This is a genomic window from Streptomyces sp. NPDC048288, from assembly GCF_043201555.1.
GTDB lineage: Bacteria > Actinomycetota > Actinomycetes > Streptomycetales > Streptomycetaceae > Streptomyces.
This window is the reverse complement of sequence record NZ_JBICZD010000018.1, coordinates 56,658-170,360: the sequence shown is the minus strand read 5'-3', so window position 1 is coordinate 170,360 and position 113,703 is coordinate 56,658. Positions and strand designations below refer to the sequence as shown.

At 71.7% G+C, this 113,703-nt stretch carries 100 protein-coding genes and 2 pseudogenes (2 of these 102 running past the window's edge); 62 read left to right on the top strand and 40 right to left on the bottom strand.

Annotated features, from left to right (window positions below; genetic code table 11):
* The 3 genes from ACGFZS_RS44635 to solA all read left to right on the top strand — a co-directional run.
* Positions 1 to 825 carry the 3' portion of a creatininase family protein gene (locus ACGFZS_RS44635; protein ID WP_393799979.1) on the top strand. It extends 24 nt beyond the left edge of the window, so only the last 825 of its 849 coding nucleotides appear in the window; its start codon lies beyond the left edge, outside the window; the stop codon is at positions 823 to 825.
* 189 nt (positions 826 to 1,014) lie between these two features.
* Positions 1,015 to 2,472: an aldehyde dehydrogenase family protein gene (locus ACGFZS_RS44630; RefSeq protein WP_393799978.1), complete on the top strand. Its 1,458-nt coding sequence runs from the start codon at positions 1,015 to 1,017 to the stop codon at positions 2,470 to 2,472.
* A complete protein-coding gene (gene solA / locus ACGFZS_RS44625; protein ID WP_393799977.1) occupies positions 2,469 to 4,889 on the top strand; it encodes an N-methyl-L-tryptophan oxidase in 2,421 nt (806 codons plus the stop codon). The genes ACGFZS_RS44630 and solA overlap by 4 nt, the downstream gene beginning before the upstream one ends.
* A gap of 29 nt (positions 4,890 to 4,918) precedes the next feature.
* On the opposite strand, the gene ACGFZS_RS44620 is transcribed toward solA, so the two are convergent.
* Complete coding sequence (locus ACGFZS_RS44620) at positions 4,919 to 5,617, bottom strand: GntR family transcriptional regulator (protein ID WP_393799976.1); 699 nt, start codon at positions 5,615 to 5,617, stop codon at positions 4,919 to 4,921.
* A gap of 143 nt (positions 5,618 to 5,760) precedes the next feature.
* Between ACGFZS_RS44620 and ACGFZS_RS44615 the strand changes: the two genes are divergently transcribed.
* The 8 genes from ACGFZS_RS44615 to ACGFZS_RS44580 are packed head-to-tail and all read left to right on the top strand — an operon-like array spanning position 5,761 to position 15,716.
* Complete coding sequence (locus ACGFZS_RS44615) at positions 5,761 to 6,414, top strand: cyclase family protein (RefSeq protein ID WP_393799975.1); 654 nt, start codon at positions 5,761 to 5,763, stop codon at positions 6,412 to 6,414.
* Positions 6,411 to 8,306, top strand: coding sequence for a gamma-glutamyltransferase (locus tag ACGFZS_RS44610; protein WP_393799974.1), 1,896 nt, complete (start codon positions 6,411 to 6,413; stop codon positions 8,304 to 8,306). Before ACGFZS_RS44615 ends, ACGFZS_RS44610 begins: the two co-directional genes overlap by 4 nt.
* Positions 8,303 to 10,258, top strand: a complete 1,956-nt coding sequence (locus ACGFZS_RS44605) for a primary-amine oxidase (RefSeq protein WP_393799973.1) — start codon at positions 8,303 to 8,305, stop codon at positions 10,256 to 10,258. Before ACGFZS_RS44610 ends, ACGFZS_RS44605 begins: the two co-directional genes overlap by 4 nt.
* 52 nt (positions 10,259 to 10,310) lie before the next feature.
* The gene (locus tag ACGFZS_RS44600) at positions 10,311 to 11,168 is read left to right on the top strand and encodes a hypothetical protein (protein WP_393799972.1); all 858 of its coding nucleotides are present in this window, start codon (positions 10,311 to 10,313) and stop codon (positions 11,166 to 11,168) included.
* A complete protein-coding gene (locus tag ACGFZS_RS44595) occupies positions 11,089 to 12,423 on the top strand; it encodes a Rieske 2Fe-2S domain-containing protein (RefSeq protein ID WP_393799971.1) in 1,335 nt (444 codons plus the stop codon). The genes ACGFZS_RS44600 and ACGFZS_RS44595 overlap by 80 nt, the downstream gene beginning before the upstream one ends.
* Positions 12,424 to 12,428: 5 nt before the next feature.
* Complete coding sequence (locus ACGFZS_RS44590) at positions 12,429 to 13,886, top strand: glutamine synthetase family protein (RefSeq protein ID WP_393799970.1); 1,458 nt, start codon at positions 12,429 to 12,431, stop codon at positions 13,884 to 13,886.
* Positions 13,876 to 14,877, top strand: a complete 1,002-nt coding sequence (locus ACGFZS_RS44585) for a PDR/VanB family oxidoreductase (protein WP_393799969.1) — start codon at positions 13,876 to 13,878, stop codon at positions 14,875 to 14,877. Before ACGFZS_RS44590 ends, ACGFZS_RS44585 begins: the two co-directional genes overlap by 11 nt.
* Positions 14,878 to 14,918: 41 nt before the next feature.
* Positions 14,919 to 15,716: an N-acyl homoserine lactonase family protein gene (locus ACGFZS_RS44580; RefSeq protein WP_393799968.1), complete on the top strand. Its 798-nt coding sequence runs from the start codon at positions 14,919 to 14,921 to the stop codon at positions 15,714 to 15,716.
* A gap of 11 nt (positions 15,717 to 15,727) precedes the next feature.
* On the opposite strand, the gene ACGFZS_RS44575 is transcribed toward ACGFZS_RS44580, so the two are convergent.
* Together ACGFZS_RS44575 and ACGFZS_RS44570 are read right to left on the bottom strand one after the other, a co-directional pair.
* Entirely contained in the window at positions 15,728 to 16,504 is a 777-nt protein-coding gene (locus tag ACGFZS_RS44575) for a TetR/AcrR family transcriptional regulator (protein WP_393799967.1), read from the bottom strand.
* Positions 16,501 to 17,805, bottom strand: a complete 1,305-nt coding sequence (locus ACGFZS_RS44570; protein ID WP_393799966.1) for an amidohydrolase family protein — start codon at positions 17,803 to 17,805, stop codon at positions 16,501 to 16,503. Before ACGFZS_RS44570 ends, ACGFZS_RS44575 begins: the two co-directional genes overlap by 4 nt.
* A 240-nt stretch (positions 17,806 to 18,045) precedes the next feature.
* Between ACGFZS_RS44570 and ACGFZS_RS44565 the strand changes: the two genes are divergently transcribed.
* From ACGFZS_RS44565 to ACGFZS_RS44530, 8 genes are all read left to right on the top strand, one after another.
* Positions 18,046 to 19,665 carry an ABC transporter substrate-binding protein gene (locus tag ACGFZS_RS44565; RefSeq protein ID WP_393799965.1) on the top strand — a complete coding sequence of 540 codons (1,620 nt, stop codon included), beginning with the start codon at positions 18,046 to 18,048 and terminating at the stop codon, positions 19,663 to 19,665.
* Between the two features lies 1 nt (position 19,666).
* A complete protein-coding gene (locus ACGFZS_RS44560; RefSeq protein ID WP_393799964.1) occupies positions 19,667 to 21,496 on the top strand; it encodes an ATP-binding cassette domain-containing protein in 1,830 nt (609 codons plus the stop codon).
* 121 nt (positions 21,497 to 21,617) lie between these two features.
* Positions 21,618 to 22,484: an ABC transporter permease gene (locus tag ACGFZS_RS44555; RefSeq protein ID WP_393799963.1), complete on the top strand. Its 867-nt coding sequence runs from the start codon at positions 21,618 to 21,620 to the stop codon at positions 22,482 to 22,484.
* A gap of 31 nt (positions 22,485 to 22,515) precedes the next feature.
* Positions 22,516 to 23,511, top strand: a complete 996-nt coding sequence (locus ACGFZS_RS44550) for an ABC transporter permease (protein WP_393799962.1) — start codon at positions 22,516 to 22,518, stop codon at positions 23,509 to 23,511.
* A gap of 35 nt (positions 23,512 to 23,546) precedes the next feature.
* Positions 23,547 to 24,194 carry a cysteine hydrolase family protein gene (locus ACGFZS_RS44545; RefSeq protein ID WP_393799961.1) on the top strand — a complete coding sequence of 216 codons (648 nt, stop codon included), beginning with the start codon at positions 23,547 to 23,549 and terminating at the stop codon, positions 24,192 to 24,194.
* Between the two features lie 28 nt (positions 24,195 to 24,222).
* Positions 24,223 to 25,242 (top strand): hypothetical protein, encoded by a 1,020-nt coding sequence (locus ACGFZS_RS44540; protein ID WP_393799960.1) that lies wholly within the window; start codon positions 24,223 to 24,225, stop codon positions 25,240 to 25,242.
* A 31-nt stretch (positions 25,243 to 25,273) separates the two neighbouring features.
* Positions 25,274 to 26,290 carry a phosphotriesterase gene (locus ACGFZS_RS44535; RefSeq protein WP_393799959.1) on the top strand — a complete coding sequence of 339 codons (1,017 nt, stop codon included), beginning with the start codon at positions 25,274 to 25,276 and terminating at the stop codon, positions 26,288 to 26,290.
* A complete protein-coding gene (locus ACGFZS_RS44530; RefSeq protein ID WP_393799958.1) occupies positions 26,287 to 26,787 on the top strand; it encodes a RidA family protein in 501 nt (166 codons plus the stop codon). The genes ACGFZS_RS44535 and ACGFZS_RS44530 overlap by 4 nt, the downstream gene beginning before the upstream one ends.
* Positions 26,788 to 26,799: 12 nt before the next feature.
* Here the strand turns inward: ACGFZS_RS44530 and ACGFZS_RS44525 are convergent, their stop codons facing one another.
* Positions 26,800 to 27,684 (bottom strand): helix-turn-helix transcriptional regulator, encoded by an 885-nt coding sequence (locus ACGFZS_RS44525; protein WP_393799957.1) that lies wholly within the window; start codon positions 27,682 to 27,684, stop codon positions 26,800 to 26,802.
* Between the two features lie 203 nt (positions 27,685 to 27,887).
* Here ACGFZS_RS44525 and ACGFZS_RS44520 point away from each other — a divergent pair, with 203 nt between their 5' ends.
* A complete protein-coding gene (locus ACGFZS_RS44520; RefSeq protein ID WP_393799956.1) occupies positions 27,888 to 28,727 on the top strand; it encodes an SDR family NAD(P)-dependent oxidoreductase in 840 nt (279 codons plus the stop codon).
* A 118-nt stretch (positions 28,728 to 28,845) separates the two neighbouring features.
* Here the strand turns inward: ACGFZS_RS44520 and ACGFZS_RS44515 are convergent, their stop codons facing one another.
* Both ACGFZS_RS44515 and ACGFZS_RS44510 read right to left on the bottom strand, forming a co-directional pair.
* A complete protein-coding gene (locus tag ACGFZS_RS44515; protein WP_393799955.1) occupies positions 28,846 to 29,688 on the bottom strand; it encodes an alpha/beta fold hydrolase in 843 nt (280 codons plus the stop codon).
* 189 nt (positions 29,689 to 29,877) lie between these two features.
* Positions 29,878 to 30,795 carry a sigma factor gene (locus ACGFZS_RS44510; RefSeq protein ID WP_393799954.1) on the bottom strand — a complete coding sequence of 306 codons (918 nt, stop codon included), beginning with the start codon at positions 30,793 to 30,795 and terminating at the stop codon, positions 29,878 to 29,880.
* 243 nt (positions 30,796 to 31,038) lie between these two features.
* Between ACGFZS_RS44510 and ACGFZS_RS44505 the strand changes: the two genes are divergently transcribed.
* Both ACGFZS_RS44505 and ACGFZS_RS44500 read left to right on the top strand, forming a co-directional pair.
* Positions 31,039 to 31,803 (top strand): alpha/beta fold hydrolase, encoded by a 765-nt coding sequence (locus ACGFZS_RS44505; RefSeq protein ID WP_393799953.1) that lies wholly within the window; start codon positions 31,039 to 31,041, stop codon positions 31,801 to 31,803.
* 23 nt (positions 31,804 to 31,826) lie between these two features.
* A complete protein-coding gene (locus ACGFZS_RS44500; protein WP_393799952.1) occupies positions 31,827 to 33,176 on the top strand; it encodes an NAD(P)/FAD-dependent oxidoreductase in 1,350 nt (449 codons plus the stop codon).
* A gap of 64 nt (positions 33,177 to 33,240) precedes the next feature.
* On the opposite strand, the gene ACGFZS_RS44495 is transcribed toward ACGFZS_RS44500, so the two are convergent.
* Entirely contained in the window at positions 33,241 to 33,768 is a 528-nt protein-coding gene (locus ACGFZS_RS44495; RefSeq protein WP_393799951.1) for a hypothetical protein, read from the bottom strand.
* Positions 33,769 to 33,959: 191 nt separating this feature from the next.
* A complete protein-coding gene (locus ACGFZS_RS44490) occupies positions 33,960 to 34,178 on the bottom strand; it encodes a hypothetical protein (protein ID WP_393799950.1) in 219 nt (72 codons plus the stop codon).
* 256 nt (positions 34,179 to 34,434) lie between these two features.
* On the opposite strand from ACGFZS_RS44490, the gene ACGFZS_RS44485 reads away from it, so the two are divergent.
* Positions 34,435 to 35,154 carry an RNA polymerase subunit sigma gene (locus tag ACGFZS_RS44485; RefSeq protein ID WP_393799949.1) on the top strand — a complete coding sequence of 240 codons (720 nt, stop codon included), beginning with the start codon at positions 34,435 to 34,437 and terminating at the stop codon, positions 35,152 to 35,154.
* A gap of 30 nt (positions 35,155 to 35,184) precedes the next feature.
* On the opposite strand, the gene ACGFZS_RS44480 is transcribed toward ACGFZS_RS44485, so the two are convergent.
* Positions 35,185 to 36,105, bottom strand: coding sequence for a sigma-70 family RNA polymerase sigma factor (locus ACGFZS_RS44480; protein ID WP_393799948.1), 921 nt, complete (start codon positions 36,103 to 36,105; stop codon positions 35,185 to 35,187).
* Positions 36,106 to 36,380: 275 nt separating this feature from the next.
* Here ACGFZS_RS44480 and ACGFZS_RS44475 point away from each other — a divergent pair, with 275 nt between their 5' ends.
* Positions 36,381 to 36,644: a WhiB family transcriptional regulator gene (locus ACGFZS_RS44475; RefSeq protein ID WP_393799947.1), complete on the top strand. Its 264-nt coding sequence runs from the start codon at positions 36,381 to 36,383 to the stop codon at positions 36,642 to 36,644.
* A 238-nt stretch (positions 36,645 to 36,882) separates the two neighbouring features.
* On the opposite strand, the gene ACGFZS_RS44470 is transcribed toward ACGFZS_RS44475, so the two are convergent.
* A complete protein-coding gene (locus ACGFZS_RS44470) occupies positions 36,883 to 38,613 on the bottom strand; it encodes an L-aspartate oxidase (RefSeq protein ID WP_393799946.1) in 1,731 nt (576 codons plus the stop codon).
* Positions 38,614 to 38,798: 185 nt separating this feature from the next.
* Here ACGFZS_RS44470 and fdxA point away from each other — a divergent pair, with 185 nt between their 5' ends.
* Positions 38,799 to 39,185, top strand: coding sequence for a ferredoxin (gene fdxA, locus ACGFZS_RS44465; RefSeq protein ID WP_393799945.1), 387 nt, complete (start codon positions 38,799 to 38,801; stop codon positions 39,183 to 39,185).
* Positions 39,186 to 39,225: 40 nt separating this feature from the next.
* On the opposite strand, the gene ACGFZS_RS44460 is transcribed toward fdxA, so the two are convergent.
* Positions 39,226 to 39,723 (bottom strand): Ohr family peroxiredoxin, encoded by a 498-nt coding sequence (locus ACGFZS_RS44460; RefSeq protein WP_393799944.1) that lies wholly within the window; start codon positions 39,721 to 39,723, stop codon positions 39,226 to 39,228.
* 220 nt (positions 39,724 to 39,943) lie between these two features.
* Positions 39,944 to 40,840: an RNA polymerase sigma-70 factor gene (locus ACGFZS_RS44455; RefSeq protein WP_393799943.1), complete on the bottom strand. Its 897-nt coding sequence runs from the start codon at positions 40,838 to 40,840 to the stop codon at positions 39,944 to 39,946.
* 213 nt (positions 40,841 to 41,053) lie between these two features.
* On the opposite strand from ACGFZS_RS44455, the gene ACGFZS_RS44450 reads away from it, so the two are divergent.
* Positions 41,054 to 41,671: a DUF5134 domain-containing protein gene (locus ACGFZS_RS44450; RefSeq protein ID WP_393799942.1), complete on the top strand. Its 618-nt coding sequence runs from the start codon at positions 41,054 to 41,056 to the stop codon at positions 41,669 to 41,671.
* 27 nt (positions 41,672 to 41,698) lie between these two features.
* Here the strand turns inward: ACGFZS_RS44450 and ACGFZS_RS44445 are convergent, their stop codons facing one another.
* Positions 41,699 to 42,505, bottom strand: coding sequence for a class I SAM-dependent methyltransferase (locus ACGFZS_RS44445; RefSeq protein WP_393799941.1), 807 nt, complete (start codon positions 42,503 to 42,505; stop codon positions 41,699 to 41,701).
* 397 nt (positions 42,506 to 42,902) lie between these two features.
* Here ACGFZS_RS44445 and ACGFZS_RS44440 point away from each other — a divergent pair, with 397 nt between their 5' ends.
* The 3 genes from ACGFZS_RS44440 (at position 42,903) to ACGFZS_RS44430 (ending at position 46,171) form a co-directional block, all read left to right on the top strand.
* A complete protein-coding gene (locus ACGFZS_RS44440; RefSeq protein WP_393799940.1) occupies positions 42,903 to 44,540 on the top strand; it encodes a cytochrome bc complex cytochrome b subunit in 1,638 nt (545 codons plus the stop codon).
* A gap of 57 nt (positions 44,541 to 44,597) precedes the next feature.
* Positions 44,598 to 45,440: an alpha/beta fold hydrolase gene (locus ACGFZS_RS44435; protein WP_393799939.1), complete on the top strand. Its 843-nt coding sequence runs from the start codon at positions 44,598 to 44,600 to the stop codon at positions 45,438 to 45,440.
* Positions 45,441 to 45,652: 212 nt separating this feature from the next.
* A complete protein-coding gene (locus ACGFZS_RS44430) occupies positions 45,653 to 46,171 on the top strand; it encodes a GNAT family N-acetyltransferase (RefSeq protein ID WP_393799938.1) in 519 nt (172 codons plus the stop codon).
* A gap of 144 nt (positions 46,172 to 46,315) precedes the next feature.
* On the opposite strand, the gene aceE is transcribed toward ACGFZS_RS44430, so the two are convergent.
* Both aceE and ACGFZS_RS44420 read right to left on the bottom strand, forming a co-directional pair.
* Complete coding sequence (gene aceE / locus ACGFZS_RS44425) at positions 46,316 to 49,003, bottom strand: pyruvate dehydrogenase (acetyl-transferring), homodimeric type (protein ID WP_393799937.1); 2,688 nt, start codon at positions 49,001 to 49,003, stop codon at positions 46,316 to 46,318.
* Positions 49,004 to 49,108: 105 nt separating this feature from the next.
* Positions 49,109 to 49,849: an SDR family oxidoreductase gene (locus ACGFZS_RS44420; protein WP_393799936.1), complete on the bottom strand. Its 741-nt coding sequence runs from the start codon at positions 49,847 to 49,849 to the stop codon at positions 49,109 to 49,111.
* Between the two features lie 290 nt (positions 49,850 to 50,139).
* Here ACGFZS_RS44420 and ACGFZS_RS44415 point away from each other — a divergent pair, with 290 nt between their 5' ends.
* Positions 50,140 to 50,613 carry a cupin domain-containing protein gene (locus ACGFZS_RS44415; RefSeq protein ID WP_393799935.1) on the top strand — a complete coding sequence of 158 codons (474 nt, stop codon included), beginning with the start codon at positions 50,140 to 50,142 and terminating at the stop codon, positions 50,611 to 50,613.
* Positions 50,614 to 50,788: 175 nt separating this feature from the next.
* Here ACGFZS_RS44415 and ACGFZS_RS44410 read toward each other — a convergent pair whose 3' ends face one another.
* The 4 genes from ACGFZS_RS44410 to ACGFZS_RS44395 all read right to left on the bottom strand — a co-directional run bounded on the left by ACGFZS_RS44410 (position 50,789) and on the right by ACGFZS_RS44395 (position 54,068).
* Positions 50,789 to 51,283: a cupin domain-containing protein gene (locus tag ACGFZS_RS44410; RefSeq protein ID WP_365677816.1), complete on the bottom strand. Its 495-nt coding sequence runs from the start codon at positions 51,281 to 51,283 to the stop codon at positions 50,789 to 50,791.
* 75 nt (positions 51,284 to 51,358) lie between these two features.
* Positions 51,359 to 52,894 (bottom strand): MFS transporter, encoded by a 1,536-nt coding sequence (locus tag ACGFZS_RS44405; protein WP_393799934.1) that lies wholly within the window; start codon positions 52,892 to 52,894, stop codon positions 51,359 to 51,361.
* Between the two features lie 14 nt (positions 52,895 to 52,908).
* Positions 52,909 to 53,457 carry an alpha/beta fold hydrolase gene (locus ACGFZS_RS44400; protein ID WP_393799933.1) on the bottom strand — a complete coding sequence of 183 codons (549 nt, stop codon included), beginning with the start codon at positions 53,455 to 53,457 and terminating at the stop codon, positions 52,909 to 52,911.
* A 140-nt stretch (positions 53,458 to 53,597) separates the two neighbouring features.
* On the bottom strand, positions 53,598 to 54,068 hold the full coding sequence (locus tag ACGFZS_RS44395) for a carboxymuconolactone decarboxylase family protein (RefSeq protein WP_393799932.1): 471 nt from the start codon (positions 54,066 to 54,068) through the stop codon (positions 53,598 to 53,600).
* Positions 54,069 to 54,234: 166 nt separating this feature from the next.
* Between ACGFZS_RS44395 and ACGFZS_RS44390 the strand changes: the two genes are divergently transcribed.
* The 5 genes from ACGFZS_RS44390 to ACGFZS_RS44370 all read left to right on the top strand — a co-directional run bounded on the left by ACGFZS_RS44390 (position 54,235) and on the right by ACGFZS_RS44370 (position 60,552).
* Positions 54,235 to 55,023, top strand: coding sequence for a DUF427 domain-containing protein (locus ACGFZS_RS44390; RefSeq protein ID WP_393799931.1), 789 nt, complete (start codon positions 54,235 to 54,237; stop codon positions 55,021 to 55,023).
* Positions 55,024 to 55,194: 171 nt separating this feature from the next.
* A complete protein-coding gene (locus ACGFZS_RS44385) occupies positions 55,195 to 56,145 on the top strand; it encodes an alpha/beta hydrolase (RefSeq protein WP_393799930.1) in 951 nt (316 codons plus the stop codon).
* A 69-nt stretch (positions 56,146 to 56,214) separates the two neighbouring features.
* The gene (locus ACGFZS_RS44380) at positions 56,215 to 56,934 is read left to right on the top strand and encodes an alpha/beta fold hydrolase (protein ID WP_393799929.1); all 720 of its coding nucleotides are present in this window, start codon (positions 56,215 to 56,217) and stop codon (positions 56,932 to 56,934) included.
* Between the two features lie 172 nt (positions 56,935 to 57,106).
* Entirely contained in the window at positions 57,107 to 57,475 is a 369-nt protein-coding gene (locus ACGFZS_RS44375) for a hypothetical protein (protein ID WP_393799928.1), read from the top strand.
* Between the two features lie 305 nt (positions 57,476 to 57,780).
* A complete protein-coding gene (locus tag ACGFZS_RS44370; RefSeq protein ID WP_393799927.1) occupies positions 57,781 to 60,552 on the top strand; it encodes an AAA family ATPase in 2,772 nt (923 codons plus the stop codon).
* Positions 60,553 to 60,606: 54 nt separating this feature from the next.
* On the opposite strand, the gene ACGFZS_RS44365 is transcribed toward ACGFZS_RS44370, so the two are convergent.
* Both ACGFZS_RS44365 and ACGFZS_RS44360 read right to left on the bottom strand, forming a co-directional pair.
* Positions 60,607 to 61,014: an OsmC family protein gene (locus ACGFZS_RS44365; RefSeq protein ID WP_393799926.1), complete on the bottom strand. Its 408-nt coding sequence runs from the start codon at positions 61,012 to 61,014 to the stop codon at positions 60,607 to 60,609.
* A gap of 194 nt (positions 61,015 to 61,208) precedes the next feature.
* Positions 61,209 to 63,950 carry an AAA family ATPase gene (locus ACGFZS_RS44360; RefSeq protein WP_393799925.1) on the bottom strand — a complete coding sequence of 914 codons (2,742 nt, stop codon included), beginning with the start codon at positions 63,948 to 63,950 and terminating at the stop codon, positions 61,209 to 61,211.
* A 138-nt stretch (positions 63,951 to 64,088) separates the two neighbouring features.
* Here ACGFZS_RS44360 and ACGFZS_RS44355 point away from each other — a divergent pair, with 138 nt between their 5' ends.
* From ACGFZS_RS44355 to ACGFZS_RS44345, 3 genes are all read left to right on the top strand, one after another.
* Positions 64,089 to 65,555, top strand: coding sequence for an aldehyde dehydrogenase family protein (locus tag ACGFZS_RS44355; RefSeq protein ID WP_393799924.1), 1,467 nt, complete (start codon positions 64,089 to 64,091; stop codon positions 65,553 to 65,555).
* A gap of 177 nt (positions 65,556 to 65,732) precedes the next feature.
* Positions 65,733 to 66,563, top strand: a complete 831-nt coding sequence (locus tag ACGFZS_RS44350; RefSeq protein WP_393799923.1) for a helix-turn-helix transcriptional regulator — start codon at positions 65,733 to 65,735, stop codon at positions 66,561 to 66,563.
* A gap of 87 nt (positions 66,564 to 66,650) precedes the next feature.
* Positions 66,651 to 67,637 (top strand): tetratricopeptide repeat protein, encoded by a 987-nt coding sequence (locus tag ACGFZS_RS44345; protein ID WP_393799922.1) that lies wholly within the window; start codon positions 66,651 to 66,653, stop codon positions 67,635 to 67,637.
* Here ACGFZS_RS44345 and ACGFZS_RS44340 read toward each other — a convergent pair.
* A complete protein-coding gene (locus ACGFZS_RS44340; protein ID WP_393799921.1) occupies positions 67,621 to 69,348 on the bottom strand; it encodes an FAD-binding protein in 1,728 nt (575 codons plus the stop codon). The two genes, ACGFZS_RS44345 and ACGFZS_RS44340, sit on opposite strands and share 17 nt — an antisense overlap.
* A gap of 216 nt (positions 69,349 to 69,564) precedes the next feature.
* Here ACGFZS_RS44340 and ACGFZS_RS44335 point away from each other — a divergent pair, with 216 nt between their 5' ends.
* Together ACGFZS_RS44335 and ACGFZS_RS44330 are read left to right on the top strand one after the other, a co-directional pair.
* On the top strand, positions 69,565 to 72,378 hold the full coding sequence (locus tag ACGFZS_RS44335) for an ATP-binding protein (protein WP_393799920.1): 2,814 nt from the start codon (positions 69,565 to 69,567) through the stop codon (positions 72,376 to 72,378).
* 171 nt (positions 72,379 to 72,549) lie between these two features.
* Complete coding sequence (locus ACGFZS_RS44330) at positions 72,550 to 73,281, top strand: sigma factor (RefSeq protein ID WP_393799919.1); 732 nt, start codon at positions 72,550 to 72,552, stop codon at positions 73,279 to 73,281.
* 49 nt (positions 73,282 to 73,330) lie between these two features.
* Here the strand turns inward: ACGFZS_RS44330 and ACGFZS_RS44325 are convergent, their stop codons facing one another.
* Positions 73,331 to 74,500, bottom strand: a complete 1,170-nt coding sequence (locus ACGFZS_RS44325) for a low temperature requirement protein A (protein ID WP_393799918.1) — start codon at positions 74,498 to 74,500, stop codon at positions 73,331 to 73,333.
* Between the two features lie 181 nt (positions 74,501 to 74,681).
* Positions 74,682 to 75,035 carry an antibiotic biosynthesis monooxygenase family protein gene (locus ACGFZS_RS44320; RefSeq protein ID WP_393799917.1) on the bottom strand — a complete coding sequence of 118 codons (354 nt, stop codon included), beginning with the start codon at positions 75,033 to 75,035 and terminating at the stop codon, positions 74,682 to 74,684.
* A 158-nt stretch (positions 75,036 to 75,193) separates the two neighbouring features.
* Between ACGFZS_RS44320 and ACGFZS_RS44315 the strand changes: the two genes are divergently transcribed.
* A complete protein-coding gene (locus ACGFZS_RS44315; RefSeq protein WP_393799916.1) occupies positions 75,194 to 75,637 on the top strand; it encodes a MarR family winged helix-turn-helix transcriptional regulator in 444 nt (147 codons plus the stop codon).
* Positions 75,638 to 75,648: 11 nt separating this feature from the next.
* On the opposite strand, the gene ACGFZS_RS44310 is transcribed toward ACGFZS_RS44315, so the two are convergent.
* Positions 75,649 to 76,350: a GNAT family N-acetyltransferase gene (locus ACGFZS_RS44310; RefSeq protein WP_393799915.1), complete on the bottom strand. Its 702-nt coding sequence runs from the start codon at positions 76,348 to 76,350 to the stop codon at positions 75,649 to 75,651.
* Positions 76,351 to 76,582: 232 nt separating this feature from the next.
* Positions 76,583 to 77,581, bottom strand: a complete 999-nt coding sequence (ilvC, locus tag ACGFZS_RS44305; RefSeq protein ID WP_393799914.1) for a ketol-acid reductoisomerase — start codon at positions 77,579 to 77,581, stop codon at positions 76,583 to 76,585.
* 243 nt (positions 77,582 to 77,824) lie between these two features.
* On the opposite strand from ilvC, the gene ACGFZS_RS44300 reads away from it, so the two are divergent.
* Both ACGFZS_RS44300 and ACGFZS_RS44295 read left to right on the top strand, forming a co-directional pair.
* Positions 77,825 to 78,892, top strand: a complete 1,068-nt coding sequence (locus ACGFZS_RS44300) for a ferritin-like protein (RefSeq protein WP_393799913.1) — start codon at positions 77,825 to 77,827, stop codon at positions 78,890 to 78,892.
* 228 nt (positions 78,893 to 79,120) lie between these two features.
* Positions 79,121 to 80,662, top strand: coding sequence for an AMP-binding protein (locus ACGFZS_RS44295; protein ID WP_393799912.1), 1,542 nt, complete (start codon positions 79,121 to 79,123; stop codon positions 80,660 to 80,662).
* Between the two features lie 111 nt (positions 80,663 to 80,773).
* Here ACGFZS_RS44295 and ACGFZS_RS44290 read toward each other — a convergent pair whose 3' ends face one another.
* Together ACGFZS_RS44290 and ACGFZS_RS44285 are read right to left on the bottom strand one after the other, a co-directional pair.
* On the bottom strand, positions 80,774 to 81,775 hold the full coding sequence (locus ACGFZS_RS44290; protein WP_393799911.1) for a DUF6215 domain-containing protein: 1,002 nt from the start codon (positions 81,773 to 81,775) through the stop codon (positions 80,774 to 80,776).
* A 239-nt stretch (positions 81,776 to 82,014) separates the two neighbouring features.
* Positions 82,015 to 82,908, bottom strand: coding sequence for an IS982 family transposase (locus ACGFZS_RS44285; RefSeq protein ID WP_393799910.1), 894 nt, complete (start codon positions 82,906 to 82,908; stop codon positions 82,015 to 82,017).
* Between the two features lie 109 nt (positions 82,909 to 83,017).
* Here ACGFZS_RS44285 and ACGFZS_RS44280 point away from each other — a divergent pair, with 109 nt between their 5' ends.
* Entirely contained in the window at positions 83,018 to 83,476 is a 459-nt protein-coding gene (locus ACGFZS_RS44280; protein WP_393799909.1) for a nuclear transport factor 2 family protein, read from the top strand.
* 339 nt (positions 83,477 to 83,815) lie between these two features.
* Here ACGFZS_RS44280 and ACGFZS_RS44275 read toward each other — a convergent pair.
* Both ACGFZS_RS44275 and ACGFZS_RS44270 read right to left on the bottom strand, forming a co-directional pair.
* Positions 83,816 to 83,989 (bottom strand): annotated as a pseudogene (locus ACGFZS_RS44275) (IS256 family transposase); the annotation flags it as partial.
* Between the two features lie 362 nt (positions 83,990 to 84,351).
* Complete coding sequence (locus ACGFZS_RS44270) at positions 84,352 to 84,504, bottom strand: hypothetical protein (protein ID WP_393799908.1); 153 nt, start codon at positions 84,502 to 84,504, stop codon at positions 84,352 to 84,354.
* Between the two features lie 150 nt (positions 84,505 to 84,654).
* Here ACGFZS_RS44270 and lexA point away from each other — a divergent pair, with 150 nt between their 5' ends.
* The 8 genes from lexA (at position 84,655) to ACGFZS_RS44230 (ending at position 94,265) form a co-directional block, all read left to right on the top strand.
* On the top strand, positions 84,655 to 85,332 hold the full coding sequence (gene lexA, locus ACGFZS_RS44265) for a transcriptional repressor LexA (RefSeq protein WP_393799907.1): 678 nt from the start codon (positions 84,655 to 84,657) through the stop codon (positions 85,330 to 85,332).
* Positions 85,329 to 85,607, top strand: coding sequence for a DUF1214 domain-containing protein (locus ACGFZS_RS44260; protein WP_393799906.1), 279 nt, complete (start codon positions 85,329 to 85,331; stop codon positions 85,605 to 85,607). Before lexA ends, ACGFZS_RS44260 begins: the two co-directional genes overlap by 4 nt.
* A gap of 154 nt (positions 85,608 to 85,761) precedes the next feature.
* Complete coding sequence (locus ACGFZS_RS44255; RefSeq protein ID WP_393799905.1) at positions 85,762 to 88,044, top strand: MMPL family transporter; 2,283 nt, start codon at positions 85,762 to 85,764, stop codon at positions 88,042 to 88,044.
* A gap of 186 nt (positions 88,045 to 88,230) precedes the next feature.
* A complete protein-coding gene (locus tag ACGFZS_RS44250; protein WP_393799904.1) occupies positions 88,231 to 89,556 on the top strand; it encodes a sensor histidine kinase in 1,326 nt (441 codons plus the stop codon).
* A complete protein-coding gene (locus tag ACGFZS_RS44245; RefSeq protein WP_393799903.1) occupies positions 89,553 to 90,209 on the top strand; it encodes a response regulator in 657 nt (218 codons plus the stop codon). Before ACGFZS_RS44250 ends, ACGFZS_RS44245 begins: the two co-directional genes overlap by 4 nt.
* Before the next feature lie 84 nt (positions 90,210 to 90,293).
* Entirely contained in the window at positions 90,294 to 91,910 is a 1,617-nt protein-coding gene (locus tag ACGFZS_RS44240) for a streptophobe family protein (RefSeq protein WP_393799902.1), read from the top strand.
* 43 nt (positions 91,911 to 91,953) lie between these two features.
* Positions 91,954 to 92,712 carry a response regulator transcription factor gene (locus ACGFZS_RS44235; RefSeq protein ID WP_393799901.1) on the top strand — a complete coding sequence of 253 codons (759 nt, stop codon included), beginning with the start codon at positions 91,954 to 91,956 and terminating at the stop codon, positions 92,710 to 92,712.
* Positions 92,709 to 94,265: a sensor histidine kinase gene (locus ACGFZS_RS44230; RefSeq protein ID WP_393799900.1), complete on the top strand. Its 1,557-nt coding sequence runs from the start codon at positions 92,709 to 92,711 to the stop codon at positions 94,263 to 94,265. The genes ACGFZS_RS44235 and ACGFZS_RS44230 overlap by 4 nt, the downstream gene beginning before the upstream one ends.
* Before the next feature lie 140 nt (positions 94,266 to 94,405).
* On the opposite strand, the gene ACGFZS_RS44225 is transcribed toward ACGFZS_RS44230, so the two are convergent.
* The gene (locus ACGFZS_RS44225; RefSeq protein ID WP_393799899.1) at positions 94,406 to 94,702 is read right to left on the bottom strand and encodes a hypothetical protein; all 297 of its coding nucleotides are present in this window, start codon (positions 94,700 to 94,702) and stop codon (positions 94,406 to 94,408) included.
* A 157-nt stretch (positions 94,703 to 94,859) separates the two neighbouring features.
* Between ACGFZS_RS44225 and ACGFZS_RS44220 the strand changes: the two genes are divergently transcribed.
* A complete protein-coding gene (locus ACGFZS_RS44220) occupies positions 94,860 to 95,057 on the top strand; it encodes a hypothetical protein (RefSeq protein WP_393799898.1) in 198 nt (65 codons plus the stop codon).
* Between the two features lie 98 nt (positions 95,058 to 95,155).
* Positions 95,156 to 95,683, top strand: coding sequence for a hypothetical protein (locus ACGFZS_RS44215; RefSeq protein WP_393799897.1), 528 nt, complete (start codon positions 95,156 to 95,158; stop codon positions 95,681 to 95,683).
* Between the two features lie 177 nt (positions 95,684 to 95,860).
* On the opposite strand, the gene folE is transcribed toward ACGFZS_RS44215, so the two are convergent.
* The 3 genes from folE to ACGFZS_RS44200 form a co-directional block, all read right to left on the bottom strand.
* A complete protein-coding gene (folE, locus tag ACGFZS_RS44210; protein ID WP_393799896.1) occupies positions 95,861 to 96,466 on the bottom strand; it encodes a GTP cyclohydrolase I FolE in 606 nt (201 codons plus the stop codon).
* A gap of 108 nt (positions 96,467 to 96,574) precedes the next feature.
* Entirely contained in the window at positions 96,575 to 97,921 is a 1,347-nt protein-coding gene (locus ACGFZS_RS44205) for an aminomethyl transferase family protein (protein ID WP_393799895.1), read from the bottom strand.
* Positions 97,922 to 98,256: 335 nt separating this feature from the next.
* Positions 98,257 to 99,213 (bottom strand): LacI family DNA-binding transcriptional regulator, encoded by a 957-nt coding sequence (locus ACGFZS_RS44200; RefSeq protein ID WP_393799894.1) that lies wholly within the window; start codon positions 99,211 to 99,213, stop codon positions 98,257 to 98,259.
* 310 nt (positions 99,214 to 99,523) lie between these two features.
* Between ACGFZS_RS44200 and folP the strand changes: the two genes are divergently transcribed.
* The 6 genes from folP (at position 99,524) to ACGFZS_RS44170 (ending at position 106,141) form a co-directional block, all read left to right on the top strand.
* The gene (gene folP / locus ACGFZS_RS44195) at positions 99,524 to 100,414 is read left to right on the top strand and encodes a dihydropteroate synthase (RefSeq protein ID WP_393799893.1); all 891 of its coding nucleotides are present in this window, start codon (positions 99,524 to 99,526) and stop codon (positions 100,412 to 100,414) included.
* Between the two features lie 125 nt (positions 100,415 to 100,539).
* On the top strand, positions 100,540 to 101,886 hold the full coding sequence (locus ACGFZS_RS44190) for an aminomethyl transferase family protein (protein WP_393799892.1): 1,347 nt from the start codon (positions 100,540 to 100,542) through the stop codon (positions 101,884 to 101,886).
* 83 nt (positions 101,887 to 101,969) lie between these two features.
* Complete coding sequence (locus tag ACGFZS_RS44185) at positions 101,970 to 102,842, top strand: methylenetetrahydrofolate reductase (RefSeq protein ID WP_393665265.1); 873 nt, start codon at positions 101,970 to 101,972, stop codon at positions 102,840 to 102,842.
* Positions 102,839 to 103,747, top strand: coding sequence for a formyltetrahydrofolate deformylase (gene purU, locus ACGFZS_RS44180; RefSeq protein WP_393665263.1), 909 nt, complete (start codon positions 102,839 to 102,841; stop codon positions 103,745 to 103,747). The genes ACGFZS_RS44185 and purU overlap by 4 nt, the downstream gene beginning before the upstream one ends.
* A gap of 251 nt (positions 103,748 to 103,998) precedes the next feature.
* Positions 103,999 to 104,856: a bifunctional 5,10-methylenetetrahydrofolate dehydrogenase/5,10-methenyltetrahydrofolate cyclohydrolase gene (locus ACGFZS_RS44175; protein ID WP_393799891.1), complete on the top strand. Its 858-nt coding sequence runs from the start codon at positions 103,999 to 104,001 to the stop codon at positions 104,854 to 104,856.
* Positions 104,857 to 104,932: 76 nt separating this feature from the next.
* A complete protein-coding gene (locus ACGFZS_RS44170) occupies positions 104,933 to 106,141 on the top strand; it encodes a chorismate-binding protein (RefSeq protein ID WP_393799890.1) in 1,209 nt (402 codons plus the stop codon).
* Here ACGFZS_RS44170 and ACGFZS_RS44165 read toward each other — a convergent pair.
* Both ACGFZS_RS44165 and ACGFZS_RS44160 read right to left on the bottom strand, forming a co-directional pair.
* A complete protein-coding gene (locus tag ACGFZS_RS44165; RefSeq protein ID WP_393799889.1) occupies positions 106,029 to 107,093 on the bottom strand; it encodes a cobalamin-independent methionine synthase II family protein in 1,065 nt (354 codons plus the stop codon). The two genes, ACGFZS_RS44170 and ACGFZS_RS44165, sit on opposite strands and share 113 nt — an antisense overlap.
* Positions 107,094 to 107,234: 141 nt before the next feature.
* Complete coding sequence (locus tag ACGFZS_RS44160) at positions 107,235 to 107,870, bottom strand: TetR/AcrR family transcriptional regulator C-terminal domain-containing protein (RefSeq protein WP_393799888.1); 636 nt, start codon at positions 107,868 to 107,870, stop codon at positions 107,235 to 107,237.
* Positions 107,871 to 108,235: 365 nt separating this feature from the next.
* On the opposite strand from ACGFZS_RS44160, the gene ACGFZS_RS44155 reads away from it, so the two are divergent.
* Positions 108,236 to 109,306: an MBL fold metallo-hydrolase gene (locus ACGFZS_RS44155; RefSeq protein ID WP_393799887.1), complete on the top strand. Its 1,071-nt coding sequence runs from the start codon at positions 108,236 to 108,238 to the stop codon at positions 109,304 to 109,306.
* Between the two features lie 315 nt (positions 109,307 to 109,621).
* Here the strand turns inward: ACGFZS_RS44155 and ACGFZS_RS44150 are convergent, their stop codons facing one another.
* The 4 genes and pseudogenes from ACGFZS_RS44150 to ACGFZS_RS44135 form a co-directional block, all read right to left on the bottom strand.
* Positions 109,622 to 110,341, bottom strand: a complete 720-nt coding sequence (locus ACGFZS_RS44150) for a hypothetical protein (RefSeq protein WP_393799886.1) — start codon at positions 110,339 to 110,341, stop codon at positions 109,622 to 109,624.
* Between the two features lie 86 nt (positions 110,342 to 110,427).
* The gene (locus ACGFZS_RS44145; protein ID WP_393799885.1) at positions 110,428 to 111,747 is read right to left on the bottom strand and encodes an aminotransferase class I/II-fold pyridoxal phosphate-dependent enzyme; all 1,320 of its coding nucleotides are present in this window, start codon (positions 111,745 to 111,747) and stop codon (positions 110,428 to 110,430) included.
* Positions 111,748 to 112,190: 443 nt separating this feature from the next.
* A pseudogene (locus ACGFZS_RS44140) lies at positions 112,191 to 112,331 on the bottom strand (IS5/IS1182 family transposase); the annotation flags it as partial.
* Between the two features lie 242 nt (positions 112,332 to 112,573).
* On the bottom strand, positions 112,574 to 112,921 hold the full coding sequence (locus ACGFZS_RS44135) for a hypothetical protein (protein ID WP_393799884.1): 348 nt from the start codon (positions 112,919 to 112,921) through the stop codon (positions 112,574 to 112,576).
* 129 nt (positions 112,922 to 113,050) lie between these two features.
* Between ACGFZS_RS44135 and ACGFZS_RS44130 the strand changes: the two genes are divergently transcribed.
* A protein-coding gene (locus ACGFZS_RS44130) for a hypothetical protein (RefSeq protein ID WP_393799883.1) crosses the window boundary here: on the top strand, positions 113,051 to 113,703 show its 5' portion. It continues 226 nt past the right edge of the window; only the first 653 of its 879 coding nucleotides appear in the window; it begins with the start codon at positions 113,051 to 113,053; its stop codon lies beyond the right edge, outside the window.

Below are 113,703 nucleotides of genomic sequence, written 5' to 3'. Positions count from 1 at the left end.
CACGGCCTGCGCGTGCCCACCGGGCTCGACGTACCCGCGCTCGCGGCCCAACTCGGCGGCACCGGTACGCCGTTGCCGTGGGAGGAACTGACCTGGCCGGAGGCCGAGACCGCCGTCGCCGGACGGGACGCGGTCATCATCCCGGTCGGTGCCACCGAACAGCACGGCCCGCATCTGCCGCTCGCCGTGGACACCCTGATCTGCGAGGCGGTCGCCCTGGGCGTGTCCGCGCTGACGGGCGTACCGGTGCTGCCCCCGCTGAGCTTCGGGGTGTCCGCCTCGCACGGTGGCTTCGCCGGCACCGTGGCGCTGCGCCCCGAGACCCTGATCGCCGTCGTGGAGGACGTGATCGACTCGCTGTACGAGAGCGGGGTACGGCAGTTCGTCCTGCTGAACGGCCACATCTGGAACAACGGCGCGCTCGACGTGTCCGCCGAGAAGCTGAGGGTGCGTCATCGAGACGCCCGGGTACGGGCGTTGGGGTATGTGACCATGTACCCGGGGCCCGAGGTCGACGGCCATGTCACCTACGGCCGCGCGTTGATGCACGCCAACTTCTTCGAGACGTCGGTGATGCTGCACCTCGCCCCCGACCTGGTGCGGATGGAGCGGGCCACCTCGCACGTCGACGTGGACTCCTTCTGGGACTACCGCATGGACCAGGTCAGCGAGACCGGGGTGTGGGGCAGGGACGTCACCGAGGCGAACGCGGCCCATGGGCGCGCGGAGTTCGACCGCTGTGTGCTCACCACCGCCCGCGCGGTCTCGGCCGCCGTACGCGAAACCTGGCCCGACGCGGCACACCGGCCCGGCGATCCCGCCTGACTTCCGGTCCCGCCCGGCGCGCCGGCCCGGCAGTCCCGACCTGCCTCCTGGCCCAGCCCGGCACAGCGATCCAGCCCGGCCCCGGGCGACCGCCCTACAGCCACCGATCCGCCTGCCTCTGCCCAGCCGCCCAGTCCCCTGTGGGCCGGGACACGGCCGGGCGGCGGAACGAACCACGAGGAGAACACCTTGGACCCCAGCATCACCCTGCCCCGGCTGCCGGAGTGCGAGCCCATGCTCATCGGCGGCGAGTGGACCACGGGGGTCTCGACGGGGCGGATCGAGGTCCTCGACCCGGCCACCGGAACCCGGCTGACCAGCGTGGTCGGCGCAGGCGGCGCGGACGTGGACGCCGCGGTGTCCGCCGCTGCCGCCGCACACCGCGACGGGCGTTGGCGGAACCTGCCGCCCCGGCGGCGCCGGGACGTGCTGCTACGGCTCGCGGACCTGGTGGAGCGGGACGCCGAGGCACTGGCGGTCCTGGACACCCTGGACAACGGCAAGGCCGTCGAACGGGCCCGCGGCGACGTGGAACTGGGTCTCCAGGCGATCCGGCACTTCGCGGGCACACCCACCCGGCTGACCGGCACCGTCCACCCGGCCGGACCCGGCCGGCACGTGTACAGCGTGCGGGAGCCGGTGGGCGTGGTGGCCGCCGTACTGCCCTGGAACTTCCCCTTCATGATCGCCGCCTGGAAGCTCGCCCCGGCCCTGGCCGCGGGCTGCACGGTGGTGGTCAAGCCCGCCGAGCAGACACCGCTGACCGCGCTGCGGCTGGCCGCGCTGTGCCTGGAGGCGGGCGTGCCCGAGGGCGTCGTCAACGTGCTGACCGGTGACGGGCGTACCGGGGCGGAACTGGTCGCGCACCCCGGGGTCGCCAAGGTCTCGTTCACGGGATCCACCGATGTAGGGCGGCTGATCATGGCCGCGGCGGCGCCCTCGGTCAAACGGCTCACTCTCGAACTGGGCGGCAAGTCCGCCAACATCGTGTTCGCCGACGCCGACCTGGACGCCGCCGTACCGGCCGCCGTACGCGCGGTGTTCGGGCACTCCGGGCAGATGTGTACGGCGGGCAGCAGACTGCTGGTGCAGCGCTCGGTGCTCAAGGAGTTCCTCGACCGGATGCTGCCGGCCGTGGAGGCCCTCAGGATCGGTCCCGGTCTGACCGGCGGGATCAACATCGGCCCGCTCGTCTCGCAGGAGCAGTTCGACCGTGTCACCGGCTACCTGGAACTCGGCCGCGACGAGGGCGCTCAGGTGGCCACGGGCGGCGAACCGCTGCCCGGGCCCGGCTGGTTCGTGCGGCCCACGGTGTTCACCGAGGTCACGCCGGACATGCGGATCGCCCGGGAGGAGATCTTCGGCCCGGTCGCCGCCGTCCTGCCCTTCGACACCGAGGAGGAGGCGATCGCCCTCGCCAACGACAGCGACTACGGGCTCGCGGCGGGCGTGTGGACCACCGACCTCGGCCGCGCGCACCGCGCGGCGGCGGAACTCCAGGCGGGCACCGTGTGGGTGAACACCTACAACGAGTTCGACCCCGCCGTGGCGTTCGGCGGCACCAAGCAGTCCGGGCTGGGCCGGGACCTCGGCGACGCGGCCGTCGACGGGTTCACCGAGCTCAAGAGCATCACGATCGCACTGTGAACGCCCCCGTGACAGCCGCCTCGCCCACCCCCACCACCGCCCTCGACGTGGCCGCCGAGCGGGCCCGCACCCCCGGCTGCGCCACCGGCCACCACTTCAACGCCGCCGGCGCCGCCCTGCCGGCCACCGACACGGTCGACGCGGTCATCGCCCACCTGCGCGCCGAAAGCCTTTACGGCGGCTACGAGGCCGCCAAACTCGCCGCCGCCGACCTGGCCGCCGTCTACGCGCACACCGCGACCCTGCTCGGGGTCGACGCCGACGAGGTCGCACTGGTCGAGAGCGCCACCGCGGGCTGGCAGCGCGTCGTCTCGGCGCTCCGGCTGCGGCCCGGCGACCGGGTGCTGGCCGCCCGCTCCAGCTACGTCAGCAGCGCCCTGCACCTGCTGGCCGCCGAGCGCGACACCGGCGTCCGCGTCGAGGTGCTGCCCAACGGCCCCGACGGGGCGACGGATCTGGAGGCCCTGGACCGGGCACTGCGCGCCGGCCCGGCCGCCCTGGTCACCGCGGCGCACGTGCCGACCTCCTCCGCGCTGGTCGAACCGGCCGCCGGGATCGGCACGCTGGCCGCCGCCCACGGGGTGCCGTTCCTCCTAGACGCCACCCAGTCGCTGGGCCAGCTGCCGGTCGACATGGCCGCGCTCGGCTGCGATCTCCTGATCGGCACCGGACGCAAGTTCCTGCGCGCCCCGCGCGGCACCGGCCTGCTGGCCGTGCGCCGCCCCCTGCTGGACACCCTCGCCCCACACGCCCCGGATGTGCGCGGGGCCCGCTGGACGGCCGAGCGGAGCTGGGAACTGGCCCCGGACGCACGGCGGTTCGAGCTGTGGGAGGCCGCCCACGCGCTGCGGCTCGGCCTCGGCTCGGCCCTGGCCGACCTGCACACGCTCGGACCCGGCGGCGTCTTCGCGCATCTCGCCGCGCTCGCGGCGACACTGCGTGCGCGCCTCGGCGCGCTCCCCGGCGTACGGGTCACCGACCCGCCCGCGGCGGGCGGCGCCATCGTCACCTTCGTCGTGGACGGCCTCGACGCGGGCGAGGTGCAGCGGCGACTGGCCCTGCGCCGGGTCCACCTGATCGCCGTCCCGGCCGACCACGGCCGCTGGGACATGGACCCGCGCGGTCTCGCGAAGGTGGTACGCGCCTCGGTGCACGTCTACACCGACGACGGCGACCTGGACGCCCTGGTCGAGGCCGTGGCCGAGATCTCGTCCGGCACCCGCGGCAACGGGCCGTCGGTGTCCGTACCGTCCCCGTCAAAGGCACCGGCACCGCAGGACTCCCCGGTGGTTGCTCCGGCGGGACGCCCCGCCGTGCGCCGTCACGATGTCGTGGTGGTCGGGCTCGGTGTGCACGGCAGTGCGGCGCTGCGGCAGCTGGCCGAGCGCGGGCTCGACGCGCTGGGGCTCGAACAGTTCGCGCTCGGGCACGACCTGGGCTCCTCGCACGGCGAAACCCGGATGATCCGCCGCGCCTACCCGCACCCCGACTGGGACGGCCTGGTCGACACCGCCTACCGTGCCTGGGCCGAGTTGGAGGAGGCGTCGAAGACCCGGCTGATCGAGGTCACCGGCGGTCTGTACGCCGCGCCGCAGGACCGGCCCGATCCCCTGCGGGGCCCCGGCTGCCGGGAGGTGGGCGCCGAGGAAGCGGGCCGGATCTTCCCCGGGCTGCGACTGCCCGAGGGGTTCACGGCCGTGCACGACCCGGCCGCCGGGATCATCGACGCCCAGGAGACCCTGCGTGCCCAACTCGCCCTCGCCGAACGGGCGGGAGCCCGGATCGCCGACCGCACGCCGGTCACCGCATGGCATCCGGACGCCGACGGGGTCGTCGTGCGCACGGCGGCCGGTGAGGTCCACGCCCGGCGGCTGGTCCTGTGCGCCGGTCCCTGGACTTCGCAGCAACTCCCGTCACTCGCAGTACATCTGACGGTCACTCGGATCGTGAACGCCTACTTCGCCGCCGACCCCTTCGGGCCATTGGGACACGGCGGGCTGGGGAGCTTCTCCGTCGACCTGCCGGAAGGGCTGCTGTACGGATTTCCGGCCGCCGACGGCCGGGGCCTGAAGGCAGGGCTCGACTCGGGTCCGGCGTGGGACCCGGCGGCCGCCAGACCCGCCGCGACCGAGGCCGAACTCGCCCTGCTCGCGGGCGCCGTGGCGCGGGTGCTGCCCGGCGCCGGCCCGGTGACCGAGAGCCTGACCTGCCTGTACACGATGACCGCGGACCGGCGCTTTCTGGTCGGTGAGGTGCCCGGAGTGCCGCAGGCCCTGGTGGCCTCCGCCTGTTCCGGGCACGGCTTCAAGTTCGGTCCGGCGATCGGTGCCGCCCTGGCCGACCTGGTGTGTGGACTCCCGCGTCCTGACCTGGGCTTCCTGTCCCCGGCGCGGCTGGCTCCCGGTGGTGCCCGGTGAGGGCCGGCACCGGGGCGCCCCGGTGCGGCTCAGCCGCTGAACACCGTCCGGGAACGTCGTTCGTACCAGGCCGTCAGGTGTTCGCCCGCGCTGATGACGTGCTCCCGCATCGACTCCTGCGCCCGGTCCTCGTCCCGGTCGGCCAACGCGGCCACGATGGCGTCGTGCTGACGGACGTTCAGCTGCCGGTGGCGTTCGTCGCCGGCCAGGGCCAGCGAGGACACGTTGCGCGGGAAGCTCTCGTTGATCCGGTCGATCATGCGACTGAGCCAGGGGTTGTCGGCCGCCGCGCAGACCACGGTGTGGAAGCAGTCGTTGGCCTCCGTAGTGGCGAGCGGTCCCTCCGGCGGGGTGGCGGCGCCCTCCGCCGCCGCGCGCAGCACGTCGTTGTGGCGGCGCAGTTCGGCGAGCTGGCTCTCGGTGATCCGGGCGGCGGCGCGCCGGGCGGCCAGGGCCTCCAGTTCCGCGCGCACCTCGTACGCCTGCCGCACCTCCCACGGCGCCGGCACCCGTACCACCGCGCCGCGGTGCGGCTGCATCTCGATCAGCCCACCGTGCTGCAACTGGCGCAGCGCCTCGCGCACCGGGGTACGGCTGACGCCGAACTCGGCGGCCAGCGCCGCCTGGCGCAGCGGTTTCCCGATGGGAAGCTCGCCGTTCATGATCCGCGTGCGGATGCGGGCGGCGATGTCGTCGACGAGGGCGCCTTCGTCGGTCTGGGACGTCATCGGAGTGGGTCTCACCCTTCTCGGGGCTGGCGGGGACTGGTGGGGGCCGCGCGGTGGTGGAGCAGTCTGTCACGCCGTCGACTCGCACCATCCATCGACTTTGGATCCATTAACAGAGTAACCGCATCCAATAGGAGCCTGTCATGAACCTGGACGTCACCAAGGCGATCGACGTCTCCGTGCCCATCCACCCCGGCATGCTGCACTGGGGCCGCAGGCCCGAGGTGGAGGTCGTCGAGTCGCGTACCGCCGGTGACGCGTCGAACGTCAGCCGCTGGCGTATCGGTGCCCACACCGGCACGCACATCGACGCCCCGGCCCACTTCGTGGACGGCGGCAAGACCGTCGACCGGCTCGACCTGTCGGCCCTCAACGGGACCGCCCGGGTGCTCGACCTCACCCACGTCAAGGAGCAGATCACGGCCGCCGACCTCGATGCGGCCGGGCTCGGCACCGAGGAACGGGTACTGCTGCGCACCAGCAACTCGCAAGGCGTGCTGCGCAGCCCGTGGAAGGCACGGCAGTGGGTCGGACTGGCCCCGGACGGCGCGGAGCGGCTGATCGAGGCGGGGGTGCGCACGGCCGGCATCGACTACCTCAGCATCGAGGCCGTCGCCTACACCACGCACTGGGAGACGCACCAACTGCTGTGCGGGGCGGACGTGCTGATCCTCGAAGTGGTCGACCTGCTGCGCACCCCGGCCGGTGTCTACGACATGCTGTCCCTGCCGGTGCCGCTCCAGGGCGCCGAGGCGGCCCCCTCCCGCACCCTGCTGCTGCCCCGGGACGCGACGTGAGCCCCGGCGACGGGCTGATCCTCGCCGCTCCGCACCCCGCCGCGCTGGACGCGGCCGGACGGTCGGCCCGGCGCGGCGGCAACGCGGTCGACGCGGCGCTGGCCGCCGCCGCCGCGCTGACCGTCGTCTACCCCCACCAGTGCTCCCTGGGCGGCGACCTGATCGCCCTGGTGCACACGCCCGACGGCACCGTCCGGGCGGTCCTCTCGGTCGGCGCGGCGGCCCGGGACGTGGACGTCACGGCGCTGCGTGCGGCGGACCGGCGCATGCCGGCGCAGGGCCCGCAGACCGTGACCGTGCCCGGCGTGGTCGCGGGCTGGGCGGCGCTGGCGCAGGCGTACGGCACACCGGGCGCGCTGCCCGCCGCACTGCGGGACGCCGCCGGCCTCGCGCGCGAAGGGGCCACGGTCTCCGCAGGGCTGGCCCGCGCGGTACGGGAGCGCGCGGCGCGGGTCGCGGCCGACCCGGGCCTGTCCGCCCTGCTGACCGGTCCTGACGGCCGCCCGGTGGGCGAGGGCGCCCCGCTCCCGCAGCCGCGCCTGGCCCGGGTCCTCGACCAACTCGCCGAAGACCCCGTGTCGTTCTACCGCGGCCCGGTCGCCCAGGCGATTGCCGCCGGTCTGCGCCGCCTCGGAAGCCCGCTCACCGCCGCCGACCTGGCCGCCCACGAAGCGGAGTCCGCCGAGCCGTTGAACGTCGAGGTGGCGGGCGCCACCTGGTGGGCCGCTCCGCCACCCAGCCAGGGCGCGGTACTGCCCGCGCTGCTCAGGGCGGCGGCGGGCGCGGCGGGACTGCCGGAACCGGAACGCACCCTCTTGCTCGCCGCCCGCTCCCTCGACGCTTCGGCCGCCCGCGACCGGCTGCTCGGCGACCCGCACGGGCAATCGCTGGACCTGGCGGGCCTGCTGGATCCGGCGCCGCTGGCGGGCGCGGTCCCACCCGAGCCGCCGATACGACCGTCCGGAGACACGGTCGCGGTGACGGCCGTGGACTCCTCGGGGCTGGCCGTGTCGCTGATCCAGAGCGTCTACCAGACCTTCGGCTCGGGCCTGTGCGAGCCGGACACCGGCATCGTGCTGCACAACCGGGGCTCGGCGTTCAGCCTGGAACCCGGCCATCCCGGCGTCCTGCGGCCGGGTACGCGTCCGCCGCACACGCTGTGCCCGGTGATCGGTCGCTCCGGTGCGCTGCTGCTGGCGGCGGGTTGCCAGGGCGGCCGGGCCCAACCGCAGATCCTCGCCCAGACCCTGCCCCGGCTCGCCGACCCCGCCGCCGATCCGGCCGCCGTGCTGGGCAGTCCGCGCTGGGTGACCGGCGCCCGCGACATCGGCTTCGAGGAACCGACCCTGCTGGCCGAGCCCGGCTCTCTCCCGACGCCGATGGACGCTCCGCTCCTGGGACTTCCGGTCGCCGTCACCGCCGGTCCCACCGATCTGGCCGGCCACACCCAGGTGGTGCGACTGGTCCGGGACGGCCGCCTGGACGGCGCCTCCGACCCACGCGCCGACGGCGGCACCGTACGCCACACCCCTCACACCGCGCCGGTCGGCGCAGGCCACCGCCCCGGCACATCCCCGGACACCCCAGCCGCCGCGACCCGCCACGACCGCACCGCCGCGCGCCCGAAGCCCCCGACCACAGCCCACGACAACCGCACCGCCACAAACCCCGACCACCCAGCCGCACCTCACCACAGCCGCACCGGCACATTCCCGGAGCCCTCGGTCGGATCTCACCAAAGCCGCACCGGCGCATCCCCGGAGCCCCCGGCCGCACCCCACCACAACCGCACCGGCGCAAGCCCCGACCACCCCGCCGTACCCCACCACAACCGCCCCGACACCCCCGCGCCGGCCATCACCCGCACGCCCCCGGAAGGACAGCGCCCATGAGTACCCTCGCCCCCCGGCCCGTCGCCGTACCGGCACCGCATCCGCTGGACCCGCTGACGGCCGCCGAACTCGCCGTTGCCGTCAAGGTGTTGAAGGCGGATCCCAGGGTCACCGAGGACGCGCGGTTCTGGGGCGTGGCCCTCGACGAGCACCATGCGCGTACGGCCGGTCCGGACGAGGCACGGCGGGCCCGCGCCGTCGTGATCTGCCCCTCGGCCCGACTCGCCTACGAGGTCGCTCTCGAACTCGGTGAGAAGCCGCAGTCCACGGCGTGGCGCGAGCTGGACGTGCGGAGCCCGGGCTGTTCCTCGGAGGAGGCCCGGCAGGCCGCCGCAGCGTGCCGGGCGGATCCGCGGTTCCGGGAGGCGCTGGCGCTGCGCGGCATCCACGACGTGTCGCTGGTGATGGTCGACCCGGAGTCGATCGGCGGCTTCGAACCGCCCGCGTACCCGGGCCGCCGCCTGACCTGGGGCAGCGTGTGGCACCGCGAGTCCGAGGACGACAACGGCTACGCCCGGCCCGTGCAGGGCGTCGTACCGATCATCGACATGGAGTCGATGGAGGTGCTGCACATCGAGGACCACGGGATCGTCCCGCTGTCGGGGGAGTCCGGGGTGTTCGCGGCGGGAACCGTGCCGGGGCGCGCGGGGCTGCGGCCTCTGGAGGTGGTCCAGCCCGACGGGCCGAGCTTCACCGTGACCGGGCAGCGGGTGGACTGGCAGGGCTGGTCGGTGCGGGTCGGCTTCTCCCACCGCGAGGGCCTGGTCCTGCACGACCTGTCCTTCGACGCGGGCGGCAAGGGGCCGCGCACAGTGATCCGCCGGGCCGCCGTCAACGAGATGTACGTGCCGTACTTCGACACCGCCTCCACCCAGTACCGCAAGAACTTCTTCGACTGGGGCGAGTACGGCGCCGGCCCGCTCACCAACTCCCTCGCCCTCGGCTGCGACTGCCTCGGTGTCATCCACTACTTCGACGCCGCCGTCCTCGGCGGCGACGGCGTGCCCCGGGTCATCCCCAACGCGATCTGCATGCACGAGGAGGACGACGGGATCCTCTGGAAGCACCACGACGGCCGCACCGGCCGTACGGAGGTGCGCCGCTCCCGCCGCCTGATCATCTCGGCGTTCGCCACGGTCGCCAACTACGACTACGGCTTCTACTGGTCCCTGCACCAGGACGGCTCGGTCATGCTGGAGATCAAGATGACCGGCATCCTGTCGGCGACCGGTGTCACGGAGGACGAGGAGACGCCGTACGCCCGGCGGGTCGCCCCGAACGTGGCCGTCACCAACCACCAGCACTTCTTCGCCGTACGGCTGGACATGGCCGTCGACGGGACGGCGAACCGGCTGGTCGAGGTGACCGCCGAGCACGAGAGCGACCCCGCGCTCGACCCCTACGGCAACGCGGCGCGGACCGTGCTGCGGCCGGTCCTGCGGGAGTCGGAGGGCGGGCGGTCCACCGACCCCTCCCGGGCCCTGCACTGGCGGGTGGAGAGCACCGAGGCCCGCAACCGGATGGGCGAGCCGACCGCCTACCGCGTGCACGTGGAGAACACGGCGGTGCTGCCGGTCCGGCCGGACAGCGTGTGCGCGCGACGGGCGCCGTTCGTGGCGAAGCAGTTGTGGGCGACGGAGTACGACCCGGCGCGGCGGTTCGTCGCGGGGGAGTACCCCAACCAGGCCGAACCCGGCGCGGACGGGGTCCACCGCTGGCAGCAGGAGGACCGCTCGCTGGACGGCACGGAACTGGTGCTGTGGGCGACGGTCGGCTCGCACCACTTCCCGCGCCCCGAGGAGTGGCCGGTGATGCCGGTGGCCCGCGCCCGGCTGCGCCTGGAGCCCGACGGCTTCTTCGACCGCAACCCCGCCCTGGACGTGCCCGCCCCGGTCTCCTGCCACGCTCCGGCCCCTGCGGCGGACGCCGGCGGCGGCCACTGCTGCGGATGACGGCCGGGAACCGGCCGCGCGGAGGCGGCGGGCGGTGGCTGGGGTGGCTGGGGTGACCGGCGGCACCGCACTGACCGGCGGCAGCCATGTCGACCACATCGATATCGATGCCGGCGGTCACGCGGCACACGCCTCGCAGGGAGCGGTCGCCCTCGGACTGCTGGGCGCGGTCCTGGCCTGCACGCTGGTGTTCGCCTGGCCCGCGCTGCGGGTCGCGCTGGCGCCCGAGGCGCGGCGGCTCACCGGGCGTTCGATGCTCGCGGCGGCGGCCGCCGGCTGCGCGCTGGGGGTACCGCTCGCGCTGACGTGGCCGCCGACCGCCGTCGACCCCCACGTGTGGGGGATGATCCGCTTCGAACTGCTGGCGGTCCTCGGCCCCGCGCTGCTCGTCCACGCGGTCCGCGCGACCGGACCGGCGGCGCGGCGGCGGTACCGGGGGGCGTCCCTGGGGGCGGTCGTGTGGACGGTGTCGGCGTACGCCTGGCACCTGTCCCCACTGCACCTGCTGGACGGCCCGGGAGCCGAGGCGGCGCGGTCGTCCACCTGGGTGGCGGCGGGCCTCCTGCTGTGCCTCCCCGTGTCGGCCCGCCCGGTGCCGTTCCTGGTGGCGCACCTCGCCGTGCTGCCGTTGGCGGCGCTGATGGCGGTCACCGGGCGGGGCGGGGCCGGCCTGCTGATGGCGGTCGTGGACATGGCCATGGCCGGGTGCCTGCTCGCCGGCCGTTACACCGGCGTAAATATTGGATCCAATCCATGGCTATATGGATCCTCCCTTCGTTACGGTCTGCGTGACCGGGACAGAAAGGCGTCAGATGCGCGAGGAAGAGAACGTGCGGCTCACGAGGACCGGTCCGGGCACGCCCGCCGGGGACTGGATGCGCCGCTACTGGCAGCCCGTCGCCCTGAGTGAGGAACTCGACGGCGTACGGCCCCTGGTGGCCCCGAAGGTGCTGGGGCAGGACCTGGTCCTGTTCCGGGACGGGGACGGTGAACTCGGCCTGGTGGACCGGGGCTGTCCGCACCGGGGAGCCGACCTGGCGCTCGGCCGCCTTGAGAACGGCGGACTGCGGTGCTGCTTCCACGGCTGGCTCTTCGGCCGGGACGGCGCCTGCCTGGACACCCCGGCCGAACCGACCGGTGGCAACCTCACCGCCCGGGTCCGGCTGGGCAGTTACCCGGTCCGCGAGGTCAACGGGGTGATCTGGGGCTACCTCGGCCCCGGTGAGCCGCCCGAACTGCCCGCCCTGGACTGCTTCGAGGCCCCCGCCGGGCACACGTTCGCCTGGAAGGGCCTGCTGGAGTGCAACTGGCTCCAGGCCCTGGAGGTCGGCATCGACCCCGCGCACGCCTCCTACCTGCACCGCTTCTTCCAGGACGAGGACCCATCGGAGAGCTACGGCAAGCAGTTCCGGGCCGCCTCGCAGGGCACCGACCTGCCGATGACGAAGATCCTGCGCGAGTACGGCCGCCCCGACATCGACGCAGTCCGCACCCCCTACGGCATCCGGATCACGGCGCTGCGGACGCTCGACGGCACCGACACCGAGGGCCGCCCCATGGACGGCAGCCGCACCCACGTCCGCGTCACCCACCAGGTCTTCCCGCACGGGTTCCACATCCCGCTCGACGCCGAGACGGCCATCACCCAGTGGCACGTGCCGATCGACGACACCTCCTGCTACTGGTACGCCCAGTTCACCAGCGTCGGCGGTCCGGTCGACCGGGCGGAGATGCGCCGCCAGCGCGTGGACGCCGTCACCCTGCCCGACTACCGCCCGCGCTTCGGCCGTTCCAACGGCTACGGCTACGACCCCGCCGAGCAGCTCACCACCACGTACACCGGCCTCGGCACCGACATCAACGTGCACGACCAGTGGGCGGTCGAGGGCCAGGGCGCGATCCAGGACCGCACCCGCGAACACCTGGGCCGCTCCGACAAAGCGATCGTCATGTACCGGCGGATGCTGGGCGAGGCGATATCGGCCGTCGGGCGCGGCGAGGACCCGCCGCTGGTGCTGCCCGCCGACCGCGCGGCCGAAGTGCGCGGTCCCGTCACGCTCGACGGCATCGGCCCCACTGAGGGATGGGCGGAGCACTGGGCGGCCGTCACCGCGAAACAGCGGGCGGAGAGCGGCTGGGCCCGGCCGGCCGGAACGGACGGCTGAGCGGCGTGGACTTCGTCGAACGTCACGCGGGCTGGACGGCCGCGCAGTCGGCCGCCGCCGAGGAGATCCGCGACCGCGCCGAGGGCGGCGGGCTGAAGGTGGTGCGGCTCGTCTTCGCCGACCAGCACGGGCTGCTGCGCGGGAAGACCGTCACCGCCTCCGAGGCGCCCACCGTGCTGCGCGAGGGCACCGGCATCGCCTCCTCGCTGCTGGCCAAGGACACCTCGGGCCGTACCGTGTTCCCGCTGTTCACCAAGGAGACCCCGCTCGGACTGCCCGAACTGCGGGGCGCCGCCGACATGGTGATGGTGCCCGACCCGCTCACCTTCCGGATGCTGCCGTGGTCCCCGGGCACCGGCTGGCTCCTGTGCGACCTGCGGTTCACCTCGGGCGCCCCGGTCCCGCTGTGCACGCGCGGGCTGCTGCGCTCGGTCCTGGAGCAGACCGGCGGCCTCACCTACCGCACCGGCCTGGAGGTGGAGTTCCACCTGTTCCGCCTCGACGACCCGCGGCTCGGCCCGGCCGACCTCGGCCAGCCGGGCGCGGCGCCCGAGGTGGGCATGCTCAACCACGGCTACCAGTATCTGAGCGAGTTGCGCTACGACGAACTCGACCCGATGCTCGACGTGTTGCGCGGCACCCTTGAGGAGCTGGGTCTGCCGTTGCGCACCCTGGAGGTCGAGTTCGGGCCGAGCCAGGTCGAGCTGACCCTGCGGCCCGCCGACGGACTGGGCACGGCGGACGCGATGGTGCTGCTGCGCAGCGCCGTCAAGCAGGTCGCCGCCCGGCACGGCCACCACGCGACCTTCATGTGCCGACCCCATCTGCCCGGGGTGTTCTCCAGCGGCTGGCACCTGCACCAGAGCGTGCTGCGCGACGGGGTGGGCATCTTCGCCCCGGAGCCCGGTACGGCTGCCGGTACCGAGGCCGGTGCCGCTGTCGGCGGGCCGGGGCTGTCGCCGTACGGGACCGCGTTCCTGGGCGGGCTGCTGCGCCACGCCCGGGCCACCAGCGCGTTCTCGACGCCCACCCTCAACGGCTTCAAGCGGTTCCGGTCGCTGTCGCTGGCGCCCGACCGCGCGGTGTGGGGGCGCGACAACCGGGGCGCGATGGTCCGGGTCCTCGGCGACGGCCCGTCGTCCACCCGGCTGGAGAACCGCATCGGTGAACCGGCCGCCAACCCCTACCTCTACCTCGCCTCCCAGCTCGCTGCCGGTCTCGACGGGGTGGCGCGCGGCCTGGACCCGGGTCCGGCGGCCGACGAGCCGTACGCGACGCGGGCGGAGCCGCTGCCGCGCTCCCTCGGCCAGGCCCTCGACGCACTGGAGGCCGACGAGGCCCTCGGGGACCGTCTGGGCAAGGACTTCGTGGCCTACTACACGAGCGTCAAGCGGGCCGAGCTGGCCCGCTTCGACCAGGAGGTCACCGACTGGGAACAACGGGAGTACTTCCGTGTCTTCTGACCTGACCCCGCCCGCGCCCCCACGGCTTCTGGTCCGTCAGAGCCGCTGGATCGCCGAGGACGTCGTCGAGCTGCGACTGGTCCGGCGGGACGGTCTGCCGCTGCCGCCGTGGGAGCCCGGCGCCCATGTGGAGCTGACCCTCCCCTCCGGTCTGCGCCGCACCTACTCGCTGTGCGGGGACCCGGCGGAACGCGCCGCCTGGACGGTCGCCGTGCATCTCGCGCCGGCCGGGAGGGGCGGATCCCGGGAGATCCACACCACGGCACTGGTCGGCCGGGAACTGTCCGTCGAAGGCCCGGTCAACCGGTTCCCCCTGCTTCCCGCCCCCGGCTACCTCCTGCTGGCCGGCGGCATCGGCGTCACCCCTCTGCTGTCCATGGCCAGGGCGCTGGCCGCCGGTGCGCTGCCCTGGCGCCTCGTCCTGGGCGCCCGCGACCGCTCCCGCCTCGCCTACGCCGAGGAGCTGACCGCGCTCGGCGGCGACCGGGTCCGGCTGGTGCCCGAGGACGAGGTGGGCCTGCCCGACCTGGCCGCCGAACTCGCCGCCACCCCGCCGGGACACGCCGTGTACGCGTGCGGCCCCGCGGCGATGCTGGACGCGGTGACGGAGCTGTGCCGCACGGCCGTACCACCGCGCCCGCTGCACGTCGAACGGTTCGGCCCGGCGGCCGGGGACGGCGAGGATGGGGCGGCGGCCGGGGACGGCGAGGACGGGGCGGCCGACGGGCGGTTCGAGGTCGTGCTCCGCCGGTCGGGGCTGCGGTTCGCGGTCCCGGCGGACCGATCCCTGCTGGAGGCCGTACGCGACCGGTTGCCTGATGTGCCCTACTCCTGCGAGGAGGGCTACTGCGGCAGCTGCGAGACATCGGTCCTGGCCGGTACCCCGGACCACCGCGACTCGGTGATCGGGCCGCAGGAGCGTGCGACCGCCATGACGATGATGATCTGCGTCAGCCGCGCCGCCTCACCCGTCATCGAGCTGGACCTCTGAGCCCCGGCCCCGCAGGGCCATCCGACGACTGACGGAGCATCATGACCCGACGCGGTGTACGGCGTGTCCTGCCCCTTCTCCTCGGCTGGGAGGACCTGCCCAGATCGGTGTCGGTGCACGGCGCGCCGTACACGGAACGCGTACGGGAGCCGGTGGCGGGGGTCCTGCTGGAGACCGAGGGCGGGTGGCTGCTGCTGGACACCGGCTTCAACACGGCGCTGCTGCGCGACCCCGCGCTGCGGCGGCGCTACTACCCGTCGCCCTCCTACCAGCCGGAACTCCCCGGTCCCGGCGAGCCCCTGCCGGAGGCGACGGCCGCGGTCGGTGTCGCTCTGGAGGACGTCACGGCCGTCGCCGTCAGCCATCTGCACGCCGACCACGCCGGCGGGCTGAAGCACTTCGCCGGCCGGGTGCCCGTGCACATCCAGCGGGCCGAACTGGAGTACGGACTGTCCGGACGGCCCGAGGTGGAGCGCCAGACGATCTTCCGGGTGGACTTCGACGATCCGCGCATCGACTGGCGGCTCGCCGACGGCGACCGGGAGCTCGCACCGGGCGTCACGGCCGTACTGACCGCCGGACACACCCCGGGCCACCAGAGCTTCGTGGTGGACCTCGCCCGAGGCGGCGGTTACGTGTTCACCTGCGACGCGGCCGACCTGACGGAGAACATCACCGAGGAACGCCCCGCCGGCACCTCGATCGGCGTGCCCCCGGAGGCGACCCTGGAGCCGATCCGGCGCCTCAAGCGCCTGGCGGAGGAGAAGGGCTACGAGCTGGTCCCGGGCCATGACCCGGTTGTCTGGCCGGAGTTGATCGAACGGCTGGCAGGGACCTGACCGGCAGGCTCTCAACCGGTGCCGCGTGACCGGCGCGGAGCCGGGCGCCTGTCTCCCGCGGCCCGGTAGCCGGCCAGGGCCTCCTCGGCGCGGGCCGCGACGTCGGGGATCGCGGGTCCGGTGACGCCGAGGAGCCGCAGCGAGCCGCGCAGGGCGGACCGGGCGTACTGGGCCCGGTTCTCCTCGCCGCCCCAGTGACGCTGGGACACCGACGCCTCGACCAGGGCGAACAGGAGGTCCAGGTCCTCGGCCAGTTCGGCTGCCACCGTTGCGGGGTGGAGCGAGGCGAGAGCCGCGTGGCCGAACTCCCGGTAGACGTCCCGCAGGGCGGTCTGCGCGGACCGCGTGGAGGCGAAGTCGTCCTCCTCCAGTTCCGGCAGGTGGTAGACGACGTGCAGGTTGTGCCGGTCGCTCAGGAGCGTCTCCAGGTCGAAGGCCATCAGCGCGCAGAGCCGCACGGCGGGTTCGAGATCCTGCTCCCGCAGCCACTCCGCGCACTCCAGCGCCGGGGTGACGGTGCTGGAGAGCAGCGAGGCGAGGATCGCCCGCTTGTCGGCGAAGTGGTAGTACATCGTGGACTGCTTGATCCCGACGCTCTCGGCGATCTGACGGGTCGTCGTCTTGGCGTACCCCTGCTCGCCGAACAACTGCGAGGCGGCCTTAAGGATCTCCTCGCGGGTGCTCAGCCCGTTGTGCTGCTTCGGTTCGGAGCGTGGCCTGCCCGGCTTTCCCTCCCGCGTCTGCCGCCGGACGGTCCCGGCGTCCGCCTGCGGGGTGTCGTGTGTCATGCGGCCCTCTCCCGTCCGGCGTCCGACGGCACGTCCGTGTGCCGGACGATCCGCCCGGCCCGGACGACGGTACGGATCGCGCCGGGATCGCCCAGCGCCGCGATGTCGGTGAGCGGGTCCACGCCGGTGACGACGAGGTCGGCCCGCATCCCGGCCCGGACCGTGCCGACCTCGTCGTCCAGCCGGCACATGCGGGCCGCGACCGAGGTGCCCGCGGCGATGGCGGCGGCGGGGGAGAGGCCCAGCTGTACCATCAGGGCCAGTTCACGCAGGTTCCGCCCGTGCGGGGCGATGCCCGCGTCCGTGCCCAGGGCCACGGGGACGCCGCTGGTGAGCGCGGCCGAGAGCCGCTCCAGCGCCGTCTCGCGCATCCGGTGACGGCGCTCCACCTCGTGCGTCGGTCCGTGCTCCGGTGCGGGCCGGGTCAGCGCGGACAGGGTGGGCACCAGATAGGTGCCGCGCTCGCCCATCTCCTCCAGCGTCGGGCCGTCCACCAGGTAACCGTGCTCGATGCTCCGCACACCGGCACGGACCGCCGCCGCGATGCCCGCGGTTCCCTGGGCATGCGCGGCGACACCGACGACGCCCTGGCGTTCCGCCTCCTGCACCACCGCGCGCAGTTCGGCCTCCGTCAGCCCGCCTGCCTCCGGCGCGCTGCGCGGGCTCGACATGCCTCCGGTCGCCGCCACCTTGATCCAGTCGGCGCCCTCCCGCACCACCTCACGGGTGGCCCGTACGAACCCTGCGGGTGAGTCGGCCACCACGCCCGCGCCGGGGCCGGAGTCGAGCGGGGTTCCGCCGACGGTCCGCCAGTCGCCGTGCCCGCCGGTGATGCTGAGGATCCGCAGCGCGATCTGGAGCGCCGGGCCGCGCACGTGTCCGGCCTCGACCGCGCTGCGGAAGCCGGAGTCGGCGCCCGCCAGATCCCGGGCGGTGGTGATGCCCGCGTCCAGCGTCGAGGCGAGCACGGGCACGGAGCGCAGCGTCAGCAGGCTCTCGGGAGCCATGAGCGTGTCGAACCGGTCGGCGTCCGGGCGGGTGCTCACATGCACGTGGCAGTCGAAGAACCCCGGCAGCACGGTGAGTCCGGTGCAGTCGAGGAACCGCAGCCGCTCGGGCCCGGCCGTCGCGGGCAGCGGCAGCGTGCCGGTGGGGGCCACCGCCTGGATGCGTCCGTTCTCCACGAGCACGTCCAGCGCGGGCACCGGCTGGTTCACCGCGCCGTCGATCACGGTCGCGTTCCTGAGCAGCAGCGCGGGAGCGGTCTGCTGTGCGTCCTGCGGCACCTGGGTCCTCTCCACGGTCCGACGGGCCCGGCCGCGAAGGTGCCCGAACGGCACGGCGGTTCGACGCCGGGGCCCGTCACGCTACCAACCGCCCGGCGGGATTTCTATCAGCGACAGAATTTACCGTCCGGCAATGCCGGGCAACGCCCGGGAAACCCTTTCCGGCCAACTCCGCCCTAGGTTTCGGTCACTGACAGGAATCCCCGATCCCTCCGTGCGGCCCGTCCGCCGGATCTCCTCACCGAGAGGGTCCTGATGCGAACCAGCGCCATGACCGCCGCTCCGGCGGGCCGAGACCTCGCCACCGCATCGCGTGGCCGCACCGCCCGGGCCGGCCTCGCCGCCGCAGCCGCCACGGTTCTCACGCTCACCGGCTGCTCGGCCGCCGCGACCGGGAGCGCCGCCGGAACGGACGTCTTCACCGCGGCCGTCGTGCAGACCTACTCCACCCCGCCGGACCCCGACGTGAACTACGACGGTCCCGGTCTGAACATCATCCAGAACGCCTACGAAGGCCTCGTCAAGTACCAGGACGGGAGCGACACGGCGAAGATCGTCCCCGCCCTCGCCTCCTCCTGGAAGGTCTCGGCGGACGGCCTCACCTACACCTTCGTCCTGCGCGACGGCGTCACCTTCCACGACGGCACCCCGCTCACCTCGGAGGCGGTCGCCGCCGCCGTCCAGCGCCGCGCGGCCGTGAACGGCGGCCCTGCCTACATGACGGCCGACGTCACCAAGGTCACCACCCCCGACCAGCACACCGCCGTCCTGACCCTGAAGTCCCGCAACTCCGCCTTCCTCGACTACCTCGCCTCGCCCTTCGGCCTGAAGCTCATCAGCCCCGCCACCCTGAAGAAGCACGCGGGCAAGGACCATGCCCAGACCTGGCTCACCACCCATGACGCGGGCACCGGCCCCTACGAACTGACCTCGGCCAAGACCGGCGCCAGCTACGAACTCACCGCCTACAAGGACTACTGGGGAGCCAAGCCCACCTTCGGCACCGTGGACCTGGAGATCTCACAGAACGCCTCCGCCGCCCAACTGGAGCTGGAACGCGGGCAGATCGACGCCATCCTCGGCAACCTCAACAAGCCCGCGTTCGAGTCGTACAGCGGCAGCAAAGCCGTCACGACCAGCACGTTCCCCAACATGACCACCCAGATGATCTACGTGAACCCGAAGTCCAAGGCCTTCCGGACAGCGGCCCAGCGGGAGCGGCTCTTCTCGGGCATCGACACCAAGAGCATCCTGTCCGACGCCATGGGCAGCCTGGAGGAACCCACCGGCCAGCTCTTCCCGAAGGGCATGCTCGACTCCTCCGCCGACGACCAGGGCATCACCTACGACGACACCGCCCTCGCCGCCCTCGCCCGCACCGCACCCGCCAGGGGCCGCACGGTCCGCGTCGGGTACGCGGCGAGCAGCGCCGACGGCAAGGCGGTCGCCGAGGAACTCGCCTCCCGGATGAACAGCGCCGGCCTCAAGGCCGAAGCCGTCGCCTACGCCGCGGGCTCCATCTACAAACTCACCGACGACCTCGACGCCGCCCCCGACCTCGCGGTCTTCGGCGTCTTCCCGGACGCGGGCCATCCCGACTCCTGGGCCCGCATCATCTACACCCCCAAGGGTGGCCTTGACCTCTACGGCGCCCAGGTCGACGGCCTGACCACCGACCTCGACAAGGCCCTGACCACCACCGGCACCTCCGCCTACACGGCCGTGGCCCGCTCGGTCATCGACTCCCGCTACTGGTTCTCCATCGGCTCCCTCAACACCACCCTGCTCACCGTCCCCGGCATCACCGGCACCCGCAAGGCCCAGAACCTGCTGGAGTACAACGTCCTGCACTTCGCCGCCCTCGGCCGCTCCTGACATGGCGACGGACAACGCGACGGACAACGCGGCGAACAGCTCGGCGGAGACCACCTCGGTCAGGGCTGCGGGTGACATGGTGGCGGCCGAGGCGAGGACCGACGGACCGTCACCGGTGCTCTCGGTGCGCGACCTGCATGTGCACCTCACCCGCGTCGGCCAGGACGTACACGCCGTCCGCGGTGTCAGCCTGGACGTGCGACCCGGCGAGATCGTCGCCATGGTGGGGGAGTCCGGCTCGGGCAAGAGCGTGCTGGGTCTCGCCGCGATGGGACTGCTCCCGCTCCGGTCACGGCCCCACGCCCACGGATCGGTCCTGCTGAACGGCACCGACATGCTCACCGCCGACGACGAGACCCGCCGCCGGGTCCGCCGAGGCCACGTCGGTGCCGTCTTCCAGGACCCGATGACCTCGCTGGACCCCACCATGACCGTCGGCGCCCAACTGGGCGAGGTCCAACGCGACCGGGCCGAACGGGTCCGCCTGCTGACGGCCGTCGGCATCCCCGACCCCGAACAGCGGCTCAAGGCGTTCCCGCACCAGCTCTCCGGCGGTCTGCGGCAGCGCGTGATGATCGCGCTGGCCATCGCCCGCACCCCGTCCCTGCTCATCGCCGACGAACCCACCACGGCACTCGACGTCACCGTCCAGGCACAGATCCTCGACCTGCTCCGGTCGCTGCGCGACGAGATCGGCTGCGCCATGGTGTTCGTCACCCACGACCTGGGCGTGGCCGCGCAGATCAGCGACCGGATCACCGTGATGCGCCGGGGACTCCTCGTCGAGCAGGGCACCACCGAACAGGTGCTCAACGATCCCCGGCACCCCTACACGCAAGGCCTGCTCGCCTCCCGGATCACGCTGGACACCCCCCGGGACCGCCCACTGACCCGACGCACCACCACGCCCGCGGAGCAGGAGGACACGGCCGTGCCCACCGTCGTCGAACTGGCGGGCGGCGGGCACGGCCGGGCCGTGGACGCGGACGGTGTCCTGACCTCGGGCCGTGCCCCGGCGGCCGATCGCGACCTGCCCGCACGCTGGCCCGAGCCGGTCATCGGCGACGAACTCGCCGTACGACTGCGCGGCACCACCCGGGTGTTCCGCTCCGGACCCCCCTGGGCCCGCCGCGAACTGCACGCCCTGCGCGGTGTCGACCTCGACATCGCGCAGGGCGAGGCCGTGGCCCTCGTGGGGGAGAGCGGCTGCGGCAAGTCCACCCTGCTGCGGATCGTCGCCGGGCTCGAACACGCCACCTCCGGCGAGGTGTCGGTGGCCGGCGGCACCCCGCAGATGGTCTTCCAGGGCGCCGGTTCCTCCCTGACCCCCTGGCTAACCGTCGGCGACATGCTGGAGGAGCGCCTGGCCCTGACCGCCTCCGGCCTGGACCGTGCCCGGCGCCGGGCGGCGGTGACGGACGTGCTCGCCACCGTGGGCCTGCCCGCCGACATCGCGGGTGCCCGGGGCGACCAGCTCTCCGGCGGCCAGCGGCAGCGCGCGGCCATCGCCCGCGCGGTCGTCGTGCCGCCGCGCGTCCTGCTCTGCGACGAGCCGACGTCCGCCCTGGACGTGACGCTCGCCGCCACCGTCCTCGATCTCCTCGGCCGGCTCCGAAGGGAGTTGGGCATGTCCGTCCTGTTCGTCACCCACGACCTGGCGGCGGCCCGCCTCGTCGCCGACCGGATCGCCGTGATGCACGCGGGCCGCATCGTCGAGGCGGGCCCCACCGAGCGCGTGTGCACCGAGCCCGCCGAGCAGTACACCCGCGCCCTCCTGGACGCCGTACCCCGACCGCGTCGGCGGCTGACGACGAGGAGCGATCCCGGATGACCAGGGTCAGCCCGGGGCCCGCCAGGACGCGGTGCGCCGCCCCCGGACACCGCACCGACCGTCCCCTCGACGCCGTATCCCGACCCCGCCACCGGCGGCGCACGACGACCGGAGGTCCCCGATGACCGCCCTCGGCTTCCTGACCGGCGGCCGGCAGCGCACCACCGCCACCTCGGCGGCGGGCCGCCTCCGTTCAGCGGCGGGAGACCGACTCGCCCTGGGGGCGCTCGCGGTGCTCGTCGCGCTGGCCCTGCTCGCCCCGCTGGTCAGCCCGCACAGTCCCGTCCTGCGCAGCGGCGAGGCGTTCCTGTCCCCGGGCAGCCCCGGCCACCTGCTGGGCACCGACGCCCTGGGCTACGACCTGCTGGCCCGCGTGCTGTACGGGATGCGGGCCAGCCTGTTCGCCGCGGCCGTCGTGATCGCCTCCGGGGTACTCGCCGGCGGTTTCGTCGGGGTTCTCGCCGGAGCCCTGCCCGGCTGGGCGGACTCGGCGCTCATGCGGGTGACCGACCTGTTCCTGGCCCTGCCGGGGCTCGTCATCGCGATGGCCGTCGCCGCCTCCCTCGGGGCGAGCTACCACAGCGCGCTCATCGGGATCGCGGTCGTGTGGTGGCCGATGTACGCCCGGCTGGTCCGCGGCGAGATCCGCGCCTGGGCGGCCCGCCCGCACCTGGAGGCGGCCCGGCTGGCCGGCGTCCCCTGGGGCCGGCGCGTGGTCCGCCACCTGCTGCCCGGCGTCCGCTCCACGATCGTCGTCGCCGCCAGCCTCGACGTCGGCTCGCTGGTCGTCGCCCTCTCCGCGCTGTCCTTCGTCGGCCTCAGCTCCCCGGCCCCCGCACCGGAACTGGGCGCCATGGCCGCCCAGGGCATGCCGTACCTGCTGACCTCCTGGTGGGTGCCGATCGTGCCGGGCATCGCGGTGATGCTGCTCGCCCTGGTCGCCAACTACGCGGGCGACGCCGTACGCGATCTGCTGCGCCGCCGGTGAACCCGCCCCCGCACCGGAAAGGACCCACCCCGTGACCTTCGCGCTGCGCCGCATCGCGGCGATGCTCGGCGTGCTGCTCGCTCTGACCGTGGCCCTGTTCACCCTGCAGCAGGTGTCCGGCACGGACCCCGCCAAGGCCTACGTCGGCGCCAACGCCTCCCAGGCCGCGCTCGACGCGGCCCGCGCCCGCCTCGGCCTGGACCAGCCCCTCGTGCCCCGCTATCTGCACTACCTGTCCGGCCTGCTCCACGGCGACCTGCAGAACTCGCTGCGCACCCGCACGCCCGTCGCCGCCGACCTCGCCGCCGTACTGCCCGCCAGCCTCGAACTCGCCTGCTGTGTCCTGTTCCTGGCCGTTCTGCTCGCCGCCGTCTTCGCCTACGTCTCGGCGATCGGCGCGCGCGGCGCCGGAATCCTGCGCGCCGTGCTGTTCTCGGGCGCCGCCGCCCCCACCTTCCTGCTCGGCATGGTCGCCGTCCTCGTCTTCTACGGCCGGCTGGGCTGGCTGCCGGCCGGCGGACGCACCTCCTTCCGGGACGCGCCGACCGGTCCGACCGGATTCCTGCTCGTCGACAGCCTCCTGGCCGGACGCCCCGAGGTGTTCGGCGACGCCGTCACCCACCTCGCACTCCCGGCCCTGTGCGCCGCGATCTCGCCCGCCGTCGCCATCGGCCGGGTCCTGGTGGACGGGCTCACCGCCAACCTGGCGGCCGACCACGCCCGCACCGCCCGCGCGGCCGGTCTCACCGAACGCGCGGTCCTGCTGCGGCATGCCGTCCGCAACTCCCTGGGGCCCACCCTGTCCATGGTCGGCATCCAGGCCGGCGCCCTGCTCGCCGGACTCGTCGTGGTCGAGAAGATCTTCGACTGGCCCGGAGTCGGCTCCTACCTGGACGCCTCCGTCGCCGCCGCCGACCTCCCGGGCATCACCGGGGTCGCGCTGCTCCTCGGCGTGGTCTACGTCGTCCTCAACACCGTCGTCGACGTCCTCCAGGTCCTCGCCGACCGCCGCCTGGCCCTCACCTGAGCCCCGTCACACCCGCACCGAGAGGAACCACCCGCATGAACACAGTCGGCAACACCGTGCTGATCGTCGTCGACATCCAGGGCGGAGACGTCGAACCGTCCGCCGCCCGCACCGAGATCCCCCACATGGACGGACGCGCCGAGCGGATGCCCAGGGTGCGCGAACTGATCCGCCGCACCCGCGAACAGGGCATCCCGGTCGTCTGGATCCAGGAGGTCCACAAGCCCAACCTCGTCGACATCGGACGCGAACTCGACGGTTCCGAAGGACCGCACTGCATCGAGGGCTGGCCGGAGACGGAACTGTCCCAGGGCCTGCGGCCGCGCCCCGACGAATTCCTGATCCGCAAGCGCCGCTACTCCGCGTTCTTCGGCACCGAACTCGAGATCGTGCTCAAGGCCTACCGCGCCGAGACCCTCATCCTCATCGGCGGACTCACCGACGTCTGCGTCCACTACACCGCCGTCGACGCCCACCAGCACGACTACCGGGTGCGTGTGGTCACCGACTGCGTCGGCGGATCCAGCAGGGAGGCCCACGACGCGGCACTGCGCGCCATCCACTACCTCCAGCGGGATGCCCTCGTCGAACAGCACGAGGTACTGCGCTGGCTGGACACCGCCGTGCCCAACCCCGAGGTCGAGCGGGCCGACCGCACCCACCTCGCCGGCCGTACCGCATGAGCGAGCTCCGCCGCACCGGGAGGCAACCGTGATCGAGACCGTCCTGGGCCCCGTCGACGCCTCCCTCCTCGGTCCGACCTCCATGCACGAGCACCTCCTGTCCGACGCCCGCGTCCTGCACCGACCCGCACGCGAACCACTCCCCGACGACACCCGGGTCGGCATCGAGAACCTGGGCTTCCTGCACTGGAACCTGCTGGCCCTGGAGGACAACCTCGTCCTGGACGATCCCGTGGCCACCGCCGCGGAACTCGCCCCCGCACGTGCGCTGGGCCAGTCCTGCGCGGTGGACCTCACCACCTTCGGACTGGGCCCCCGCCACCGCGAACTCCCCGCGCTCTCCCGGGCATCCGGCCTGCACGTCGTGACGGGCTACGGCGCCTACCTGGCCCGCTCCCATCCCGAGTGGCTGCGCGCCCTGGACGAACAGGCCCTGGAGAAACTGTTCCACGAGGCACTGACCGACCACATACCCGGCGTCGACTACCGCGCCGGACTCCTCGGCCTCCTCGGCACCGGCGCACCCCTCGACCCCGCCGAACGCCGCGTCCTGCGCGCCGCCGCCCGCGCGGCAGCGCGCTGCGGGGCCGCGGTCGCCGTCCGGCTCGACCCGGGCGCACGCCTCGGCGTCGACGTACTGGAACTGCTGACGGCAGCCGGACTGCCGCCCGAGCGCATCGTGTTCTCCAACGTCGACGAGTTCATCGACCTGCCCTACCTGCGTGAACTCGCGGCCGCAGGAACCACCACGGAATGGTGCTTCGGCAACGAGGCCTACTACCGCGACGGCTACAAGGACCCCACGGACGCCGAACGCCTCGATGCCGCACAGGAGTTCCTCGCCGAAGGCTTCGCCGACCGCATGGTCCTCGGCTGCTCGGTGTGGACCAAGACCCAGCTGCGCCGCTGGGGCGGGATGGGCTACGACCACCTTCTGCGCCGGATCGTCCCGGCCCTCCGCGACCGCGGCGTGCCCCGGCACCTGCTGGACACCCTGCTCGTGGACGGCCCCCGCCGCCTCCTGGACCGGCCCGCCACGACCGCCTGAACCGGCCGCACCCCCTTCCCCGAGGACACGCATGCCCCTTCACACGGTGCTGGGCCCGGTCGACGCCGGCACACTCGGCCCGACCTCCATGCACGAGCACCTCCTCAGCGACCTCAGACTGTGGGCGCGGCCCGCACCGCCGGACGAGGCCCCCCTGACCGGTCCCATCCGTCCGCACGACATGGCCCGGCTGCGCTGGAACGCCCTGTCCGTGCCCGACAACCTCGTCCTGCACGACCCCGAGGTCGCGACGGCCGAACTGACCGCGCTGCGCGCCGCCGGCGGAGCCGCCGTCGTAGAACTGACCCTGGACGGCATGGGCCGCCGCCTGGCGCGGCTGCCCGAGATGTCCCGCCGTACCGGCGTCACCATCTGCGTCGGCACCGGCTGGTACGTCGAGGCCACCCACCCGGAGGAAATCCGGACCGCCTCCGTCGACACCCTCACCGAACGGCTGCTCGCCGATCTGAGCGACGGCATCGACGACACCGGCATCAGACCGGCCCTGATCGGCGAACTGGGCACCGGCCACCCGCCCACCGGGGCGGAACGGCGCGTGGTGGCGGCCGCGGGACAGGCGGCCGCCATCAGCGGGTGCACCGTCAACGTGCACGTCTCCTTCCGCGGCCAGGACGCACTGACCCTCGTCGAACTGCTGCTGGCGCAGGGCATGCGGGCCGACCGCATCGTGCTCAGCCACATGGACGAGGTCCTCGACCGCTCCTACCACCGGGACGCCGCCCAGACCGGAGCCGTCCTGGAGTACGACACCTTCGGCACCGACTTCTTCTACGGCAGCCCCGACCTGCGCTCGCCCGCCGACCACGAACGCCTCGACATGGCCGAGTGGCTGCTCTCGGAAGGCCACACCGACCAGCTCGTGATCGGCTGCGACGTGTGGACGCAGTCCCACCTCCTGCACAACGGAGGCTTCGGCTACGAACACCTCTTCCGCCGCATCGCACCCGCTCTGGAACGCCGGGTCGGTTCCGAGGCCGTCCACCGCATCCTCGTCACCACCCCGCGACGCCTGCTGGACCGCCCGTGAACACCGTCGAGAGCGCGGAGACGCGCGCCGCCCGTCTCGGCCTGGAGATTCCCGACTACCGTGATCCCCCGTACGGAGGCCGCTACGGCACCGTCAAGGCCTTCCACCGCAGCGGACGCCTGCTCTTCCTCAGCGGCTACACACCGGAAGACCGGGCCGGCACCATCCTCCACCCCGGCCGGCTGGGCGACGACCTCACGCTCGGCCAGGGCCGGGAAGCCGCCCGCGCCGCCGCGATCAACGCTCTCGGAGGCATCCGGCTCGCCCTGGGCTCCCTCGACAGGGTCACCTCCATGGTCCGCGCCCTCTGCTTCGTCGTGTGCACCGCCGACTTCGAGGACGTCCACCAGGTCGCCTCCGGCGCCACCGACCTCCTCACCGAGGTCTTCGGTCCCCGCGCGGGCGTCGCGGGCCGCGCCACGATCGGAGTGATGCAACTGGCCCGTCGCAACTGCTTCGAACTGTGGCTCACAGCGGAGACCGACGACACGGATTGACCCTCCTGGGGCTCAGCGGTGCCGGACCCGAGCCGGTTTCGGGCCGGTGGGGCGGGCGTGCTGGGCGGCCCAGGTGGACAGCACAGTCAGCGCCTCCTCGGACGGGGATCCGGGGGCGGCGAGGAAGGTGTAGAGGATCTGGTCGGGGTCGCCCGGAAAGGTCAGTGTCTCGGTGTGGAGGGTGAGGTCGCCGACGATCGGATGGTGCAGGACCTTCGTGCCGTGGCTGTGGACGACGACCTTCTGTCCGGCCCACCAGCGCCGGAAACGCTCGCTCTTCATGGACAGCTCGCCCACGAGCTCGGCGGTGGCGGCATCGTCGGGGTTGCGGGCCGCATCCATGCGCAGGGCGCCCACGAACTCCGAGGCGACCCGTTCCCAACCGTCGCCGAAGAGCGACCGGGCGGCCTCGTCGAGCACCATCCAGCGGGTGACGTTGCGGTCCCGGACCGGCATCGCGTCGAAGTCGGCGAGCAGCGCGCGGGCCATACGGTTGGCTGCCAGGATGTCGGTGCGGCGCCCCAGCACGAAGGCCGGGGTGTCCCCGAGACGGGCGAGCAGCGCGTGCACACCGGGGCGCACCTTCTGCACGGCGTGGGACGCGCGACGGCGGCCCGAAGCCGGCTGACGGGCCACCGCGTGCAGATAGCCGCGTTCCGCCGGGTCGAGCCGAAGAGCGTTCGCCAAGGCGTCGAGAACGGCTTCCGAGGGGGTGATGGGCCTGCCCTGTTCCAGCCGCGTGTAGTAGTCCACGCTGACACCCGCCAGCGCCGCCAGTTCCTCCCTGCGCAGCCCGGGGACCCGGCGGGGCGTGGGGTCGTGGATGCCGAGCCCTCGTGGATCCATCGCCGCCCGCCGCGCGCGCAGGAAGTCGCCGAGCCCTTCGTTCCGGTCCATAGGTCCATGGTCGCGCGCGAGGGCCCGTGCCGCCGGGGCGAAGGTGGCCCTCCGGAACCCAGGAAGCGGCGGGCCGGCCGGGGGGCCGTCGTACACCTCTCCCGGGTGTTGCCTGGAGAGCGGAGACACCACCCAGGTGCTCCCTCTTCACTCCGATCGCCGCGCGCAGGGCGTACGGCTCGCTCTCCCCGGGAGTTCTCGACATGTCTTCCACTTGGCTCATCACCGGCGCGACCTCGGGCTTCGGCCGGCTGGTCGCCGAACGTGCGCTGTCCGCGGGTGCCCATGTGATCGCCGTGGGCCGGCGCGGCGACCGACTCGCCGCACTGGCCGACCGGGCCCGCCGGGCCACGCCGGGACAGCAGGTCACCACGGTGCCCCTGGACATCACCTCGCCCGAAGCGGAGGAGGCGCTCGCCACCGCCGTACGATCCGCGGGAAGGCTCGATGTCCTGGTGAACAACGCGGGCTACGGGATGTTCGGCTCGGTCGAGCAGATCGGGGCCGCCGAGGCCCGGGCGGTCTTCGACACCAACGTGCTGGCCAACCTCGCCGTCCTGCGCGCCACCCTCCCGGCGCTGCGGGCCGCCCGCGGCAGGATCGTTCAACTGTCCTCACTCCTCGGTCAGTTCGCCTGGCCCTCCGCGGGCCTGTACGCGGCGTCCAAGGGCGCCGTGGAACTGTTCAGCGAGGCCCTCGCCCACGAACTGGCCCCCACGGGAGCCAAGGTCACCATCATCGAACCGGGGACCTTCGCGACCGAGTTCGCCGCCAGCCTCCACGTCGTCGCCCCCAGCGAGGTCTACGTCCCGTCCGTGGGGAAGTTCCTCACGGACTTCGCCGCCCTGCCGCCCGAGGCGTTCGGGGACCCGGAAACCGTCGCGGACGCGATCATGGCGGTCACGGCGATGGCGGAGCCGCCGTTGCGCCTGGCCGTCGGCGCCGACGCGGTCGAGGGCATCCGCGCCTCCCTCCGCTCCCGCCTCGCCGAACTCGACCGCTGGGAGTCCTTCGCACACGTACCGGCCGAAGAGGGGGCCTGACCACCTCCGCGCCCCAGCAGGGCCGAACCATCCCGCCACGGCCCGGTGCCGTTTCGCCGTCAGCGCGCTCGCAGCCCGGACCACTGTTCTCACCTTGTACGAGGGACAGGCCCCGGGATCAGGCGGGCCCGCCGAGGACGGAGTGGGCGCGGAGGAACGCGAGGACCGAGGCGCTGAACTGTCCGGGCCGTTCGATGTGTGCGAGGTGTCCGGTGTGCTCCAGGATCGACAACTCGGCAGCAGGCAGGCTCTCGTGCAGGAGGCGGGCCCAGCGCGGCCCGCAGATGAAGTCCTGTCGGCCGGCGAGGACGAGTGCCGGGACGGTGATGGCGGGCAGCAGCGCGCGGACGTCGAACGGAGGGCCCTGCCCCCGGTTGGGAGCCGCGTACATCCGGAGCGACCGACGGGCGGGCGCGAACTCCTCCTCCCTGCCCCAGTAGTCGAAGAGATAGGCCGGCATCATCGTCCGCAGCACGGCGGTGGTGCCCTCGTCGTCCAGCCGGTCGAGCGGGGTGGTGAGGGCGTCGACGTAACCGGCCACCTCCGGATGGTCGCCGACATGGTCCTTCACGAACTGCCCCATGGCGGCGACCGCCGCCGACCAGAACGGTTCGTCGGTGACCGGCGACGTGTCGTAGAGGACCAGGGCAGCGAGTCGTCCGGGGTGGTCGAGGGCGTACCGCTGGGCGACGAACCCGCCATGGGAGTGGCCGAGCAGAGTGACCTTCGGCAACCCCAGATGTTCCACCACACCGTGCAGGAAACGTGTGTACGTGGCCACCGTGTAGCCGTGCGGATCGGGGAGCCGGCCGGAATCGCCTGTGCCGACCGGTTCGATGTAGACCATGGTCAGCGAGCGTTCGAGGTCCGGCATGCGCAGGTAGTCCCAGCCGATCCCCGGTCCGCCCGAATGGGCGACGCATACCGGGCCCGAGCCGGTGACGTGGTAACGCTGTTCCACGTCGGCGGTTCCCTGCGGGACAGTGATCGTGTGGGTGCCGGGTGACAGAGGTTGATGCGAGTGCTTCACATCTTCCGATGATCCGTCAGGGGCGGGCCCACTTCAAGAAAGAACACAACAGGTGATCACACTGTTATGAGACGTGTCGACTTCGTGGCATGACAGCGTGCGGTAGGCCGGCCCCGGACGCTACCGCGTGCGTGGGCCGTCCTCGGTCGGTGTTCCACGCTCGTCCAGAGGCGCGTGGAGTCGGTTCCAGCCGCGGAGTTTGTCGGGGTTGAGGACGGCCCAGACGTGGGTGACGTGGTGGTCGGTGACGTCGAAGCTGATCACGGCGGCGACCTGGTCGTTGTGGCCCACGACGATCGCGGTGCGGCCGTTGGCCGAGCGCAGGTGCAGCGTGGTGTGGGGGAGGGGGGTGAGCAGGGTGAGAAGGGTGTGGGCGACGTGCTGGTTGCCGTGGACGGGTCGGGTCAGGGCGCGGACTTTGCCGCCGCCGTCGAAGAACGCGGTGGCGTCGGGTGCCAGCAGGGCCGCCAGGTGCGTGGCGTCGGTCGTGGCACAAGCCTGCTGGACGGCGCGGACGATCCTGTCGTGCTGTCGCGGTGTGGTGGGGTGCGCCCGACTGTCGCGCAGGCTGCGGCGGGCGCGGTCGGCGAGTTCGGCGCATTCCTGCGGTGTCTGTCCCACGATGTCGGCTACCGTCTGCGGGGGCATGGCGAAGACATCGTTGAGGACGAAAGCCGCGCGTTCGACCGGGGGCAGGGTGTCCAGGGCATCGAGCAGGACGTCGCTGATGTCCTCCGGCAGTGCCCGATCGAGTCCGGTGGTGCCGCCGCTGTCGCTCTCGCCGGCGTGCACGGGCCGGCGGCCGGGCCGTGACAGGTGTGCCAGGCAGATGGTGCCCGTGGCCCTGGTGAGCCAGGTGCGCGGCTCGGGGATCCCTGTTCGCTGGGCGTCGGTCAGGCTGTACCAGCGCCGGTAGGTTTCGGTGACCGTGTCCTCGGCCTCGGGGCCGGTGCCCAACATCCAGTGGGCGACGCTGAGCAGATGCCGACGCTCGTCGAGCAGCTCCGCGATCGGTACCGTGTCACCGGCCTGGCCCATGTGGTGTCCTTCCTCTCATCCGGCACCACGTCGCCACCACCGCGATCGGATGGCAGTGCCCTCGACAGTGGAGACCGGACACGCACGTGTGGTGTGACATCGATGCGCGGCCGGTGCACAGTCCGCCACGAGCCCGGACATCAACTCCCCCCTCGTTCGGTCAGACAGTGTGGAAAACAGTGTGACAAGATGCGGTGTCGCTCTCATTCACGAGGCGCCGTCCACTCATGAAGGAATTCACCCATGCCTGCGATCCTGATCCACGGCGTACCTGACACTCACCATGTATGGGACGGTGTGCGACAGCACCTGACCAGGACCGACGTGGAGGCCTGGGACCTGCCCGGGTTCGGCGCCGCGCGCCCGGCCGGGTTCGGCTGCACGAAGGAGGAGTACGTGGAGTGGCTGATCGACCGCCTGGAGCAGGTCGGTGAGCCGGTGGACCTGGTCGGTCACGACTGGGGGTGCATTCTCACGCTCCGCGTCGCCGGCCTGCGTCCTGATCTGGTCCGCACCTGGGCGGGCGGCAACGGGCCGGTCAACGCCGGATACCTCTGGCACCCGTTGGCCAAGGTCTGGCAGGACCAGGTCGAGGGCGACCGCTTCATGGCCGAACTGCGCGCGGAGCCCTTCGCCGCCGACCTGGCGGCCGGCTTCGACGTACCCGTCGACCTGGCCAGGGAGATGGCGGGCCGCGTGGACGGGCCGATGAAGGACGCGATCCTCAGGCTGTACCGGTCGGCGCTCACCATGGGCGCGGAGTGGGAGCCGGGGCTGTCCGCGGTGTCGGCGCCGTGCCAGGTCTTCTGGGGGGCGCTCGACCCCGCCTGCCAGATCGAGTTCGGGCGCAAGCTCGGCGCCTCCCTGCACGGCTCCGAGGTGATCGAGATGGACTGCAATCACTGGCCGGTCCTCCAACGGCCCGCGGAGGTCGCCGAGATCCTGGAGCGGCACTGGAGCGCGCACGCCGTGTCACACCAAGGGATGCCGACCGGTCTAGAGGGGTGAAACCGAGAGGAACAGAGGACACCGTGCGCGAGATCTTGATCGTGGGTGGCGGCTACGCGGGTTTCTACACCGCGTGGGGCCTGGAGAAGAAACTGCGGCGCGGTGAGGCTCGCGTCACCGTGGTCGACCCTCGTCCGTACATGACGTACCAGCCGTTCCTGCCCGAGGTGGTCGCCGGATCGGTGGAGGCCCGCCATGCCGCGGTCTCGCTCCGGCGGCACCTGCGCCGCACCCGTCTGATCACAGGATCGGTGACGGAGATCCGCAACAGCGCGCACACGGTCACGATTCGGCCGGAGACCGGGCCCGACTTCGACCTCAGTTACGACCTGCTGGTGGTGACGGCGGGCGCCGTCACCCGCACCTTCCCGATCCCCGGGCTGAGCGACCAGGCGTACGGGCTGAAGCATGTCGAGGAGGCCGTGGCGATCCGTGACCGGCTGCTCACCTCGTTCGACCGCGCGGCGACCCTGCCGCGCGGACCCGAACGCCGCAAGCTGCTCACCGTCACCGTCGTGGGCGGCGGCTTCTCCGGAGTGGAGGGCTTCGGCGAGTTGCTGGGCCTGGCCACCGCGCTGCTCAGGCACTATCCGGAGATCGGCGCGGACGAGTTGGCCTTCCATCTGGTCGAGGCGCGGGGGCGGATCCTGCCCGAGGTCACCGACCGGCCCGGTGAGTGGGTGGTGCGCTCACTGGAGAAGCGGGGTGCGCACGTGCACCTGAACACCCAGCTCGTCTCCGCGGCGAGCGGGCGCGTCGTGCTGTCGGACGGCGAGGAGTACGAGTCGGGGCTGCTGGTGTGGGCGGCGGGCAACGCCTCCAACCCGATCGTGCACAACCACACCGACCTTCCCGTCGACGAACGTGGCCTGCTGACGGTGCGCGCTGATCTCCGGGTCGGCACGGACACCGAGGTCGTGGCGGACGTGTGGGCGGCCGGCGACGACGCCTCGGTGCCGGATCTCGCGGCCGGACGCCCGGACGCCCGCACGGTGCCCAACGCCCAGCACGCCGTCCGCCAGGGCAAGCTCCTGGCCAAGAACATCCTGGCGTCACTGCGCGGACGCCCGGCCAAGGACTATGTGCACCACAGCCTGGGCGTGGTGGCCACCCTGGGGCTGGGCCGTGGCATCTTCCAGTACCGGCGCCTGGTCATCAAGGGCTTCCCGGCCTGGCTGATGCACCGGGGCTACCACGTTCTGGCCGTACCGAGTTGGGAGCGCAAAGTCCGTGTGTTCGCCGTGTGGGCCACTGCCGTCTGCTACGGCCGCGACATCGTCTCTCTCGTCGCGGTCCAGCACCCGAGGGAGGCTTTCGTCTCCCGCGGCGCCCCACGTCGAAGCGAGGAACCCACGGACGTAGCCGCCGGATAGGCCGCCCATGACACCGCCGGGCGGCGGGTGTCCCGCCGCGAACACCCGCTGCCCGGCATGGGCTTCAGGACTTGGCCGCGCGATAGAGACCGCGGCCGGCACGGCGGACGCGGGAGGAGCCGACCAGACGGTCGAGAGTGCTCCGTACCGCGTTGATGCTGCCGCTGTCGGTGTCACGGCCGAGCGCGGAGGCGACATCGCGGGCACGGACGTCGACGTCACCGGCTCGCGCGAAGTACTCCAGGATCTGTTCGGTGAGTTTGCCGTACGTCTTCACGTGGTCGGCGTCGTCGCCGCTGTCGGTGTGACCGGGCGTCGCCGTGCTCTTGTCGGCACCCTCGGTCGTGTCATCGACAGGTGTCACACGTGGCGCGGGGGTGGGTTCCACCGACGGCGGCGCGTCCACGGAATCGGCCTCGGGCATGAGGGCCTGAAGGGCGCTGAGGGCTCGCTGTACGGAGCCGAGGTGAGCGGTGACCGCGGCCAGTTCCCGCTCCAGAGCCTGCTTCTGGACCTCCAGCCGGGTCAGGTCCTCCTGGAGGCTCTCGGCGGTGATCGCGATGTTATGAGCCGTAGAGGTCACGGGGACCATGTGTTCCTCTCGTCCTCACCCCTTGTTCCGGCGGGGCCGCACGATGTGCCGGCTCCGTCACTCGGCCCAGCACCGAGGGGATGCTACCCGGACATCATATGCAGTGGTCCGTGCCCGTCGAGAAGGGAAGCGGGCGGCGGGGGAACGGATCGCCTGCCACGGTGCCCCACCGGATCCGCCCGCGCGACCCGTCAGGGACGGCCGGACGCCGAGCACGCCTCGTCGTCGGTGGCACCCGTCATGGGGTGCCGCAGCCGCCTCAGGGTCTCGGAGACCGCGTCGATGCGGGCGTCCACCGAGTCGATCGCTTCCCGGAGCACGCTCATACGTCCCTCCAGCAGGGCAGCCTCCGCCGCGAGCGACGCGGTGACGGCGGCGGGATCGGTCCGCCGGTCAGTGCTCCGGGGCATGCTCTCGTCCTTCATGCTCTTCCTCCGTCGCTCCGGGCCCGGCCGGTCACCGCCGAGCCGCCGACACCGCTTTGACCGAACAGCGAGGAGAGCTGTGACAGCCCCAGGAATCCGCTCCTCCCGCTCCGTGCCCGAGGGTTCCGAACGAGCCGCGAGGGAAAGTGTGTTTGGGGCGAGGACACCGTGCCGTACACCGAAAGACGGATACGGTGTCACGGGACAGCGATCCGATGGCTGTTCAGGGGGAGGAGGCGGTATGGAACCGGCCGGTGACACCATGTCGATCGCGGAGATGCTGGACGAGCGTCGGCATCTGCTGGAGGTCGCTCACTGGATGCTGGGCAGCCGCGCCGCCGCCGAGCACGTCACCGACGAAGCGTACCGGGAGTGGTACGGGCTCTCCGATCACCATCGGGCGCGGATCGGGACGCCCAGGGCCTGGCTGACCCAGACCGTGGGGAGAATCTCCCTGGCGCGGCTCGACGGTGTTCCGGTGGCGGCGGCAGGCACGGTCGCGGGCACCACGGATCACCCCGAGCGCGCACGCACCGAGCCGGCGGACCATGCCCTTCGCGGCCTTCGGTCCCGGCGTGCACAGCCGACACCACCAGGTCGGCAGGACCGTATCGTCCACTCCGTACGACAGGCCTGCGCCGATCAGGACACCGCCCGTCTGCTCTCCCTGCTGTCCTGCGACGTCATCGCGTTCTTCGACGGCGGAGGCAAGGTCCGCGCGCAGACCCGGCCGGTCATCGGCAGTGAAGGGGTCGCCCGGAGCCTGCTGACCCTGCTCGCCCGTCACCCGCGCACCACCTTGTGCGCCCACCCGGTCAACGGACGCACGGGTCTCGTCGCCCGCTACGCCGACCAGGTCGCCGCCGTCGTCGGTCTCGACGTGGCCGGCTCCCGTGTCGTACGGGTCTGGGCCGTTCTCAACCCCGACAAACTGCGTTCCTGGAACCGCCCTCGTTCCTGATGCCCGGATCTGCCGAAGCAGGAGTCCGTCTCAGGCGAAACTGACAGCCGCGCAACGGCAGCGGGAGTCGACGAAAGCGGCGACCTTGCTCGGGTTGAAGACCCACATCACCTGGTGAATGCCACGGCACGTGGCCGCGATGGTCATGAAGGTGGCCGGTCGCCCGCCCCGGTGGAGCAGGACTCCGCTCCGCCCGTTGGCCTCGACCGGTTCGGCCTCGACCGTCGGCCAGAACCGCGGATAGGCGGTCGACAGGTTCGCCACCCGGGTACGGCCCAGGACGGGGACCCGGGCCGCTCCCCGGATGCCGTTCCCGTCGGACAGACTGACCGCGTCCGGCGTGAGCAGCGCCTCCAGTGAGGCGACGTCCCCCTGCCGGGCAGCGGCGACGAAGGCATGGAGGAGTCTGCGGTGCTCGGCGGCGTCGACGCTGTCCCGCTGCTCGTCGGCGAGGTGTTTGCGCGCCCGGCTCACGATCTTCCGCACGTTGACGGGGCTGAGCCGCAGGATGCGCGCGATCTCCGGGTAGGCGTAGTCGAAGGCCTCGCGCAGGACGTATGCGGCGCGCTCGACCGGGGGGAGCTTCTCCAGCACCAGGAGCAGGGCGAGTTCCAGTGCCTCGGCCCGTTCGGCGCCGACCACCGGGTCATGGCTGGTGTCGACGGGCTCGGGCAACCACGGACCGATGTAGGTCTCGCGGCGGACCCGGGCCGACTGAGCCACGTTGATGGCCAGCCGCGTGGTGGTACTCGACAGGAACGCCACGGGGCTGACCACGACGGCACGGTCGGTTCTCTGCCAGCGCAGCCACACCTCCTGGACGACGTCCTCGGCCTCCGCCGCACTGCCCAGCACGCGATAGGCGATTCCGAACAGACGTGGCCGGAGCTCCACGAAGACGGAAACGGCCTCGCTCAAGTCGCCTTCCACAGGGGGCGCCTCTGGATACATGATCCTTTGGTCTCCGTTCCTCTGTTACCGGTGTATGCACGGAGGCGACCATCCGGCCGTCCGGCGCGGACCGCGGCACCGCGGGCCGGCGCGCTGACGGTTCTGACGGGATGCCGCGATCACCTCCGCTCCAAGTGACCGGCGGCGCAGGCTCTTCGTGACAGTTTCCCGATGGATTTCTTGCCGGATCGGCACCTGCCCGATGTCACATACACGCCGGCCGTTCGGTCTTTGAAGTGAGCAGCGGTGACGTATTGCCGACCAGGAGGTGTTCCATGGACTGGCGCGTACGGGGCCTGTGCCTGCGCGAAGACCCTGACCTTTTCTTCCCGATAGGCAGCGTCAGCAGCGGTCCGGTAGCGATACAGACGGACGCGGCGAAGGCCGTCTGCCGTCAATGCCCCGTCATGGAGAAGTGCTTGGCGTGGGCCGTCGACGCGGGTCCGATCGACGGGATCTGGGGCGGTACGACGGAGGGGGAGCGCCGCGCCATGAGCCGGCGCGCGGAGCGCGCGGCGGCGACGGAGACCGCCGCCTGAGAGCGGGGTGACCGGGGAACCGGAACCACCCCGCCCACCCGCATCGGCCTCCCGTCGGGCCGCCGTGCCCTCGATGTCCTTGACGCGCAGACTGCCCGCGAGCGTGCTGTGCACCGGGGGCGACGGTGTAGATGCCGGTCGGCGTCGGGAAGGGGCCTGTCGTGCCGCGGTGGCGACGACAGGCCCCCACGGCCCGGTCCTTGCGGATCGGCTGGGAATCCTTTCGGTGTGAGGACGGCTATTCGACGAGCTTTCCTTCGGTGGAGACGTCTGCCATGAGGGACGCGATCTCGGCGGCGATGGGCGGAATGCCCTCGTGGGTGATTCCGGTGGTCGGGGACCAGACGAGGTTGACGCGGAAGGCGGGGTCCATGTCGGGGAAATCGCTGCGGTTGTGACAACCGCGGGTTTCCCGGCGTTCCAGCGCGGCTTCGAGAGTGGCGCGGGCGGCCAGCGCCGCCGACTTGAGGTCGAAGGCGTGGGCGAGGTCCTGGAAACCGGCGATGTCGGGGTGGACTCCGACGTTCTCCATGCGCTTCTCGATGGTGTCCAGTTCCGCCAGCCCGGCGCGCAGACCCTGCTCGTCACGGACGACCCCGGCGTGTTCGGTCATGGTGTTGCGGATGGCGCGCTGAAGGGCGCGGACGTTCTCCGGTCCGTCGGCGGCGAGCAGTTCGTCGACCTCGGCACGGGCCTGGGCGACGGCGGCCGCGGACCGGGGCTGCGCGGTCAGTGCCTCCGAGTAGGCGGCGGCCGCCTGGCCGGTGATGCGGCCGTAGACGAGGAGTTCGATGAGGCTGTTGCCACCGAGGCGGTTGGCGCCGTGCAGGCCGCTGGCGGCCTCGCCGATGGCGTACAGGCCGCGGACGTCGGTGCTGTGGTCCTCGGGGCGGACCCAGACGCCGCCCATCGAGTAGTGCGCCGTGGGCGCGACCTCGATGGGGTCGCGGGTGATGTCGAGCATCTGCAGTTCGAGGAGCGTCTGGTAGACCCGGGGCAGCCGGTTCATGATCGTCTGGCGGGGGAGGTGGGAGACGTCGAGCCAGACCCCGCCGTTGGGGGTGCCGCGGCCTTCCTTGATCTCGGTGTAGGAGGCGAGGGCCACGCGGTCGCGGGTGGACAGTTCCATGCGCTGCGGGTCGTAGCGGCTCATGTACCGCTCGCCGAGGGCGTTGCGCAGGATCCCGCCCTCGCCGCGGGCGGCCTCGCTGACCAGGGTGCCGGCGGCGTTCTCCGGTTCGGTGATGCCGGAGGGGTGGAACTGGACCAGTTCGGGGTCGCGCAGCCGGGCCCCCGCCTCGACCGCCAGGCGGAAGGAGTCTCCGGTGTTCTCGTCCCGGCGCGAGGAGGTGCGGCGCCAGATGCGGGTGTGCCCGCCGGCGGCGAGGATGACGGCGTCCGCGTGGACCAGGTGACGGGTGCCGTTGCCGAGGTCGAAGCCGTAGGCCCCGAAGACGGCTCCGTCGTGGACCAGCAGGCGGGTGATGTACAGACTGTCGAGCACGGGTATGTCCAGCTGGCTCGCGCGCCGGATGAGGGTGCGCTGGATCTCCAGGCCGGTGTAGTCGCCGGCGAACGCGGTACGGCGGAACTTGTGGGCGCCGAAGAAGCGCTGCGAGATCCGGCCGTCCTCCTCGCGGGCGAAGGCCATGCCGTAACGCTCCAGGTCGTCGATGCCCAGGGCGGCGCCCTGAGTGACGATCTCGGCCGTACGGGGGTCGCCGAGCAGGTAACTCTCCTTGAGGGTGTCCGCGGCGTGCTGCTGCCAACTGTCCTCGGGATCCATGGTGGCCAGGGCCGCGTTGATCCCGCCGGCGGCCAGTGAGGTGTGCGTGTCCGCCTTGGGGCGCTTGCCGACGGCGATCACGTCGACGCCGGCCTCGGCCAGTTCGATCGCCGCCCGCAGGCCGGACCCGCCGGTACCGATCACCAGCACCGTGGTGGACAGACGTTGTTCGGTGATAGGCACGATTGCTCCCGTCGCTGTGGGTGTTCACCTGCTAGGACCGGGCCGGGCGGCGGTCTGTGACACCGGCACCGCCCGCTCGGGAGTGTGCGGGTGTCACAACATGACGGCATCGACGGTCATAGCGACGAGCCCGACGGCCGCGGGAGCCGGCCGTGAAGTGTGCGACGGCGAGAAGGAGAAGAGGGATGACCTACGTCATCGCGCAGCCCTGCGTCGACATCAAGGACCGGGCGTGTGTGACCGAATGCCCCGTGGACTGCATCTACGAGGGCTCGCGCACGCTCTACATCAACCCCGAGGAGTGCGTCGACTGCCATGCCTGTGAGCCCGTCTGCCCCGTGGAGGCCATCTTCCACGAGGACGACCTGCCGCGGCACTGGGCGCACTTCCGGTCCGTCAACGCGGAGTTCTTCTCCGCCGCCCCCTCGGGGCTGAACCAACGGTGTGACCCGCCCCGTGACCATCCCCTGGTCGCCGCCATGGCCCCGCAGAGCCCGCACAAGAAGGAGATCTCCGCCTTCACCGTCGGCAAGGAGGAAGCCGCCGACGCGGACCTGTGGTTCCCGTCCTGACCGGCCGGACCCGCCATCCGTGGCCGGACGGACGTGCCGGTCAGGAATCGAGGGTGATGGTTGTCGGCGTGCCCCTCCAGGCCATGCGCGCGTAGGGACACAGCGTGTCGGCCTCCTCCATCAGTCCGGTGGCCGTCTCCCGGGCGACGCCGGGCCAGCGCACCACCAGGCCGACGCGCAGCACGTAGCCGCCGTCCTCGGGATCCCGTCCGAAGGCGACGGTCGCCACGACCGAGATGGCCGCGGGGTCGAGTGCCTCCCGCCGGGCCAGCAGGCTCAGCGCGCCGTGGAAGCACGCCGCGAAGCCGGCCGCGAAGAGCTGCTCGGGATTGGTTCCCTGGCCGTCCCCGCCCAGTTCGGCCGGCATCCGCAGATCGAGGTCCAGGGCGCCGTCGGACGAGCGTGCCCGTCCGGAGGCCCGCCCGTGCGAGGCGACACCGCCGTGGACCGTCACGGTGGTCGTGTAGATGGGCGAGAACTCGTCCCCGTCGTAGTCCTTCTCGGTCGACAGGGTGGGCAACTGGATCCGCTCGGTCACGGCATGACTCCGATGTCGTCGTGGTACGGCGTCCCGGCACAGGTCCGGGAGCGCGTATGCGGGGGCCTTGGACGCGGAGGGCGACGACGGACATGACCGTGGTGCGCCCCGCGCGGCCCGGGACGGTCTCTCGTGCGGGCCGGACCGGACTACTCAATGACCGGCGAGTAACCGTTCCTGTGACGTCCACCCGGCGCCGCCCCCAGGCCGCCCGGGCAGGTCAGCCGCTCAGCGCGGCCACATAGGGCGACAGCTTGGCCGGGTTCATCACCCACATGATCCGGTCGATGCCGTCCGCCGAGACATCGACGGACAGCAGGGCGACGGGCGCTCCACCGGAGGAGACCAGCACGGCCGGCCGGGCGTTCGCCTCGACCCACCGGACCTCCGTCTGCGGCCAGAAGCGGGGAGCGAAGGCCACGAGGTACTGGGCGACATGACGCCGGCCGACCACCGGGATCCTGGACGCGCCGCGGACGCCGCCACCGTCCGAGTAGCTGACGACGTCGGCGGCGAGGACATCCTCCAGTACCGCCAGATCACCCGTCCGCGCCGCGGCGAGGAACACCTCCAGCAGCCGCCGGTGGGCTGCCGGGGCGACGCGCTCCCTGCGCTCGGCGGCCAGGTGCCTGCGTCCGCGGCTGACCAGCTGACGGGCGTTGGCCTCGGTCGTCTCCAGGATCTCCGCGACCCGCCCGTAGGGATAGTCGAACGCCTCGCGCAGGACGTAGGCGGTGCGCTCCACGGGATTCAGCTTCTCCAGAAGCATCAGAACCGCCATCTCCAGGGCCTCGGCCCGCTCCGCGCCCAGCTGCGGATCCTGCGCGGTGTCGACGGGCTCGGGCAGCCAGGGGCCCACATAGGACTCCCGCCGGACCCGCGCGGACTGGGCCAGGTTGATCGCCAGCCGGGTGGCGACCGTGGTCAGGAAGGCGGCGGGTTCGTGCACCTTCGCGCGGTCCGTGTTCTGCCACCGCAGCCAGGTCTCCTGCACGATGTCCTCGGCCTCCACCGCACTGCCCAGGAGACGGTACGCGATGCCGAAAAGCTGCGAACGCGCCGACAGGAAGTCCTTCGTCGCCTGATCAAGGTTGCCGGGGTGGGCGCCAGCCTGCATGGATCGTCCCTTCTGGCTTCGTGCACATCATGTTACAAGGGGCCGATGACACGATGGTGCCTGCCGCCTGTCCGGTGGCACACCCTGTCACGAATCAGCCGTGCGTCCGGTCAGGAGGGTGAACCGTCGGGGACCAGGGAAGGCGCACACAGTGTCGGACGAGACGCCAGTACATGATCGCACCGCTCCCGGACACACCGTCTGATCCGCCCCATGGACACCCCAGCCGACGTCGTGAACGGCATGCTGACGGCGCTCTTCGCCGTGGCCGCGTCGCACGCACTCCTGCACGCCGTCCGGTCACCCGGGACGGGCCGCCGCGACCGGGTGGACCACCTCCTGCACTTCGCCATGGCCGCGGCGATGGCGGCGATGCCCTGGAACCCCGTCCGACCGCCGTCCGGTCGGGCCCTGACCGTCCTCTTCGCGGCCGCGGCCCTGTGGTTCCCGCTGACCGCCCTCCACCAGCGCACGGCGGACACCGTGGCCGCGATCGCCGACCGGCTGCCACCCGCGGCCGGCATGGCGGCCATGGCCTGGATGCCGCACACCCGCCACGGCGGGGACGCCCTCCCGCACGGGACCCCGGTCGCGCACCACATCGCGGCGGCCGGCCGTGCCGCCGGCACCCCGGCACCGGCCGCCGTCGTCACCGGCCTGCTGACGGCGTATCTCCTCGCCTGCGCCATCCGGTCCTTGACCCGTCCCATGCCCGCGCTCCGGTCCGCCACGGACACCGCGCACCGCGTCGCCGCGACGGACCCGTACGGCCATCTGCGCGACGGAGCGATGGCGCTGGGGACGGCCGTGATGCTGGTCATGCCGCATTAGCGGGAGCCTGCCGCCGGGTCGAACCTGTCATGACGACTCCGGTCGCAGGTCGCGAGGACACACAGTGGGCCGTGCCGGGGCATGGAGGGCGACCGCCAGGACCTCGGGGTCGTCGTGCCCCGGCAACGGCACGAATCCGTGCTGTTCGAGGTCGCCGAGGAGCGCGGAACGCGACGCGGGCCACATCCAGAACGTCTCGGTGTGCTCCCGCAGCACGCCTTCGACACTCCGGACCCAGTAGTCGACGCAGGTGCGGATGCGGTCCCCGGCCCTCGACATCACCATGCGCCCGCCGTACGTGTGCGCTCCGACCCGCTGCCGGGGCAGGACGCGCAGGACGTTCCGGGTCGGCAGCCGGGCCGGCGGCAGGTGCAGGAACAGCGTGCCGCCGGGGGCGAGGGCCGCGCCGATCGCGGGCCAGAGCGCGTGGCGCGCGGCCGGCGAGAGACAGGCGACCGTGTTGTGGCAGACGGCCACGTCCGCGACCGCGTACAGGGGCGCCTCGTTGAGGGCGTGCGGGTGCACGGTCACCCGCTCCCGCTGCCGTGCGGGCAGGGCGGAGAGACGTGTCATCAAGGACGAGCGCATGGCCCGGGCCGGCTCGACGGCGTGCACAGCGGCCCGGGACTCGGCCAGGCTCATGAGGGTGACGCGACCGGTACCGGCCCCGATGTCCAGCACACCGAGGCGGGCCTTCGCGACGGACCGGCCGTAGAGGTGCCGTACCCGCCTCTCGTCCTCGGCGGCCTGGAGGATGTCGTAGAACTCCGCCGTGACGGCGTAGGAGTCCGCCTCCGCTCCGGCGGTCGGCGCTCTCGCGATGACAGGGTGCATGTCCAGCAAGACAGCACGCGGACCGTGCGTGTGACAGCGGTCGGTGTTCCGGCTCCGGTCCGCGCGTCGGACCGGGCGGCTGGGGGCCGCACTCGACGGCCCGCCGCTGCCACCTCGATGGCACGGCATCCGGACGTCCCGTGTCACACCTGACCCGCCTCACCGGTCATGACTCGGACGGCAGTTCACGAATCATGCCCGAACAGCACAGCCGCGGACGAGTCGGTTCCGCTGTGCCGCATGGCCGCATGGCCGCATGGCCGCATGGCCGCATGGCCGCACGGCGACCGGAGGCCCGCGCGGGATGCCCGTGTCGCGGACCCCACGGCGGAGCCCGGGACCGCGGTGCCGGCGGAGGGTGCGGGCTTCGGGTGACGCAGAGACGAATGGTGGAGAGATGGGCAACGACAGTCGGGCGGTCGAACCGGAGCAGAGCCACACGGAGCAGAGACACACGGGGGAGCGGCTCGCGCAATGGGCGGACGGCCGACTCGGCCACCGCCGGCTGGTGCGCTCCGCCCGGCGCCTGGTCTTCCCCGACCACTGGTCGTTCATGCTCGGCGAGATCGCGCTCTACAGTTTCGTCGTCCTGCTGATCACAGGGGCCTACCTGAGCTTCTACTTCCATCCCTCGTCCGACCCCGTGGTCTACCAGGGCGGCTACACACCGCTGCGGGGCCTGTGGGTGTCGGAGGCATTCGACTCGACCCTGCACATCTCCTTCGACGTGCGCGGCGGTCTCCTGGTCCGTCAGGCCCACCACTGGGCGGCACTTGTCTTCGTCGCCGCCGTGTTCGCGCACATGCTCCGGGTCTTCTTCACCGGCGCGTTCCGCAAGCCACGAGAGCTGAACTGGATATTCGGGTTCCTGCTGCTCATCCTCGCCATGTTCGGGGGGCTGACCGGCTACGACCTGCCCGACGACCTGCTGTCCGGAACCGGCCTCCAGGTCGTGAACGGCACCGTCCTCTCGATCCCGGTCGTCGGGACCTACCTGTCGTTCTTCCTCTTCGGCGGCGAGTTCCCGGGCGACGACCTGATCGCCCGCTTCAACACCATCCACGTGCTGGTCATCCCCGGACTGATGGTCGCCCTGATCGCCGGCCACCTGGCCCTGGCCCTACGCCACCGGCACACCCAGTACGCCGGACCGGGCCGCACCGACAGGAACGTCGTCGGCATCCCGCTCCGGGTGTACGCGGTCAAGGCCGGCGCCTACTTCTTCCTCGTCTCCGGCGTGATCTTCGTCATGGCCGCCGTCGCGCAGATCAATCCCGTGTGGAAATACGGGCCCTTCCGCCCCGACCAGGTCTCCGCCGACTCCCAGCCCGACTGGTACATGGGCGTCGACGACGGCTTCCTGCGCATCATGCCCGGCTGGGAGATCGACTTCTGGGGCCACACCCTGGCCCTGGACAACATCCTGCCCCTGCTGACCGGGGTGCTGCTCTTCCTGGCCATGGGCGCCTACCCCTTCATCGAGGCCTGGGTCACGGACGACGACCATGAGCACCACCTCCTGGACCGCCCCCGCAACCGTCCGGTACGGACCGCTCTGGGCGTGGCTTGGCTCAGTGTCTACGCCGTGGCCCTCGTCGCCGCCGCCAACGACGTGATCGCCACCCGGCTGGACGTCTCTGTCAACGCCGTCACCTGGGCGGCGCGGATCGGCTTGTTCGTCGTGCCGGTGCTGGCCTTCCTCGTCACCAAACGCGTCGCACTGGGTCTGCAACTGCGCGACCGCGACAAGGTGCTGCACGGACGCGAGAGCGGCATCATCAAGCGGCTTCCGCACGGCGAGTACGTCGAGATCCATGAACCGCTCAGCCAGGCGCAACTGCACACCCTGACCGCGCACGAGCAGTACCGGCCCCTGGAGGCCGCGCCGGCGGGGGACTTGGACGGCGCCCTGCCCAGCCGCCTCGGACGGCGCCTGCGCGTCGGGCTCAGCCGCGCCCTCTACGGCCCCGGCACGCAGATCCCCAAGCCCACCGCCGCCGAACACCAGGAGATCAGCGGCGGGCACCGGTCCTGAACAGGGCGTACCGCACCCGAACCGCAGTCCTCCCCACCTTCCCGAAAGGCACTCGACATGAACCGCACCTCCCGCATCAGCCGGGTCCGCACCTCCCTCACCGTGCTGGCCGGCGCCACCGTCGCCGCGGGCCTGCTCGTCACCACGGTCGCCCCGGCCTCCGCCGACAAGGGCGCCTCCCCACAGGGTCCCAAGCCGACCGTCGTGCTGGTCCACGGTGCGTTCGCCGACGCCACGAGCTGGAACGGCGTCATAAGCATGCTCCGGCAAGACGGTTATCCGGTGGTCGCCGTCGCCAACCCGCTGCGCTCCCTGAGCGGCGACTCCGCGTACCTCAAGGACGTCCTGGCCGGCATCGACGGCCCCGTCGTCCTGGCCGGCCACTCCTACGGCGGCTCGGTGATCAGCAATGCCGCCACCGGCGACAAGAACGTCAAGGCACTTGTCTACCTCGCCGCCTTCCTTCCCGAAAAGGGCGAGAGCGCGATCGGCCTGTCGGGGAAGTTCCCGGGCAGCACGCTCGGCGATGCCCTGCGCTCCGTGCCGTTCACGAACGCCGACGGCTCCCAGGGCACCGACCTCTACATCCAGAACGACAAGTTCCGGCACCAGTTCGCCGCGGACGTGCCCCGTGACCGGACCGACCTGATGGCCGTCACCCAGCGACCGGTCACCAACGCCGCCCTGGCCGAGGGAGCGGCCGAGCCGGCCTGGAAGACCATCCCGTCCTGGGCCCTCGTCGCCACCCAGGACCTCAACATCCCGCGCAGGGCTCAGGAGTTCATGGCGGAGCGCGCCCACGCCCACGTCACGGAGGTGCGATCGTCCCACGCGGTGAGCGTCTCCCGGCCCGGGAAGGTCACCGACGTCATCGAGGACGCCGCCCGCTCGGCGCGCTGACTCCCGCGATCGGCGCCCGGGGGGCCGGGGGGCGGGGGCGGGTCAGGTCACGGACAACCGGTTGGTGGCCAGGCCCGGTCCTGCCTCTGCCGCGGTTCATCCGTGGTGTCACACCCCGCCCGCGTGGCCGGTCAGATGTGCGAACCCCGCCCCGTCGACCGCCGGTCCGCCCGTGCACGTTCCGCGCCGGGCCGGCCGTGCAAGGACGAACCATGCGCCGCGAACCGCGGATCATCCTGATAGGCCCCGGCGACCTCGCCCGGGCGGTGGCCATGCATCGCCGCTGTTCGACCCAGACGCTGTGGAGCCGCTACCACCGGGCGATGGCCGACCCCCGGACGTATCTGCCCACCCTGCTGGCCCGCCCCGGGTCGGTCCATCTGGCCGCCCGGGACACCACCGGGCGCATCGTCGCCGTGGGGCACCTGATGCCGGACCACTCGGCCGTGGAGGCCGCGCTCCTCGTCGAGGACGCCTGGCAGGGACATGGACTGGGGACCCGCCTGCTGCGCCACCTGGGCCGCCACGCGCTCACCGGCGGCTGGGCGACGCTCTACGGCCTGGTCCTGTCCGGCGACGAACGGATGGACGCCATCCTGCGCCACGCGCCTGTCCCCGTGCACCGCAGTGAGGAGTACGGCACGGTCACCGCCTGGGTCCATGTCCCCGACCTGGCAACCGCGCTGCCCGCCGGCCGACGGCGAGGCTTCTTCCGCACCGGGCGCGGGTGAGTCGACCGGGTCGGCGGCCGCGCTCAGCGCGGCCGCCGTTCAACACGATGTCGTCGCCCGTGTCAGGCCGGAGGCCGGACCCGTCGTGTCACCAGTCACCAGTCACCAGTCACCAGTCACCGGTCACCGGTCACCGCTCACCAGTCACCGGTCGAGGCCGTAGCGTGCGCGGGCCCGGGTGACGGTCGCCCGGGGGATCTGCCCGGCCCGGGCCAGCCGGTCCAGGGCGGTCACCACGATCGACTCGGCGTCCACCCGGAAGTAGCGGCGCACCGCCTCACGGGTGTCGGACAGACCGAATCCGTCGGTGCCCAGGGAGTAGTAGTCCTGCTCGACCCACTGGCTGATCTGGTCGGGCACCTGCCGCATCCAGTCGCTGACGGCCAGCACCGGCCCCGGCGCGCCGGCGAGGGCCCGGGTGACGAACGGCGTGCGCTCCTCGCCGCGCATCCGGGCGTCGTCGGCGCGCATCGCGTCGCGGCGCAGTTCCGTCCAGGACGTCACCGACCAGACGTCGGCGTGCACGTTCCAGTCGGCGGCGAGGAGTTCCTGCGCGCTGAGCGCCCAGTGCACCGCCGTACCGGACGACAGGAGCTGCAGCCGGGGTCCGGCCGCGGCGGGATCGGCGGGCCGGAACCGGTGGATGCCCCGGACGATGCCCTCCTCGACGCCCGGGGCCGCCGGCATGGCCGGCTGGTGCTTGGGCTCGTTGTAGACGGTCAGGTAGTAGAAGACGTTCTCCGGCCGATCGCCGTACATCCGGCGCAGACCGTCCCGCACGATCACCGAGATCTCGAAGGCGAAGGCCGGGTCGTAGCTGATCGCCGCCGGATTGGTGGCGGCCAGCAGGTGCGAGTGCCCGTCCCCGTGCTGGAGTCCCTCACCGGTCATGGTGGTGCGTCCGGCGGTGCCGCCGACCACGAAGCCGCGCCCCATCTGGTCGCCGAGCGCCCAGAACTGGTCGCCGGTGCGCTGGAAACCGAACATGGCGTAGAAGATGTAGAAGGGGATCATCGGCTCGCCGTGCGTGGCGTACGAGGTCGCCGCGGCGGTGAACTCGGCCACGGAACCGGCCTCCGTGATGCCCTCGATGAGCAGCTGCCCGGTGGTGCTCTCCTTGTAGTGGAGCAACTGGTCCGCGTCGACCGGATCGTAGTTCTGGCCGAGCGGCGAGTAGATGCCGGCCGTGGGGAACATCGACTCCATGCCGAACGTACGGGCCTCGTCGGGGATGATCGGCACCCAGCGCGCGCCGCTTCGCCCGTCGCGCATCAGGTCCTTGACGAGCCGGACCAGTGCCATCGTGGTGGCGACCTCCTGGTGGCCGGAACCCCGCTCCAGCGCCTCGAAGGGCTTCGCGGGCGGCTCGGGCAGCGGTGTGGCGATCACCCGCCGCAGCGGAGCGGGACCGCCCAGGGCGGCCCGGCGCTCACGCAGGTACCGGACTTCGGGCGCGTTCTCGCCCGGGTGCCAGTACGGGACCTGATCGCCGGCGAGCGCGCCGTCGGGGATGGGAAGCTCCAACAGGTCCCGCATCGCCCGGAACTGATCCATCGTCAGTTTCTTCATCTGGTGATTCGCGTTGCGGGACTCGAAGGAGGGGCCCAGAGTGTGCCCCTTGACCGTCTGGGCGAGGACCACCGTCGGCGCGCCCCGGTGCTCCACCGCGGCCCGGTAGGCGGCGTACACCTTCAACGGCTCGTGTCCGCCCCGCGAGTTCTCGAACAGCTCGACCACCTGCGCGTCGCTCAGGGAGGCGGAGAGGGCCGACAGGGCGTCACCCGTGAAGAAGCTCTTGCGTATGTAGGCGGCGTCCCGCGCGGCCAGGGTCTGCAACTGCGCGTCGGGCACCTCGCCCAGGCGGCGCACCAGCCGACCGGTGGTGTCCTGCCCCAGCAGGGGGTCCCAGGCCTCGCCCCACAGGGTCTTGACCACGTTCCAGCCCGCGCCGCGGAACCGGGCCTCCAGCTCCTGGACGATCTTCGAGTTGGACCGTACCGGCCCGTCCAGGCGCTGCAGATTGCAGTTGACGACGAAGGTCAGGTTGTCCAGGCCCTCGCGGGCGGCCAGTGACAGCGCGGCCAGGGACTCCGGTTCGTCCGTCTCCCCGTCGCCGAGGAACGCCCACACCCGCGAGGCGGAGGTGTCCTTGATGCCCCGGGCCCGCAGATAGCGGTTGAAGCGGGCCTGGTAGACGGCGCCGAGCGGGCCCAGTCCCATGGAGACCGTCGGGAACTCCCACAGCCACGGCAGCCGCCGGGGGTGCGGGTAGGACGGCAGGCCGTGACCGCCGGCCTCCCGCCGGAAGGCGTCCAGCTGATCCCTGCTCAGCCGCCCTTCGAGGAACACCCGCGCGTAGATGCCCGGGGAGGCGTGCCCCTGGAGGAAGAGCTGGTCGCCCGAGCCGTCACCGTCCTTGCCCCGGAAGAAGTGGTTGAACCCGATCTCGTAGAGCCAGGCCGCCGAGGCGTAGGTGGAGATGTGGCCGCCCAGCCCCAGCCGCGCACCACGGGTGACCATCGCCGCCGCGTTCCACCGGTTGAGCGCGGTGATCCTGGACTCCATCTCCAGGTCACCGTCGAACTCCGGCTGCGCGGCGGCCGGAACGGTGTTGACGTAGTCCGAGGACAGCAGCCCGGGCAGGGACGTGCCGGACTTCGCGGCGAACTCGTGCACCCGCCGCATCAGGTACACCGCCCGTTCCGGCCCGGCGTTCCGCACGACGGCGTCGAGGGAGGCCTGCCACTCGGCGGTCTCCTCGCGGTCACGGTCGGGTAGCTGGTCGAGCTCACTGAGCGCGGGGGACTCAGTGGGCCGGGACGGTTCTCTCATGGCGGCCTTCCTGTCACGGCGTGGATGTCGGCGAGGCCGCTGCGGCGTCGCGGCGGCCCGGCTGGTGAGGAGGGACGGGCGGCGACGCGCCGCCGTCCGGTGGAGTCAGCGGCTCCTGAGCCACTGGGTGAACGTGTGAGGGCCGGAGTGGGCGTTCGGCCCCGGAAGGAGCGCGCGCTCCTCAAGCACCGCGCCGAAGAACGGGGCCCGCGCGTCGGCGATCACCGGGCCGGGGCGGCCCAGCGTGGTCAGCAGCTCGGAGGTCGCTTCTTCGAGCCGGAGCTCTTCGGGCCCGGCCGCCTCCAGCACGCCGAACAGCGGCAGGCCCACCGCGACATGGGCGAGCGCCGCGGCGACGTCGTCCGTCGAGACCGGCCGCAGCAGCAGCGGTGGCACACGCACGCCGTCGGTCCGGGTCCCCGCGGTCGCGACGGCCTCCACGGACTCGTGGAACGGGGTGGCGCGCACGAGGGAGTACGGAACGGTGCTGTGCCGCACCAGATCCTCCTGCGCCGCCTTGGCCCGGAAGTACCCCGAGCCGATCCGGTCGGCGCCCACCACCGACAGCGCCACGTAGTGCTCCACGCCCGCCGCGGTGGCGGCCTTGAGGAGGTTGACCGTCCCGGCGGTGAAGAACTCCGTGCCGGCCTCCGGGTCCCGCGAGGGTGCGTCGGTGACGTCCACCACCACGTCGGCGGCGCGCAGCGCCTGGTCGAGCCCTCGCCCGGTGGTGACATCGACCCCTTCTGCACGGGAGACCGGCACGACCTCCACCCCATGGTCCCGGAGCCCGGCGACGGCCCTTGACCCGATCCGACCGGTGGCACCTGCGACGACGACTCTCATCTGGATCTCTTCCGTCGGGGGGCCGTTGACCCCGCTGGGCGTGCGTCGGAGACGGCGGCGGACGGAGATGTGTGCCACCGTGCTCATCACACCTAGACAGCACGGGGACGGTTGTTGTGACACCGCGCCGGGCCTCCGGGTACCGGGGTACGGCCGGCCGCCGCCCCTTGCCACAGATCCGCCCCGCACCCGGTCAGGAGGGTCGAGCGGTCTACACGACCGGAGATGACCACCGTGACGGCGGACGATGTGCTGCCCGGACACGGTGGAACCACGGAAGGTGCGACTCAGTGTCGGAGAATGCACAGCACGCCCACCACGGCCACGTCGGACACGGACACGGTCACGGAACCGGCGGCGAGGACGGCCCGAGCTGGACCCGCGCGGCGAAGATGCTCCAGGACGCCTCGCCGGTCGTCGTGCCCGAGGGTGCCTCGGCCATGACCATCCACGTCCAGTGGGAGCCCGGTGACCCCGGCACCCCGCCGCACCGCCACTCCGGCCCGGCGTTCGGCTACGTCATCAAGGGTGCGGTCCGCTTCGAACTGGAGGGTGAGCCCGAGCGGGTCGTCGAGGCCGGCGGCACCTTCTGGGAGCCGGGCGGCGACGCCATCCACTACCAGGACGGCAACGCCCTCGCCGACGAGAGGACCGAGTTCGTCGTCACCATGATGTGCGCACCCGGCAAGCCCATGCTCGAACTGGTCGACGAGGAGGAGCTGAAGGAGCGCGCCCACCTGCGCGCCCCGCGGCCCACCGCCTGACCCGCACGTTCCCGGCGTCGTGCCGGCGCCCACCGGGCGGGAGCCTGTCCCCCCGTCACATCCGGCACACAACAGGGCCCCGCGCCCGTGACCTCCCGGCGACGACCGGTGTCACGGGCGCGGGGCCCCGCCTGTCGATGGCTCCTGCTCCTGCTCCCTGCTCCCGCTCCTGCTCCTACTCCACGAAGTACGAGTCGTGCTCGTCGAAGAACGCGGCACGCTCCTCCTCCGAAGCGTGCGCCAGGTGTGACACCTGCTCGAAGTACTCCTCGCGCGGGGCACCCGGGGTGAACAGGAGCAGCATGTCGGCCGGGGCGTCGGAGTCGTTGCGGAAGGCGTGCAGCCCGCCCTGGGGCACATGCAGGAAGTCGCCCTTGCGCGCGTCGACCCACTGCACGCCGTCGAACACGCGCACAGTGCCGTCCAGGATGTAGAACGACTCCGAGATCCGCTTGTGGAAGTGCGTCTTGGGGCCGCCCGCCCTGGGCCGCATCTCCACGCGGTACAGCCCGAACTCACCCCGTGTGGTGCCGGTGGTCGCCAGATAGTGGGTGGCGTCCTTCCCGGTACCGCTCTCACCGATGTCCGGCGGTGTGCCGGCCGGTCGGAAGACGGCGTTGACCTCACCGTGCTCCCCCCAGTACTTCTGCGCCGGGTACGGGTACGACATCTCTGGATCCTTTCTCGGGGCAGGCGCGCCGTGGCGCGTCGCCGGTGTGCCGGCCGGCGTGTTCCCGGCCGGGTGTCAGTCGGCGGCCTGGTGACGGGCGAATCGGGACACCAGCGGCGGCTCCATCAGCCAGCCGTGTGTCCGCCCGTGCGGCGGACGAGAAGCCCCCGCGGTCTGCCGCAGCGTGCCGAAGGCGACCAACGCGCCGACAGCCAGCAGGCCCGCGCAGAGCGGCATGGCCCGGCTGAACGACGTGTCGAAGGCCGGGCCCGAACGGTAGGCGTCCGGACCCATCCCGACCAGCAGCGGCAGCGCCGCCACTGCCACAAGACCGGCCGCCCGGGCCGCGGCGTTGTTGATGCCGCTGGCCAGCCCGGCGTTCGAGGCATCCACCGAGGACAGCAGGGTCACGGTCAGCGGAGCGACCATCACGACCATCCCGGCACCCATCACCACCATGGCGGGCAGGACGTCCTGGAGGTAGGACGCGCCCGGACCGACCCGCAGCATCATCAGCATGCCCGCCCCGCACACCAGCGGGCCGACGGTGAGCGGCGCCCGGGGCCCCAGCCGCTGGGCGAGCGTCCCGGAGTGGGACGAGAACAGCAGCATCAGCATGGTGCTGGGCAGCATGGCCGCGCCGGCCGCCAGCGCCGAGTATCCGACGACGATCTGCAGTTGCAGCGTGGTCAGGAAGAAGAACCCGCCCGTGCCCGCGTAGACGCACAAGGTGATCACGTTGACGGCGGTGAACTCCCGGGACGAGAAGATCGCCGGCGGCATCATCGGATCGCCGCTGCGCCGCTCCACGCGCAGGAACCCGGCACCCGCCGCGACGCTGCCGACGGCCGCGACAACGGCCGACGGGCCGCCGTCACGAGCCTCGGTCAGCGCGTAGGTGGCCAGCGCGAGTGCCAGAGCGCCGAGGACGGCGCCGGGTATGTCGAAACCGAGTCGCCCCCGGCTCCCCGTACCGGCCGTGACGGCCGCGTCCCGCGGGGACGTGCCCACGGACTCCGGGACATGACGCAGCGCCACGGGCACGCACAGCAGCGCCGGGAGGACGCTCAGCAGGAAGGTCCAGCGCCAGCCGGGGCCGTCCACCAGCCATCCGCCCAGGAAGGGTCCGAGGGCCGCGCCTATACCGCCGAAGCCCGACCACAGGCCGATCGCGCGCGCCCTGTCGTCCGGGTGGAAGGAGGCCTCGATGATCGCCAGCGAGCCGGGGGTGAGCAGAGCCCCGCCGACGCCCTGCAGGGCCCGGGCGGCGATCAGCGTGCCGGTGTCCGGGGCCAGGCCGCACAGCAGCGAGGCCACCGCGAACCACACGAGGCCCAGGACGAAGACGCGCCGCCGCCCGAACCGGTCGCCCAGCGATCCGCCCAGCAGGATCAGACCCGCCAGGGTCAGCATGTAGGCGTTCACCGTCCACTGGAGCACGGCGAGGCCGGCGCCGAAGTCGTCGCCGATGTGCGGCAGGGCCACGTTGGTGACGGTGGAGCCGAGCAGGACGACGCCGGACCCCAGGACGGTGGCCAGCAGGGTCCATCGTCCACGGGCACTGTCGATACGGAGGGAGGCGCCGGCCTCCGGGGCGGGGGAGTGGTTCATGTCGTGTCCTGGCGTCATCCGGCGAGGCGGTCGCGGCCGGCGTTCCCCTGCCGCAGCCGGCGCACGTCGCGTACGGCCGCCGCGAACGCCCCGGGGCGCTCCTGCGGCAGATTGTGCCCGGCGTCCGCCACTTGGCGGTGCGGCCGGGGGCCGGTGAAGTGCCGGGCGGTCGAGGAACCGTCCGTGGCCGGGAAGTTGCCGTCGGCCAGCCCGTCGAGGGTGACGACCGGAACCGTGATCGCGGGCAGTTCGGCGAGACGTGCCGCATGGCCCGCGTACTCCTCGGCGCTCGGCGCGAAGCCGAGCCGGTGCCGGTACGAATGGACCACGACGTCGGTGTGGTCGGGATTGGCGAAGGGCGTCGCGGCCCGCTCCAGATCGTGCTCGCTGAACGGCCACTCGGGGGAGTTCCGCTGCCAGATCACCCGCGCGACCCTCTGGGGATCGCGCGCCAGGCCGGCCCGGCCCCGCTCGGTGAGGAAGTAGGAGAAGTACCAGAAGCCCGCCTCCAGTACGTCGGTGCGGGCTCGTCGGCGAGGGGCGAGTGCGTGGCGTTCTGACATGAGAGTCCTCTGGATTCCGTTGCCCGTGGGCGGAGCCACGGCTCGCCGGGGAGGCGGAGCCCGTCCGTCGGCTGGTCGAGGGTCGGGGCGACCGGGTGGCCGACGGACGGGCCGTGTCCTGCCGGGCAGGAGCGGTCGGCTCAGCCGAACATGCCGGGCCGGTAGCCGCCGGCGGGCTGGCGGTTGATGACGTTGATGCGGTTGTAGGCGTTGATGACGGCGATCAGCGAGATCAGCGCGGCGAGCTGGTCCTCGTCGTAGTGCTTCGCCGCGTTCGCCCACACCTCGTCCGACACGCCGCCCGCGCCGTCGGCGATGCGCGTGCCCTGCTCGGTCAGCTCCAGCGCCGCGCGCTCGGCATCGGTGAAGACCGTGGCCTCGCGCCACACGGCCACCAGGTTCAGACGCTGCTGGTCCTCGCCCGCGACGACCGCGTCCTTGGTGTGCATGTCGGTGCAGAAGCCGCAGCCGTTGATCTGGCTGGCACGGATCTTCACCAGCTCCTGGGTGGCGACCGGGAGGGCTCCCTGGACCGCCGCGCCGCTGGAGTTCAGGTGCTTCATGACCTTCCCGGCCAGGGCGTTGCCGAAGTAGTCGATACGCGCGTCCATGACGGAATCTCCTCAGGTACGGAACAGTTACAGCCCACTGACCGGGGACACCCGGGGTTTGTGACATCGACGCTCGTCGACGCATTTCACACTGTGACGTGGAACAGTGTGTGACAACAACTTCTGCGCTTGCCCCGCTACCATCAGCGAACACAAGGTGATCACCATGGCGACCGAAAGTGTGCTGCACCCGAGTCTCATCGTCCCGATCGGGCACGTCGAGCCGGTTCCCCGCCGTATCCGGGGGGTGATCGGCGGCCGTGTCGTCTTCGACACCCGTCGCGCGCTGTACGTGTGGGAATGGCAGGCCTACCCCCAGTTCAGCATCCCGGTCGCGGATCTGGTGGACGGTGTGCTCCACGACGACAAGCACACGGAGCAACTCGGTGCGGGCCCCGCGCACCGTCACACCCTTCAGGTCGGTCCGGAGGTCCGCGCGGGCGCGGCGTGGGTCTGGGGGGAGGGTGCCCCGGGACCGCTGCGCGACACCGTGCGCTTCGAATGGGGTGCACTGGACTCCTGGTTCGAGGAGGAGGAGCCGGTCTTCGTCCATCCCCGGAGCTCCTACTCCCGCGTGGACGCCCTGCGTTCCGGCAGCAGCGTCCGGGTCGAGGTGGACGGTGTCGTGCTGGCGGAGGCCTCGGACTGCGTGAAGCTGTTCGAGACCGGTCTGCCGACCCGGTACTACCTCGACCGTGCGGCCGTCGACTGGACCCGGCTGCGGCACTCGGACACGGTGACCCGATGCCCGTACAAGGGGACGACGAGCAGCTACTGGTCGTTCGACGGCGACACCGCCGCCCACGAGGACATCGCCTGGACGTACGACTTCCCGACCATCCACGCCAACCGCATCGCCGGACTGACCGCGTTCTACAACGAGCACGTCGACCTGTACGTCGACGGCTTCCTGCTGCCGAAGCCCGCCGACCCCACCCGGGTGGCGTCCGACTAGCGCTCCGAGCGCGGAGGGGTTCGGCGGCCGGCGCGGAAACAGCTCGGAAAATGGCTGAGGCCGACGAGTGATTTCCGCGCCGTTCTCCACGGCGCGTCACACATCGACTCCCGGCCCGGTCTCATGAGAGGGAAAGCGTTCCGAAAGCCACCCTCTCGCAAGGAGATTGCCGTGAGTGAGATCATTCTCGAGCCCGCCGCGCAGGAATTCGCCGACGCGACCGCCAAGCCGCCCCTGCTGTACGAACTCGGTGTCGAGGGCGCCCGCAAGCTGCTCGACGACGTTCAGTCCGGACCGGTCGAGAAGCCCGACGTGGACGAGAAATGGATCACCGTCCCCGCGCAGGTCGGCGATGTGCGGGTGCGCATCGTCAAGCCCGTCGGCAGCACCGGCGTCCTGCCGGTGATCCTCTACGTGCACGGCGGCGGCTGGATCCTCGGGAACGCCGGCACCCACGACCGTCTCGTGCGTGAACTCGCCGTGGGCGCCGACGCGGCCCTGGTGTTCGTCGAGTACGACCGCTCCCCCGAGGCGAAGTACCCCGTCGCCATCGAGCAGGCGTACGCCACCGCCCAGTGGGTCACCGCCAAGGGCGCGGAAGAGGGGCTGGACGGCTCGCGCCTGGTCGTCGCCGGCGACTCCGTCGGCGGCAACATGAGTGCCGCCCTCACCCACCTGGCCAAGCAGCGCGGCGACGTGACCTTCCTGCACCAGTCGCTGTACTACCCGGTCACCGACGCGGGCCAGGACACGGAGAGCTACCGGACCTTCGCCCACGGACCGCACCTGACCGCCAAGGCCATGGAGTGGTTCTGGAACGCCTACACCACCGACCCGGCCGAGCGGGACCAGATCACCGCCTCCCCGCTGCGCGCGACCCTGGAGGAACTCCGGGGACTGCCGCCGGCGTTCGTCGCGGTCGACGAGAACGACGTACTGCGCGACGAGGGCGAGGCGTACGCCCGCAAGCTGATCCAGGCCGGCGTGCCGACCACCAGCGTCCGCTACAACGCCAGTCTGCACGACTTCATGATGCTCAACCCGGTGCGCGGAACCCGGGCCTCCACCGCGGCGATCGAGCAGGCCGTCCACGTCCTGCGCAAGGCCCTCGGCACCGACTGATTTCGCGCGCGAGGCAATTCCACGGGGATTCCCGGGCGTATTTCACTGGCAATACGAAAGGCCACTCCCATGAGTGCACAGAATCCGACCATCGTTCTCGTCCACGGCGCGTTCGCGGACTCCTCCAGCTGGAACGGCGTCGTCGAAAAGCTTCAGTCCCACGGCTATCCGGTGGTGGCCGCGAGCAATCCGCTGCGCGGACTCACCGGGGACAGCGAGTACGTCAGACAGCTCGTGGCCTCCATCGACGGCCCGGTGGTGCTCGCCGGGCACTCCTACGGCGGCTCGGTCATCAGCAACGCCGCGCGGGGCCTCGGCAACGTCAAGGCGCTCGTCTTCGTCGCGGCCTTCCTGCCGGACGAGGGCGAGAGCGCGGTCACCCTGTCCGGCAAGTTCCCGGGCAGCACCCTCGGTGAGACGCTCCGCCCGGTGCCGGTCACGCTGCCCGACGGGAGCCCGGTCGCGGATCTCTACATCGAGAAGAGCAGGTTCCACCAGCAGTTCGCCGCCGACGTCCCCGAGGAGACCGCGGCGATCATGGCGGCCACCCAGCGGCCCGTGGCCGATGCCGCCCTGGCGGAGGGCGCTTCCGCCCCGGCGTGGAAGGACATCCCGTCCTGGGTGCTCGTGGCCACCGAGGACCGCAACATCCCGGCGCGGGCGCAGACCTTCATGGCCGAGCGCGCGAAGGCCACCGTGGTGAGCGTGTCCGCCTCCCACGCGGTCAGTGTCTCCCGTCCCGGTGATGTCGCGCGCCTGATCAACGAGGCGGCGCAGGTGACCGGCTGAGCGGACGACCGAGCGGCCGGTGGGCCGCCGCCACCCGGGAGGCCGGCGGCGGTCCACCGGCGTCACCTTTCCGAACGCCGGGTCGCCGACCTGTGTCCCGACCGGCGCCGCGGTCCACCGCGCGGTGCACTCGTCATCGCGCGGATCCCGCCGCCCGGTCCACCTTCCGGGCGTGGACCATCGACTCTGGGAGCGCATCATGAACATGGCCAAGCAGGCCGCCCGTGGGCTGGTCGAGATAGAGGCCCATCTGTACCGGGAGGCCCATCTGCGTGCCGCTCGTGGACGCGTGGCCGCCTTCGTCGCGAGGACGCACGGGCTGACCCACGAGCAGCGGAGGGACATCGAGCTGTGGTACCTCGATGAACAGAACTACGTGGCACGCATGGTGACGCAGCACATCGCGGACAGCGTCGGCGCCGCCGAGGCTGCCCACGACATCCGGTTCGGCCGATGGCTACGAGGGACACTGATCGCCATGGCGGTGATCACCGTGCTGACGTTCGTGTGCACGGCAGTCGTCGTGGGGTCGGTCGCCTGACACACCGCCGCGTCGCCAGGGTTGCCACCCGGATCCGACACAGCGGCTTCCGGCCACGCGCGCCCCGGTCGCTGTGCGGGTGCCACACAGCGCCGCCGCCACTCGGCCGGCGCGGACACCGCGCACTCTGCGCGAGCCACGGCCAGTTCAGGAAGGCGCGTGGGACGAAGCGGAGGGCGGCCGGCCGCGACCGACGGCACCGGACGGGCTGTTCCCGGACTGCTCGGCGAACGCAGGAGCCGCGACTTTCAGCCAGGCTCGCGGAGATCGTAAGCCGGGGTATCGTGGCGGCGGGGGAGGCTGCGATGGCGAGGGACGGATCACGGACGGGGCTCATCGGGCGGCGGAACGAGTGCCGGGTGCTCGACGACCTCCTCGCCCAGGCCAGGGCAGGACGCAGCGGTGTCCTCGTGGTGCGCGGCGAGGCGGGCATCGGGAAGACCGAGCTGCTGAACCACCTGCTCGACCGGGCCACCGGATGCCGGGTCGTCAGGGCGGCCGGGGTGCAGTCCGAGATGGAGCTCTCCCACGCCGGGCTGCACCAGCTCTGCGCTCCGCTGCTGTCCCATCTCGACGGTCTCCCCGAGCCGCAACGGAACGCGCTGCGCACGGCGTTCGGGATGCAGTCCGGCGACGCGCCCGACCGGTTCCTGCTCGGTCTGGCCACCTTGAGCCTGCTGGCCGGGGCCGTGGGCGACGAGCCGTTGCTCTGTCTCGTCGACGACGCGCAGTGGCTGGACCGGGTCTCCGCCCAGACCCTGGAGTTCGTCGCTCGCCGACTGCTCGCCGAATCCGTTCTGCTCGTCCTGGCCGTCCGCGAGTCGGGCTCCCGCGAGATCTTCGCCGACCTGCCGGAACTCCCTGTACACGGACTGAACGAGCACGAGTCCCGCAGACTCCTCGACTCGGTCGTGACCGGCTCGCTCGACCAGCGGGTGCGGGACCGCATCGTCGCCGAGGCACGCGGCAATCCGCTGGCCCTGCTGGAGCTGCCGCGCGGCCTGACCGCCGTCGACATGGCCGGCGGATTCGGGGGGCCCGAGCCCCGGCCGCTGTCCAGCCAGATCGAGGCGGGCTTCCTGCGACGCGTCCGGTCGCTCCCGGCCGAGACGCAGCAACTGCTGCTCATCGCCGCTGTCGAGCCGGTCGGTGACGTGGCCCTGCTGCGGCAGGCCGCCGAACACCTGGGCATCTCCGTCGACACCGCCGTGACCCACGCCGAGGCGTCCGGCCTGATGACGCTCGGCACCTGGGTGCGCTTCCGCCACCCGCTGGTCCGCTCCGCGGTCTACCGCGCCGTCGGCCTCGCCGAGCAGCGGCGCGTGCACCGGGCTCTGGCCGACTCGATCGACCCCGAGCTGCACCCCGAACGCCGTGTCTGGCACCGGGCGAGCGCGACGGTGGGACCGGACGAGACCGTCGCCGCCGAACTGCAGGGATCCGCCGGGCGGGCGCAGGCGCGGGGCGGCATCGCGGCGGCAGCGGCCTTCCTGCTGCGAGCCACCGAACTCACCCCGGATCCCGTACGCCGCGGCGCCCGAGCCCTGGCCGCGGCGCGGGCCAACTACCAGGCCGGCGCCTTCGACGCCGCGCGGGAACTCGTCGACGCGGCGGAACTGAGCCACCGCGACGAGGCCGGACCCGGACGGGCGACCCTGCTCCGGGGACAGATCATGTCCGCGACCAAGGGCGCCGGCGCCGGACTGCCGCTGCTGCTCGAAGCGGCCCGGCGACTCCAGCCGTACGACTCCGGACTCGCCGTCCAGACCTACCGGGACGCGATCTACGCGGCCCTCACCGCGGGCCGGCTCGCCACGGGCGGGGTCCGCGACGTCGCGGAGGCGGTGCTGAGCGCGCCGGGCCACATGGACACCGGGAGCCGCGAGGGTCTCCTCCTGACCGGTCTCGCCCGGGCGATCACCGAGGACTACGCGGTGGGTGCGCCGATGGTCCTGGAGGGCGTGGCCGCGTTCCGGACGGAGGACCTCTCCCGGGAGGACGGCCTGGGGTGGCTTCCGCTCGCGTGCCGCATGGCCCACAGCACCTGGGACTTCGCCGCCTGGTCCGAACTCTCGGCGCGGCTGGTCGATCTCGCCCGCGGCAGCGGAGCCCTCGCCGTGCTGCCCTCCGCCCTTCTACTGCGCCTGTCGAACCGGGTGTTCGCCGGCGACCTCCGTGGCGCCGCCTCCCTCGCCGTGGAGGCGGACGCGATCGGCGAAGCCACGGGCAGCGGCTTCTTCGCCCACTACGGAGCGCTCGTGGTGGCGCCCTTCAGAGGACAGGAGTCCCTGACCCGGCAGGCGATCGAGACCGTCACGCACGACCGTCTGCTGCAGGCCGAGGGAAAGGTGACCACGGCCACCCAGTGGGCGGCGGCGGTCCTCTACAACGGCCTCGGCCGCTACGAGGAGGCCTACGCCGCCGCCGAGCGGGGATGCGCGAACCCGCAGGAACTCGGGCTGTCCCTGCAGTCCCGGGTGGAACTCGTCGAAGCGGCCGTACGACTGGGGCGGTCCGCGCCCGCGGCCGAGGCGGTGCGGACGATCGAGGAGATGACCCGGGTCAGCGGCACTGCCTGGGCGCTCGGCACCTCCGCCGCCACCCGTGCCCTGGTGAGCGAGGGGCGGGCCGCCGACCGCCTGCACCAGGAAGCGATCGAGCGACTCGACGCGGCCGGGGCCCGGATGGACAGCGCCCGGGCGCGGCTCCGCTACGGCGAGTGGCTCCGCCTGGAACAGCGCCGGGCAGAGGCCCGTACCCGGCTGGGCGAGGCACACGAGATGCTCGGCGAAGCCGGGGCCGAGGCATTCGCGGAGCGCGCCCGACGGGAGCTGCGGGCCGCGGGGGTGCGGACGCGCAAGCCCGCACCGGAGACGCCGGCGGTCCTCACCGCCAAGGAGGCCGAGATCGCGCGGCTTGCCCAAGGAGGCTTCACGAACCCGGAGATCGGCGCCCGGCTGTTCCTCAGCCCGCACACCGTCGAATGGCACCTGCGCAAGATCTTCGCGAAGCTGGGAATCTCCTCCCGCAAAGAGATCGGCACGATGCGGCTCGACGGCATGGCGATCCCGTCCTGACCCGCTCCGGCCCGTCCCGTCCCTGCTCGGGCGGGCGCCGTCGCCGGGGAGTGACTAGGCGTGCGCCGCGTCCGGCTCCGCCAGCAGGGCGGGTACGGTGACGATGGTGACCTCCCTGGTCAGCAGCCGGTGAACGGGACAGCGGCCGGCCGCCGCCAGCAACTGCTCCCGTTGGTCCGGCTCCAGATCACCGGTCAGCCCGACGTTCTTGACGATGTGGCCCTGGCTCCCGAACCGCACGGCCACGTCGACACGCTCAAGTGGCCAGCGGTGCCGGTCCGCCAGGGCCCGCACCGCCATGGAGGTGCAGGACCCGAGCGCGGCCAGAAGCAGCTCTCCCGGAGTGGGCCCCGCGTCGGCGCCGATGGGCTCGGGTTCGTCCGCCGTCAGGGTGTGCGTGCCGATCGCGACGGAGCGGGTCAGCCGCCTGCCTTCGGCAACGGACACGATGCGCGTGGTCATGGGTCTTCCTCTCGGCCGGGATGCGCGGGCCAAGCTGTGGCTCGCACCTCTGCTGCAGAGACCGCGCGGCGTACCCGGGTGTGACAGGCCGGCCCGGGGAAGCGCGCCGCCGTCCGGGCTCCGCGCCGCCTCGCGAGGTCGCTTCCCGTGGCGCTTCGAGGGCGCTGACCCACCCCGGCAGAGGAGCCGACCGCTCACAGCGCCGTGCGCAGGAGCCGTCGGGAGGTGATGCCGAGCTTGGCGTACACCTTCCGCAGGTGCCATTCCACGGTGTGCGGGCTGAGGAACAACTGGGCGCCGATCTCGGAGTTGGTGAGCCCGTCCCGGGCCAGACGGGCGATCTGGGCCTCTTGGGTGGTGAGCGTCGCCGCGGCGGTACCTTCGTGGCGGGCCGCCGTCTCGCCGGTGGCCCGCAACTCGCGGACGGCACGCTCGGCGAACGCCTCCGCACCGAACCGTGTGAACAGTGCGTGCGCCTCGCGCAACTGCTCCCGGGCGTCGGCGCGGCGGCCCTCCCGCCGCAACCACTCCCCGTACACCAGACGGGCCCGGGCCGACTCCATCGCGACCCGAGTGCGTCCGAGTCGTTCGATCGCCTCCCGGTAACGCTCTTCGGCCGCCTGTCCTTGGCTGAGCAGTGCCCGGGAGCGTGCCTGTACGCCCAACGCCCAGTCCGTGCCGGCGGCGTCCGTGATGTGGGTCAGCCGTACGAGCGCGGCGTCGGCCGCGTCCGGGTGACCGCTGCGCACGGCGGCCTCCACCAGTTCGACCAGCCCCCAGTTGGCCGCGACCAGGTCCTGCGGGTACGCGCTCGCCTGCCGGGCCGCCTCGAACGCCTCCTCGTAGCGGCCCAGACCGTTGTTGAGCACGGCTTCGGCCCGGCGCGCGACGGCCACGCCGATGCCCTCACCACGGTTCAGGGCATTCTCCGTACCGGCCTCGATCAGCGGCGTGGCTTCGGGTCCGAGGCCCTGCCAGGCGGCGAGTGTCATCGTGCCGTACGGTGCGAAGCCGCTGTCGACCGCCTCCTGGACCCGGTCGATCTCGGCGACGAGGAGCGCCGCGCTGTCCAGTTCACCGGCACAGGTGTGGACGACCGCCCGCGAGTTGAGCGCGAGCGGCAACTCGGCCAGCGCGCCGACGGCACGGGCGGTCCGCACATGGCGTGCCACCAGTTCCGTCCAGCCCTCGAAGTCCCACACCTCCGCCGCCAGCGCCGAGGCCAGCCATGACCAGCGCAGGACCTCGTCCGGGTCGGTCTCCCGGCGGAACGCGCGGACCGCGTCACGCGAGGCGGCGACCGCCGCGCGGTACCCGCCGGTGAACCGGGTGGCCAAGGCGTCCAGCAGCAGATCGGCGTGGCGCGGCGGTCCGGTCGTGGGGGACGACGTCTTCTGTGCCGCCTCCGCCACCTCCCGTACGCTCGTGCCGGAGGCGAGGCGCCCGGCGAACATGGCGGCCGACAGGGCGTCCAGGAAGGTTTCGCGAGCCAGCTCGGCATCGAGTGGCACCAGGCGCCGCGCGGTGCCCAGCAGCAAGGGAGGCGCCTCGCCGACCCGGCTGGAGGCGAGGGCCATCCGGGCCTCGACGAGGTCCACGCGGGCGTGACCGAGTTCGTCCAGGACTCCGCTCCGGGCCAGGGCCAGCAGATCGCGCGCCGCGCCGGGCGCACCGGCGCGGAGTTTCGCCCCGGCGGCGGCGAGGGCACGCGACGCCTTGCGCCGGGGGTGGGGCGTCCGTACGGCCGCGTGTGCGAGGAACGCGGCCGCCGCGGCGGCGCCGCCACGAGCCAGTGCCCGCCCGGCCGACGACTCCAGTTCGGCGGCGATCGCCTCGTCCGGCCGTACCGTCGCGCGCGCCAGGTGCCAAGCCCGGCGGTCGGGGTCGAGGACGGGGTCGGTCACTTCCGCCAGGACACGGTGCACCTCCCGCGACTCCGCGAGCCCGGCCGAGCGGTAGACCGCGGAGCGCAGGAGCGGATGCCGGAAACGCACCAGCGCCCCGACGTCGAGCAACCCCGCCCGCACCGCGGGCTCGGCCGCGTCCGGGCCGATGTCCAGTCGCGCGGCGGCCTGCCTGAGCAGCGTCACGTCACCGATCGGCTCGGCGGCGGCGATCAGCAGCAGTCGCCGCGTCGCCGCCGGCAGTGCGCCGACCCGCGCGAGGTAGCTGCGCTCGATACGCCCGGTCACCGGTCCGGGACCGGACCCGTCGAGTCCGCGGGCCGCCTCCGCCTCGACCTGGCCCCGGGGCAGTTCCAACAGCGCGAGGGGGTTGCCGCGTGCTTCGGCGAGGACGCGGTCACGGATCCGTTCGTCCATCGGTCCTTCGGCCGCCGCGTCCAGAAGGGCGCGGGCATCGGTGTCGTCGAGACCGTCGAGCGTCAGCTCGGGCAGACCGGCCCACTCGTCGCGTCCCCGCTGCTCACGCGAGGCGAAGACCAGGGCGAGAGGCTCGGCGAGCATTCGGCGCGCCACGAACGCCAGTGTCTGCGCGGAGACCCGGTCGAGCCACTGCGCGTCGTCCACGAGGCAGAACAGCGGCTGCTCGGCGGCCGCGTCGGTGAGCAGCCCGAGCACGGCCAGACCGACCAGGAACCGGTCCGGAGGCGGTCCCGCGCTCACCCCGAACGCCGTCGACAGCGCTTGCCTCTGCGGAGACGGAAGGGAGCCTGCGCGTCCGAGGAACGGGGCGCACAACTGATGCAGCCCCGCGAACGGAAGCTCCATCTCCGACTCGGCACCCGCCCCGCGGGCGACGCGGTGCCCGGCGGCGCGTGCCGCCAGGTGGTCCAGCAGAGCGGACTTCCCGATGCCGGCATCACCGCGCAGCACCAGCACGGCGCTGCGTCCGGCCGCCACCTCCGCGACCAGCTCCTCCAGCGCCGCACGCTCGCGACGTCGGCCACGCAGCCGCTCCGGACCGTTCCCCCTCATGTCGACCCCCGCACGCCGGGAGCATAACAACGTGCGAGCGGCCGAGGCCGTGGCGTCCGTCCCGCGTTCCCGATCGGCGGGTTGCGATCCCGAGGACCTTCCACGAGTGACCTGGATCATGGGCATGGGAGGGCATGGATGCCCCGCGACGAGCGATGTTGTCTGGGCGGCATGAGCGAAAACCCCGAGCTTCCGTTCCCGACCCCGTCCCACTGGATCGACGGCCGCGCCGTCCGCGGCTCCGGGCCGCTGATCGACGTGGTCAATCCCGCCGACGCATCGGTCCTCGCCACGGTCCGGGAGGGCACCTCCGAAGACGTGGACCTGGCGGTGGACGCCGCGCTGGCCGCCTTCCCCGGATGGGCGGCGGCGTCTGCGCGGCACCGCGCGGACGTCATGCGGCGCCTGGCCGAAGGCCTGCGGAAGCACAGTGAGGAACTGGCGGCGACCATCACCCTGGAGATGGGCGCCCCGATAGCCTTCTCCCGACAGGCACAGGTGGGGTTTCCCATCGCGTCGACCCTGGCCGCGATCACGGCGGCGGAGCGGTTCGAGTGGACGGCGGTGGTCGAGAACTCGCTCGTCGTCCGTGAGCCCATCGGCGTGGTGGGGGCCATCACCCCGTGGAACTTCCCGCTCCAGCAGCTGGTGACCAAGGTCGTCCCCGCGATGCTGGCGGGCAACACCGTCGTCCTCAAACCCTCGGAGCTCTCCCCCCTCAGCGCCCGGATGTTCGCGGAGATCGCCACCGAAGCGGGCCTTCCGAACGGTGTCCTCAACGTGGTGCAGGGCACCGGCCCGGTCGTCGGGGAGGCCCTCTCCCGCCACCCGGGGATCGACATGATCTCGTTCACCGGGTCCACCCGCGCCGGCCGAAGCGTCTCCGTCGCCGCCTCCGCCACGGTCAAGCGGGTCGCGCTCGAACTGGGCGGCAAGGCGGCCCACATCATCCTTCCCAAGGCCGACCTCGACTCGGCCGTCACCCGCGGACTGGCGTTCGCCTGGGCCAACGCCGGTCAGGCCTGCGGCGCCTACGTGCGCATGCTCGTGCCCGAGAGTCTTCAGGAGACCGTGGTCGACAAGCTCCGGTCGGCTGCCGAGGCATACGTCGTCGGTGATCCCACGGACGAGGGCACGCGGATCGGCCCGCTCGCCTCGGAGACCCAGCGCCTGCGCGTCGACGACTACATCCGGCGCGGCATCGCCGACGGCGCCACGCTCGTGGCCGGCGGCCCCGGCCGGCCTGAGGGCTTCGAGACCGGAGCATACGTCCGGCCCACGATCTTCTCCGACGTCGACCCCGCGTCGGTCATCGCCCAGGAGGAGATCTTCGGCCCCGTCCTCGTCGTCATCCCCTACACCGACGACGACCACGCCGTGGAGATCGCCAACGGCACGATCTACGGACTCAACGGTGCGGTGACCGGTGACGAGGACCACGCCCTGGCGATCGCCCGGCGCCTGCGCGTCGGCCAGGTCGACGTCAATGGCGGACAGCACAACTTCCAGGCCCCGTTCGGCGGGTACAAGCAGTCCGGCAACGGCCGGGAGATGGGCCGTGCCGGTCTTGAGGAGTTCCTGGAGACCAAGGCGATCACCCGCTGACACCGTCGGCCCCGCCGTATGACAACACTGTCAGCGAATGCGCCCCTCGGTCCTGGACAACCGAACCAGCACACTGTTTCCCGGGAATGAGGGACCCTGGCCGCAGGGTTGACACTGTCGACGCACTGAGCGACGGCGGCGTCCGGCGCGGCGCTCCTCCCCTGAGAAAGGACGACCATGGCGGATCGGGCAGCACTGGCGGCCTTTCTCAGGGCACGCCGCCAGGCCCTCCAGCCCGAGGACGTCGGGTTGCCCCGCGGCCGTCGCAGGCGTACCGGAGGGCTGCGCCGTGAGGAGGTCGCGGCACTGTGCGACATGTCGGTGGACTACTACAGCCGGCTGGAGCAGCCGCGGGGCCCCCGCCCCTCGGAACAGATGCTCGCCGCGATCGCCCGCGGACTGCACCTGTCCCTGGAGGAACGCGACCTCCTCTTCCAACTCGCCGGTCACGCCGTGCCGCAGCGGACGAGACGCGGCGACCACATCAGTCCGGGGATGATGCGCATCCTGGACCGACTGGAGGACACTCCGGCCCAGGTGGTGAACCACCTTGGCGAGACGTTGAGGCAGACGCGCCCGGCGGTGGCGCTGCTGGGTGACCAGACCGTCCACACCGGACTGGCACGCAGCGCCCATTACCGCTGGTTCACCGATCCGGTCTCCCGACGGGTCCACCCCGAGGGCGACCACGCCGAGCAGAGCCGTCTGATGGTGGCGGACCTGCACGGCGCCTACACCCGCGACGGCGGCGACTCGCGTGCCGCCGAGCTCGTGTCCGCGCTGACCAGGGAGAGCCCCGAATTCGCCGGCATCTGGCGCGAGCGCCCCGCGCTGGGGCCGTACTGCGCCGCCAAACGCTTCCGGCACCCGCACGTCGGGACGCTGGAACTGCACTGCCAGACGCTGGTGGACCCCGACCAGTCGCAGCGGCTCGTGGTCTACACCGCGACACCGGGAACCGAGAGCCACACCAGCCTCCGCCTGCTGTCCCTGCTGCCGATCGCCTAGGCACGGCGCTCGCCCCGCCCCACGCCGGGAGTACCGCCGTTCAGCCCGAAGCGCACTGAACCCTTGGCCAGCGGTTATCCTCTGGCGATGTCGAATCGGTCGGTGGGGGCGGGCGTCGGTCTCGCCGGTGTGATGGCGCACTGCGGTGGAGACCCGGCAGCTGCCGTGAGGCTTCTGGCGGGGGCAATAGCCTCGGCACCGGCGGCGACGGAGCCCTATGCGGCCCTCGCCGAGTTGTGGCGGAGCCGACGTCCGGAAGTGAAGGCGGGCCTCGAACAGGACGGCTCGTTGAGCGCGGTGCTGGCGCAGGCGTACTTCTTCTTCCTCGAAGGGGACATGGACGACGCCGCGATGGCCCTCGGTTCGGTCACGGGCGTCCGGCCCGACGTGGCATGGGGCGCTGCCCCCTGGTTCGGCGATGCCCGCTTTCTCGGCGCGGTGAGCGCCGAGGCTCTGGCCGAGGCGTGTCTGCGGACGCTGGACTACGATCACGACCTGAACACCGACGAGATGCGTGAGCGGTTCGCGCCCTGGTTCCACGCCCTCGACGTGGTGTCCGAACGGAGCCCCGTCCCGGAGTCACTGGCCGCGATGGCCCGGCTGCCCCGGCACTGCGGGCGGTACGAGCTGGCCTTCGCGCTGTGCGACCGCGCCGACGCCGTGGCTCAGGTCATGTGGACCGCGGTCGCACGAGCCGGCACCTGGCGCGAGCTGGGCGACCTGGACCAGGCCGCGGCGGCCTTCGAACGCGCCCTGACCCTGGACCCCGCCAACTGGTCCCCGTACCTGGACCTGGCGGACGTGAGTGCCGAGCAGGGCGACTTCGCCGCGGCCGCGCACCTCGTCCAACAGGGCCTGGAACATGCCCCACACGAGATCTCCCTGCGCGCGGCGGCCGCCGCCTACCGCACACGCCTTTCCGGCTCGTCCGGTGATCTGAACGCCCTGATCGACCTGGCGCCGGAACTCGGCAGCACCCCCTACCGGAATCTGCTGATCGACTACGCCTGTGCCGGGCCGGACCTGCCCCGGGAACTCGTCGAGAAGGCCCGCCGGGTCATTCGAGCGACCTGACGTCGGCCGAGACGTCACGCATCAACTCGGCGATGTCGGTGGGGATGGGCGGGACGGGCTCCCGGCGCACCCCGGTTGCCGGCGACCACACGAGGTTGACCTGCAGATCAGGGTCGGCATCGGGGTAGTCGGACCGGTGGTGCCAGCCCCGCGTCTCCCGCCGCTCCAAGGCGCACTCAAGAGTGGCGCGCGCGGCGAGGACGGTGGACCTGAGGTCATAGGCGTACGCGAGGTCCTGGAAGCCGCCGATGTCGATGTGCACGCCCACGTGCCGCATACGGCCCTCGATCTCGTCGAGTCCGGCGAGTCCGGCGGCAAGACCGGTCTCGTCCCGCACGACACCGGCGTGCTCGGTCATCAGGTGGCGCACCGACCGCAGCAGCGCGCGGACGTTCTGGTCGCCGTCGGCGGCCAGCAGGCGGTCGACGTCCGCCTGCGCGGCGCGAACCACCGCGGGCGACCGATGCTGGGCGGTGAGCCGGGCCGAGTACTCCGCCGCGGCCCGGCCGGCGATTCGGCCGTAGACGAGCAGTTCGATCAGGGAGTTCTCCTCCAACCGGTTCGCGCCGTGCAGTCCACTGGCCGCCTGCCCGATCACATAGAGCCCGTTGACATCGGTGCCGTGGTCCTCGGGCCGGACCCGGACACCGCCCATGGAGTACTGGGCGGTCGGCGCGACCTCGATCGGGTCGTGGGTGATGTCGAGCATCTGCAGGTCCAGCAGGCTCTGGTGCACGCGTGGCAGCCGCGCCAGCACGGTCTCACGCGGCAGATGGGACAGATCGAGCCACACCCCGCCCGCCCGGGTGCCGCGGCCCTCCTTGATCTCCGTGTACGACGCCAGCGCGACCCCGTGCCGGCTGCCGAGCTCCATCCGGTCGGCGTCGTAGCGCGCCATGAACCGCTCACCGAGGTTGTTGAGCAGGACCCCGCCCTCGCCGCGTGCCGCCTCGCTGACGAGCACGCCGGCCGCGTGCTCCGGCTCGACGAGTCCGAAGGGGTGGAACTGCACCAGTTCGGGATCCCGCAACCGGGCACCGGCCTCGACCGCGAGGCGGAAGGCGTCGCCGGTGTTCTCATGGCGGCGCGAGGACGTGTGCCGCCAGATGCGCGTGTGCCCTCCGGTCGCCAGGATCACGGCGTCCGCGTGCACCAGGTAGCGGGAGCCGTCGACGAGATCGAACCCGTACGCACCGAACACCGTCCCGTCCTCGACCAGCAGCCGGGTGACGTACACGCTCGACAGGACGGGAATGCCGAGCCGCCTCGCGCGTTCGCGGAGCGCTCGCCGTACCTCCGGGCCGGCGAACTCACCGGCGAACGCGGCGCGATGGTACGTGGGATCGCCGAACGGGCGCCCGGCGGCCCGGCCGTGACCCTGTCGGCCGAGACACGTGCCGTAACGCCCCACGTCGTGGAACTCGCGCCCCGCGTCGTGGGCCACCACCTGCGCGGTGCGTGGGTCGGCCAGCATGCGGCCCGTGCGCAAGGTGTCGGCCGCATGCCGTTCCCAGGTGTCGCCGCCGCCGGTGCCGGGCGCCCGCTCGAAACCTCCTGGTGTCATGGCCGTACGGGCGTCGTCTGCCGGGTACCTGACCACCGCGAGGACCGCGACACCGGCCTCGGCGACCTCGACGGCCGCTCGAAGGCCCTCCCCACCGGCCCCCACCACGAGGACGGACGTGGCGAGCTGGTGTCCGAGCGAAGACATGGGACCTCCTGTGACGGCGGACGGGCAGGGCATGGGCAGTGGTCGACCGAGCAGCAGGCCCAGATGTGACAGCCTCGGAGGATTTTCTGACGTGGAGTCCGTCACAACGTTCCGACACAACGTGTGGGCACTGTCGCGGGTATCGTGGCAAGGATCGTTGCGTCAACCGTTGTGGAAGCTTCCCGTCCCCCGGATTCCCCGAAGGAGCCACGTTCCATGATCGCCAGCCCGCTTCCGGACCTGGTCGGCCGAGACCGCGAGTGCGCGGCGCTCGACGACCTGCTGGTCGGCCTGCGCGAAGGCGGGTCCCGAGTACTGGTGCTCCGTGGGGAGGCGGGCATCGGGAAGTCGGTGCTGCTGGAGTACGTGGCCGCGCGGGCCTCGGGGGTGAAGGTGACGTGGGCACACGGCATCGAGGCCGACATGGAACTGCCCTACGCGAGCCTGCACCAACTGTGCGCGCCGTTCCTGGACGAACTCGGCGAACTGCCGGAACCCCAGCGCGACGCCCTCCGCGTGGCGTTCGGGATGGCGGCCGGAGACCCGCCCGACCGCTTCCTGGTCGGCCTCGCCGTGCTCACCCTGCTCACCCGCGCCTCGGAGACCCGGCCGGTGCTCGTTCTGGTCGACGACGCCCAGTGGCTGGACCAGGTGTCCTTGCAGACCTTGGAGTTCGTGGCCCGGCGACTGCTCGCCGAAGCGGTCGCGATGACGTTCGCGGTGCGCGACCCCGAGGGGCAGGCCGCGCTCACGGGTCTTCCGGCGCTGACGGTCGGCGGTCTCGACACCATCGCGGCAGGAGAACTCCTGGAGGGCGCCGTCGGCGGGAAGCTGGAGAAGCGGGTCCGTGACCGGTTCGTGGCCGAGATGCACGGCAACCCCCTCGCACTGCTCGAGTTCTCCCGTGGCCGCAGCGCCGCCGAACTCGCCTACGGCCTGGACTCGTCGAGTCACCCGGGCATCCAGGGACCGGTCGCCGGCCGGGTCGAACAGGACTTCGCCAACCGGCTCGGGTCGCTGCCGGCGGCCACCCGCACCCTGCTGCTGATCGCCGCCGCGGAACCCGTCGGTGACGCGCGCCTGCTGGTCCGCGCGGCCGCCATTCTCAAGATCACGCCCTATGCCGCACCGGCCAAGGCGGCCGGCCTGATCGAATTCGGCGAGTCCGTTCGGTTTCGGCATCCGCTGGTCCGTTCGGCGGTGTACCACCGGGCCGAGCCCGAGGAACGCCGAGCGGTACACCGGGCGCTGGCCGAGGCCACGGACCCCGTGCTGGACCCCGACCGGCGTGCCTGGCACGCCGCCCAGGCCGCCGACGGGCCGGACGAAGAGGTCGCCGCAGGGCTGGAGCGGGCCGCCGACCGTGCGCGGCAGCGCGGCGGGATCGCGGCCGAGGCGGTCCTGCTCGAACGCGCGGTCGAGGCGACGCCGGACCGGTGGCCGCGCGGGCGCCGAGCCCTCGCCGCCGCCGAGGCACACTTCTCGGCTGCCGCGCCCGACCGGGCCACCGAGCTGGCGACGGTGGCCGAACTCTGTCCCCTGAGCGACCTGGACCGCGCCCGGCTGGCGCGGCTGCGGGCCAGGATCCTCTTCGCCCGCAGCCGCAGTGACGAGGCGGCACCTCTCTTCCTCGACGCCGCCGCCCAGTTCACCGCCGCCGGGTCGCCACTGGCGCGGGAGACGTACCTGGAGGCGATCGGCGCGACCGTCTTCGCGGGCCGGGTGCACGGTCCGACAGGTGCCCGGGCCGCCGCGATCGCGGCCCGCGGCTCCGGCGCGCCCCCCTCCTGCTCCCGGGCCGCCGACCTGCTCCTGGACGGTGTGGCCGCGCTCCTCGCGGACGGCTACGAGACCGGTGTCCCGGCCCTGCGCGGTGCGCTGGAACCCCTCGCACACGAGGAACTCGGCACCCGTGAGGCGACCATGCGCTGGCTTCTGCTGGTCCCGGTCGCGCTGGAGGCGTTCATCCACTACGGCTGGGACCTGCACGCGTGGGACACCCTGTCGAGCCGCGCGGTGCGCCTGGCCCGTGACATCGGGGCGCTGGGCGCGCTGCCACCTGCCCTCATCTACGCCGCCGGGGTGCACATCCACCGCGGTGACTTCGCCGAGGCGGCCCGGATGATCGACGAGGCCGACGCGCTCGCGGCCGCGACCGGCCACGCCCCCCACAAGTACGCGACGCTCGTCCTGGCCGCGTGGCGGGGCGAGGCGGACGTCGCCGCCGGCATCATCGAGGAGGCCAGGCAACGGGCCGACGAACGGGGCGAGGTGTCCCTGCTGGGCGCCATGGGCTACATCCAAGGGGTGCTGTTCAACGGCCTGGCACGTTACGAGGACGCCCTGGAGGCCGCCCGCACCGGCATCGAGCACGACGGGTTCAACTTCACCGGCCTCTCGCTGGTCGAACACGTCGAGGCCGCCACCCGGTGCGGTGAACTCGCCGAGGCCCGCGCCTCGCTGGCCCGGCTGGTCGAACTCACCGGGGCCGCCGACTCCGGCTGGGCCCGTGGCGCCGGCGCCCGCAGCCGGGCCCTGCTCGCCGAGGGTGACGAGGCCGATCGTCTCTACCGCACCGCGATCCAGGAGTTCGGCCGCGGCACCGTGACCGTGGAGGTGGCACGCACCCACCTGCTGTACGGCGAGTGGCTGCGCCGCGGCAACCGCCGATCCCTGGCCCGGGATCACCTGCGTACGGCTCACGAGATGTTCGACGGAATGCGGGCGCACGCGTTCGCCGAACGGGCCCGCCGCGAACTGCTCGCCACCGGGGAGCACGTCAGGGCACGGGAGGACCAGCCGGCGAGTTCCCTCACCCCCCAGGAGTCGCAGGTCGCGACGCTAGCCGCCGACGGCATGACGAACGCCAGGATCGGTGCGGAGCTGTTCATCAGCCCGCACACCGTGGAGTGGCACCTGCGGAAGGTGTACACCAAGCTCGGCATCAACTCCCGTCGCGCGCTGCCGGCTGCCCTCGCGAGCACCCTGGCCACGCACACCAGAGACGAGACCACGGTACGAGCCGGCTGAGGGCCGGTGCGGCCCCCCCCGGACCCCCCCGGACCCCCCCGGCCCCCCCCGGACCCCCCGGGGGTCCCCACGGACTCGACCACGGGGATCAAGGGCGCGGTGGGTGGTGACTCCGACGGAGGGTGGAACCAACGCCCTTGAGGGGTGCCCGTCCACGAAGAGGAGTCCCCGATGCCCGCCCCCAGTCCGGAGACCACGACACCGGCCGAGCCCTCGACCGTCCGGCCGGACGAGGACGACCTGGACCTCGCTCTCGACGTCTTCCTGGCCCAGCGGACACGACTGTTCCGCATCGCCTACCGCATTCTCGGCGACGCCTCGGGAGCCGAGGACGTGGTTCAGGAGGTGTGGCTGCGCTGGCAGCTCACCCACCGTGCGTCGATCGAGAATCCGGCCGCGTTCCTCACCACCGCCACCACCCGCCTGGCGATCAACGTCATCCAGTCGGGACGGCACCGCCACGAGACCCCGGCCGACCCGCAGGCGGCCGACCTCGGCGACCGGTCCACCCAGGATCCGCTGCTGAGCGCCGAGCGAACCGCGGCGGTCGAGGCGGCCCTGGCCCTGCTCATGGCGAGGCTGACACCGGATCGACTGGCCGCCTACGTGCTCCGGAAGGGTTTCGACTTCACCTACGCCGATCTCGCGGAGCTGCTGCGGATCAACGCCCCGCACGCACGGGTGGTGGTCCACCGCGCGCAGGCACGCCTCGACTGCGACCGTGAGCGGCCGGTGCCCGCCGCGTCGCACCGGCGTCTCGTCACCGCGTTCCGGACCGCCGCCGGCACCGGAGACCTGGAAGGCCTCGTGCGGCTCCTCGTCCCCGAAGGGGGAGTCCACCGCTTGCCGGCGCCGTCCGGCCGATCGGCTCTCGGCCCGGCGGCCGTGCGGGTTCCGGCATGATCCTGCCCGGCCGGACGGAGGCCGGCTGAAGCGCCGGCCCTTGTCTCCCTCAACGCCCCGGCGGGGTCCCAGGGCGCCGGGCGCCCGACACGAACGTGTGGTGACGGATGGTCAAGGACGCCGCCACGCTCGCCGCCGCCACTCCGCCGGCGCACAGCACCGCCCAGGTGCCCGTGAACGTGCAGGCCAGGATCGCGGCGGCGGTGAGCGGGAGGACGATCTGCTGCCGTAGCGACGGCTTGTAGTGGCGTGCGTGCAGGAGCCAGGTGAAGAAGACGAATCCGGCCGTGGGAAGGGTGACCGCGGCGGCGCCGGTCAGGGTGCCGACGGGTGCCTCGCCGGTGACCTGCTCGACCGCCGTGTGGAGTCCGGCGCCGATCGCCGCGGCGCTGCAGAACACGAGGTAGTGGCCGTATCCCCACAGGAACGCGCTCTTCCCGCCTCGCAGATGTTCGTGGATGGGCACGATGAAGTAGGTCCAGTAGGCGGCGAAGACGATCAGCAGGCCACCGGCCGCGATCGGCAGCAGGTCCGTGGAACTCCCCCTGTCCACCGCTCGCTGCACGGCCAGGGTCGCCGCGACGACCGTCTCGCCCAGGACGATCAGGGTGAACAGTCCGTAGCGTTCGGCGATGTGCCCAGGATGCCAGGGGGTGGGACCGCTGCGCTCGGCCACCACGGGTACGGCCAGTTCGGCGGCCGCGAGCAGCACGAACACCCCCGTCTGGACGCCACCGCGGGGCAGGAACCCGAAGGCCGCCCAGCCGACCGTCAGGAGGACGATGCCGGCCGCGTACCGCAGGGTCGTGACGCGGGGGCCGCCCCGCTCACCGCGTGCCGCCCTGAGCCACTGGGCGGTCAGGGCCAGCCGCATCACCACGTAGCCGGCCACCACGACCGTGTAGTCCGCATGGTCGAAGGCCCGTGGCACGCCGGCCGCCAGGATGAGCACGCCCGCGATCTGCACCAGTGTGGCGATCCGGTAGGGCACGTCGTCCGTGTCGTAGGCGGTGGCGAACCAGGTGAAGTTCATCCAGGCCCACCAGATGGCGAAGAAGGTCATGGCGTACCCCGCGACCCCGTGAGCGGTGTGACCGTGCACCACGGCATGGACCAGCCTGTCGCCCGCCTGGGCGACGGCGACCACGAAGCACAGGTCGAACAGGAGCTCCAGTGGTGTCGCGGCGCGGTGCGCCTCCCCGGGGTCACGCCTGACCATGACCCGAAGGAACGGCCTCGGCACCGTCCCGCCGTCCGTCCGACCGCCGCCCCGATTGCTCACAGCCCCTGCTTCCTTCCCTCTCCGATGGCCTGCGGCGACCGCGAGACCGTGGCCTTCCCCCCGTCCTGCCAGACCGGCGACCGACGCGCGCCTCACGAACGCGCGGCCGTCGCTGCTGTCAGGAGGGGTGGAGTTCGACCACGACGCGATAGCCGGCGGGTTCCGAGGTGATGTGAAGGCCCGGGTCGTCGAACATGCGCTGCAACGAGGCGTGCCACTCGGGGTTCCCGGTGGCTTCGTCGAGCGCGGTGCCCGAGGTCCACTCGGCGACGTGGACGAACCGCGTCTCGGGGGCGTCGGCCAGGGGACGGTGCAGTCGAGAGCGGAGGAAGCCGGGCTGTGCCGCCATGATCCGGGCGTTCTCCTGGTGCACCTCGGTGAAGTAGTCGGCCTCGTCCGCCGGCACGGTGTAGCTCTTGATCACGGTGACCGGCTCATCGGTGCCGGTCGCGGACTCCAAGGATTGACTCATACCGTGATGACCGACCACGCCATGATGTTGTGACACTCACTTGGCTGTCACAACGGCGGCCCCACTCTTGTCCACATGATGCAGACGAGCGCCGGCAGCTCACCGGCCGCCCGGTCCTGCCGGGACGCCGAGGACACTCACCAGGGAGACCATCGGTCATGAGCGACGATGCCACGTTGATCACGCAGTGGAACCGGCTGACCCGTGTCCATCGCCGGATCGAGAGCCGGATGGAGCGACACCTTCATCGGCATCTGGGCCTGGGGGTGAGCGAGTTCTACGCCCTTCGGGCCTTGCGGGAGAGCGCGCGAGCCGGAACGGGGCTGCTCTACCTCAACGACCTGGCCGGCGGGATAGGCCTCAGCCAGTCCGCCACCAGCCGCCTGGTGACCCGTCTGCAGGACCGGGGCCTGATCACCACGCACACCTCGCCGCGCGACCGTCGGAGCGTCGAGATCGAACTCACCGCCGTCGCCGACGACGTGCTGCGGTTGGGCACGCCCCTTCTCCACCAGGCGGTCGAGGAGGTCGTGCGGCAGCTCGGCGCGGAGGACGCCGACGAAGACCTGCTCCGCTATCTCAAGGGGAGCCCCGCAGGGTGACGGATGTCCGGTCAGGCAGGGAAGGCGAACAACCGGTACTCGGCCCTCGTCGTGAAGCCGAAGCGCCGGTACAGGGGCTTGCCCGCGGGGCTGGCGACGAGCGCGGCGGAGCGCATGCCCCTTTCCCGGCCCGCCCGGAGCGCGGCGACCGTCAGGGCCGTACCGATGCCCCGTCGGCGATGTGCTTCGGCCACGTGCACCAGAAAGATCCCGGCCACCCCTTGGGCAGTGATCACCACCGTCGACCCGACCACCCGGCCGTCCAGCACCGCGGCCAGCCGGACGATGTCCGCGTTGTCCTCGCGCCGCGACTCGATGCGCACCATCTCGGGCTCCAGGCCGGGAGCGATACCCATGGACGTCCGGTACGTCCGGACCAGCTCCGCCAGCCGGTCCCCATCCCCGACCGTCTCCACAGTGAGGCCGACGGGGGCATCGTCCGAACCAGCAGGATCGAGCGTGTCGTCCGGTCCGGCCGAGTGGCCGAGCGAACGCACCATCACCGGGAGGACGGCGAACTCCCGCCCTCCATGGCGCTGCAGGGCGTCGGCGGTACCTTCGGGGCTGTCCGGTCCGACCCACCACCACCAGGGAAGACCCGCCAGCTCCGCGCGGGCGGTGGCCACGGCCTGCCCGACGGCGGAGGCGGACCGCACTCGTACCACGCCGTTGAACTGCGGAGTGGCGAGCCCGCTGCGGAACTGATCGGCCACGGACCCCGGGCGGCTCCGCGCATCCCATCCCATGAGGTACTGACGGAAATTGGCGAACACCGACGCCAACCCGTCGATGTCCCGGGCCGCCTGCTGCCCTGGTGCCCGGTCATCCTCGTGCGGCGTGCCGCCCGCCCCCGCTGCATTCACCATGAACACGGCCTTCTTCATCGAGCTGGTCTGCCATCGGACGGGGGCCTCAGCGGGCCCCGAACCGCCGCCCGAGCGGGGGCTACGCCTCTTCGTCGACCCAGCTCATCAGCTTGCGCAGCTGCTTGCCGGTGGTTTCCAGCAGGTGCTCGGAGTCGGCGGTCTTGTACTCGTTGTACTTCTTCAGACCGCCGTGGTACTCGGCCATCCAGTTGTTGGCGAAGGTGCCGTCCTGGATCTCCGCGAGGATCTGCTTCATCTCGGCCTTGGTGGCGTCGGTGATGATCCGCGGGCCGGTGACGTAGTCGCCCCACTCGGCGGTCTCGGAGACCGACCAGCGCATCTTCTCCAGGCCGCCCTCGTACATGAGGTCCACGATCAGCTTCAGCTCGTGCAGGCACTCGAAGTAGGCGATCTCCGGCTGGTAGCCGGCCTCGACCAGGGTCTCGAAACCGGCCTTGACCAGGGCGGTGATACCGCCGGCGAGGACGGCCTGCTCACCGAACAGGTCGGTCTCGGTCTCCTCGGTGAAGGTCGTCCTGATGACGCCGGCGCGGGTGCCGCCGATCCCCTTGGCGTACGACAGCGCGAGCTGAAGTGCCCGACCCGTCGCGTCCTGCTCCACCGCCACCAGACACGGGACGCCGCGGCCCTCCTCGTACTGACGGCGCACCAGGTGGCCCGGGCCCTTGGGGGCGACCATGCAGACGTCGACGCCGGCCGGGGGCTTGATGAAGCCGAAGCGGATGTTCAGGCCGTGGCCGAAGAACAGCGCGTCGCCGTCGTTCAGGTTCGGGGCGATGGACTCCTCGTAGACCTGGGCCTGGATCGGGTCCGGGACGAGGATCATGATGACGTCGGCCTCGGCGGCGGCCTCCGCCGGGGTGACCACGCGCAGGCCCTGCTCCTCGGCCTTCGCCTTGGACTTGGAGCCCTCGTGCAGACCGACACGGACGTCGACACCGGAGTCGCGCAGCGACAGCGCGTGGGCGTGGCCCTGGCTGCCGTAGCCGATGACCGCGACCTTGCGGCCCTGGATGACGGTCAGGTCGGCGTCGGCGTCATAGAACAGCTCGGCCACGGGACACACCTTTCATGGATGACTCGCCGGGCAATGTGAGCACCAGGAGGGGCGGCGGGTCGGCAAGGTGTCCCGCCGGCCGAAGGTCGAAACACTATCTCACATCTGCCATGCAGCGACCCGTGCGTGTGAGGCACGGCCCACGGTGGTTCCCGACCTGTTGTCACAGATGTTTTGTCTGCCCTGTCAGTGAGGTGAGTCCAGGCCCCTGCGTCAACGACACGGAAAGCGAGACCCCCCTCCATGCTTCAGGACCAGTCCGGCACGTTCGACACCGCCTCGGCGACCGGCATCGCGACCCTGGAAGACCTGCGCAGGCACCTGCAGTGGGCCATCGAAGTCGAACACGCCACGCTGCCGCCGTATCTGACGGCCCTGTACTCCCTCGATCCCGAGCGGAACGCGGAGGCCGCACAGCTCCTCGGCGGTGTCTTCGTCGAGGAGATGATCCACCTCGCCCTGGCCGCGAACCTGCTCAACGCGGTCGGCGGACAGCCCCGCCTGGACGCGCCGCACCTGCTGCCTCCCCACCCGCGGACCATGCCGCACGCCGACCCGTCCATCGAGCTGGCCCTTCTGCCGTTCGGGCAGGACGCCCTCGGGATGTTCCTCCGTCTCGAACAGCCGGCGCACCCGGGAGACCCGGCCGAGGACGACGGCTACGAGACCATCGGGCAGTTCTACGACGCGATCGAGAAGGGTCTGCGGCGACTGTGCGCCGAACTGGGCGAGGACCAGGTCTTCTGCGGGGACCCCGCCCGGCAGGTGGCCGGCGGCCCGTTCGCCCACACGGCGGGGCACCTCGGCCCGGTCACCGATCTGAGTTCGGCGCTTGCGGCGCTGGACGAGATCGTCGAGCAGGGTGAGGGCGCCGCCCGCGCCGATGTCTGGGACGGGGACATCGACCTGTTCCACCCCAGGACCAAGGCGGTCTCGCACTACTACCGTTTCCAGGAACTCGCGCTGGGCCGGCGCTACCAGCCCGGTGACACGCCTCAGTCCGGCCCCACCGAGGAGGCGGTGACCGTGGACCCCGCCGGGATCCGCCCCCTGCGTCCCAACCCGCGGCTGGAGGACCACCCCGAGGGCAGCCCGGTCCGCACCGCGCAGGAGGCGTTCAACCAGACGTACTGCAAGATGCTGCAGCAGCTGGAGCAGGCCTTCAACGGCAACCCGGCGATGCTGGGTATGTCGGTGGGCACGATGTACGCGGTCAAGGGACAGGCCCAGAGCCTGATGGCCCTCCAGGACGACGACGGTCTCGCCGTAGGCCCGACCTTCGACTACGTCGCACCCGAGGACCGCGCCTGAATCACCTCCGCTCGCTCGGTCGACGCCGGTACGCGACCGGGCCTCGGCCCGGTGCGCACCGGGGCACACGCTTCAAGAGGCACGTCAGGAAGGCGGTGTTGAGCGTCTGCGGCGGCGTGGGCACGGGTACGGTGCGGCTCGGACACCAGACGCACGACCCAGGTCCCCTGGCCGAAGCCGGAGGTGCTCCGGGCAGGGTCGGCCCCTATCTGCGAAGAGGCGGTACTGATGCGTGTACCCATGACGATCACGGACTTCCTGGAGCGTGCGGAACTCGGCTTCCGCGACAGCGTGGGCGTGGTGGACGAGCCGAACCAGCCCGCGCCGGCCGTGCCGACGGGCACGTACGGGACCTTCGCCGAACGTGTACGCGCCTGGCAGGCCGGTCTCGACACGCTGGGCGTACGGGAGGGCGAGCGGGTGGCGGTGGCGAGCCACAACTCCGCGCGTCTCCTGGAACTGCTGTTCGCGCTTCCCATGAGCGGGCGGGTCTGTGTTCCGGTCAACTTCCGTCTGAAGCCGGACGAGGTCGACTACATCGTGCAGCAGAGCGGGGCGTCGGTCCTTCTGACCGACCCGGAACTGGACGGTGCGCTGTCGGGGATCAAGGTGCGGCACCGCTACGTGCTCGGGGAGCAGACGGACTCGGAGGTGATGCGGTTCGGTGTCGAGCCGCGCCCTTGGTCCGCGCCGGACGAGGACGCGACGGCGACGATCAACTACACGTCCGGTACCACGGCCCGCCCGAAGGGCGTGCAGCTGACCCACCGCAACATCTGGGTCAACGGCCTGACCTTCGGCCTGCACACGCGGGTGTGGGAGCAAGACGTCTACCTCCACACACTGCCGATGTTCCACTGCAACGGCTGGGGCATGCCGTACGTGATGGCAGGTCTCGGCGTGAAGCAGGTGGTGCTGCGCAAGGTCGACGGCGCGGAGATCCTGCGACGGGTCGACGAGCACGGGGTCTCCCTGATGTGCGGGGCGCCCCCCGTGTGGCAGGCGGTCCTGGACGCGGCGGCGGACTGGCAGGGACCGGTGCCCGGCCGGGAGCGCGTGCGGATCGTGTGCGCGGGAGCGCCGCCTCCGAGCAGGCTGATCCAGCGGGTGGACGAGGAGTTGGGCTGGGAGTTCACCCAGATCTACGGCCTCACGGAGACGTCTCCGCTGCTGACGTTCAACCGCACCCGCCCCGCCGACGAGCACCTCTCCGCGCAGGAACGGGCCCGGAAGCTGTCACGTGCGGGACTGCCCGCGCTCGGGGTGAAACTGCGGGTCTCCGATACGGGCGAGGTGCTGGCCCGCTCGAACACGGCCATGGACGGCTACTGGGGCAAGCCCGAGGAGAGCGAAGTCGCCCTGGAGGAAGGCTGGTTCCACACCGGCGACGGAGGCACGATCGACGCCCAGGACGGTCACCTGACGATCTCGGACCGGAAGAAGGACGTGATCATCACCGGTGGCGAGAACGTGTCGTCGATCGAGGTGGAGGACGTGATCTTCCGCCACCCGGCCGTGACCGAAGTGGCCGTGATCAGCGTGCCCGACGAGAAGTGGGGCGAGACGATCAAGGCACTGGTGGTGCTGGCCGAAGGAGAGTCGGTCTCGGAGGCCGAGATCATCGCGCACTGCAAGGAGCGCATGGCGGGGTACAAGGCGCCGACGAGCGTGGAGTTCAGGGATTCGATCCCACGGACGGCCACCGGCAAGATCCAGAAGTTCAAACTGCGCGAGCCGTACTGGGAGGGAAGGGAGCGAGGCGTCAACTGATCCCCCTTGCCCGCGGGGCTACGGCTGCTGTTGTGCTCCCTGACGCCCAGCCCCGCTCCCGGCCGAGGCCGAAGACCGCCCTCAGCGGCAGCGGTCCCGGACTCGCGCGTCTCATCGCACAGGCGGTTCGGGGATCCCCGGGAGGACCTGCTCGGCGATGTCGAGGAGGGCGCTGTCGTTCGGGAGGGTTCCGGACGTGCTCCACACGGTGATTTCGCAGTAGCCGCCCCGGTCGTGGCGGTCCAGGGCCACGGACAGGGTCCTGGCCAGGGGCCCCTCTTCGACCGGTCCGCCGGATGTGCCGCTCCCGAGATTGATCTCGATCTTCATGGTGTGATCCGAGGAGAGGACCGCGGGCCGGCCGAGAACCGAAAGCGTCTTGATGTCCCGCTCGTTCCCGTACTTCATCAGCTTCACGTACTGGTCGGTCGTGAGCTTGTTGTACGTGGCCGAGACGTTCACGGTGTACGTGTCGAACGCGACCTGGGCCTCTGGTTGGGCGACCTTCCCGTCGGTGAGGGCGGCGGTGTTGTTCGAGCCCGAAGCAGAGTTCGCGACCTCTCCAGGCGTTCCGAGAAGCTGGGCGAGCTCCGGCCGGTTGAGCGCCGTGCACAGTTCACCACCGGTCACCGGCCGGGGTGTCCGCTGGTAGGCCTTCGGCAGCTTCTCGTTCTCCCCGCCCGGACACGAGGCGGCTTGCGGTGTGGTGTCGTCCGACGGCAGCACGTGTGGGGCCGCCCACAGCACGCCCGCGAGTGCCCCGATCACGGCCACGGCCGCGAAGGCCTGGCCCCATGCGTTGGGCTCCTTCTCCGGAGTGACCGGCGCGGGACGCGGTACGGCTCCGGTGGTCGGGACCGGGGGAGCAGCGGCGACGGCGGTCGTGTCCGAGGAGGGCGCCGGACTCGGGTTACGGCGTGCGCGCAGGGCCCGTACCACCGTGTGGACGCGCACCGCGGTGAACACGAGGAACACAACGCCGAAACCGGCCACACCCCAGTCGGGATCGCGGACGGCGAGATACAGGAGGCGTACGCCGAGAACGGACCCGAGCATGATGAGCAGGGGCTCACGGACCCAGAACGGCAGAAGACGGAGGAGGAAACCGAGCACCCGGTGATCACAGCAGATCAAGACCGCATGCGCCGTGGTGGAAGCCACAGTTCCGGGCACGTGCCGGGCATCGCCGGCTCCGCGGACCGCGACGAAACGGGCACGCAGGAGCGGGGGTGCCTGGCGACGAGGGGGGCGAGTAAACGGCTCGGCCCTATTCCTCCGGGCGACTACTGTGCTGCTGCTGGATCGTTCACCGACGAGTGGGGGAGGAGCCTAGACGAATGAGTCCGATGTGATCAGTGGTCATACGCGATTAGCGAGCGGGTCACTGGTGCGCCGGTCTTGTTGTTGTGCCAGATGGCGGCGGCCAGCGCGAGGACGCGCTGGGCGACTCGGATCGCGGCGCCCTCGAAGGTCCGTCCGCCGTGTTGTTCCAGGTCGAGCTGGCCTTTGAGGGTGTCATTGACCGACTCGATCAGCTGGCGGACCTTCTTGAGCATCGGCTCGCCGTGGCGCTTCTTCTCGCGCTTTCGCGAGGGTCGCAGCAACTCAACGCCGAGCCCGGCGAGGTCCTTCTCGAACGCCTTCGAGGTGAATCCCTTGTCTGAGATAAGCAGGATGCCCTCCCGTCGGGCGACCAGCTCGGCGTCCACCTCAAGCATCGCGGCCAGGACCTCCCGCTCACCGATCTTCGGGTTGGCCAGCGCCCACAGGATCGGCATGCCCGTCGGCGTGCAGACCAGGTACAGGCGCAGACCCCAGAAGAAGCGGGAGTGGGAGGCGCAGTAGCCGTAGCCGGCCCAGCCCGCCAGGTTCGAGCGCTGCACGGTCGGGCGTGACATGCCACAGGGCACCGGTGTGGAATCGGTGATCCACACGGTGTCCGTCCAGAAGCCGCTTTCCATGGCCAGCTCCCGGATCATGCGCTTGACCAGTGGCAACGCTGCACGAAGACGCTTGTTGTAGCCGGACTGCTGCAGCAGGTACGGGAACAGGCCGGACAGGCGCTTGCGAGCGAACCGCAGCCACCGCGCCTCGGAGCGGTAGCCGAGCAGTGCCTGAGCTACCGCCAGGCAGACGAGTTCGGAGTCGCTGAGCAGGGGAGGTCGCCCCATCCATCGCGTTCCTCCGATCTCGTCGTCGATCTTCACATAGAGTGCGGTCAAGAGGGTCTCCAAGTCGGGCGTCACAACCGGATCTTGGAGGCCCTCGCCTGGTCCGCACGCCCAAATTCCTGAAGTTCTGACTCAGCGCTCGAACGAAACCGTCCACACGATGACTGAACGGAGTCCAACCGCCATGCCGGACACAACCTCGGCCGACCTCGGCCCTCGTGAGGTCCTGGCCCGTTACCAGCGGGCGATGCTCGACAAGTCCGCGGACGACCTGGCCGATCTGTATGCGGTTGACGCCGTACACGAGTTCCCCTTCCTCTTCCCCGGCATGCCCGAGCGCTACCAGGGACGCGAAGAGGTCCGCGCGGGCTACCGAGCGGCCTGGGGTGCAAGCCCAACGCAACCGCAGGAGATCCGCGAGGTCATCGTGCACGAGAACACCGACCCGGAGGTGATCGTCGTCGAACAGGTCGTCTCCGGGACCGTCACCACGACCGGCCGGTCCTTCAGCTTCCCCGGCCTCCTCGTGATGCGGATCCGGAACAGTCAGATCCTGCATGTTCGCGACTACATGGACGGTCTCGGCGTGGCGCACGCCATGGACCGACTGACCGCCGTGGCCGCCAGCCTCAGTGACCGCTGAACCTCTGAATCGGACTCATTCGTCTGCCCGAGGGCGCTTGAATGTGAACGACAACGCCCAGACGCCCTCCCCATGGTTATAGGTCCTGTGCGGCGCGTGACTGACGAGCTCCCAACCCTGCTCGCCGAAGCGACGCAGCAGCCTGTTTGCCTCATGAGCTATGTCTCCCCCGGGTGACGGCTGACAGATCACCAGTTGCTGCTCCCACTTCTGCATGAAGCAACCGTGCCCACTCCAGCGGCTTCAGAACTCGGGGCCAGCCTCAAAAATGCAACGAGGCCCTGCCCGCTGCCGGAGCGGGTGAGCCAACTTAACGGCTGATCTTGGTTATTGAGTTGGTCAGTTGTTGGCGGGGGTAAGGCGGCCTTCGAAGGCGATCTGGAAGGCTTTGAGAGGCGCCTTCCAGCGCATGGTCCACCTCTTGCGGCCGTTGCCCGTGGGGTCCAGGCTCATCAGCGCCATGTAGACGCACTTGAGGGCGGCCGTCTCGTTCGGAAAGTGCCCGCGGGCCCGGCCGCCGCCATCTGGCACAACAACAAGACCGGCGCACCAGTGACCCGCTCGCTAATCGCGTATGACCACTGATCACATCGGACTGATTCGTCTAGCTGTGCTGACCAGTTCGCACCCGCCGTAGGTACCTCTGGAGAGCCCGGAGGACCCTACGGAGGTTCTCGATGTCCAGGACTGTTCGCACGACTCCCTGGCGACTCCGCGTCCGAGACGGCGCGTCGGAGTCCATGTCCCTGTACGACCTGCGCTATGCACACGCCGTACTGGCCCGAGCCGCCCGCGAAGGTCGTCGCCCTGCTCCGACGAAGACGCTGCGCCGCGTCACTTCCTGGCAGCCGATGGTGCTCTCCTGCAGAAAGGGCTCATTCCCCGCGGAGATCGCTACGGCCGAACGTCGTGCCCGGCTCCGGGCCCGACTCGAAGTCCAGCGGATCCGCGGACTGCACCACGCCGGCCACGACCTTGACGACGTGGACGTCCCCCCGGTCCGCCACCGTCACGGTGAACTCTGGCACGCGTGGTAGACACGGCGGCGGTCACAGGGCCGTGATCGGCTCCCCCGAGCCTTACCCGAAAGAGTGTTTCATTTACCGGGAGTGGCGGGTTAGGCTCGCGTCAGCGGATCTTGTGCGGACACGCGAACACGCAGATACGGAGGCTCCGGCATGAACGACAGCAACACCCCGCGCCGGGGCCGGCCCCCAGGCCCGCAGACCACGGACGGAAAGCTGACGAGCCGCCAGGAGGCGATCGTCCGCTACATCGCCGAAGCGGTCGCCCGGCAGGGATACCCGCCGTCCATGCGGGAGATCGGCCAGGCCGTACACCTCGCCAGCACCTCCTCGGTCGCCCACCAGCTGTTGGCGCTGGAGAACAAGGGCGTCATCTACCGCGACCCGCACACCCCGCGCGCTTACCAGGTCAGGCCCACATGGGCACCCGATCTGAGCGGCAGAAGCGACGCGGCCGTCGAGGTCCCGCTCGTCGGGACCATCGCGGCCGGTGCCCCGCTGCTCGCCGAGGAGATGGTCGAGGACGTCTACGCCCTGCCCCGGCAGATCGTCGGCGACGGCGAAGTCTTCGCCCTGACCGTCTCCGGCGACTCCATGATCGACGCGGCGATCTGCGACGGCGACATCGTCACCGTGAAACGCCAGGACAGCGCCGACCACGGAGACATCGTCGCCGCGCTGCTGGACGACGAGGCCACCGTGAAGGTCCTGCGTCGGCAGGAAGGCGACGGGCGGGTGTGGCTCATGCCGCGCAATCCGGCCTACCAGCCGATCCCCGGCGACGACGCACGGATCCTCGGCAAGGTCGTCGGCGTGCTCCGCCTGCTGTGACGGGCATCGCGTACTACGGCATACAGATGGACGTGCCGGTGAACTCGATCGGCCGCTACAAGATCAACGACCGGTCGGCGCTGGAAGCCGACGCGGACGGCACCACCGATGTCTACCTCCAGCCCGCCGCGCCCACCACCATGCCGGAGAGCAACTGGCTGCCGACGGCGGACGGCGCGTTCCTGTACGTCCTGCGCGTCTACTGCCCGCAGGACAGCGCACTGGACGGTGACCGGCAGGCGCCGCGCGTGGAGAGGATGCCCGCGGCTGTCTGAGTGGATCAGGGGATGAGTGGCCGTGGTACTCAGGTACTACGGCCACTGCCCTTACTCGGTCCGTTTGTGCCGCTGATCCGGCTCGGAGCGCTCCTAGCGTGATTTTCGGGCCCGGCGATCGGACCGGCCCTCTTCCAAGGACCGGGAGTACTCCGTGGCCACGTTCCTGTACCGGCTGGGCCGGCTCGCCTTCCGGCGACGCCGGCTGGTCACCTTGTTGTGGATCGTCGTAGTGGCGGGCCTCGGGCTCGGCGCCGTGAAGACGTCGGGCAGCGCGAGCGACAGCTTCACCATCCCCGGCAGTCAGTCGCAGCGAGCACTCGACCTGCTCGGGAAGGAGTTCCCGCAGGCGTCGGCGGACGGGGCGAGCGCGCGCATCGTCTTCGAGACGGCGGACGGCGAGACGCTCACCGCCGGCAGCGCCAAGAAGGAGGTCGAGAGCCTCGTCACCGGGCTGAGGACGGCTCCGCAGGTGGCGAGCGTCTCGGACCCGTACCTCTCCGGCGCGGTCAGCGAGGACGGCACCATCGCCTACACGCAGGTGACCTACAAGGTCGCGCAGGCCGAGGTGAGCACGGCGGCCAAGGACGCCCTGCACAAGGTCGCCGAGGAAGGTGACAAGGCGGGACTCACCGTCAGCATGGGCGGCACCGCCGTCAAGGAGAAGGCCGAGAGCGGTGCCGCCGAGCTGATCGGGCTCGCGGTCGCGGCGGTCGCGCTGGTCATCACCTTCGGTTCGCTGGCCGCCGCCGGTCTGCCCCTGCTGACCGCGATCTTCGGTGTCGCCATGGCGATGCTCTCGATCACCATCGCCACCCACCTGTGGAACCTCAGCTCCTCCGCCCCGACCCTCGCCCTGATGCTGGGCCTGGCGGTCGCCATCGACTACGCGCTGTTCATCGTCTCCCGCTACCGCAACGAGCTGAAGGACGGCCACGACCCCGAGGAGGCCGTGGGGCGGGCCCTGGGCACCGCAGGATCCGCGGTCGTCTTCGCCGGTCTCACCGTGATCATCGCGCTGGCCGGGCTCAGCGTCATCGGCATCCGGATGATGACCGACATCGGCCTGTCGGCCGCCTTCGCGGTGGCGCTCGCGGTGCTCATCGCGCTGACCCTGCTGCCCGCGATGCTCGGCTTCGCCGGGACGCGGATCTTCGAGGGCAGGCTCAAGACCCGGCGGATGAGGCGGCTGGAGCACGGCCACGGCATGCCGATGGGCGTGCGCTGGGCGAACTTCGTCACCCGCAACCCCGTGAAGATGCTCGCCGTGTCCGTCGTGGGCCTGCTGGCCCTGGCCGTTCCCGCGCTGTCGCTGGAGACGGCGATGCCCGACGACTCCGTCGCAGCCCCCGGCAGCAGCGCACGCATCGCCTACGACACCGTGACCAAGGGCTTCGGCGCCGGCTACAACGGCCCGCTGACCGTGGTCGTCGACGCCCGCGCCGGCGACGGCGCGAAGAGCGCGGCAGGCGACGCCGTCACCCTGCTCAAGAAGATGGACGACGTCGCCTCCGTCAGCCCGGCCCAGTTCAACGCCTCCGGAGACGTGGCGCTGATCCGGGTCGTGCCGGACAGCTCCCCGAACAGCCAGGCGACGATCGACCTGGTCTCGAACATCCGCGACCAGGGTGCCTCGTACCAGAGCGACACCGGCGCGGCGATGATGGTCACCGGTCTGACCGCGCTGAACATCGACGTCTCCGCCAAGCTCTCCGACGCCCTCGTGCCCTACCTCGCCGTGGTCGTGGGCCTGGCCCTGATGCTTCTGCTGCTGGTCTTCCGCTCGCTGTTGGTCCCGCTCAAGGCCGCCCTCGGCTTCCTGCTCAGCCTCGCCGCCACGCTGGGTGTCGTGGTCGCGGTGTTCCAGTGGGGCTGGTTCGCCGACGCCCTCGGCGTCGACCAGACCTCGCCGATCGTGAGCGTGCTGCCGATCTTCCTGGTCGGCGTGGTGTTCGGTCTCGCCATGGACTACGAGGTCTTCCTGGTGACCCGGATGCGCGAGGCGTACGTCCACGGGGCGGAGCCCACCGAGGCGGTCGTCGCCGGCTTCCGGCACAGCGCCCGGGTGGTCACGGCCGCGGCCATCATCATGATCTCCGTCTTCGGCGGCTTCCTCCTGGACGACGTGGCACTGATCAAGTCGATCGGCCTCGGCCTCGCCTCCGCCGTCCTGTTCGACGCGTTCGTGGTCCGCATGACCCTGGTACCGGCCGTCATGACCCTGCTCGGCCAGCGTGCCTGGGCGCTGCCGAAGTGGCTCGACCGCCTGCTGCCCGACGTGGACGTCGAGGGCGAGAAGCTCCAGCACGCCCTCGCCGAGCGGCAGAACGACGGGCAGAACCCCAAGGGGCAGAACCCCCAGCGGCAGAACTCCCAGGATCAGGAGCCTGACGGGCAGCACGAACCGCTGGCGCCCGCGTCGCCGGGCCGAAGCTGAGCCGACGGCCGTACGATCCGGTCCAGGGACGGGCATGCCTGACCGGCCCTGATCTGCCCCGATCTGCTCTGATCAGTCCAGGTCGGCCCGGCCCCCGCCCAGGCCGACACCTCGGACCCCGCCCGCCGGCTCTACTTCCCCCGAAGGGCCGGCGGGCGGTCCTCCCGCACCATGGAGACGCACGTCATGACCTCACCGCCGACGACGGAGCCGGCCGGGGACCCCTCGACCCTGCTGGGCGACTCCGAACACCGCATGATCGTCCGGCTACTGTCCTGGTCGGCGCGGGTGAACCGGGCCGACCAGGCGCACCCGCGGGTCAGGCGCTGGGGGCTGCCGGCCCTGCTGGCCGTATTCGGACTCCCGGCGCTGGCCAAGGCCGTCGGCGGTGCCGGGCCGGGCGTCCCCATGGTGGTGGCGCTGGTGCTCGGACTCACCGTCCCGCTGCTGTGGCGGGAGCGCCGGCCCATGCCGGTCTTCGCGGTCGTCGCGGCCGTGTCCGTGGCGGACATGGCCACGGGGGTCATGACGGGCTCCAACGCCAGCCGGCTCGTGGCCCTGTACAACGTGGCCCGGCTGGGGACCCCGGTCGAACTGGCCGTCGCCTGCGCGGTCAGCCTTCCCGAGGCGGTCGTGACCGGCCTGATCCTCTCCTCGTACGGGCCCACCGCCTATCTCACCCAGGTCCCGGCCATGGTGACCGTGCTGGTCGTCGGCACGCTGGCCGCGGTCGGGCTGGGGCTGGCCGGCCGGATCGTCCGCGCCTACGTCGCCGCGCTCGAGGACCGGGCCGTCCGCCTGGAGATCGAGCGTGACCAGCGGGCCCGGCTCGCCGTGGCCGACGAACGGGCCCGGGTCGCCCGGGAGATGCACGACATCCTCGGCCACACCCTGTCCGTGATGGTGGGGCTCGCCGACGGCGCCGCCGGGCTCGCCGAGACCTCGCCCAGGCGCGGCGCCGAGACCCTGCGCATCATCGCCGACAGCGGCCGTGGCGCCCTCGCCGAACTGCGCCGTCTGCTCGCGGTCGTCCGCGCGGACGACCGCGAGCAGACGGAACAGGCCCCGCTCGCGCCACAACCCGGCCTGGCCGACCTCGACGCCCTGCTGGAGCGGGTCCGGGCGGCCGGTCCCACCGTCACCCTGCACACCGAGGGCGAACTGACCGGCCTGGGCCAGGGAGTCCAGCTCGCCGTCTACCGCATCGTCCAGGAAGCACTGACCAACACCCTCAAGTACGCGGCTGCCGACACCACCGTCAGGGTCGTCATCGCCGTCGAGCCGGACGCCGTGGACATCGCCGTCGAGGACAGCGGACCGGCCCTCGCCCCGCCGCCCGGTACCGACCGGGAAGGCGGCGGTCACGGCCTGGTCGGCATGCGCGAACGAGCCGCCCTGTATGGCGGGCAGGCCGGCTCAGGTCCCAACTCCCGGGGCGGCTGGACCGTCCGCGCCCGGCTCCTGCCACCCCCGACCCATCCCCCCGCTCACACGGAGAACCCACCGGCATGACCACCGTTCTCATCGTCGACGACCAGGCCCTGCAACGCCTCGGCTTCAGCATGCTCCTGGAACAGCAGCCCGACCTCAGCGTGGTCGGCGAGGCCGGCCATGGCGCCGAAGCGGTCCGCAAGGCCGCCGAACTCCGCCCCGACGTCGTCCTGATGGACATCCGCATGCCCGGCATGGACGGCATCGAGGCCACCCGCCGCATCGTCCAGTCCGGCGGCCGCTCCCATGTCCTGGTCCTGACCACCTTCGACCTCGACGAGCACGCGTACGCCGCCCTGCGCGCCGGTGCCAGTGGCTTCCTGCTCAAGGACGCGCTGCCCGACGAACTCGTCGCCGGCATCCGCGCGGTGGCCGCCGGAGACGCGGTCATCGCGCCCGGCCTGACCCGCAAACTCATCGACGCCTTCTCCGACCGTCTCCCCGGCCGCAGCCCCGAACAGGAGAAGACGCTCTCCGCACTCACCGAGCGCGAGCGCGAGGTGCTCACCGGCATCGCCACCGGCTGGAGCAACGCCGAGATCGGCGAACGCCTCAACCTCGCCGAATCCACCGTCAAGACCCACGTCAGCCGCATCCTCGCCAAGGTCGGCGCCCGCGACCGCGTCCAGGCCGTGATCTTCGCTTACGACACCGGCCTGGTCAGGCCGGCGTGACCGGCACCGGACCCCGCCGACCTCGCAGGTTTCTCTCAGAACCCTTCAGAGGAACCTCGGAAGTGACCGCCAGGCTCGCCGACCATGAGCCAACACCCCGCACTGACGTCGGGCGCGACCCGGCCCGACACCCTTCCGCCGCGTCCCGCCCGTCCGCCCCGGGGCCCTCGTACCCCGGTGGCCGCCGGCCCGGCCGTCACGGGCTTGCAGAACCTGATCGCCGGGTCCGGCGCGGCCGTCGCCGCGTTCGCCGCGATGCTCACGGTGGCCCTGCTGGGGCTGACCCTCACGGGGGCCTCCTCGGCAACCTCTCTGGTACCGGCCGCCGTGACGCTGGTCTGCCTGGCCGTCGGCGGCTCGGCGGACTTCTCCGGCGGATCCGGCGGCGGCCTGCTGTCCATGGGGATGGCGGGCGGTCTGCGCGGTATGCCGCTGGGGGTGACCCTGGCCGGCGCCGTGGCCGTGCTGCCGGTGTTCTTCCGGGGGCTGCGCGGCCGCAAGGTCACGGCCGAGACGATGTTCGCCCGGGTGGCCGCCGCGCTGGTGACCTGGCTGGTGCTCCTCATGGTCTTCTCGCCCTTCGGCAGGGGCAGCCTGGAACTTCCCCAGTCGCTGACGGCCAAGGTGAAGCCCGGCTCGGCGGGCGGGGGACCGGGTGGCGGCCTCGGCGGGCTGCTCGGCGGCGGTTCGGGTGCCGGTTCGGGTGCCGGCTCCGGCGGCGGTGGTCTGCTGGGCAGGCTCACCGGCAGCGGTGTCGGCAGCGGTGTCGGCAGCGGTGCCGGTGGCGGGTTGCTCGGCGGGTCCGGCGGTTCGTCGAGCCTGTCCACCGTGGATTTCGAAGCCGACGTGGCGATCACCGTGTTCGCCGGACTGGCCTGGCTGCTCGTCGTCCTGCTGCTCGGCGTGGCGGCGACCCGGCGGCCCCGCTTCTCGATCCCCTTCGCCACGGGCAGGCTCCGGACGACGCTCGGCCCCGCGCTCTCCGCGACCGCCTCCGTCCTGCTGCCGGTCACGGCCGCCCTCACCGCGGCCGGTGCCGTCGGCGCCTGGTTCCTGGCGGGCGACGACGGCGGCAAGGCGGCCGGAACCATCCTCCTCGCGGCACCGAACGCGGTGATCGCCGTCCTGTCGACGGGCATCGGCGCCTCGTGGACGATGTCCTTCCAGGGCGTGATGGACACGAGCAGCACACTCGGCAGCCTGCTCAGCGGACTGTCCGGCGGCGGCCTGCTCAGCGGTCTCACCGGCAGCTCGGGCGGCGGCGGCTTCACCCCGCCGCACCGCACCATGAGCCTCGCGGACGCCACCGGCAGCCCGGTCGTACGCCTCGGACTGCTGCTGGCCGTCCTGGCGGTGCTGTTCGCCTGCGGGATCCTGACCGCCGCCCGTACGCCCGTGCCCCTGGGGCGGGACGGCCGGCCGCAGCAGACCACCCGGGCGACGCGCGCCGCGCTGACCGCCGTACAGACCGGCCTGGTCTGGTCGGTCCTGTTCCTGGCGGCCGACCTGGTCGGCGGACCCTCCATGACCGCCACCATGTCGATCATGGACAGCCCGCTGATGAACCTGACCGCCGGCGGCGGGGCCGACAGCGCGCTCACCTCCGTCCTGCTCGGCCTGTTCGCGGCCGGCGCGGCCGGGTTCGCCGGGGGGTTCGTCCAGGACGCGTACCGGGCGCGCCGCACGCGACACGCCGGATGACCGCTTCTCTCACGACACGACCGCAGGCCCGGAGGAAGCCGGAATGAAGCAGCCCGAACCCACCACGGTCACCCGGGCACCGTCCCGCGCGGCCGGCTCGCTCCTGGTGGTCGACGACGAACCCATCGTCCTCGAACTGCTGCCCACGGCCCTGCGCCACGCGGGGTTCACCGTGACGACCGCCGCCAGCGGCGAACAGGCCCTGGCCGCCGCCTACGAGAACCCCCCGGACCTCGTCGTGCTCGACGTCATGCTGCCCGGCATGAGCGGCTTCTCCGTGATCCGCCAGCTGCGCGAGATACCGGACAACGCCACCGGCGAGACCGGCCGCCGCCGGATGCCGGTGCTGTTCCTGACCGCCATGGACACCACCGAGGACATCCTCAACGGCCTGCGCCTGGGCGGCGACGACTACGTCACCAAACCCTTCGACCTCCAGGTGCTCATCGCCCGTATCCAGGCCATCCTGCGCCGCACCGGAGGCCCGGCCGGCCCCCTGATGGCCGTCGGGGACCTGGAGCTGGACCCCGACGCCCACCAGGTGACCCGTGGCGGGGAGCCGGTGCGGCTGTCGCCGACCGAGTTCCGGCTGCTGCACTTCCTGATGCTCAACACCGGCCGGGTGGTGTCCAAGGCGCAGATCCTCGACAACGTCTGGCACTACGACTTCGCCGGCGAGACCGGCATCGTCGACACCTACGTCAGCTACCTGCGCCGCAAGCTCGACCCGCGCGGCGACGCGCCCCGACTCCTGCACACCGTCTACGGCCAGGGGTACGTGCTGCGCGGGCCCACGCCGTGAAACCCCTCCTGTCCCGGCTGCGCAGGAGCGCCTACCGGCTCTCCCTGCGCAGCCGACTGGTGCTCCTGACCGTCGCCCTGCTGACCGCGGGCCTGCTGGCCTCGACAGTCTTCGTCAACCACCTGCTGCGCGGCTATCTGCAAGGCCGCGCGGACAGCCAACTACGGCCCGCCGCAACCCTGTTCGCCCACATCCCGCCGACGCTCGCCCCGGACTCCACGACCTCGCCGCGCCCGCTCTCGCAGGCCGCCGCCACCCGCCTGTCCGCCCTGAACCTCTTCGACATGCCCGTCGTCGTCTACCTGGACGCCGAAGGCCGCACCGTCGGCGCGCTGGACCTGGGGTCGAGCGCCGGCACCGGCCCTGAACTCTCCGCCCTCGACCGGACCGCGGTCGCCGCGCACGGCAGCGGCCCCTTCACCGTGCCCGGCCGGCACGACGGACCGCGCTGGCGGGTGACGGTCCGCCCGCTCGCCGCCCCGTCCACGCCGCTCGCCCGGACCACCGACCGGCGGGCCGTGTCGGTGGTCGTGGCCACCTCCCTGGGCAAGGCGGACGCCACCGCCGACCGGCTGTGGACCATCTCGCTCGGCGTCGCCGCCGCCCTGCTGGCAGTGCTTGCCGTGGTCGGCCGGTTCGCCGTGCGCTCGGGCTTCCGCCCCCTGGCCAGGATCGAGGAGACCGCGACCGCGATCGCCGCCGGAGATCTGTCCCACCGCGTCCCCGACCTGGCCGACCCCCGCACGGAAGTCGGCCGACTGGCCGCCGTCATCAACGACATGCTCGGCCAGATCGAGATTGCCTTCGACGCCCGCTCCCGCTCCGAGGCGCGGATGCGGCGCTTCGTCGCCGACGCCAGCCACGAACTGCGCACCCCGCTGGTCGGCATCAAAGGCTCCACCGACCTGTACCGCATGGGCGCCCTCTCCGGGCCCGGGGACATCGACCGCACGATGACCCGCATCGCCGGGGAGGCGGAGCGGCTGGCCCGCCTCGTCGAGGACCTGCTGAAACTGGCGCGTCTCGACGAGTCGCAGGCCGGCCACCCCACCGGCACGGGGTTGCGGCTCGCCCCGACCGACCTGCGCACCCTCGCCGTCGACGCCCTGCACGACGTACGCGCCCTGGACCCCACCCGCCCGGTCGACCTCACCGGCCCCGGCGGCGGCCCCCTGGGCTCGGCAGCGGCCCTGGCCGACGAGGCCGCCCTGCGCCAGGTCGTCTCCAACCTGGTCGGCAACGCCGTCACCCACACGCCCGCCGGGAGCCCCATCCGTATCGGCGTCGGCACCACCGACGGCCACGCCGTCCTGGAAGTCGCCGACCAAGGACCCGGAATGACCGAGGAACAGGCCGAGCGCGCCTTCGAACGCTTCTACCGCGCCGACAGCTCCCGCTCCCGCTCCTCCGGCGCCGGTGCCGGACTCGGCCTGTCCATCGTCCGCTCCCTCGTGACGGCCCACCACGGCCGCGTGGAACTGACGACCCGCCCCGGCCGAGGCACGACGTTCCGCGTCCTGCTACCACCGGCCCCGAACCGACATCCGCAGTGAGCCGTGCCCGCCAGCCCACCATGTGCATCACCGTACGGTCCGCTCCGCGCGGCCTTCTGTTCCCGGTGCGGGACCGGAGTGGCGGCGGGCGGTGCCCCGGCTGCCAGGAGCACACGAGGGCGCGCGCGACGACGACTTCGTCAGCTCACTGACGCGCCCGGAACCAAGGCCAAGCCGGAGGCCGTGAGGAAGGCTGCGAGGCCGATGGCTCCGCCGTGGGTGCCGTCGTCCCATTCGACCAGGGTCTCCGAGAGACCGTCGTTCCAGGAGTCCGGTGTGTCGATGTCGGGGCCAGGGTGCCGCTCGACGCAGCCCTCGCCGTGCCGGTACCGGAAGTACAAATACTGGCCCTCCACCGTCCAGGCATCCCACTGGGACGGGTAGGCGGAACACGTCTGCACGACCCGCACCAGCATCAGACCCTCGACCTCACCCATCCCGAGATGGTCGCGCGACCGCCGGGCCCGGGCAAGCGACTTCAGAGACGCCGACACCGACCGCGTCAGGAAGCAGCGGCATGACCTGCCAAGGCGCCTTGCCGAGACCGGTCCCTTCCCCCTGCGCCCTCGGCAACTTGCCGCGATCCCTGGACCGGTGACGGCCGAAGAGGCCGAGGCACTGGTTGCCTGCTTCGGCCCGGACGACGGCCATGGCGTTGCCTGGACGGTGTTGCACCTCATCGAAACCGGCCCGAATCCAGTCCTGACGACCTGGGCGGACCCGGACGCCAATGAGGGGCACCACCGGCGCAACAACGGATCGGTGTTCGATGCCCCAGCCCCGACGACTTGACGAGTCGGCACCGTGAGGTGCCTCCGGGGGCCCGGCAGTTGCGACGGTGTTCGGTCCCGGTGGGGCGCGGTGTGGCCGGGGTGGGCATACTCGAGGATATGAAGGTTCCGGTCCGTATCCGGCTGTTCGCGGCGTTGACGCTGCTGATCCTGTGCGCGGGATCGGCGGCGGGCTACGCCGGTCTTCGGCTGGGAGGCTGGCTGGGCGCGGGTGCCGGGATTCTGGCGGGTACGGGCGCGGTGCTCCTGTCCGCGAGGATCACGATCTCCCTGTGGCACCTGCAGACGCACGAGCTCCTGAAGCGGATCGTGGCGGGCGACGGCAGGACGGAGGCATCGGCGGATGCCGTCCTGCGGGGGATCATGCTGTACGAGGCGGCGGTCTTCCCGCTCGCCGCCGACGGGGCCAGCGCCGCGGAACGGCAGTCCCGGCGCTCCGTCGCGTACCAGGTGGCCGCCTTCGACGACTTGCCGCTCTCCGTGCGACTGGCGGCCGCCGAGACGCTCGAAGTCATCGACCAGGGCGAGGACCGGGAGCAGGCGCGGGCCGCCGTGTGGGCGCTGGAGCAGACGGTCCGCGAGTGCCGCACCGGTCACCTCGACGCCCGTGACGAGCAGACTTCCTGACCACCGGCGCCTTGGGAGAGTGCGGCAGCGCCCGTTCCCGAGCTGTCGTACGGCCGTGCTCCGAAGGCGTTCGTTTGGGCGTCGATCGAGCACGCGTACGGTTCGGCCGAGGAGGGGCCGACCGAGGCGACGGCGGTACGAGAACGGGGTCCCGGTTCGCCCGGCGCCTCCCGTAGGTCAGCGTGTGAGGATCAGGCTCATCGCCTCGGCGCGGGTTGCCGGTCTGCGCAGTTGGCCGCGTACGGCTGAGGTCGTCGTCCGCGCACCGGGCTTGCGGATGCCACGGGCCGACATGCACATGTGCTCCGCTTCGACGACCACGATCGCGCCGCGCGCGTGGAGGATGCGCATCAGGGCGTCGGCGATCTGCCCGGTGAGCCGTTCCTGGATCTGGAGGCGGCGTGTGTAGACGTCGACCAGGCGGGCCAGTTTGGACAGTCCGGTGACCCTGCCGTCCTCGGCGGGGATGTAACCGACGTGGGCCGTACCGCGGAACGGCAGCAGATGGTGCTCACAGAGACTGACGATCTCTATGTCCTTGACCAGCACCATCTCGTCGTGGCTGAGCTCGAAGGTCGTGGCCAGGACGTCCTCGGGCTCCTGCCGCATCCCCGCGAGGAGTTCCCGGTACGACTGTGCCACGCGGGCCGGCGTCGCGCGCAGGCCTTCGCGATCCGGGTCCTCGCCGATGGCGAGAAGCAGTTCCCGGACGGCGTTCTCGGCTCGTCGGGCATCGAATCCGCCCGTGCGAGCGTCGACGAGGGGTATTACGAGGTCGGTCATGAGCTTCTCGTCTCTACGGCCGGGCGGGACAAGTCACCGTGACGGCTGAGCGGAACGGTGTCCGCCCGGTGACTCGCCCCGCTGTTCACGGGCCGGGGTGGAATGCGGTCAGTGCTTGCCGCCGGCGAAGGGCCGGCGGGAGACGGTGGCGCGGATCTTCGTCTGGGAGTGACGCTCCACCGTGGGATTGGCGGAGCCGCCGTCCGGTTCGCCCCACACCAGCTCGACCTCCTGGCCGTAGGTGAGTTCGTCCTCGTCGATCATGCAGACGGAGATCCAGCCCCGGACGTTGGCCGTGTAGCTGCACAGGGTCGACACGCCGATGAGACGGCCGTCGCATTCGATGCGGTCGACCTGCGAGGCCGCGTAGAAGGCCGCGGGCATCTCGATGTGCTTGAAGCGACGTTCGCCCTGCTCGTACTGGCTGGCGAAGATCCGGGCGACGTCGTCGCGGTGCCAGGACAGCCATGCCTTCTTGCGGTGCTTCTCGCCGCGCTTCGCCTCCAGGGCCGCACGGCCGATGAAGTCGTGGTCGAACTTGAGGATATGGCCGTAGCCGAGGTCCCAGGGGGTGACGTAGTAGTCCTCGACCCGGTCCGAGACGAAGCTGCCGCCGAGGGAGAGGCTGCCCTCGAAGCTCCGGGCGTTCGCCCACTCGCGGTAGGGCTTCATCGCGTCTCCGGAGTAGACCGCGGGGACGGTGTTGGCGATCCAGCCCGACTCCGTGGCCACGGACGCGTAGGCGCGCCCGCCGACCTGACGGACCCCGAAGGACTCGCCGGCCTCCAGGATGGTGTCGCGGACGTCGTCGAGGTGCTCGTAGGGGCCGAAGAACTCCAGGCCGGGGAAGCCGGACATGCGGTGGTTGAGCGCGGTGACCTCGTGCTTGCCGATGCTGAACTTCCCCATCGAGAAGAACGGGATGTCGGGCATGGGGCCGCCGTTGACCCTCTCGAAGACGGCCGCCGCGTGCGGGCCCTGCAGCTGGAGACGGAAGAACTCGCGGCCGTTCGGGTTCTGCGCGGTGCGCTCGTCGCGGCGCAGGGTGACGTCGTAGCCGCCGGTCTCGGCATGGAACTGGACCCAGTTCAGCGCCGGAGGCCGTCCGACGAGCCGGACCAGGTTGTCGGCCAGGCAGAACAGGATGCAGTCGCCGACCATGTAGCCGTCGTAGTTGACGGCGATGAACTGCTTCGCCTTCATCGGGCCGAAACCGGCGAAGGTGTTGGCGCCGACCTCCGACAGCAACCGGTAGCAGTCCGGGCCCTCGACCGTCAGATCGGTCATGTGGTGGGACAGGTCCATCAGGGCCGCCGAGTTGCGCCACGACTCCTGCTCGTCACGCCAGTTGGTGAACTCGGCCCTGATCGGGAAGGGGTACGCGCCGGAACGGCCGCTGCGCATCAGGGCCAGCGGGCCACCGCTCGCCTGGATCTGGTCTTCGAGATGTGCCATCAAGCTCTCCATGTCATCGCGCGGTGTGCGGGAAAGGCGGCAGGGGCGGCGACGGTCGCCGTGCGAGGTGACCGACGGACAGGGCGCCTGGATGCCCTGGGCGGGGCCGCCGACCGAGGTGCCTGCATCGGCGTGGAACCGTACGGTACGGTACGCCTCCGAGGCGTCACAAGGCGCGCACCGAGATCCAAGTGCCGCCTTTCAGTAGGGCTTTGCCCCCTCTGAGCTGCGCGGATGGCGAAGTCTGCGCGCTGCGCAGGCTTACCTTGCGCTCCATGGAGGGGTGCGTCCCGCGGTGCGGCTCCGAGGTGGAAAGCCGCTCGTCGTGCCGGCGGTCAGACCGACTCGCGCACGACGACCCGGGCGGGCGGCGGGCGCAGGCCGCTGGTCTCGAGGCCCAGGGCGAGGCGGGCGCTGAGCCGGCCGTGCGCCTCGGCGTCGATGTTGACCGTGGTCAGCGCGGGACTGGCGTACGCGCCGAACCCGTTGTCGTCGAAGCCGATGACGGCGAACTCGTCGGGTACGCGGCGGCCGAGGTCGCGCAGCGCCATGAGCAGGCGCAGGGCGACATCGTCGTTGAACCCCGCGAAGGCGGTGACCCCGGGTGCGTCGGCCAGGAACCTTCCGACGGCCTCGGCGCAGGCGGTCCGGTCACGAGGGACGGCAAAGGAGGCCGGGACGGGGATGTCCATGTTCATCGCGGCGTGTCCGGTGAACTTCAGGCGGGCCGCGGCCAGGGGGGCCTCGATGTCCGGCAGGGCCAGGGCGACCTGGGTGTGGCCGTGTTCCACCAGATGACGGAGCTGCAGTGCGGAGTGGGCCGCGAGTCCGTCACGCCAGCCGCCTCCGAGGTCGTGGAGGTCGTCGCCCGTCAGATACGTCTCACCGAAGCGGATGACCGCGCGAGGGGCGATGGCGTCGAGTACCTGCTGGGTGGAGCGTGGCGTGTGGCGGCCGTGACGGACGAGCAGGACATGGTCGTGGGCGGCGAGTTCGGCATCGAGGCCGCGGACGTAACTGGAGGAGTAGTTGCCCTCCATGCCCGTGTCGATGTTCAGGACGACCACACGGGAGGAGCCTTCGCGCAGGGCCTTGGCGACTCCGTGCGGCACGTAGCCGAGATCGCGGGCGGCCTGCTGGACGCGGTCACGCGTCGCGGCGGAGATCGTCTGGCGCGGATCGTCGTTGAGGACGAAGCTGACGGTGGCACGTGAGACGCCGCTGGCCGCGGCCACGTCCTTCAGCGTCACTCTTCCGGAAGCGCCCATCACCCCTGCTCCGATGCGGTCCACGCGCCGCATCCTCCTCCGGGCCGGCGCGCTGCCATTCTAGGGACCCGCCCGTCACGCACGTGGCCGCCGCCCGGCCTGACACCTTCCGTACCTGCTCGTCCGCGCCCGAAGGCTTTCGGTGCAGGGGCTAGATCGATTTAGTTGACTCATGTAACGTGACCGCCATATCGATTGAGCAGTGCCTGCCCGCAGGTCCCGATCCGCGGGCCGAGGAGGTTCCCGAGCCGTGATTGAGATGGAATCCCCTGTCACCCTCCGGCCGGCGTCCGAGCTCCCTGACGGACTTCCGCGTCCCGGCAGGTGCCTCGTGATGGGGATACTGAACGTGACGCCGGACTCGTTCTCCGACGGTGGCCGTCATGTCGGCGCGCGACGCGCGGTCCGCCATGGTCTGCGGATGGCCCGCGAAGGCGCCGACCTCGTCGACGTGGGCGGGGAGTCGACCCGTCCGGGGGCCGAGCCGATCCCGGTGGCGGAGGAACTGTCCCGGGTCGTGCCGGTGGTGCGGGAACTGGCCCGCGCCGGAGTCTCCGTCAGCGTCGACACCATGCATGCCGAGGTGGCGTACGCCGCTGTCCAGGCGGGGGCGTGCCTGGTCAACGACGTCAGCGGCGGTCTCGCGGACCCGGCGATGGGGGCCACCGTCGCCGAACTGGGCGTTCCCTACGTCGTGATGCACTGGCGGGCACCGAGCCGCGAGATGGATCGTCACGCGATCTACCGGGACGTCGTGGGCGAGGTCGTCTCGGAGCTTCTCCGGCGTGTCGACGCGCTCGGCGCGGCGGGGGTGGATCCGGGGCGCGTCATCCTCGACCCCGGCCTGGGCTTCGCCAAGCACGCAGCCCACGACTGGCGGCTCCTCGCGGAGCTGCGCACCGTGCGGGCCGCCGGTTTCCCGGTGCTCGTCGGCGCCTCCAGGAAGCGCTTCATCGGCGCGGCGCTCAGCGGGCGCGCGGACGGCGGGACCGCGCCCCGCGCCAGGGACGCGGCGACCGCCGCCGTCTCCGCGCTCGCGGCCGCCGCCGGGGCGGCCTGTGTGCGCGTGCACGATGTCCGTTCCAGTCTCCACGCGGTCTGCATGGCCGCGGCCTGGGCCGACGGCGGCCGGACGCTCTCGCCCGGAGTGGCCCGCCGGACGCCCGACGAGAAATGTGCCTCATGGGTCTCGCCGGAGAAAGCGGCCTCTGCTAGCTTGCGCTAGATCGATTTAGCTCCGAGTTCACCCCTGTCCGCGCGGGCCGCCGTCGGACCATCACTAGATCGATTTAGCTCCGAACTAGCCACCGATTCAGTCACCTGATGGATCTCCATGAAAGAAGGAGCCGCATGGCAATCCCCAGCCTCCAGGACGGCATCGACAAGGCCGGCTCGCCCATCGACCTGCTGTGGAAGCCCGGCGCCGAGCCGTGGACCCCGGAGGTCGTCGCCCGCGAGTACCACGGCTGGCGGCAGGAGCAGACGGCCTGGCACGAGGGCGTCGCGCTGCTGAACCTGTCGCACCACATGTACGACCTGTGGATCGAGGGCCCTGACGCCACCCGGCTGCTCGCCGACCACGGCGCCAACAACTTCGAGAAATTCGCCATCGGGCAGGCCAAGCAGTACGTGCCGGTGACCCGCCACGGGCACATCGTCACCGACGGCATCCTCGCCCGGGAGGCCGAGAACGCCTACCTGCTCAGCGGCATCCCGGCCGCCCAGCACTGGGTGCGGTACCACGCGGAACAGGGCGGCTACGACGTCGCCTTCGAGACGGACGCCTCCAGCGCCTTCCGGCCCGGCGGCGGCGATCCGAAGCTGTTCCGCTACCAGATCCAGGGACCGGGAGCGCTCGAACTCATCGAGAAGGTCTTCGGCGCCCCGATCCCCGAGACGAAGTTCTTCCACGCCACGCCGGTCACCCTGGACGGCCGTGCCTTCAAGGCGCTGCGCCACGGCATGGCGGGCCAGGCCGGCTACGAGTTCATCGGCCCCTGGGAGTACGCCGCCCACGTGCACGACGCGTTCCTCACGGCCGGCGAACCCCTCGGCCTGATCCAGGTCGGCGCCCTGGCGTACGCCACGCCGAGCGTGGAGAGCGGCTGGATCCCCTCACCCGTCCCCGGCATCTACTCCGACCCGGAGCTGGCGGAATACCGCCAGTGGCTCCCGCTGTTCGGCATCGAGGGCAAGCGTCCGCTGAACGGCAGCTACTTCTCGGAGGACATCGAGGACTACTACGTCTCCCCGTACGAGCTGGGCTACGGCAAGCTGATCCACTTCGGCCACGACTTCCTGGGCCGCGACGCCCTGCTCGCGGCCAGGGAGGGCACCGGCCTGCGCCGGAAGGTGACGCTGGTCTTCGACCCGGACGACGTGCGCCGCGTCCTGGGCGGGGGAGCGGACCCGGGCTTCGTGCTCAGCTACGCCCGCCACCGGGTGGAGACCTCCGCGGGCCTGGCCGGCGTCACCATGCAGACGGCGTCCATCGACCCGGTCGGCACGCTCCTGTCGCAGACGCTGATCGACGCCGCGCACGCCGAGCCCGGCACCGAGGTCGCGGTGGTCTGGGGCGAGCACCCCGGAACCGGTACCGACCCCGAGGCCGACCTCGGGTTCCCGCGCATGCGCGCCACCGTCCAGCCCAGCCCGTACGACCGCCACGCCCGCACCGAGTACCGCCGCAACGCCTGACGCGGAGCAGTACCCCCGCGGCCCGGCCGGCGCCTCACCGCACGGCTGCCGGCCGGACCGCGTCCCTCACCACTAGGAGCACGATGAGCCAGCTCAGTACGGCTTCCGCGGCGGTCAGGACGTCGCTGCTGGAAGACTTCTCCCTGGAAATGACCGGCAAGGACGTACCCAAACTGGAGGAGGCCAGCCACCTCATCCCGCGGGGCACGCGGATCAACGTCACCTTCCTCGGCAACGAGAACCTGCCGATGCGCCTCGACGCCGCTCGCGCGGTCAAGCGGCTCGGCTTCGTGCCGGTCCCGCACTTCTCGGCCCGCCGGCTCGGCTCGCGCGCCGATTTCGAGCAGTTCCTGGCCGGACTCCAGGCAGACGGGACCGAGAGCGACGTCTTCGCCATCGGCGGGGACCCCGCCCGCCCCGAGGGCCCCTACGAGGACTCGCTCGCCCTGATCGAGTCCGGCCTGCTCCGGGAACACGGCGTACGGCACGTCGGTATCAGCGGCTACCCGGAGGGCCACCCCGCCATCAGCGGGGAGAAGCTGTGGTCGGCGCTCCGTGACAAGAGCGCGGCCATAGCCGCCCAGGGCCTGGACGGCAGCATCATCACGCAGTTCGGATTCGACGTCGATCCGGTCCTCACCTGGGTCGAGCGCGTCCGCGACGAGGGCATCGGCCTGCCGATCCGCATCGGTGTCCCCGGCCCCGCCGGGGTACGCCGGCTCATGGGCTACGCGGCCCGGTTCGGCGTCGGGACCAGCGCCTCCATCGCCAAGAAGTACGGCCTGTCGCTCACCAACCTGATGGGCACCGCCGGCCCCGACCGGTTCCTGCACGCCCTGGCGGACGGCTACGACCCGGAGCGGCACGGCACGGTGAAGATCCACTTCTATACGTTCGGCGGGCTCAAGGCCACCTCCGAATGGATCGACCGGTTCAGGAAGGACGCCCGCGCATGACGATCACGCAGACCGCTCCCGCCGGTAACGCCGGCAAGGGCAAGGAGGCGGACCACCAGGCGTCGCTGATCGTCCAGGGCGCCGACGCCACCGGCATCGTCGCTGCGGTGACCTCGGTGCTCAGCAGGCACGGCGCGAACATCGTCTCCCTCGACCAGTACTCCGACAATCCGCAGGGCGGCGCCTTCTTCCAGCGCACCGTCTTCACCCTCCCCGGCCTCCAGGCCGTCCTGCCCGCGCTGCGTGCCGACCTCGACGAGCACCTCGCGAAGGAGTTCGGGCTGAGCTACACCCTGCGCGACATGTCGGCACCCAAGCGCGTCGCGATCTTCGCCTCCAAGTCCGACCACTGCCTGCTCGACCTGCTCTGGCGGCACCGGCAGGGCCAACTCCCGGTCAGCATCCCCATGGTGATCTCCAACCACCCCGATCTGGCCGAGGAGGTACGGTCGTTCGGGATCCCCTTCTTCCACGTCCCGTGCCAGGGGGCCGACAAGTCGGCGGCCGAGGCCGAGCATCTGCGGCTGCTCAAGGACAACGTCGACTTCGTCGTCCTGGCCCGCTACATGCAGATCCTGTCCGGCGACTTCATCGCGAAGGCCGCAGTTCCGATCATCAACATCCACCACTCCTTCCTGCCGGCCTTCATCGGCGCCGGGCCGTACGCCAAGGCCAAGCAGCGGGGCGTGAAGCTGGTCGGGGCCACCGCCCACTACGTCACCGAGGACCTCGACGAGGGCCCGATCATCGAGCAGGACGTCGTCCGCGTCACCCACGCCCACACCGCCACCGACCTCACCCGCCGCGGCGCCGACGTGGAACGGGCGGTGCTCTCCCGCGCCGTGCTGTGGCACGCCGAGGACCGGGTGATCCGCGACGGCAACCACACCATCGTCTTCGCCTGAATCACCGTTCACTCGTACCCCCCCGACAGGGAAACCCGCCCGGAACAGGGACAGGTGGTCTTGTCGTGCGCCGGAACAGGCCGTCGGGGCGGCGGACGCGGCAGACGCGGCGGACTTCCGCACGGTCCACCGCGGTGCTCGCCGCCGCCCCGCCCCCCGGCGCCGTACACCGTGGCCGCACCAGGCCGCGGTATCCGCAGCAGTCCTCCCCACCGGGCGAATCGTTCGCCGGCAGAAAGCGGTTCGCCACCATGACACACACCATCGACGGCGCGGAGATCGCCCGCGCCATACGGACCCGGGTCGCCGAGCGAGTGGCTGCGACCACCGGACCGGTACCCGGACTCGCCACCGTCCTGGTCGGCGACGACGCCGCCAGCGCCGTCTACGTCGCCGCCAAACGCCGCGCCATCCGGGAAGCCGGCATGCGCGACGTCCACCGCCATCTACCGCACCAGGCCACGCAGTCCGAGGTGGCGGCGGTCATCGACGACCTGGCCGCCGACCCCGACGTCTCCGGCATCCTCCTCCAACTGCCCCTGCCCGCACAGCTCGACGCCCCGCCGCTGATCGACCGCATCCCCGTCACCAAGGACGTCGACGGCCTGACCACGGCCAGCGCCGGCCGACTGGCCCGGGGCGAACGCGGGTTGCGCCCGTGCACGCCCAGCGGCGTCATCGAACTCCTCGACGCCGAGGGCGTCGCACTCAAGGGCGCCCGCGTCGCCGTGGTCGGCTGGGGCGAACTCGTGGGCCGTCCCCTCAGCCAGTTGCTGCTGCGCCGCGGGGCGACGGTGACCGTCGCCCACGAATTCACTGCCGACCTCGCCGCCGTGACCCGCCCGGCCGATGTCGTCGTGGTCGCCACCGGTGTGCGCGGCCTGATCGGCCAGGAACACGTCAAGCCCGGCGCGACCGTCATCGACGTCGGCATCCACCGCACGCCGGGCGGCCTGACCGGCGACGTACGCGCCGCCGAACTCGACGGCATCGCCGGCCGCATCACCCCGGTTCCCGGCGGAGTGGGCCCGATGACCATAGCCATGCTCCTGGTCAACACACTCCAGGCCGCCGAATGGAGCGCCGGACGTGAAGCCGTCCCCGCGTAGCCGGCGCACGCCCGCGCGTTGCCGGGCACCACGCGGGACCACCGAGCCCCCCCAAGCGCACAGGAAGGCGCGGGACATGAAGGATCTCCCACCCGTGGCCCGGTTCGGCGGCCGCGTCATGACCGGACTCCTCGACGTCACCTCCGACCCGGCGGCACTCGACTCCCGGGGCGTGTGGGCCGTCGTGGCCGGTTTCGAAGGCCGGCTGACCTGTGCCCGCTTCCGAGACATCCGAGATATCCGAGACATACAGCCGCTGCCGCGACGCGCGGCCCCGGCAACCCGGTGGAACGGGCCCGGACGGGCCGCGTGGTCGACGTCCCTGGACCGGGCCGCGTACACCGCCGGGGTCCGGCGCATCCGCGAGCACATCGCGGCCGGCGAGGTGTACCAGGCCAATCTGTGCCGTGTCCTGTCGGCCCCCGTCGCCTCCGACGCGGACATCGAAGCCCTGGCCGATCTGCTGGCCTCGCGCCACCGGGCGCCGTACGCCGGGATGATCAGGCTGCCGGAGCACGGCATCGAGGTGGCGTCGGCGTCCCCCGAGCTGTTCCTCCGGCGGACGGGGAGAGTGATCGAGTCCGGTCCCATCAAGGGCACCGGACGCACCGAGGCCGACCTCCTGGAAAAGGACCACGCCGAGAACGTCATGATCGTCGACCTGGTCCGCAACGACCTCGGCCGGGTCTGCGCGACCGGCAGTGTCACCGTCCCCGGACTGTGCGCCGTCGAGAAGCACCCGGGGCTCGTGCACCTGGTCTCCACCGTCCGGGGAGAGCTGCGGGACGGTGTCGGCTGGGCGGACCTGCTGGCGGCCGCGTTCCCGCCGGGCTCGGTCACCGGCGCGCCGAAGACCAGCGCCCTGCGGATCATCGAGGCGCTGGAGACCGCGCCGCGCGGGCCGTACTGCGGTGGCGTCGGATGGGTCGACGCCGACCGTCGTACCGGCGAACTCGCCGTGGGCATCCGCACGTTCTGGATCGACCGGGCACACGGCCGACTCCTCTTCGGGACCGGAGCGGGCATCACCTGGGGGTCGGATCCCGACCGGGAGTGGGAGGAGACCGAACTCAAGGCGGCCAGGCTCCTGGCCATCGCGTCCCGTGTCGAGCCGGGACAGACACCGGCCGACCAGCTGCCACCGGGGTCGGACGACGGCCCTCGAACGCCCGTCAGCCCCACACCAGGCGGGCCGTCTCGGCCACCAGCTCCAGTTTGCGGCGCTGGTCGTCGACGGTCAGCAGGTGCCCCCGACCCGTCGAGGCGAACCCGCACCGCGGGCTGAGGGCGAGCTGCTCCAGGGGAATGTACTGGGAGGCCTCGTCGATACGGCGGCGCAGCGCGTCGACCGACTCCAGCTCCGCCACCTTGGACGACACCAGCCCGAGCACCACGGTCTTGGTGGGCGGAACGAACCGCAGCGGCTCGAAACCACCGGAGCGCTCGGTGGCGTACTCCAGCAGGAAGCGGTCGGCCTCGACCTCGGCGAAGACGCGTTCCGCGATGTGCTCGTAGCCTCCCTGCGCGGACCGGGCGCCGCGCGTGTTCCCGCGGCAGAAGTGCAGGGCGACCGTCACCCGGGGCCGGTGCGAACGCGCCGCGCGGATCAGGGAGTTGTCGGTGTCGATGACATGGCCGAGATGGCCGTCCAGGTCCTTCACCCGGCGCATCCGGGCGGCCTCGGAGCCGATCGTGGCCCAGTAGGCCGGGGAGTCGAGCTGGAGCCAGGTGACACCGGCGCCGAGCAGGTCGGCGATGTCCTGCCGGTGGATCCCGGCCAGCGCGGCGACCGCGTCCTCGGGGGCCGGGTAGACGGCGCCGGACACTCCCGGCCGCCAGAAGCCCGCCACCGTGGTGGGACTCGCCATGGTGATCTTGTACGGTCCGGGGGAGTTGCCGGCCAGCCACCGCGCCTCGGCGAGCGACAACGGCGACCGCCGGAACAGCGGGGCGCCGATCGTGACGGGAGCGCCCTCGCCCTCCGTCGCGGGCACCAGGCCACCGACGGTCTCCACCACCGAGGCCACGAAGTCGTCGCGCCGCACCTCGCCGTCGGTGAACATCTGCATCCCGGCGTCCACTTGCACCTTGAGCGCGGCGGCCGCGGCCGCGTCCTCCAGCTCACGGAGACGTTCCGCCGTCACCGTGCCCCGCCGGAACTCGGCACGGGCCGCCAGGAGTTCGGCCGGGCGATGCAGGCTTCCCACATGCTCGGCCCGGATGGTCGTCGTACCCATGGGTCATCCCTCCGTGCGGTGCCCGAAGCGCGCGGCGGCGGCTGCCGACGATGGCAGCGACCGTACGGTACGGTACGGTACGAGCCGAGGGCAAGGGGCAGGCCGCCGGACGGCATCGGCCCCGGGCATCAGCACCGGGCATCAGCCCAGAGTGTCGGCCCCGGGGACGGACACCCCGCGGAGGAAGACCCGCACCGCTTCGACGACGGACGCGCGCACCTCGGCCTCCGTCAGCTTGTACGGAGCATCGGTGAGCAGCCTCATCTGGGCGTCGCCCAGCATGGCCTGGTACAGCTGCGCCGCCGCGCGGAGCGGGTCCTCGACCTCGATCAGACCGTCGTCGCACGCCCGGCGCAGGCTGCGCCCGAGCACCGCGTACCCGGCGGCGGGCCCGTGCTCGAAGAACGCGTCCCCGATCCCCGGGATGCGCCCCGCCTCGGCGGTCACCAGCCGGTGCAGGGCGATGGCCTGCGGGGTGAGGACGATCGAGGCGAAGTGCTCGCCGAGGGCCACCAAGGTGTCGGAAAGGCTCCTGTCGCTCGGCGAGAAGGCCTGCAAGGGATCCGACCACTCGTCGCAGAGCGATTCCACGGCGGCGCGGAAGAGCGCGCTCTTGTCGGAGAAGTACCGGTAGAGGGTGCCCTTCGACCCGCCCACCACTGCCAGTACATCGTCCATGGAGACACCGCTGTAGCCACGCACGATGAACAGCTCCCCGGCTGCCCGCACGATGAGTCGCCGCCGGTCCGTCGCGGTCATTCTCCGCTCGCTTGCCATGTCCTGGATGTTATGGGACGGCGCAGGGCCGCTTTCCCGCGGTTCGGCCCGGCCTGTCCCCGGCGGGTCGGCTCGGAGGCGCAAGCGGCAAACGCGGTACCTAATGTTGCGCTGCCGGAAGGACCGTTTCGTACCGAGCTGTGGACAGATCCCGGGCCGCTGGACACCGTGGCACGGCAACAGGAGAGATCACGGATCCCTCCCGCCGCGTCGACGCAGCCGTGCGCGCCCTCGTGCTCGCGGCTGCTCCGGTGAGCCGAAGAAAGGTCCCGAGCATGTGCCAGGCCGCAGATCCCATGTCGTCCAGCAACCCTGAGGCAACCGAAGCAGGCCGCGCGCCGCAACAGACGGCCACCCGCAGGACGATGCTCGCCGGACTCGCCGCCACCGCGGCGGCGGCCGCGGGGCAGTGGACCGGTACCCAGACCGCGGCCGCGGCCACGGCACGATCCGCGTCCCCGTCCGGCGCGCCGCTCTCCCTGACCCTGCTGGGCACCAACGCCGGTCCGGCGCCGCTCGCCACGCGGTACGGCATCTCCTCCGCCCTGGTCGTCAACGGCAGGACCTACGTGGTCGACTGCGGACGCGGAGCCGTCAGCCAGTACCTGCGGGCGGGCCTGTCGATGCCGTCGCTCACCGGCATCTTCCTGACCCACCTGCACGCCGACCACGTCGTGGACTACTTCGCCTTCCCCATGCTCGCCGCCGGCGCCTCGGGCGGTGTCGGCTTCGCCGCCCCGATCGCCGTCCACGGGCCCGGCCCGGCGGGCGTCGACTCGACCGTGGCCGCCGCTTCCGGCCCGGTTCCGGGCACCGTGGAGATGACGGAGCTGGCGGCGCGGGCGTACGCCGCGTCCCCCACCTTCTTCATGACCGAGCACGCGGGCATCGACCCCATGACGCTGCTGCGCGTCCACGACGTGCTGCCGCCGGCGAGCACCGGCGCGTCGGCCACGAACACGGCCCCGGACATGGCCCCGTTCACCGTCATGGAGGACGACGACGTGAAGGTCACCGCCGTGCTGGTCCCGCACGGCGCGGTGTTCCCGGCCTACGCCTACCGGTTCGACACCGAACACGGCAGCGTCGTCTTCTCGGGAGACACGGCACCGAACACGAACGTGGTCCGACTCGCCCGGCACGCGGACGTCCTGGTCCATGAGGCCGTCTACCCGGCCGGGCTGGCGGGCCTGGGGCTGCCCCAGGCCCTCATCGACCACATTCTGGCCACCCACACGGACGTCGCCGACCTTGGGCGGATCGCGGCACAGGCCGGCGTGCGGAACCTGGTCGCCACCCATCTCGGCCCCGGTGACGCGGCGGTGGTCCCCGACGCGACCTGGCGCAGGCTCCTCAAGGACAGCGCACGCCGAGGCGGCTTCACCGGCCGGGTGGTCCTGGGCGAGGACCTGCTGCACTTGCCCGTCGAAAGGTGAACCCCACCCGGCATGACCGACCGCGACGCCGCGAAAGAGCTCAAGACCGTCAGCCGCCCGAGCCCGACGACATGCACACGACTACGAACGGCTCATCCAGCACGCGGAATCGCCGAGCACTTGGGCCGCGATCACGTTCATGCCAGGCATCTCATCCGCCGGACCTCCCGCAGGAACGGTCAGGCCACCTCCAGCGAAGCACAACGGGACTGATGCGTGCGCCTGGGGACGGTGACCACCGTCTGCACCCAGAACCGCTGGAATCCGGGCCGTAGTCCACTCTCCGACGCCTCGGCGAACAGCACCGGCGCCGTTTCAGCGGCCGGTGTAGTCCGCGGCGAGCCGGTCGAGGAACGTCATGAGCTTGGCGTTCATCTCGGTGTAGTCGTTGGCGCGCAGCTGATCGGGCTGCTGGACGAAGGGCCGGTCGGCGAGCAGGGCCAGTTCCTTCTCATCGTGCTCGATCAGGGCCTCGACGCAGTCCGGGGTGAACTCCATGTGGCACTGGAAGCCGTACACGTAGCGGCTGTAGGCGACGATCTGACGGGGGCATCCGGCGCTGGTGGCCAGCACCGTCGCGTCGCCGGTGAGGCCTGGCATGTCGTTGTGCCAGTGGCCGGTGCGGAAGGAGTCCTCGAAGCCGGCGAGGAAGGGGTGCTCGCGGCCGGCGGCCGTGAGGGTGACCGGGAAGGAGCCGATCTCCGTGTTCGGGCTGGGGGCCCAGGTGGCGCCCAGCGACTCGCCGACAAGCTGGGCGCCCAGGCAGATACCGATGACCGCCTTGTCCGCCTCGACGCAGGAGGAGATGAGGGCCTTCTCCGCGGCGGCATCGAAGTGCGCGCACTCCTCGACGGTCGTGCTGGGCTGCTGAGGGCCGCCCATCACGATCAGCAGGTCTATGTCCTGGCTGGACGAGGGGAGCGCGTCGCCCTCGTAGACCCGTGAGAATCCGAGGTCGTACCCCCGGGAGACGGCCCAGTCCTCGAAGGCCCCCGGGGCCTCGAACGCCTCGTGGACGACGATGTGTGTGCGCATGGCTGTGCCAGCCTCTCTGTTTCCGTGTGTCATGGGAGCGGTGTGGTGCGGTGGCTCATGCCGCCCGGCGGAATGGCCGGGGCGGGTCAGGCGGGGTGGACGGGGAGGACGGCGGCGAGGTCGTCGGTGAACTCGCGTGCCTGCTGCGCGGTGAGCGTGGAGGTGGTGACCCGGATCTCCTGACCGGTGCCCCCGGCCCCGGCGGCGAAGAGGTGGCCGGGCTGGACCGCCCACCCGCGCCGGGCCAGCGCATCCGCGACCGGACGGGCCCGCGTGCCCAGCGGCACCCAGACGTTCAGCCCGTCCGGCCGGTAGCCGGCCGGACGGCCGATGCCCCGCTCGCCCAGCGCGGCGAGCAACAACGCGCTGCGCTCGATGTACGCGTCGCGCGCCCGCGCGGTCAGGCCGTGCACCTGCGGATCGCTCACCAGCCGGTACACCGCGTGCTGCAGCAGCCGACTCACCCACGTCGTGCCGGTGTTGAGCCGCGTCTGCAGACGCTGGGCACTCTCCTCGTCGGTGGCGGCAATCGCGAGCCGAAGGTCCGGCCCGAGGAACTTCGACACCGAGCGCACCAGCGCCCACCGGGACATCCCGGGCGGCGTGATCCGGTGGTACGGCGTGCTGGAGACGGCCCAGAAGTGATCATCCTCGATGACCAGGACCTGGGGATGCGCCGCAAGGACCGACCGCAGTTCGGCGGCGCGCTCGCGGGTGACGCTCACACCGGTCGGGTTGTGGGCCCGCGGCGTGCACACCACCGCCCGCACTCCGCCGTCCAGCGCTGCCCGCAGCGCCATGGGCAGCATCCCCGCCTCGTCGACCGGGACCGCGACCGTGCGAAGACCGTTCAGCCGCAGGGTGCCGATGCTGGCCAGGAAGCACGGATCCTCCACCGCGACCGCATCACCCCTGGTGAGATATGCGTTCAGCAGCCGTTCCGTCGCGTCGACCGCGCCATGCGTGACCAGCACCCGGAAACCGTCCACGGCAACGTCCGGCGCGAAACGCTCCCGGGCCCAGGCGGCCAGGTCCGGATCGACCGCCGGCGACCCGTACAGCGCGGGCCGATACGCGCCACCATCGAGCGCCGACACCACATCGGGGAGCAGCTCCGGGTCGGGATTGCCGCTGGCCAGGTCGATCAGGCGGCCGCCGAACCACGCTCCCTCGCCCGCCAGTTGCGGCACCCCCGTCACGACCGTCCCACCGCGGCCGCGAGTCTCCGCCTCACCGGCGGCCACCAGCTGCCGGTACGCCGAGGCCACCGTGTTCCGGTTCACCCCCAGCTCCTCGGCCAGCTTGCGCACGGGCGGCAGCAGGTCCTGCGGCGCCAACCGACCCGACGCGATCAGGTCCCGCACACTGCCCGCGATCTCCGTCGCCGTCGTCCCGCTGATCCGCACCGGGCACCACCTCCTCCCGCGACCATAGCATTGGGCATAGGCCATAAAAAATATGTCCTATGCCAAACGCTCAACACACGCTCAGCTTGTTCTTCAATCTCCGTCCGGCCCGGGCAGGGTGGTTGGCGGGCCTTGGCGTGAGCGGTTGAATCGGGATGCGCTTTTCGGCGGGGCGGATCTTGTTCAGGCCGCGGCGCCTGGTCTGTCGTGGCTGCGGACTGTCACGGGTGTGGATCAAGCGGGCGAAGAACCGAGACGAGATCCTGCGTGCCGTCAGCCGGATCCGTGCCTCACTGGTTGCCGCCTGACCCCGCTGACCAGCCTACGAGCGGCACGCGAACTCGATCTCCGGTTCCGCTCTTCGACGGACATGCGGACGTCCTCCGCGCGTCCGTGTGCTCCGGCCCAAGAGGCACTTGGAGCCGTTTGAGCCGGTGCAGTCAGGCGCAGGTACGTTCGGCCATCCAGCGGACCTTGCCCTGTCCGGAGCCGTGGGCGATGCGGCGTCGGGCGATCACGGGCTTGATGCCGCGCTTCCACGGCAGGCGGCGGTACTTGTCGAAGTCGTAGCCCCGGTCGGCGTACGGAGCAGCCGCCGTCGGGCTCCGCCAAAACGTCCCGTCAGGCGACACCGGTCCCCAGCGTGAACAGGACACCGACGACCGCTGTTCGGTCAGGAACACGCAACCGCCCGGGTCGACGGCGGCCGTTCGGGAACAGGGCGGCAGCGGGACCACACGCTCCCACAGGCCGTCCGGAACAAGGTCAGTTCGCATTCGGACACCTTGCCGACCAGACCCCGAGCGCGAGGCCCGCGACGGCAAGCTCAGCAGGACGGGGCGCAGTGCCGTGTCGCCTGCGGACCGGCCAGGACATCGAAGCCGTACCCGAAGAAGGCGAGCCCCGCGACGGCCGCCGCCAGTCCGAGCGCGGTACGCCACCGGCCCTGTACAGCGACGAAAACAGCCAGGGCGGCGGCGGTCCCGCCGAACACCAGGACCGGCAGGCCCAGCCGGAGCAAGTCCGGGTTGGTCTCGCCCTCGAAACCGCCGAAAAGGCCCCTCCGGCCGTACGGGAGCCAGACCACGAAGCCCGCCAGCGCGCCGAGTACCGCGGTCAGGCACCCCGCGGCGCCGGTGGCGGCCTCGCGCCGGGCCGTCCGTTCAGTTTCCATATACGGGCAGACGCCTCACCGGCGCCGGGAAGTTCCGCCGACCCCGGACAGGTCCGGTCCGGGGTTCCGGCATGTCGCCCCGGCTGCGTAACGATGGGTTCCTGCGGCGATCGGAGGAAAGGGGGCCGGATGGCGACGTGGGGGGAGCGGGTGCCGGTCTGGACGGTGTCGGCGGCACTGGTGGGGGTCGGCTTCGGGATCTGGGTGGGCCTGGTGGTCACGTCCCAGTACCGAGAGGCAGATCTGTGGCCCGTCTGGGCGGCGCTTGCCCTCGGCTTGACCTGCGGTGCCGGGGTTGTCTTCGCGGTTGGTGCCCAGCAGTGGCGCGGTCTGCCTGAGGGCGAACGCCGATCGCGGCGCGAGGCGGCCGTCATCGCGGGCGCGGTGGCCCTGGTCGCAGTGCTCTATGGAGTCGTGGTGGCCTCCACGGATGCGCGTCCGGGGGCGTGGCGGGGGCCTCTGCTGGTGGGAACTGCCCTGCTCGGTGCAACGCCGATGGTCTGCGTCGCCTACTCGATTTGGAAGGCAACGGGCACTGACCGGAGTGCCACGGCTGCGGGCGAACTGCTGGAGTGGCTGCTGGCCCGTCGGCGGACCATGCGGGCGGCGGTGACCGGCCTGGGCGCGCTGGTCGCGCTGTCCACGCTGGCACTGGGGGCAGTTGTGCGTATGCAGGCTGAACTGGTGAAGGCGCACACCATGGCGTCGGCCGATGCCACCCCCTTCGAATACGTCCTGGTCTTCGGCGGCGTGGGCAGCCTGAACGTGGCCATCGCCTACGC

Excerpts from the sequence above, each read along its gene's own strand:
- ACGFZS_RS44620 (WP_393799976.1), bottom strand. The coding sequence starts at position 5,617 with ATGACGTCCCAGACCGACGAAGGCGCCCTCGTCGACGACATCGCCGCC.
- ACGFZS_RS44615 (WP_393799975.1), top strand. The coding sequence starts at position 5,761 with ATGAACCTGGACGTCACCAAGGCGATCGACGTCTCCGTGCCCATCCAC.
- ACGFZS_RS44605 (WP_393799973.1), top strand. The coding sequence starts at position 8,303 with ATGAGTACCCTCGCCCCCCGGCCCGTCGCCGTACCGGCACCGCATCCG.
- ACGFZS_RS44580 (WP_393799968.1), top strand. The coding sequence starts at position 14,919 with ATGACCCGACGCGGTGTACGGCGTGTCCTGCCCCTTCTCCTCGGCTGG.
- ACGFZS_RS44575 (WP_393799967.1), bottom strand. The coding sequence starts at position 16,504 with ATGACACACGACACCCCGCAGGCGGACGCCGGGACCGTCCGGCGGCAG.
- ACGFZS_RS44565 (WP_393799965.1), top strand. The coding sequence starts at position 18,046 with ATGCGAACCAGCGCCATGACCGCCGCTCCGGCGGGCCGAGACCTCGCC.
- ACGFZS_RS44560 (WP_393799964.1), top strand. The coding sequence starts at position 19,667 with ATGGCGACGGACAACGCGACGGACAACGCGGCGAACAGCTCGGCGGAG.
- ACGFZS_RS44555 (WP_393799963.1), top strand. The coding sequence starts at position 21,618 with ATGACCGCCCTCGGCTTCCTGACCGGCGGCCGGCAGCGCACCACCGCC.
- ACGFZS_RS44545 (WP_393799961.1), top strand. The coding sequence starts at position 23,547 with ATGAACACAGTCGGCAACACCGTGCTGATCGTCGTCGACATCCAGGGC.
- ACGFZS_RS44535 (WP_393799959.1), top strand. The coding sequence starts at position 25,274 with ATGCCCCTTCACACGGTGCTGGGCCCGGTCGACGCCGGCACACTCGGC.
- ACGFZS_RS44525 (WP_393799957.1), bottom strand. The coding sequence starts at position 27,684 with ATGGACCGGAACGAAGGGCTCGGCGACTTCCTGCGCGCGCGGCGGGCG.
- ACGFZS_RS44520 (WP_393799956.1), top strand. The coding sequence starts at position 27,888 with ATGTCTTCCACTTGGCTCATCACCGGCGCGACCTCGGGCTTCGGCCGG.
- ACGFZS_RS44510 (WP_393799954.1), bottom strand. The coding sequence starts at position 30,795 with ATGGGCCAGGCCGGTGACACGGTACCGATCGCGGAGCTGCTCGACGAG.
- ACGFZS_RS44505 (WP_393799953.1), top strand. The coding sequence starts at position 31,039 with ATGCCTGCGATCCTGATCCACGGCGTACCTGACACTCACCATGTATGG.
- ACGFZS_RS44495 (WP_393799951.1), bottom strand. The coding sequence starts at position 33,768 with ATGGTCCCCGTGACCTCTACGGCTCATAACATCGCGATCACCGCCGAG.
- ACGFZS_RS44490 (WP_393799950.1), bottom strand. The coding sequence starts at position 34,178 with ATGCCCCGGAGCACTGACCGGCGGACCGATCCCGCCGCCGTCACCGCG.
- ACGFZS_RS44485 (WP_393799949.1), top strand. The coding sequence starts at position 34,435 with ATGGAACCGGCCGGTGACACCATGTCGATCGCGGAGATGCTGGACGAG.
- ACGFZS_RS44480 (WP_393799948.1), bottom strand. The coding sequence starts at position 36,105 with ATGTATCCAGAGGCGCCCCCTGTGGAAGGCGACTTGAGCGAGGCCGTT.
- ACGFZS_RS44475 (WP_393799947.1), top strand. The coding sequence starts at position 36,381 with ATGGACTGGCGCGTACGGGGCCTGTGCCTGCGCGAAGACCCTGACCTT.
- fdxA (WP_393799945.1), top strand. The coding sequence starts at position 38,799 with ATGACCTACGTCATCGCGCAGCCCTGCGTCGACATCAAGGACCGGGCG.
- ACGFZS_RS44455 (WP_393799943.1), bottom strand. The coding sequence starts at position 40,840 with ATGCAGGCTGGCGCCCACCCCGGCAACCTTGATCAGGCGACGAAGGAC.
- ACGFZS_RS44450 (WP_393799942.1), top strand. The coding sequence starts at position 41,054 with ATGGACACCCCAGCCGACGTCGTGAACGGCATGCTGACGGCGCTCTTC.
- ACGFZS_RS44445 (WP_393799941.1), bottom strand. The coding sequence starts at position 42,505 with ATGCACCCTGTCATCGCGAGAGCGCCGACCGCCGGAGCGGAGGCGGAC.
- ACGFZS_RS44440 (WP_393799940.1), top strand. The coding sequence starts at position 42,903 with ATGGGCAACGACAGTCGGGCGGTCGAACCGGAGCAGAGCCACACGGAG.
- ACGFZS_RS44435 (WP_393799939.1), top strand. The coding sequence starts at position 44,598 with ATGAACCGCACCTCCCGCATCAGCCGGGTCCGCACCTCCCTCACCGTG.
- ACGFZS_RS44430 (WP_393799938.1), top strand. The coding sequence starts at position 45,653 with ATGCGCCGCGAACCGCGGATCATCCTGATAGGCCCCGGCGACCTCGCC.
- aceE (WP_393799937.1), bottom strand. The coding sequence starts at position 49,003 with ATGAGAGAACCGTCCCGGCCCACTGAGTCCCCCGCGCTCAGTGAGCTC.
- ACGFZS_RS44420 (WP_393799936.1), bottom strand. The coding sequence starts at position 49,849 with ATGAGAGTCGTCGTCGCAGGTGCCACCGGTCGGATCGGGTCAAGGGCC.
- ACGFZS_RS44410 (WP_365677816.1), bottom strand. The coding sequence starts at position 51,283 with ATGTCGTACCCGTACCCGGCGCAGAAGTACTGGGGGGAGCACGGTGAG.
- ACGFZS_RS44405 (WP_393799934.1), bottom strand. The coding sequence starts at position 52,894 with ATGAACCACTCCCCCGCCCCGGAGGCCGGCGCCTCCCTCCGTATCGAC.
- ACGFZS_RS44400 (WP_393799933.1), bottom strand. The coding sequence starts at position 53,457 with ATGTCAGAACGCCACGCACTCGCCCCTCGCCGACGAGCCCGCACCGAC.
- ACGFZS_RS44395 (WP_393799932.1), bottom strand. The coding sequence starts at position 54,068 with ATGGACGCGCGTATCGACTACTTCGGCAACGCCCTGGCCGGGAAGGTC.
- ACGFZS_RS44390 (WP_393799931.1), top strand. The coding sequence starts at position 54,235 with ATGGCGACCGAAAGTGTGCTGCACCCGAGTCTCATCGTCCCGATCGGG.
- ACGFZS_RS44380 (WP_393799929.1), top strand. The coding sequence starts at position 56,215 with ATGAGTGCACAGAATCCGACCATCGTTCTCGTCCACGGCGCGTTCGCG.
- ACGFZS_RS44370 (WP_393799927.1), top strand. The coding sequence starts at position 57,781 with ATGGCGAGGGACGGATCACGGACGGGGCTCATCGGGCGGCGGAACGAG.
- ACGFZS_RS44365 (WP_393799926.1), bottom strand. The coding sequence starts at position 61,014 with ATGACCACGCGCATCGTGTCCGTTGCCGAAGGCAGGCGGCTGACCCGC.
- ACGFZS_RS44360 (WP_393799925.1), bottom strand. The coding sequence starts at position 63,950 with ATGAGGGGGAACGGTCCGGAGCGGCTGCGTGGCCGACGTCGCGAGCGT.
- ACGFZS_RS44355 (WP_393799924.1), top strand. The coding sequence starts at position 64,089 with ATGCCCCGCGACGAGCGATGTTGTCTGGGCGGCATGAGCGAAAACCCC.
- ACGFZS_RS44350 (WP_393799923.1), top strand. The coding sequence starts at position 65,733 with ATGGCGGATCGGGCAGCACTGGCGGCCTTTCTCAGGGCACGCCGCCAG.
- ACGFZS_RS44345 (WP_393799922.1), top strand. The coding sequence starts at position 66,651 with ATGTCGAATCGGTCGGTGGGGGCGGGCGTCGGTCTCGCCGGTGTGATG.
- ACGFZS_RS44340 (WP_393799921.1), bottom strand. The coding sequence starts at position 69,348 with ATGTCTTCGCTCGGACACCAGCTCGCCACGTCCGTCCTCGTGGTGGGG.
- ACGFZS_RS44335 (WP_393799920.1), top strand. The coding sequence starts at position 69,565 with ATGATCGCCAGCCCGCTTCCGGACCTGGTCGGCCGAGACCGCGAGTGC.
- ACGFZS_RS44330 (WP_393799919.1), top strand. The coding sequence starts at position 72,550 with ATGCCCGCCCCCAGTCCGGAGACCACGACACCGGCCGAGCCCTCGACC.
- ACGFZS_RS44325 (WP_393799918.1), bottom strand. The coding sequence starts at position 74,500 with ATGGTCAGGCGTGACCCCGGGGAGGCGCACCGCGCCGCGACACCACTG.
- ACGFZS_RS44320 (WP_393799917.1), bottom strand. The coding sequence starts at position 75,035 with ATGAGTCAATCCTTGGAGTCCGCGACCGGCACCGATGAGCCGGTCACC.
- ACGFZS_RS44315 (WP_393799916.1), top strand. The coding sequence starts at position 75,194 with ATGAGCGACGATGCCACGTTGATCACGCAGTGGAACCGGCTGACCCGT.
- ACGFZS_RS44300 (WP_393799913.1), top strand. The coding sequence starts at position 77,825 with ATGCTTCAGGACCAGTCCGGCACGTTCGACACCGCCTCGGCGACCGGC.
- ACGFZS_RS44295 (WP_393799912.1), top strand. The coding sequence starts at position 79,121 with ATGCGTGTACCCATGACGATCACGGACTTCCTGGAGCGTGCGGAACTC.
- ACGFZS_RS44280 (WP_393799909.1), top strand. The coding sequence starts at position 83,018 with ATGCCGGACACAACCTCGGCCGACCTCGGCCCTCGTGAGGTCCTGGCC.
- lexA (WP_393799907.1), top strand. The coding sequence starts at position 84,655 with ATGAACGACAGCAACACCCCGCGCCGGGGCCGGCCCCCAGGCCCGCAG.
- ACGFZS_RS44250 (WP_393799904.1), top strand. The coding sequence starts at position 88,231 with ATGACCTCACCGCCGACGACGGAGCCGGCCGGGGACCCCTCGACCCTG.
- ACGFZS_RS44245 (WP_393799903.1), top strand. The coding sequence starts at position 89,553 with ATGACCACCGTTCTCATCGTCGACGACCAGGCCCTGCAACGCCTCGGC.
- ACGFZS_RS44240 (WP_393799902.1), top strand. The coding sequence starts at position 90,294 with ATGAGCCAACACCCCGCACTGACGTCGGGCGCGACCCGGCCCGACACC.
- ACGFZS_RS44235 (WP_393799901.1), top strand. The coding sequence starts at position 91,954 with ATGAAGCAGCCCGAACCCACCACGGTCACCCGGGCACCGTCCCGCGCG.
- ACGFZS_RS44225 (WP_393799899.1), bottom strand. The coding sequence starts at position 94,702 with ATGGGTGAGGTCGAGGGTCTGATGCTGGTGCGGGTCGTGCAGACGTGT.
- ACGFZS_RS44215 (WP_393799897.1), top strand. The coding sequence starts at position 95,156 with ATGAAGGTTCCGGTCCGTATCCGGCTGTTCGCGGCGTTGACGCTGCTG.
- folE (WP_393799896.1), bottom strand. The coding sequence starts at position 96,466 with ATGACCGACCTCGTAATACCCCTCGTCGACGCTCGCACGGGCGGATTC.
- ACGFZS_RS44205 (WP_393799895.1), bottom strand. The coding sequence starts at position 97,921 with ATGGCACATCTCGAAGACCAGATCCAGGCGAGCGGTGGCCCGCTGGCC.
- folP (WP_393799893.1), top strand. The coding sequence starts at position 99,524 with ATGGGGATACTGAACGTGACGCCGGACTCGTTCTCCGACGGTGGCCGT.
- ACGFZS_RS44190 (WP_393799892.1), top strand. The coding sequence starts at position 100,540 with ATGGCAATCCCCAGCCTCCAGGACGGCATCGACAAGGCCGGCTCGCCC.
- ACGFZS_RS44185 (WP_393665265.1), top strand. The coding sequence starts at position 101,970 with ATGAGCCAGCTCAGTACGGCTTCCGCGGCGGTCAGGACGTCGCTGCTG.
- purU (WP_393665263.1), top strand. The coding sequence starts at position 102,839 with ATGACGATCACGCAGACCGCTCCCGCCGGTAACGCCGGCAAGGGCAAG.
- ACGFZS_RS44175 (WP_393799891.1), top strand. The coding sequence starts at position 103,999 with ATGACACACACCATCGACGGCGCGGAGATCGCCCGCGCCATACGGACC.
- ACGFZS_RS44170 (WP_393799890.1), top strand. The coding sequence starts at position 104,933 with ATGAAGGATCTCCCACCCGTGGCCCGGTTCGGCGGCCGCGTCATGACC.
- ACGFZS_RS44165 (WP_393799889.1), bottom strand. The coding sequence starts at position 107,093 with ATGGGTACGACGACCATCCGGGCCGAGCATGTGGGAAGCCTGCATCGC.
- ACGFZS_RS44160 (WP_393799888.1), bottom strand. The coding sequence starts at position 107,870 with ATGGCAAGCGAGCGGAGAATGACCGCGACGGACCGGCGGCGACTCATC.
- ACGFZS_RS44155 (WP_393799887.1), top strand. The coding sequence starts at position 108,236 with ATGCTCGCCGGACTCGCCGCCACCGCGGCGGCGGCCGCGGGGCAGTGG.
- ACGFZS_RS44150 (WP_393799886.1), bottom strand. The coding sequence starts at position 110,341 with ATGCGCACACACATCGTCGTCCACGAGGCGTTCGAGGCCCCGGGGGCC.
- ACGFZS_RS44135 (WP_393799884.1), bottom strand. The coding sequence starts at position 112,921 with ATGGAAACTGAACGGACGGCCCGGCGCGAGGCCGCCACCGGCGCCGCG.